General features: G+C 64.0%; 112 protein-coding genes (1 of these 112 only partly in view). 65 read left to right on the top strand and 47 right to left on the bottom strand.

Features of this window, described 5'->3' with window-relative positions:
• The 7 genes from ASD73_RS06150 to ASD73_RS06125 form a co-directional block, all read left to right on the top strand.
• Positions 1–542 carry the 3' portion of a hypothetical protein gene (locus tag ASD73_RS06150; RefSeq protein WP_056370702.1) on the top strand. The gene continues 67 nt to the left of window position 1, outside the view, so only the last 542 of its 609 coding nucleotides appear in the window; the start codon falls outside the window, past its left edge; it ends in the stop codon at positions 540–542.
• 80 nt (positions 543–622) lie between these two features.
• Positions 623–961 carry a hypothetical protein gene (locus tag ASD73_RS06145; protein WP_056370700.1) on the top strand — a complete coding sequence of 113 codons (339 nt, stop codon included), beginning with the start codon at positions 623–625 and terminating at the stop codon, positions 959–961.
• 98 nt (positions 962–1,059) lie between these two features.
• Positions 1,060–1,995, top strand: coding sequence for a hypothetical protein (locus tag ASD73_RS06140; RefSeq protein WP_056370698.1), 936 nt, complete (start codon positions 1,060–1,062; stop codon positions 1,993–1,995).
• A gap of 148 nt (positions 1,996–2,143) precedes the next feature.
• Positions 2,144–2,704, top strand: a complete 561-nt coding sequence (locus ASD73_RS06135) for a hypothetical protein (protein ID WP_056370696.1) — start codon at positions 2,144–2,146, stop codon at positions 2,702–2,704.
• Positions 2,705–2,775: 71 nt separating this feature from the next.
• Positions 2,776–2,943, top strand: a complete 168-nt coding sequence (locus ASD73_RS22730; protein ID WP_156377318.1) for a hypothetical protein — start codon at positions 2,776–2,778, stop codon at positions 2,941–2,943.
• Between the two features lie 128 nt (positions 2,944–3,071).
• Positions 3,072–3,827, top strand: a complete 756-nt coding sequence (locus tag ASD73_RS06130; RefSeq protein WP_235534206.1) for a fimbria/pilus periplasmic chaperone — start codon at positions 3,072–3,074, stop codon at positions 3,825–3,827.
• 17 nt (positions 3,828–3,844) lie between these two features.
• Positions 3,845–6,322, top strand: a complete 2,478-nt coding sequence (locus ASD73_RS06125; protein WP_056370694.1) for a hypothetical protein — start codon at positions 3,845–3,847, stop codon at positions 6,320–6,322.
• An 89-nt stretch (positions 6,323–6,411) separates the two neighbouring features.
• Here the strand turns inward: ASD73_RS06125 and ASD73_RS06120 are convergent, their stop codons facing one another.
• From ASD73_RS06120 to ASD73_RS06105, 4 genes are all read right to left on the bottom strand, one after another.
• The gene (locus ASD73_RS06120; protein ID WP_056370692.1) at positions 6,412–6,657 is read right to left on the bottom strand and encodes a hypothetical protein; all 246 of its coding nucleotides are present in this window, start codon (positions 6,655–6,657) and stop codon (positions 6,412–6,414) included.
• Positions 6,658–6,720: 63 nt separating this feature from the next.
• Positions 6,721–7,164, bottom strand: a complete 444-nt coding sequence (locus ASD73_RS06115) for a hypothetical protein (RefSeq protein WP_056370690.1) — start codon at positions 7,162–7,164, stop codon at positions 6,721–6,723.
• Between the two features lie 261 nt (positions 7,165–7,425).
• A complete protein-coding gene (locus ASD73_RS06110) occupies positions 7,426–7,668 on the bottom strand; it encodes a DUF6894 family protein (protein WP_056370688.1) in 243 nt (80 codons plus the stop codon).
• A gap of 128 nt (positions 7,669–7,796) precedes the next feature.
• Positions 7,797–8,264, bottom strand: a complete 468-nt coding sequence (locus tag ASD73_RS06105) for a hypothetical protein (RefSeq protein WP_056370687.1) — start codon at positions 8,262–8,264, stop codon at positions 7,797–7,799.
• A 205-nt stretch (positions 8,265–8,469) separates the two neighbouring features.
• Between ASD73_RS06105 and ASD73_RS06100 the strand changes: the two genes are divergently transcribed.
• The 4 genes from ASD73_RS06100 to ASD73_RS22725 all read left to right on the top strand — a co-directional run bounded on the left by ASD73_RS06100 (position 8,470) and on the right by ASD73_RS22725 (position 10,339).
• Entirely contained in the window at positions 8,470–8,745 is a 276-nt protein-coding gene (locus ASD73_RS06100) for a hypothetical protein (protein WP_056370686.1), read from the top strand.
• A 192-nt stretch (positions 8,746–8,937) separates the two neighbouring features.
• Positions 8,938–9,729, top strand: coding sequence for a DUF1206 domain-containing protein (locus ASD73_RS06095; RefSeq protein ID WP_056370684.1), 792 nt, complete (start codon positions 8,938–8,940; stop codon positions 9,727–9,729).
• A gap of 47 nt (positions 9,730–9,776) precedes the next feature.
• On the top strand, positions 9,777–10,043 hold the full coding sequence (locus ASD73_RS06090) for a hypothetical protein (protein WP_235534204.1): 267 nt from the start codon (positions 9,777–9,779) through the stop codon (positions 10,041–10,043).
• A gap of 149 nt (positions 10,044–10,192) precedes the next feature.
• Positions 10,193–10,339: a hypothetical protein gene (locus ASD73_RS22725; protein ID WP_156377317.1), complete on the top strand. Its 147-nt coding sequence runs from the start codon at positions 10,193–10,195 to the stop codon at positions 10,337–10,339.
• 235 nt (positions 10,340–10,574) lie between these two features.
• On the opposite strand, the gene ASD73_RS06085 is transcribed toward ASD73_RS22725, so the two are convergent.
• Together ASD73_RS06085 and ASD73_RS06080 are read right to left on the bottom strand one after the other, a co-directional pair.
• The gene (locus ASD73_RS06085; protein ID WP_056370682.1) at positions 10,575–12,002 is read right to left on the bottom strand and encodes a L,D-transpeptidase family protein; all 1,428 of its coding nucleotides are present in this window, start codon (positions 12,000–12,002) and stop codon (positions 10,575–10,577) included.
• A 96-nt stretch (positions 12,003–12,098) separates the two neighbouring features.
• Positions 12,099–12,782 carry a murein L,D-transpeptidase catalytic domain family protein gene (locus tag ASD73_RS06080; RefSeq protein WP_200934899.1) on the bottom strand — a complete coding sequence of 228 codons (684 nt, stop codon included), beginning with the start codon at positions 12,780–12,782 and terminating at the stop codon, positions 12,099–12,101.
• Positions 12,783–13,386: 604 nt separating this feature from the next.
• Between ASD73_RS06080 and ASD73_RS06075 the strand changes: the two genes are divergently transcribed.
• The 3 genes from ASD73_RS06075 to ASD73_RS06065 all read left to right on the top strand — a co-directional run bounded on the left by ASD73_RS06075 (position 13,387) and on the right by ASD73_RS06065 (position 15,887).
• On the top strand, positions 13,387–14,217 hold the full coding sequence (locus tag ASD73_RS06075) for an SDR family NAD(P)-dependent oxidoreductase (RefSeq protein ID WP_056370678.1): 831 nt from the start codon (positions 13,387–13,389) through the stop codon (positions 14,215–14,217).
• 93 nt (positions 14,218–14,310) lie between these two features.
• Positions 14,311–15,348: an alpha/beta fold hydrolase gene (locus ASD73_RS06070; RefSeq protein WP_056370676.1), complete on the top strand. Its 1,038-nt coding sequence runs from the start codon at positions 14,311–14,313 to the stop codon at positions 15,346–15,348.
• The gene (locus ASD73_RS06065; protein ID WP_235534201.1) at positions 15,345–15,887 is read left to right on the top strand and encodes a cytochrome P460 family protein; all 543 of its coding nucleotides are present in this window, start codon (positions 15,345–15,347) and stop codon (positions 15,885–15,887) included. Before ASD73_RS06070 ends, ASD73_RS06065 begins: the two co-directional genes overlap by 4 nt.
• 105 nt (positions 15,888–15,992) lie before the next feature.
• On the opposite strand, the gene ASD73_RS06060 is transcribed toward ASD73_RS06065, so the two are convergent.
• The 3 genes from ASD73_RS06060 to ASD73_RS06050 are packed head-to-tail and all read right to left on the bottom strand — an operon-like array spanning position 15,993 to position 18,484.
• Positions 15,993–16,778: an alpha/beta fold hydrolase gene (locus ASD73_RS06060; protein ID WP_056370673.1), complete on the bottom strand. Its 786-nt coding sequence runs from the start codon at positions 16,776–16,778 to the stop codon at positions 15,993–15,995.
• A gap of 27 nt (positions 16,779–16,805) precedes the next feature.
• Positions 16,806–17,219, bottom strand: coding sequence for an organic hydroperoxide resistance protein (locus tag ASD73_RS06055; protein WP_056373266.1), 414 nt, complete (start codon positions 17,217–17,219; stop codon positions 16,806–16,808).
• Between the two features lie 35 nt (positions 17,220–17,254).
• Complete coding sequence (locus ASD73_RS06050; RefSeq protein ID WP_327196910.1) at positions 17,255–18,484, bottom strand: epoxide hydrolase family protein; 1,230 nt, start codon at positions 18,482–18,484, stop codon at positions 17,255–17,257.
• 231 nt (positions 18,485–18,715) lie between these two features.
• Here ASD73_RS06050 and ASD73_RS06045 point away from each other — a divergent pair, with 231 nt between their 5' ends.
• The 5 genes from ASD73_RS06045 to ASD73_RS06025 all read left to right on the top strand — a co-directional run bounded on the left by ASD73_RS06045 (position 18,716) and on the right by ASD73_RS06025 (position 25,133).
• A complete protein-coding gene (locus ASD73_RS06045; RefSeq protein WP_056370671.1) occupies positions 18,716–19,804 on the top strand; it encodes a redoxin domain-containing protein in 1,089 nt (362 codons plus the stop codon).
• A gap of 140 nt (positions 19,805–19,944) precedes the next feature.
• Positions 19,945–22,713, top strand: coding sequence for an ATP-binding protein (locus ASD73_RS06040; RefSeq protein WP_056370669.1), 2,769 nt, complete (start codon positions 19,945–19,947; stop codon positions 22,711–22,713).
• A gap of 57 nt (positions 22,714–22,770) precedes the next feature.
• Positions 22,771–23,337, top strand: coding sequence for a TetR/AcrR family transcriptional regulator (locus ASD73_RS06035; RefSeq protein WP_056370667.1), 567 nt, complete (start codon positions 22,771–22,773; stop codon positions 23,335–23,337).
• Positions 23,338–23,386: 49 nt separating this feature from the next.
• Positions 23,387–24,349: a quinone oxidoreductase family protein gene (locus tag ASD73_RS06030; protein ID WP_056373265.1), complete on the top strand. Its 963-nt coding sequence runs from the start codon at positions 23,387–23,389 to the stop codon at positions 24,347–24,349.
• Complete coding sequence (locus tag ASD73_RS06025; RefSeq protein ID WP_235534199.1) at positions 24,297–25,133, top strand: SDR family NAD(P)-dependent oxidoreductase; 837 nt, start codon at positions 24,297–24,299, stop codon at positions 25,131–25,133. Before ASD73_RS06030 ends, ASD73_RS06025 begins: the two co-directional genes overlap by 53 nt.
• A gap of 146 nt (positions 25,134–25,279) precedes the next feature.
• On the opposite strand, the gene ASD73_RS06020 is transcribed toward ASD73_RS06025, so the two are convergent.
• The 8 genes from ASD73_RS06020 to ASD73_RS05985 form a co-directional block, all read right to left on the bottom strand.
• The gene (locus ASD73_RS06020) at positions 25,280–26,161 is read right to left on the bottom strand and encodes an NAD(P)H-hydrate dehydratase (RefSeq protein WP_082521573.1); all 882 of its coding nucleotides are present in this window, start codon (positions 26,159–26,161) and stop codon (positions 25,280–25,282) included.
• Positions 26,154–26,915, bottom strand: a complete 762-nt coding sequence (locus ASD73_RS06015; protein ID WP_056370663.1) for a histidine phosphatase family protein — start codon at positions 26,913–26,915, stop codon at positions 26,154–26,156. The genes ASD73_RS06020 and ASD73_RS06015 overlap by 8 nt, the downstream gene beginning before the upstream one ends.
• 308 nt (positions 26,916–27,223) lie before the next feature.
• Positions 27,224–28,120 carry an energy transducer TonB gene (locus tag ASD73_RS06010; RefSeq protein WP_082521404.1) on the bottom strand — a complete coding sequence of 299 codons (897 nt, stop codon included), beginning with the start codon at positions 28,118–28,120 and terminating at the stop codon, positions 27,224–27,226.
• Between the two features lie 271 nt (positions 28,121–28,391).
• Positions 28,392–29,069, bottom strand: coding sequence for an alpha/beta fold hydrolase (locus tag ASD73_RS06005; protein ID WP_056370659.1), 678 nt, complete (start codon positions 29,067–29,069; stop codon positions 28,392–28,394).
• Positions 29,070–29,267: 198 nt separating this feature from the next.
• Positions 29,268–31,496 carry an esterase/lipase family protein gene (locus tag ASD73_RS06000; RefSeq protein WP_056370655.1) on the bottom strand — a complete coding sequence of 743 codons (2,229 nt, stop codon included), beginning with the start codon at positions 31,494–31,496 and terminating at the stop codon, positions 29,268–29,270.
• 148 nt (positions 31,497–31,644) lie between these two features.
• Positions 31,645–31,854 carry a hypothetical protein gene (locus ASD73_RS05995; RefSeq protein ID WP_056370653.1) on the bottom strand — a complete coding sequence of 70 codons (210 nt, stop codon included), beginning with the start codon at positions 31,852–31,854 and terminating at the stop codon, positions 31,645–31,647.
• Between the two features lie 213 nt (positions 31,855–32,067).
• Entirely contained in the window at positions 32,068–32,814 is a 747-nt protein-coding gene (locus tag ASD73_RS05990; RefSeq protein ID WP_235534197.1) for a LytR/AlgR family response regulator transcription factor, read from the bottom strand.
• The gene (locus ASD73_RS05985; protein WP_056370651.1) at positions 32,811–33,905 is read right to left on the bottom strand and encodes a sensor histidine kinase; all 1,095 of its coding nucleotides are present in this window, start codon (positions 33,903–33,905) and stop codon (positions 32,811–32,813) included. Before ASD73_RS05985 ends, ASD73_RS05990 begins: the two co-directional genes overlap by 4 nt.
• Before the next feature lie 205 nt (positions 33,906–34,110).
• Between ASD73_RS05985 and ASD73_RS05980 the strand changes: the two genes are divergently transcribed.
• Genes ASD73_RS05980 through ASD73_RS05955 form a run of 6 tightly spaced genes read left to right on the top strand, consistent with a single transcriptional unit; the run spans position 34,111 to position 40,368 of the window.
• Positions 34,111–35,082 (top strand): aspartyl protease family protein, encoded by a 972-nt coding sequence (locus ASD73_RS05980; protein WP_056370650.1) that lies wholly within the window; start codon positions 34,111–34,113, stop codon positions 35,080–35,082.
• A gap of 15 nt (positions 35,083–35,097) precedes the next feature.
• On the top strand, positions 35,098–36,255 hold the full coding sequence (locus ASD73_RS05975) for a hypothetical protein (protein WP_056370648.1): 1,158 nt from the start codon (positions 35,098–35,100) through the stop codon (positions 36,253–36,255).
• A 28-nt stretch (positions 36,256–36,283) separates the two neighbouring features.
• On the top strand, positions 36,284–37,138 hold the full coding sequence (locus ASD73_RS05970) for a hypothetical protein (protein WP_056370647.1): 855 nt from the start codon (positions 36,284–36,286) through the stop codon (positions 37,136–37,138).
• Positions 37,138–39,057, top strand: coding sequence for a TonB-dependent receptor domain-containing protein (locus tag ASD73_RS05965; protein ID WP_056370646.1), 1,920 nt, complete (start codon positions 37,138–37,140; stop codon positions 39,055–39,057). Before ASD73_RS05970 ends, ASD73_RS05965 begins: the two co-directional genes overlap by 1 nt.
• 33 nt (positions 39,058–39,090) lie before the next feature.
• The gene (locus ASD73_RS05960; RefSeq protein ID WP_056370645.1) at positions 39,091–39,750 is read left to right on the top strand and encodes a hypothetical protein; all 660 of its coding nucleotides are present in this window, start codon (positions 39,091–39,093) and stop codon (positions 39,748–39,750) included.
• A 60-nt stretch (positions 39,751–39,810) separates the two neighbouring features.
• Positions 39,811–40,368 (top strand): hypothetical protein, encoded by a 558-nt coding sequence (locus ASD73_RS05955; RefSeq protein WP_056370640.1) that lies wholly within the window; start codon positions 39,811–39,813, stop codon positions 40,366–40,368.
• 149 nt (positions 40,369–40,517) lie between these two features.
• Here the strand turns inward: ASD73_RS05955 and ASD73_RS05950 are convergent, their stop codons facing one another.
• The gene (locus tag ASD73_RS05950; RefSeq protein ID WP_056370637.1) at positions 40,518–41,405 is read right to left on the bottom strand and encodes a LysR family transcriptional regulator; all 888 of its coding nucleotides are present in this window, start codon (positions 41,403–41,405) and stop codon (positions 40,518–40,520) included.
• Between the two features lie 79 nt (positions 41,406–41,484).
• On the opposite strand from ASD73_RS05950, the gene ASD73_RS05945 reads away from it, so the two are divergent.
• Together ASD73_RS05945 and ASD73_RS05940 are read left to right on the top strand one after the other, a co-directional pair.
• Positions 41,485–42,753 carry an MFS transporter gene (locus tag ASD73_RS05945; protein ID WP_235534196.1) on the top strand — a complete coding sequence of 423 codons (1,269 nt, stop codon included), beginning with the start codon at positions 41,485–41,487 and terminating at the stop codon, positions 42,751–42,753.
• 358 nt (positions 42,754–43,111) lie between these two features.
• Positions 43,112–44,041: a glycine zipper 2TM domain-containing protein gene (locus ASD73_RS05940; protein WP_056370633.1), complete on the top strand. Its 930-nt coding sequence runs from the start codon at positions 43,112–43,114 to the stop codon at positions 44,039–44,041.
• A 329-nt stretch (positions 44,042–44,370) separates the two neighbouring features.
• On the opposite strand, the gene ASD73_RS22995 is transcribed toward ASD73_RS05940, so the two are convergent.
• The 4 genes from ASD73_RS22995 to ASD73_RS22200 all read right to left on the bottom strand — a co-directional run bounded on the left by ASD73_RS22995 (position 44,371) and on the right by ASD73_RS22200 (position 45,780).
• Positions 44,371–44,523: a hypothetical protein gene (locus ASD73_RS22995; RefSeq protein WP_200934898.1), complete on the bottom strand. Its 153-nt coding sequence runs from the start codon at positions 44,521–44,523 to the stop codon at positions 44,371–44,373.
• 150 nt (positions 44,524–44,673) lie between these two features.
• Positions 44,674–45,003 carry a hypothetical protein gene (locus ASD73_RS05935; RefSeq protein WP_056370631.1) on the bottom strand — a complete coding sequence of 110 codons (330 nt, stop codon included), beginning with the start codon at positions 45,001–45,003 and terminating at the stop codon, positions 44,674–44,676.
• A gap of 6 nt (positions 45,004–45,009) precedes the next feature.
• Positions 45,010–45,414, bottom strand: coding sequence for a hypothetical protein (locus tag ASD73_RS05930; protein ID WP_056370629.1), 405 nt, complete (start codon positions 45,412–45,414; stop codon positions 45,010–45,012).
• A 60-nt stretch (positions 45,415–45,474) separates the two neighbouring features.
• Complete coding sequence (locus tag ASD73_RS22200) at positions 45,475–45,780, bottom strand: lipocalin family protein (RefSeq protein ID WP_235534194.1); 306 nt, start codon at positions 45,778–45,780, stop codon at positions 45,475–45,477.
• A 20-nt stretch (positions 45,781–45,800) separates the two neighbouring features.
• Here ASD73_RS22200 and ASD73_RS05920 point away from each other — a divergent pair, with 20 nt between their 5' ends.
• Together ASD73_RS05920 and ASD73_RS05915 are read left to right on the top strand one after the other, a co-directional pair.
• Positions 45,801–47,279 carry a flavin-containing monooxygenase gene (locus ASD73_RS05920; protein WP_327196909.1) on the top strand — a complete coding sequence of 493 codons (1,479 nt, stop codon included), beginning with the start codon at positions 45,801–45,803 and terminating at the stop codon, positions 47,277–47,279.
• Positions 47,280–47,305: 26 nt separating this feature from the next.
• Complete coding sequence (locus ASD73_RS05915) at positions 47,306–48,178, top strand: SDR family NAD(P)-dependent oxidoreductase (RefSeq protein WP_056370624.1); 873 nt, start codon at positions 47,306–47,308, stop codon at positions 48,176–48,178.
• Here ASD73_RS05915 and ASD73_RS05910 read toward each other — a convergent pair.
• Genes ASD73_RS05910 through ASD73_RS05885 form a run of 6 tightly spaced genes read right to left on the bottom strand, consistent with a single transcriptional unit; the run spans position 48,175 to position 54,455 of the window.
• Complete coding sequence (locus tag ASD73_RS05910; RefSeq protein WP_056370622.1) at positions 48,175–49,647, bottom strand: FAD-dependent oxidoreductase; 1,473 nt, start codon at positions 49,645–49,647, stop codon at positions 48,175–48,177. The two genes, ASD73_RS05915 and ASD73_RS05910, sit on opposite strands and share 4 nt — an antisense overlap.
• Positions 49,644–50,687 carry a 4-hydroxy-2-oxovalerate aldolase gene (dmpG, locus tag ASD73_RS05905; RefSeq protein WP_056370620.1) on the bottom strand — a complete coding sequence of 348 codons (1,044 nt, stop codon included), beginning with the start codon at positions 50,685–50,687 and terminating at the stop codon, positions 49,644–49,646. The genes ASD73_RS05910 and dmpG overlap by 4 nt, the downstream gene beginning before the upstream one ends.
• Positions 50,684–51,628: an acetaldehyde dehydrogenase (acetylating) gene (locus ASD73_RS05900; protein ID WP_056373262.1), complete on the bottom strand. Its 945-nt coding sequence runs from the start codon at positions 51,626–51,628 to the stop codon at positions 50,684–50,686. The genes dmpG and ASD73_RS05900 overlap by 4 nt, the downstream gene beginning before the upstream one ends.
• Positions 51,629–51,637: 9 nt before the next feature.
• Complete coding sequence (locus tag ASD73_RS05895) at positions 51,638–52,426, bottom strand: fumarylacetoacetate hydrolase family protein (RefSeq protein WP_056370619.1); 789 nt, start codon at positions 52,424–52,426, stop codon at positions 51,638–51,640.
• Positions 52,413–53,231, bottom strand: a complete 819-nt coding sequence (locus ASD73_RS05890; RefSeq protein ID WP_056370617.1) for an alpha/beta fold hydrolase — start codon at positions 53,229–53,231, stop codon at positions 52,413–52,415. The genes ASD73_RS05895 and ASD73_RS05890 overlap by 14 nt, the downstream gene beginning before the upstream one ends.
• Before the next feature lie 12 nt (positions 53,232–53,243).
• Positions 53,244–54,455, bottom strand: a complete 1,212-nt coding sequence (locus ASD73_RS05885) for an acyl-CoA dehydrogenase family protein (protein ID WP_056370615.1) — start codon at positions 54,453–54,455, stop codon at positions 53,244–53,246.
• Between the two features lie 377 nt (positions 54,456–54,832).
• Here ASD73_RS05885 and ASD73_RS05880 point away from each other — a divergent pair, with 377 nt between their 5' ends.
• The 4 genes from ASD73_RS05880 to ASD73_RS05865 are packed head-to-tail and all read left to right on the top strand — an operon-like array spanning position 54,833 to position 58,130.
• Positions 54,833–55,723 (top strand): VOC family protein, encoded by an 891-nt coding sequence (locus tag ASD73_RS05880; protein WP_056370613.1) that lies wholly within the window; start codon positions 54,833–54,835, stop codon positions 55,721–55,723.
• Between the two features lie 48 nt (positions 55,724–55,771).
• Positions 55,772–56,149 carry a nuclear transport factor 2 family protein gene (locus tag ASD73_RS05875; RefSeq protein WP_056370612.1) on the top strand — a complete coding sequence of 126 codons (378 nt, stop codon included), beginning with the start codon at positions 55,772–55,774 and terminating at the stop codon, positions 56,147–56,149.
• 5 nt (positions 56,150–56,154) lie between these two features.
• Complete coding sequence (locus tag ASD73_RS05870) at positions 56,155–57,357, top strand: thiolase family protein (protein WP_056373261.1); 1,203 nt, start codon at positions 56,155–56,157, stop codon at positions 57,355–57,357.
• Positions 57,358–57,374: 17 nt separating this feature from the next.
• Positions 57,375–58,130 carry a glucose 1-dehydrogenase gene (locus ASD73_RS05865; RefSeq protein ID WP_056370610.1) on the top strand — a complete coding sequence of 252 codons (756 nt, stop codon included), beginning with the start codon at positions 57,375–57,377 and terminating at the stop codon, positions 58,128–58,130.
• Between the two features lie 75 nt (positions 58,131–58,205).
• Here ASD73_RS05865 and ASD73_RS05860 read toward each other — a convergent pair whose 3' ends face one another.
• Entirely contained in the window at positions 58,206–59,891 is a 1,686-nt protein-coding gene (locus ASD73_RS05860) for an FAD-dependent oxidoreductase (RefSeq protein ID WP_056373260.1), read from the bottom strand.
• A gap of 232 nt (positions 59,892–60,123) precedes the next feature.
• Here ASD73_RS05860 and ASD73_RS05855 point away from each other — a divergent pair, with 232 nt between their 5' ends.
• Both ASD73_RS05855 and ASD73_RS05850 read left to right on the top strand, forming a co-directional pair.
• Positions 60,124–60,645, top strand: coding sequence for an Lrp/AsnC family transcriptional regulator (locus ASD73_RS05855; protein ID WP_056370608.1), 522 nt, complete (start codon positions 60,124–60,126; stop codon positions 60,643–60,645).
• A complete protein-coding gene (locus tag ASD73_RS05850; protein WP_056370606.1) occupies positions 60,642–61,112 on the top strand; it encodes an Lrp/AsnC family transcriptional regulator in 471 nt (156 codons plus the stop codon). The genes ASD73_RS05855 and ASD73_RS05850 overlap by 4 nt, the downstream gene beginning before the upstream one ends.
• 17 nt (positions 61,113–61,129) lie before the next feature.
• Here ASD73_RS05850 and ASD73_RS05845 read toward each other — a convergent pair whose 3' ends face one another.
• The 8 genes from ASD73_RS05845 to ASD73_RS05810 are packed head-to-tail and all read right to left on the bottom strand — an operon-like array spanning position 61,130 to position 67,809.
• Positions 61,130–61,597, bottom strand: a complete 468-nt coding sequence (locus ASD73_RS05845) for a nuclear transport factor 2 family protein (RefSeq protein ID WP_056370604.1) — start codon at positions 61,595–61,597, stop codon at positions 61,130–61,132.
• Entirely contained in the window at positions 61,584–62,672 is a 1,089-nt protein-coding gene (locus ASD73_RS05840; RefSeq protein WP_056373259.1) for a DUF1214 domain-containing protein, read from the bottom strand. Before ASD73_RS05840 ends, ASD73_RS05845 begins: the two co-directional genes overlap by 14 nt.
• Before the next feature lie 2 nt (positions 62,673–62,674).
• Complete coding sequence (locus tag ASD73_RS05835; RefSeq protein WP_056370602.1) at positions 62,675–63,460, bottom strand: SDR family oxidoreductase; 786 nt, start codon at positions 63,458–63,460, stop codon at positions 62,675–62,677.
• Positions 63,444–64,700: an NADH:flavin oxidoreductase gene (locus tag ASD73_RS05830; RefSeq protein ID WP_056370600.1), complete on the bottom strand. Its 1,257-nt coding sequence runs from the start codon at positions 64,698–64,700 to the stop codon at positions 63,444–63,446. The genes ASD73_RS05835 and ASD73_RS05830 overlap by 17 nt, the downstream gene beginning before the upstream one ends.
• Positions 64,697–65,137, bottom strand: a complete 441-nt coding sequence (locus ASD73_RS05825) for a nuclear transport factor 2 family protein (RefSeq protein WP_056370598.1) — start codon at positions 65,135–65,137, stop codon at positions 64,697–64,699. The genes ASD73_RS05830 and ASD73_RS05825 overlap by 4 nt, the downstream gene beginning before the upstream one ends.
• A 13-nt stretch (positions 65,138–65,150) precedes the next feature.
• Positions 65,151–65,897: an SDR family NAD(P)-dependent oxidoreductase gene (locus tag ASD73_RS05820; RefSeq protein WP_056370596.1), complete on the bottom strand. Its 747-nt coding sequence runs from the start codon at positions 65,895–65,897 to the stop codon at positions 65,151–65,153.
• Between the two features lie 2 nt (positions 65,898–65,899).
• Positions 65,900–66,694 carry an SDR family NAD(P)-dependent oxidoreductase gene (locus ASD73_RS05815; protein WP_056370595.1) on the bottom strand — a complete coding sequence of 265 codons (795 nt, stop codon included), beginning with the start codon at positions 66,692–66,694 and terminating at the stop codon, positions 65,900–65,902.
• Positions 66,695–66,729: 35 nt separating this feature from the next.
• Positions 66,730–67,809, bottom strand: a complete 1,080-nt coding sequence (locus ASD73_RS05810) for a Rieske 2Fe-2S domain-containing protein (protein WP_056370593.1) — start codon at positions 67,807–67,809, stop codon at positions 66,730–66,732.
• Positions 67,810–67,950: 141 nt separating this feature from the next.
• Here ASD73_RS05810 and ASD73_RS05805 point away from each other — a divergent pair, with 141 nt between their 5' ends.
• A complete protein-coding gene (locus ASD73_RS05805) occupies positions 67,951–68,727 on the top strand; it encodes an SDR family NAD(P)-dependent oxidoreductase (protein ID WP_056370591.1) in 777 nt (258 codons plus the stop codon).
• Between the two features lie 28 nt (positions 68,728–68,755).
• Here the strand turns inward: ASD73_RS05805 and ASD73_RS05800 are convergent, their stop codons facing one another.
• Positions 68,756–69,691: an alpha/beta hydrolase gene (locus ASD73_RS05800; protein ID WP_056370589.1), complete on the bottom strand. Its 936-nt coding sequence runs from the start codon at positions 69,689–69,691 to the stop codon at positions 68,756–68,758.
• Between ASD73_RS05800 and ASD73_RS05795 the strand changes: the two genes are divergently transcribed.
• The 3 genes from ASD73_RS05795 to ASD73_RS05785 all read left to right on the top strand — a co-directional run bounded on the left by ASD73_RS05795 (position 69,690) and on the right by ASD73_RS05785 (position 72,596).
• A complete protein-coding gene (locus ASD73_RS05795) occupies positions 69,690–70,877 on the top strand; it encodes a helix-turn-helix transcriptional regulator (protein WP_235534192.1) in 1,188 nt (395 codons plus the stop codon). The genes ASD73_RS05800 and ASD73_RS05795 overlap by 2 nt on opposite strands.
• Positions 70,878–70,973: 96 nt before the next feature.
• Positions 70,974–72,146: a sulfotransferase family protein gene (locus tag ASD73_RS05790; RefSeq protein ID WP_235534186.1), complete on the top strand. Its 1,173-nt coding sequence runs from the start codon at positions 70,974–70,976 to the stop codon at positions 72,144–72,146.
• Between the two features lie 3 nt (positions 72,147–72,149).
• Positions 72,150–72,596 carry a nuclear transport factor 2 family protein gene (locus tag ASD73_RS05785; protein WP_200934950.1) on the top strand — a complete coding sequence of 149 codons (447 nt, stop codon included), beginning with the start codon at positions 72,150–72,152 and terminating at the stop codon, positions 72,594–72,596.
• 13 nt (positions 72,597–72,609) lie between these two features.
• On the opposite strand, the gene ASD73_RS05780 is transcribed toward ASD73_RS05785, so the two are convergent.
• A complete protein-coding gene (locus ASD73_RS05780) occupies positions 72,610–73,368 on the bottom strand; it encodes an SDR family NAD(P)-dependent oxidoreductase (RefSeq protein WP_082521572.1) in 759 nt (252 codons plus the stop codon).
• 149 nt (positions 73,369–73,517) lie between these two features.
• Here ASD73_RS05780 and ASD73_RS05775 point away from each other — a divergent pair, with 149 nt between their 5' ends.
• The 9 genes from ASD73_RS05775 to ASD73_RS05735 all read left to right on the top strand — a co-directional run bounded on the left by ASD73_RS05775 (position 73,518) and on the right by ASD73_RS05735 (position 84,415).
• The gene (locus ASD73_RS05775) at positions 73,518–74,660 is read left to right on the top strand and encodes an LLM class flavin-dependent oxidoreductase (RefSeq protein ID WP_056370580.1); all 1,143 of its coding nucleotides are present in this window, start codon (positions 73,518–73,520) and stop codon (positions 74,658–74,660) included.
• A 178-nt stretch (positions 74,661–74,838) separates the two neighbouring features.
• Positions 74,839–77,103: a TonB-dependent receptor gene (locus ASD73_RS05770; RefSeq protein ID WP_056370577.1), complete on the top strand. Its 2,265-nt coding sequence runs from the start codon at positions 74,839–74,841 to the stop codon at positions 77,101–77,103.
• A 63-nt stretch (positions 77,104–77,166) separates the two neighbouring features.
• Entirely contained in the window at positions 77,167–78,156 is a 990-nt protein-coding gene (locus ASD73_RS05765) for a quinone oxidoreductase family protein (protein WP_200934897.1), read from the top strand.
• On the top strand, positions 78,146–78,511 hold the full coding sequence (locus tag ASD73_RS05760) for a hypothetical protein (protein ID WP_056370575.1): 366 nt from the start codon (positions 78,146–78,148) through the stop codon (positions 78,509–78,511). The genes ASD73_RS05765 and ASD73_RS05760 overlap by 11 nt, the downstream gene beginning before the upstream one ends.
• Entirely contained in the window at positions 78,504–79,136 is a 633-nt protein-coding gene (locus tag ASD73_RS05755) for a Dabb family protein (protein WP_056370573.1), read from the top strand. The genes ASD73_RS05760 and ASD73_RS05755 overlap by 8 nt, the downstream gene beginning before the upstream one ends.
• A gap of 70 nt (positions 79,137–79,206) precedes the next feature.
• Positions 79,207–80,010: a helix-turn-helix domain-containing protein gene (locus tag ASD73_RS05750; protein ID WP_056370571.1), complete on the top strand. Its 804-nt coding sequence runs from the start codon at positions 79,207–79,209 to the stop codon at positions 80,008–80,010.
• Between the two features lie 99 nt (positions 80,011–80,109).
• A complete protein-coding gene (locus ASD73_RS05745) occupies positions 80,110–81,528 on the top strand; it encodes a cytochrome P450 (protein WP_056370569.1) in 1,419 nt (472 codons plus the stop codon).
• A complete protein-coding gene (locus tag ASD73_RS05740; RefSeq protein WP_056370567.1) occupies positions 81,528–81,863 on the top strand; it encodes a 2Fe-2S iron-sulfur cluster-binding protein in 336 nt (111 codons plus the stop codon). The genes ASD73_RS05745 and ASD73_RS05740 overlap by 1 nt, the downstream gene beginning before the upstream one ends.
• 185 nt (positions 81,864–82,048) lie before the next feature.
• Complete coding sequence (locus tag ASD73_RS05735) at positions 82,049–84,415, top strand: TonB-dependent receptor (RefSeq protein WP_056373256.1); 2,367 nt, start codon at positions 82,049–82,051, stop codon at positions 84,413–84,415.
• A gap of 93 nt (positions 84,416–84,508) precedes the next feature.
• Here ASD73_RS05735 and ASD73_RS05730 read toward each other — a convergent pair whose 3' ends face one another.
• The 6 genes from ASD73_RS05730 to ASD73_RS05705 all read right to left on the bottom strand — a co-directional run bounded on the left by ASD73_RS05730 (position 84,509) and on the right by ASD73_RS05705 (position 90,744).
• Positions 84,509–85,015 carry an SRPBCC domain-containing protein gene (locus ASD73_RS05730; RefSeq protein ID WP_056370565.1) on the bottom strand — a complete coding sequence of 169 codons (507 nt, stop codon included), beginning with the start codon at positions 85,013–85,015 and terminating at the stop codon, positions 84,509–84,511.
• Positions 85,016–85,042: 27 nt separating this feature from the next.
• Positions 85,043–85,594, bottom strand: a complete 552-nt coding sequence (locus ASD73_RS05725; protein ID WP_200961040.1) for an EthD domain-containing protein — start codon at positions 85,592–85,594, stop codon at positions 85,043–85,045.
• Complete coding sequence (locus ASD73_RS05720) at positions 85,591–86,313, bottom strand: VOC family protein (protein WP_200934895.1); 723 nt, start codon at positions 86,311–86,313, stop codon at positions 85,591–85,593. Before ASD73_RS05720 ends, ASD73_RS05725 begins: the two co-directional genes overlap by 4 nt.
• Positions 86,314–86,345: 32 nt before the next feature.
• Complete coding sequence (locus ASD73_RS05715) at positions 86,346–87,317, bottom strand: flavin reductase (protein WP_056373255.1); 972 nt, start codon at positions 87,315–87,317, stop codon at positions 86,346–86,348.
• 276 nt (positions 87,318–87,593) lie between these two features.
• Positions 87,594–88,451, bottom strand: coding sequence for a tyrosine-protein phosphatase (locus ASD73_RS05710; protein WP_056370561.1), 858 nt, complete (start codon positions 88,449–88,451; stop codon positions 87,594–87,596).
• Between the two features lie 58 nt (positions 88,452–88,509).
• Complete coding sequence (locus ASD73_RS05705; RefSeq protein ID WP_056370559.1) at positions 88,510–90,744, bottom strand: TonB-dependent receptor; 2,235 nt, start codon at positions 90,742–90,744, stop codon at positions 88,510–88,512.
• A 125-nt stretch (positions 90,745–90,869) separates the two neighbouring features.
• Between ASD73_RS05705 and ASD73_RS05700 the strand changes: the two genes are divergently transcribed.
• Positions 90,870–91,502 carry a TetR/AcrR family transcriptional regulator gene (locus tag ASD73_RS05700; protein ID WP_056373254.1) on the top strand — a complete coding sequence of 211 codons (633 nt, stop codon included), beginning with the start codon at positions 90,870–90,872 and terminating at the stop codon, positions 91,500–91,502.
• An 86-nt stretch (positions 91,503–91,588) separates the two neighbouring features.
• Here the strand turns inward: ASD73_RS05700 and ASD73_RS05695 are convergent, their stop codons facing one another.
• Entirely contained in the window at positions 91,589–92,215 is a 627-nt protein-coding gene (locus tag ASD73_RS05695; protein WP_056370558.1) for a TetR/AcrR family transcriptional regulator, read from the bottom strand.
• A 170-nt stretch (positions 92,216–92,385) separates the two neighbouring features.
• Here ASD73_RS05695 and ASD73_RS05690 point away from each other — a divergent pair, with 170 nt between their 5' ends.
• From ASD73_RS05690 to ASD73_RS05630, 13 genes are all read left to right on the top strand, one after another.
• Positions 92,386–94,566 carry a TonB-dependent receptor gene (locus ASD73_RS05690; RefSeq protein WP_082521571.1) on the top strand — a complete coding sequence of 727 codons (2,181 nt, stop codon included), beginning with the start codon at positions 92,386–92,388 and terminating at the stop codon, positions 94,564–94,566.
• A 10-nt stretch (positions 94,567–94,576) separates the two neighbouring features.
• Entirely contained in the window at positions 94,577–95,614 is a 1,038-nt protein-coding gene (locus tag ASD73_RS05685; protein WP_056370556.1) for a metallophosphoesterase family protein, read from the top strand.
• Positions 95,615–95,669: 55 nt separating this feature from the next.
• Positions 95,670–96,455: an SDR family NAD(P)-dependent oxidoreductase gene (locus tag ASD73_RS05680; protein ID WP_056370554.1), complete on the top strand. Its 786-nt coding sequence runs from the start codon at positions 95,670–95,672 to the stop codon at positions 96,453–96,455.
• Between the two features lie 20 nt (positions 96,456–96,475).
• Positions 96,476–97,609, top strand: coding sequence for a tyrosine-protein phosphatase (locus ASD73_RS05675; RefSeq protein WP_056370552.1), 1,134 nt, complete (start codon positions 96,476–96,478; stop codon positions 97,607–97,609).
• Between the two features lie 196 nt (positions 97,610–97,805).
• On the top strand, positions 97,806–100,256 hold the full coding sequence (locus tag ASD73_RS05670) for a TonB-dependent receptor (RefSeq protein ID WP_200934894.1): 2,451 nt from the start codon (positions 97,806–97,808) through the stop codon (positions 100,254–100,256).
• A 26-nt stretch (positions 100,257–100,282) separates the two neighbouring features.
• On the top strand, positions 100,283–101,521 hold the full coding sequence (locus ASD73_RS05665) for a YdcF family protein (protein WP_235534182.1): 1,239 nt from the start codon (positions 100,283–100,285) through the stop codon (positions 101,519–101,521).
• Positions 101,522–101,543: 22 nt separating this feature from the next.
• Complete coding sequence (locus ASD73_RS05660; protein ID WP_056370549.1) at positions 101,544–102,533, top strand: hypothetical protein; 990 nt, start codon at positions 101,544–101,546, stop codon at positions 102,531–102,533.
• Positions 102,534–102,958: 425 nt separating this feature from the next.
• Positions 102,959–104,359 (top strand): 3-keto-disaccharide hydrolase, encoded by a 1,401-nt coding sequence (locus ASD73_RS05655; RefSeq protein ID WP_156377396.1) that lies wholly within the window; start codon positions 102,959–102,961, stop codon positions 104,357–104,359.
• Between the two features lie 12 nt (positions 104,360–104,371).
• Positions 104,372–105,685: a Gfo/Idh/MocA family protein gene (locus ASD73_RS05650; protein WP_056370547.1), complete on the top strand. Its 1,314-nt coding sequence runs from the start codon at positions 104,372–104,374 to the stop codon at positions 105,683–105,685.
• Between the two features lie 14 nt (positions 105,686–105,699).
• Complete coding sequence (locus ASD73_RS05645) at positions 105,700–106,533, top strand: FAD:protein FMN transferase (protein WP_056370546.1); 834 nt, start codon at positions 105,700–105,702, stop codon at positions 106,531–106,533.
• A 5-nt stretch (positions 106,534–106,538) separates the two neighbouring features.
• Positions 106,539–107,804 carry a Gfo/Idh/MocA family protein gene (locus ASD73_RS05640; RefSeq protein ID WP_056370543.1) on the top strand — a complete coding sequence of 422 codons (1,266 nt, stop codon included), beginning with the start codon at positions 106,539–106,541 and terminating at the stop codon, positions 107,802–107,804.
• A 14-nt stretch (positions 107,805–107,818) separates the two neighbouring features.
• On the top strand, positions 107,819–108,988 hold the full coding sequence (locus tag ASD73_RS05635; RefSeq protein WP_056370542.1) for a Gfo/Idh/MocA family protein: 1,170 nt from the start codon (positions 107,819–107,821) through the stop codon (positions 108,986–108,988).
• A gap of 42 nt (positions 108,989–109,030) precedes the next feature.
• Positions 109,031–109,765, top strand: a complete 735-nt coding sequence (locus tag ASD73_RS05630; RefSeq protein WP_056370540.1) for a FadR/GntR family transcriptional regulator — start codon at positions 109,031–109,033, stop codon at positions 109,763–109,765.
• A gap of 12 nt (positions 109,766–109,777) precedes the next feature.
• Here ASD73_RS05630 and ASD73_RS05625 read toward each other — a convergent pair whose 3' ends face one another.
• Entirely contained in the window at positions 109,778–110,785 is a 1,008-nt protein-coding gene (locus ASD73_RS05625; RefSeq protein WP_056370538.1) for a sugar kinase, read from the bottom strand.
• A 425-nt stretch (positions 110,786–111,210) separates the two neighbouring features.
• Between ASD73_RS05625 and ASD73_RS22930 the strand changes: the two genes are divergently transcribed.
• From ASD73_RS22930 to ASD73_RS05615, 3 genes are all read left to right on the top strand, one after another.
• Complete coding sequence (locus ASD73_RS22930) at positions 111,211–111,372, top strand: hypothetical protein (protein WP_156407316.1); 162 nt, start codon at positions 111,211–111,213, stop codon at positions 111,370–111,372.
• A 69-nt stretch (positions 111,373–111,441) separates the two neighbouring features.
• Entirely contained in the window at positions 111,442–112,755 is a 1,314-nt protein-coding gene (locus tag ASD73_RS05620) for an MFS transporter (RefSeq protein ID WP_056370537.1), read from the top strand.
• Positions 112,752–113,277, top strand: a 526-nt coding sequence (locus ASD73_RS05615; protein WP_200934893.1) for a glucuronate isomerase, incomplete at its 3' end; no start/stop codon positions are given. The genes ASD73_RS05620 and ASD73_RS05615, both read left to right, overlap by 4 nt.

The raw sequence follows: 113,277 nt of genomic DNA, 5'->3' as shown, positions 1-113,277 counted from the left end.
CGCACGCGCAGGTCACCGCCTATGCGGTCGGGCAGGGCGCGGTGAACAGCGTCGAGGTCGGCGTCGAAGTGCGCGCGTCGGTGCTCGGCCGCTGCGGCTTTGCGACCGGCGGCGCGCCCACCGGCACCATCGACCAGGCCGATTTCGACAAGACCGGCTTTACCAAGGATTTTGCGATCCAGCTCAACTGCACCGGCGCGTCACGGATCGCGGTGTCGTCGGCGAACGGGGGGATGGCCAACGCGGCGACGGGCGGCACCGGATATCAGACCAAGGCGCCGTATAATGTCGCGCTTTATGTCGCCGCCGACAATGGCACCAATGCATCGGCCACCTGCGCCGCCGCGATGCTTGCCGCGGGGGGCAGCTGCACCTTTGGCGGCACGGCGAGCACCGCGACCGGGCTCCGCCTCGGCGGCGCGTCGACCAAGGCGAACGGGTCGTATCTGCGCGTCAGCGCCCCCGCTTATTCGGGAACCGATACGCTTGCCGCGGGTCGCTATACCGATACCCTTTCGATCACCGTCAGTGTCAGTCCTTAACGCCATGTTGAACAATTCGAATCCGCGCTTATTAACTATCGGATCCTATTTCGGGGTCCGATATGATGGCACCTACGATATTGATTTCGAACCGGATCGCCCGCGCGGCGATTATTTTGGCCGGCATGGGCTTTGCGGCGCAGGCGATGGCGGACGAGGTGAACCCGATCGCCATTTATGGCGAAGTGGCGCCGCGTTGCTGGGTTGCCCATCCGATGAAAATCACCGCGACCAATGCGGCGGTGCAGGTGACGCCCGCACGCGCGATCTGCAATCAGGCGCGTCCGGTTCTGCTGACCGAAGTACGGATGATCGATGCGGACGGCGCGTTGATCAATCGCGTTCCCGTGGCGGGCGCTCGTGCAACGCCACTCTCCACTCGCACCGCGTTAGAGATCGTCGTAACCCCTCAGCTATGAGGGTTTGGACGGCCGGTTTATCAGCGCTGGGATTGTCGTGCGGACTCGCGCTCGCGCAGCCTGCCGCCGCCCAATCGCAAATATCCTCGGTTTGCGGTGTGACCGGCGCCGCCACTGCGCCCGCCAGCATCACCTATGACCCCTTTTCGCCCGGCGGCCTGTCCGAAGCGACGGTGCCGCTAATCCTGCGGCGCAACCGCGGGCTTCTGCTTGGCCGCACGCGCGAGGTCAGCCTTGTTCTCGTCTCGCCGTCGGGATCGCCCGTGCTCGACGTCACCTATAATGGCTATCGCGTCATCTATCCCGAGGGTTCGACCGCAGGACGCCCGCGTTCGCTCAATTCGAAGGACAATGGCGCGGGCGCGGCGGGCGAGATCCGCTATGATTTCGGAAGTTTGCTTCAAGCCGACACATCGACGCCGCTCAACCTGCGCGTGACCGTGCCGCCGGGGACCGACCTGTCGGCGGGGGAGCCGATCATCCTCGACCTTCTTTATATCTGCTCGGGCGAGAATGGCATGGCGAGCGTGTCGGTCCCGACGCGCGACACCGGCACGATCCGCATCAACGTCAACACGGTGAGCGCGCTGCAAGCCTATTATGCCGGATCGCCGCTCGATTTCGGCGAGATCGGCGACGCGACGACCGCGGCGGTGCTCGCGGCGCCCGATCGCTATACGACCCCGGCGTCGAACTCGCTCCGCGTGCGCAGCTCGGGACCGTTCGAGGTCAAGATGCGCTCGCAGAATGATTTCAAGCTGACCTATCCGGGCGGCAGCCTGTCCAACGCTGCGCAGACGATCCGGTACAGCGCGCGCTTCCTGGGGCAGGACATCAGTTCGAACAGCGGTTTGGGCACACGCACCTGCGCGCGTGCGGGCATGGACGGGAGCGCCGGGGTGCTGCCGCTGCGCACGACGCTGAAGGAAGGCGGCTCGGCAAAGACGCCAGCGACCAACTATAGCGACATCATCAGCATTACCTTCACGCCGATCGTCACCGCGAGTTCGGCGACCAGCTGCGCGGGGCTCTGACGCAGCTTCTATATCGTCGGGTATAGGAAATGATTCCCGAAGTTAGCGTCGTTTTTGCCGGACGCTAAATATTGGCCGGAGCCGATCCAGCCTATCTCCAACTCGTCGGGGCGAAGAGCCCCTCCAGATTTTCGATTGGAGATATCACATGAAAAAGCTTGTTCTCTCGGCCCTGATCATCGGTTCGACCTTCGCCGCCGCTCCCGCTTTTGCCCAGTCGGCCGCTGGTTCGGTCGACGTGACCGGCACCGTCGCAGCGCGCTGCTCGGCCGTCACCGCGATCACCGGCAGCATCACGCTCGGCGAACTTGCCAAGGCCGACGGCACCGTCGATCCGGGCTTCACCGGCAACACCGGTGGCCTCAGCCGCAACTTCACGGTCAAGTGCAACGGTTCGAACCCGAAGATCACGGTCGATGCCAAGCCGCTGGTGAACGCCGCCGCGCCCAACTCGCCCACCGGTTACACCAACACCGTCCACTACACCGCGACGCTGGTCGCAACGGGTGCGAAGGGCGGTACGACGCCGGTGGCGGACCAGTCGCTGACCTCGACCGCCACCTCGGCGCAGGTCGGCGACCGCCTCGCCGCGACCGCGAACAACATCACGCTGACCGTGGGCAGCGGCCTGACCTCTGATTCGACGGCGATCCTCGACGCCGGCACCTATGCCGGCAAGGTCGAAATCACGATCGCACCGACCGCCTGACACCTGGGGGGGTGTTCCCGGCAGGCCTTACGTCCACAGGCCTGCCGGGATTAACTTCGAAGGATATGGTCATGTGCAATCCCAAAGCTCTGGCGGCCGAACTTCGCCTTCGCGCGCTCGACGCCGAGCCGCAGGAACGGGCCGACCTGCTGTTTCTCGCGGCGGAATATGAACGAATGGCCGACATGCCCGCATTCGGTGGTCGGCCGGACTGGTTGGGGGTCCCTCTCCCCAAGTGAAGGCGGCCGGCGAATTGCCGGTCGCCTTTATGGATAACGTCATGATTACCAGATTTCTTTCTTGGCGGATCACCGCCTTCGGTCCATCGTCGCGTGCGCGGGTGGGGCAACGGGCGAGGAGTAGATCATTGCAGTTGCTCAGGAGTTTTGGCGGCGCGGTTGTCGCTGTGACGATCGCGGCCGCCGTGTCGGTGGCCGCCTATGCGATGGTCGTCCAGCCGGTGGTCATCGACCTTACGACCTCGGGTCGGACGATGAGCCAGGTGATCACGGTCGAGAACACTTTCGACAAGCCGCTGCCGGTGGAAATGCGCATCGAGGGGCTCGAACTCACGCCCGACGGTGTCAATGCGACCGGCAAGGATCCCGGCGAGCTGGCGGTCTTTCCGCCGCAGACGCTGATCCAGCCCGGCCAGCGCCAGAGCTTTCGCGTGCAATATGTCGGCGATCCCGCGCTCGCGCGCAGCAAGCATTATTTCGTCACCGCGGCGCAGCTGCCGGTGCAGACGAACGACACGCAATCGAACGTCCAACTGCTCTATAATTTCCAAGTGCTGGTCAGCGTGTCGCCCGACGGCGCGAAACCGACTTTGACGATCGCCTCGGCCGAAATCGGCAAGGATACCGAGGGCAATCCGGCACCCGTGATCTCGGTCGCCAACGCCTCGGCGGCACACGGCTATTTGTCGCGCGGTCGCGTGCGGGTCATCCAGTTCGCGCCCGACGGCAAGGAAATCTTCCGCAAGGAAATTTCGGGTCCCGAGCTGCAGCAGACGCTCGGCTATGGCCTGATCGGCGGTGGCCAGACGCGCCGGATGACCTTGCCCATGCGCCTTCCGCAGCCCGGCGGGCGGATCGAGGCGCAGTTCACGCCCGACAATTGAAGGCTTCGGCGGTTCGCATGAACCCTCTTTTTATTGCAGGATTTTTGCTCGCCGCCTCGGCGATCCCGGTCGCTGGCCATGCGCAGGCGCCAGCCGGCGCCGACGCACGCGTGGTCATCGATCCGGGCGCCGACGGTGCGGCGATGAACCCGACGGGGCGGGCAGTGGTGCTGACCGCGCCGCTGCTCGACGGGCAGGCCTATCTTGGGGACACGACGCTCACGCTTGAACCCGGCGGACAGGCGAGCTTTTCGGCTGAGCGCCTGCTCGCGCTGCTCGCGCCGCGGCTGGCGCCCGCGCTCATCGAGCGACTGCGCGCGCGGCTAGAAGAACATGGCACGATCGGGCGCGCCGATCTGGAGGGCGTCGGGGTCGGCATCCGCTACGACCCGCTCACGCTGCAACTGGTCATGGAGATTGCGCCCGCGAGCCGCGCGACCCGTTCGGTCACGCTTGGTGATGATGCGGCTCGCGGGGCCGTCAATTACATCGCGCCCGCCGATTTCAGCGCCTATCTCAACATCCGCGGCTCGATTGACTGGGTGCAGCAAGGCACCGACAAGGGGCTCGCTGCGCCGATCACCTTTCTCGACGGCGCGGTGCGCGCAGGCGGGGTGGTGCTCGAAAGCGAAGCGAACTGGCAGGCGGGGGCACGCGGCGCCGATTTCCAGCGCCGCGGCACGCGCTTCATTTACGACGACCGGAATAATCTCGTCCGCTGGGCAGGAGGCGATCTGCAGACGCTGGCGCGCGGGTTTCAGGCGGCGCCCGAGATCAGCGGTCTGGCGATCTCGCGCTTCTATTCTCTGCTCGACCCGCAGCGGATCATCCGTCCGCGCGGCAACCGCAGCTTCCGGATCGAGCGGCGTTCGGTCGTCGAGGTTCGTGTCAACGGCCAGCTGGTGCGGCGGCTCGAACTCGACCCCGGTACCTTCGACCTCAAGGATTTCCCTTTCACACAGGGCTCGAATGACGTCCGGCTGACGATCACCGACGATGCCGGTCGCACCGAATCGTTCAACTTCGACATCTTTCTCGATCAGGCGCAACTCGCCGAGGGGCTCAGCGAGTTCGGCCTTTACGCCGGCGTGCTCGCGCCGCTCGGCCGGCGCGGACCTGTTTACAGCAACGATATGGCATTCAGCGGCTTCTATCGCCGCGGATTGAGCGACCAGCTGACCGTCGGGGCCAATGCGCAGGCCGATCCCAATGGCTGGATGGGCGGGGTCGAGACGGTGATCGCGACACCGATCGGCTCGTTCGGCGGCTTTGCTTCAGCCTCGCACGTCAAGGATGTCGGGTCGGGCTGGGCGTCGATCCTGACCTTTCAGCGTACGATCACGCGGCGCAGCGGCGGCGCCGATGCGCTGTCGCTGTCGTTCGAGACGCGCAGCCGCAATTTTGCGCCGATCGGCGTCGGGCTTCCGTCGAACCCCTACCGCTATGTCGCGGGCGCGAGCTATAATGGCGCGATCAACGACGCGCTCTATGCCGGCCTCGACGCGCGCTATTCGCGCGGGCGCGCCGACGAGCCAAATGTCGCGAGCCTGCGCGCGACAGGCGGCTGGCGCATTTCGCCGCGGCTGAACCTGACCGGTGACGTCAGTTACGAACGCGCGGGTCGGCAAGACCGCGTCGGGGTTTTCCTGTCGCTTGTGTTCCGCCTCGACCGCGCGTCGAGCCTGCGCTCGGATTATGACAGCCGCAACAACCGCAAGCGGCTGACCTATCAGACCTATCGCGGCGCGGGCACGGGGGCGTATAATTTCAGCGCCGATGTCGAACATAGCGATCTTGGCGTCGCGACGACCGCGAACGGCATCTATTACAGCAACCGCGCAGAACTGGGCTTCAGCCATTTCGGCACTTTCGACCGCGACCTCGGTGGATCGACCGGGCAGCGCAGCTCTTTGCGCTTCGGCACCTCGCTCGCGGTCGCCGATGGCAGTTTCTCGATCGGCCGTCCGATCCAGGACAGTTTCGCGGTCGTCCGCGCGCACTCCTCGCTGAAGGGCACCGACCTTTTCATCGACGCCAACGGCCGCTTTTCGACCGCGAACAGCGGCGCGATGGGCACCGCGCTGCAACCGAATCTCAGCAGCTACAGCGAGCGCAGCCTGCTGGTGACGGCGCCCGATGCGCCGATCGGCACCGACCTTGGCGAGGGATCGTTCCGGCTGCTGCCCGCCTATCGCAGCGGATACCGGTTGACGGTCGGGTCCGATTACATGGTCAGCGTCGTCGGACGCCTGCTCGGCACGAATGGTGAGCCGATCACGCTGGTCGCTGGAGCCGCGGTGGAAGAAGCGCATCCCGAGCGCGAGCCGGTGCCGCTATTTACTAATGCTGTGGGCCGGTTTGGCGCTACGCGGCTTGCTCCCGGGCGCTGGCGCATCATCTTGAGCGATCCTGACCGGACGCGGTTCGAGCTGATCATTCCTGAGGGTGCTGATCGCACGATAGCGGCGGGCGACCTCGTTGCGAAGACGCCGTAATGGTATCTGCTTTCTTGAGGTCGCGCCTAAAAGCTGCCTGACTGCTAACGGCCATTTGGAGAAAATGGTCCACTGCCTTGCTTGGGGAACTAGCCACCGATTGCCGCATCAATCATCGCCCGATATGTCGTTGCGACGCGATCTTTTTCTGATTCAGTGGCCTGGAGAGCGGCGGCACTCATCATTGCGTGATCGGGTTCGCGAAGGGCCATGATCGCTGCCCAGGCCTCGGGCAGATAGTTCTGCCAGAGCGGCTTGCCGTCCATCGTCGCGTCGTGCGGGTTGGCATCCAGCTCGCATAGCGCACGGGCGACTCGTTCCAGGCCGGTGGTCATGGCCCGAGGATACATCAAATTCGCGGACACCCCGAGACGCTTATATTGAGCCCGACCGCTGACTCAGCGTCGTTGCAGCCGCCGCTTGTGCTCTATGGCGGCGAGAATGAGCTCGGCGCGCGACAACTGGCCGAAGAGCCGGACGAACTCCGGATGCGTGACGTCTTCGCCGCAGTTTAACGTGAGCCAGTCGGCCGCCGCGGTCCAGTAGGGCAGGCGGCCGCACAATGTTGCCGCGATCGCGTCGAGATCGGCGCCGGGATGATTCAACGCGTCGCCGCGCCGGCGCAGCTCCGCTTCGACCGCCGCGAGCTCGACCCGCGACAAAAGCGGCCACCGGTCATGGAAGCCATGCCAGTCGGGTACCGCGACCGACCACGGGATATTGCCGACGACCCAGTCGGCGATCTCGCCGACGCGATCGCGCCTGCTGCGCGCATCGGCGATATTCGAGATGGCCGAAACGCGGGCGGTGCGATCATTTGAAGCGTGTTGAAGATTAGCCACGGCGCCATTGTCCCCATAATGCTCGGTTGAATTCGCGCGAGTTCGAACGGAGCTTGCCGACTATCGCGGCCACCGCGATGGCGATTGCGGCCAGTCCGCCTGCTATCATCAACGGCGTCTCGATGACGGTGCCTTTCCGTTTGAACCCGGCATCGCTACGCGCGGCGGCGCCAAAGGCTGCATCATGCCCGCCGAATGAGCGGGGCGTACTCTCGCAGCTTTTTCTGGGACGGTTTCGACGGGTCCGGAGGCGATAGAGCCTTAAGAGCAAAGCCCGATCGCTTCGTCGAAGCGGACCATGTGCAACGCGCTGCCCTTTGCGTCGACGATCTCGATCATATCGTCCGATCTGAGCTGGCCGCGCAGCACGTCGTCCGCCGCATGCGACCGGGCGCAGAGCACCGCGAAGGCGATTGCGGCGCGTAGATCGCTCAATTCGGTCCCTTCCTTGTCGATGATTTTCAGCACATTGTCCTGGTGGACGTGGAAATAGTAAATCGGCATGGCTGATCGAACCCGTGAGGCTGTGCGGCGTTCCCGGCTTTGAATTTTTACGGTGAACCGAAACAAAAAGGGCCGCCCGTTCGGGCGACCCTTCTCGACTGGAGTGAGCCAGCTATCGATCGTCGTGGTTAGCGGCGACGGTCGAAATGATTGCGATAGACCTTCACCACTCGGCCGTTGCGCTGGTTCACGAGCAACAGGTCGTCATAGTGACGGACGTACGTCAGATTGCCCCGCGCCTGCGGGATGCCCCAGCGTCTGTCGTAGTCCATGCGGTAGTTCGGCGCATAATAGTTCGAACGGAGCGTCGAGCCTTCGCGGAACTGCTGATAGCGGAACGGCGCGCGATAATTCTGGTAGCGCGTGTCGCGGCGCCAGTCGCGGACCTCCTCGCGATAATCCTTGCGGGCATCGCGATATTCGCGGCGTTCTTCCCGAATATCGTCACGATCGCCATAACGCTGCGCGTCGCGATATTCCTGGCGCTCTTCGCGCGCTTCTCGCCGGTCGCGTTCGATGTCGCGTGTCTGCGCCTGCGCGGCGGCCGGGATCATGATTGCTGCGATCAGGCCCGCGGTTAATATTCTGCTTTTCATCGTGCCATTCCTTGTCAAACGGGCGAAGCGGAGTTCGACCCTGTGACCGGTTTACCCGGCCCTCCAGCAATCGGCCCTGAATGGGTCGTTCACTCCCTGTATAGCCGCATTGAAAGGGGTTCATCGCGACCAGTCGGGGCGGTGCGGTCTGCAACCCAATCGAGCGTCCGGCGTTTGCAAGCCGGTTCAATGAGGGAGTCATATCATGAAGAAGCTTTTGATCGGTCTTGCCACCACGTCTGCGCTCGCGCTCGCCGCCTGCCAGAGCCCCGCCGCCGACAAGGTCGAGGACCAGGCTGAAGCCAAGGCCGACGCCATCGACGACCAGGCCGATGCGCTGCCCGACGGCCCGGCGAAGGAGGCTCTCGAACAGAAGGCCGACGTCGTCGAGGAGAAGGGCGAGGAGAAGGCGAACGCCATGGACGATAATGGCGAGATCGCCCCGTCCGAAACCGGCGTTGGCGACACGCAGAAGAAGTAAAACTGCCTCCCTAAAGGGCAGGGTGAAGGGCGCCGGTGACCGGCGCCCTTTGCTTTTGTGCTCCCGCTCCGGTCGGCAATGTGTGCGCCTCTGTTTGCGGCCGTGCGCGATCGCGCGGTTGCCCGGGCGGTTGCCGGAACAACCGCATGCGCGGGACGTTCGACTTGCAGCGACATCATGGGAGCAGGCGCGATGAACAGACTTCGGCACCTCGAGACCTTCGCCCGCGCCGGCTGGTGCGCGCGGGGCGTCGTCTATTGTCTTCTCGCCGCTTTTGCCCTGACCGGCACGGGCGCGTCCGACGCCAGCCCTCAGGGGGTGTTCCGCTCGGTCCGCGACATGCCGGCAGGCACGCTGCTGCTTCTCCTGCTCGCCGCGGGGCTCGCGCTCTATGGCGCGTACAGGCTTTACGGCGCCGCGCTCGACAGCGAAGGCAAGGGCAGTGATGCCAAGGGCGTCGCGATCCGCGTCGGCTATGCCGCAAGCGGGCTTGCGCATTTTGTGCTGGCCTGGGCGGCCGCCCGCCTCGCCTCGGGGGAGGCATCCGGCGGCGGCCGTGAGAAGGAAGCGGCGGGAATGCTGCTCGATATGCCTCTTGGCGGGACTCTGCTCGGCTTGATCGGTCTCGCCTTTGTCGCGGCGGCGGTTCAGCAGGCGACCAAGGCCTGGACCATCGAATTCATGCGCGACCTCGCGCCGGGAGCGCCGTCATGGGTCGTACCCGTTGGACGCGCCGGTCTCGCGGCTCGCGCGGTGGTGTTCGCGGTGATCGGCATCTCGCTCGTCAAGGCGGGGTGGTTCGGATCGGCGGGCGAGGTCAAGGGCCTCGGCGATGCCTTGTCCTCGCTCACCGAGAACAAATGGCTCTATCTGCTCGTAGCCGCCGGCCTGTTCCTGTTCGGCGTGCACAGCTTCGTCGAGGCGCGCTGGCGCCGGATCCGCGACGAGGATGTGGTGTCGCGCCTCAAGTCTGCCGCGCGATAGGCAAGTGCGCGCTTCGCTGCTGATCGGCCATGCGACGCTCTTGGAGAATGGCTGTGGGTGACGATTATGCTCGCGGACAGCGCGACGGCGTCCGTCTCGCGCTCGCTGTGCTGGAGGCCGAAGAGGCGAAATGGGCGGCGCTGCTCGGCGAAAGCCGCTCGTGGCGGACCAACCGGACCCGCGAGGTGCGGCACAAGACATTGCAGGTCGCGCAGACGCGCGTGCAGACGCTGCTCAATCGCCTGTCGCCGAAAGGCGCCATCGCCGAGGTCGATAGCGAGCTTGTCGCGGCTCTCGAAAAAGCGGGTCTCTGACGGCGATCGGCCGTGTGTGAGCATGCGGGCGAAGACGCGCATTCGCGCCACATGTCTGCCGCTTCGACAGCTCGTCTCGCTCCCGAAAAATCCTTTTTGGAAGGGAACTTGAGCATTGTCAGAAGGTTCAGCATGGCGAGGAGTCGACGATGAGCCGTGACCGGAAGCCCGAAGGAAAATATGACCGCGTTGCGCCGCCGCTGCCGCACCCGTCGTGGCGGCACGAGCTGCCTGCCGAGCGAGAAAAGCCGCGGCGGCTGACCGCGAAAGAGTTCTGGGACCGTCTCGGATTGTAGAGGCGGGTGTGAGCCGGTTCGAGATGTGACCGTCCGTCTTTTTTGGCGCTTCGATACAATCACGGCGCCGCTGGTCGCCCTAATCGCACCGGGCGACCCAGAAGGGCTCTTCCTCCCGCGAGGACAGATATCTTCATCTGGCGCCCGCCCGTTCACGGGCGGGCGCTATTTTTTTGGGTGGGAGCACGGCTGCGGGATCCGGTATTCGCCGTTTGCCCGCGATGTCTTGACCCGGTCAGGGCCCGACGTCTGACCCCGATGGACGCAGGCGATGGCCTTCGCTGGCGGGGAAACCGAGCGCGGCCGACACACGGTCGTTCCAGCCATAGGGATCGGCGCGGATCACGGGCTCGCCCGCTTCGTCGAACAGGATGGTCTGATAGGTCAGGCGCACCGGTATCGCCTTGGGCAATGGAACGAAGCTTTCCTTCCCCGTGGCGCGCGCCTTCTCCCACTCGGCCGATATGCCCTCATCCTTCGCGAGCATCGCCGCGAAGCCCAGCGCATCCTCGACGCGGACGCAGCCATGGCTGCGCTGGCGCTGCACCTCGCTGAACAGCTGCTTCGCGGGGGTGTCGTGGAGATAGATCTGATGCTCGTTCTGCATGTCGAACTTGACGAGCCCGAGCGAATTCTTCGGCCCCGGCTTCTGGACGATCCAGCCGTCCTTCCACATCATATTGTTGCGGCGAAGATAGGCGGAGCCCTTTCCTGCGATCTCTTTGCTCTGGATCGAGCGCGGAACGGTCCAGGTCGGGTTGGCCACCAGCCGGTAGATCGGCGATCCGAGCTGCGGCGTCTCGGTCTCGGGCTTGCCGACGACCACCTTGCGCGTGTCGGCGAGCTTGCCATCCCGCCAATAGGCGAGCCGCGCCGAGGCGAGATTGACGTCGATGCGTGTCGCGGGCGGATTGCGGTCGAGCCAGCGCATGCGCTCCATCGCGACCGCGAGCGTGCGCGCCCGGCCGCTGTCGGAGAGGTTGAGAATCTCAAGCGCCTCTTTCCCGATCACGCCGTCGGGCTTGATGCCATAATCGGCCTGCATGCGGCGCACCGCTTTCACCATGTCGGGTCCATAAGTCTCGCCTGACGCCGCCGGCCGCTCGAGATAATCCGATGCGACGAGCTGCCGCGCGATCGCGGGGATGCGCGGATCGCTCGCGCCGGGATCGAGCGGCTTGGGGGCGTCGGGAATCGCCGCCGCCGGCGCATCGCTCACCTTTCGAAGCGCGAGATAGGCTTTCGACAGCGCGCGATAGGTGTCGTCCTGCGGCGCGAGGCTGGAGAGCCAGTCGTCGACCTTGCCTTTGGCGAGCGCCTCGGCGAGGCCGGTCTTGAGATTGGGGTCCGGCCGCGGGACGGTGTAGATGTCGCTGAGTTTAGCGGGATCCGACGCGCCGCGCGCCAGAGCGCCGGCGTAGCGGAGCGCACTCTGCGTGAGCACGGCCTGATCATCTGCAGTCTCGGGCACCTCGAAGCGCATCCGGTCGAGTCCGTGCGCGGCGCGGCGATCGATCGTCTCGCGCAGCTGTTTGGCCGTCGCGTCGGTCCAGCGGGCATTTTCGGTGGTTACGCCCGATTGGGAGGAGTTGGAGGAGGAATTACATCCGGAAAGCGAGAAGGACAGGGCAAGCAATGAACAGGCAATCACACCGTAACGCACATAATTCTCCTCAGGGGGCTTAGACAGCTAACCCGGGAGTGCAGGGGAGCGTTCCGGTTACGGAGGGAATGCGCAGCTATTTCTTCTGTGCATGTCCTACGCGCGTGCCGCGTATAGCAGGCGGCCCGTGCCGAGATGATCGAACATCGTCTTCAGACAGGTCTCGCCGACCGCGAAGCAGCCCTGGCTGCGGCCCAATTTGCCATGCGCCGCGATCATGTCTTCGTTCGCATACCAAGCGCCATGGAGGACGATCGCACGCTCCATCGCATGATCGTTCGTCGGGTCGAGACCGGCGAGGCGCTGCGATCGGCCATGCTTGCCGACATAATAGTCGCCGGTTACGAATGCGCCCTCGCTCGACGCATTCGAGCCCGATGCGTTCGAGAAGCGTTCGGCATAGCCGGTGTGGTGCGGATCGGACCCGCTGCCATGGGCGACGAGCAGGCGCGACGCCCGGCCGCTTTCAACGTCGAGGAAATGAAGCCGGGGTTCCGAAGACGGCGCCGAAAAATCGACGATCGCGATGCGATCGCGATGCCGGATCGATTTGGCATGGCGGTCGAGCGCTGCGAGCGCTTTGCGCAGCAGCTGCGGATCGAGCGCGGCGTCCCTGATAGTCTGCGTGTCCGGTCTCGGTAGCGGGGCCGCGGCGATCTCGCGGCCTGGCATTGGACCTGCAAGCGGTCCTGCAGTAGAGCGCGCGAGCACGCTGGCCGCGGCCGCTGCACCGGATATCATCAAGGTTCGCCGGCCCAGTCGAAGGGGCTGGTCGGTCATCAGTACAATATAGGCGCGCAGCACCGGGGTTGAAGGGCGTTACGGTCGCTTTCAGGTCTGAACGCGCCGCACCGTGCCGGGCTCTCGCCGAACCGTTCACGGAAGGGACGGCGAGATGATGCCCTGCGTTTGGGGTCCGATCCGCTAGTCGCTCGCGGAGCGCGGCATCTGATGTGCGCACTCTTGCGGCGGCAGGCGCCGCGACGCTTGCCGCTTTGGTCTGGCTGGTGGCAACTTTGCTTTTGCGCTTCCAGGCGCTGATTCCGGCGCGGGCCGACAGCCGAGTGGCTCCGAAGCTGCCAGTCTGCTAGCGGCCATCTTAATCGCGCATAGGACGCGGCAAAAAGCCCGCCCGATCGAAACTGGGCGGGCGTTAGAAGAAGAGCGTTTTCCCTGAAGGAAAGCTCTCTGGGTCGCGCGGCGCAGATAGCGTCTCAGGCCGACGCATAATTGTACCAAGACGCCAAACCGGAACGTCGGAAAGCGCAAAGCTAACGCCATTTGATAAGGGCTAACATGACATCTGCTGTGTATCGGACCAGCTTGCATCAGGCACCCGGGCCGGCCTGTCCCGCTTGGGACGGAATGTCTGAAAGGAAGCAAGATGGCACGGACTTGGCTGATCACCGGCTGCTCGCGTGGATTCGGGCGCGCGCTGGCTGAGGCGGTTCTCGACGCGGGCGACAATTTGTTAGCGACGGCGCGCGATCCAGCGATGCTCGAAAAGCTCGGCATTGGAAGGCCCGGCGGTTTCGCGACGGCACCGCTCGACGTTACCGATGAGAGACAGGCGGAAGTGGCGGTCGATGCCGCTATCGCCACCTTCGGATCGCTCGAAGTCTTGGTGAACAACGCCGGCTATGGCGACATCGGGTCGGTCGAAGATACGCCGGTCGCGTCCTTTCGGCGGCAGATCGAAACCAATTTGTTCGGCACCATCATCATGACCAAGGCTGCCATCCCGCACATGCGGGAGAGACGGAGAGGGCATATCGTACAATTCTCGTCCGTCGGAGGGCGGCTTGGGGCGCCGGGGCGTGCCGCCTATTCGGCGGCCAAGTGGGGCGTCGAAGGCTTTTCAGATGTGCTGGCCCGCGAAATGGAGCTTGTCGGCGTCAAGGTCAGTATCGTCGAGCCCGGAGGATTCCGGACCGACTTTGCCGGCTCGTCGACGACCCTCGACAGCGGGCGTCCCGAATATGACGCGGTGGTCGGCGAGGCGGTGCGCATGCAGGCCGCCTATCATGGCAACCAGCCGGGCGACCCGCACCGCGGCGCAGCGGCCATCCTGAAGCTGGTCGCGATGAAGGATCCGCCGCTTCGCCTGCCGCTCGGAAGCGACGCGGTGACTGCGATTGCCCGGTCCGATCAGGTACGGCTCAACGAACTCGAGCGCTGGCGACCACTGAGCATCTCCAGCGACTTTACCGCATAACGTCCCCTTCACAGCGCCTCACAACAGCTAACAAGCCTTTGGCGCAAAGGACGCTTAGGCCTCTCGTATCTCGATGAGACAGAGGATCAGAACATGGACAATTATTCTTCAGAAACTGCCACGTCGGACCGGCGGGGCTTCTTGCGCGGTAGCGCCCTGATCGCTGCCACCCTCGTCGGCGGCGTCGCCCAAGCCGGTACGCGCGCCACTCCAGCCAGTGCCCCATCTTCTTTCGGCCCGATCCGGCAGGTCGATGCGGGCGTGCTCAACATCGGTTATGTCGAGATGGGCCCCGCATCGGGTACCCCGGTCCTGCTGTTCCACGGCTGGCCATACGCAATCGATGCCTTTGCCGAGGTGGCGCCGCTGCTGGCAGCGCGAGGCTATCGCGTCATCGTGCCGCATCTTCGCGGGCACGGCACGACGCTGTTCCGGTCGGAGGCGACCCCGCGTAACGCGCAGCAGGCTGCACTTGCCGCCGACGGGATCGCGCTCATGGATGCGCTGCGGATACCGAAAGCGATCGTCGCCGGCTTCGACTGGGGCGCGCGCACCGCCGATATCATGGCGGCGCTCTGGCCCGGGCGCTGCACCGCTCTCGTTTCGGTCAGCGGCTATCTGATCGGCAGCCAAGCCGCGAACGCCAAGCCGCTTCCGCCGGCCGCCGAACTGCAATGGTGGTATCAATTCTATTTCGCGACCGAGCGCGGGAAGGCTGGATATGCCGCAAACACCAACGCCTTCAACAAGCAGATCTGGCAACTTGCCTCGCCGAATTGGACTTTCGACGACGCCACTTTCGAGCGTTCGGCCGCTGCGTTCGCCAATCCCGATCATGTCGAGATCGTGATCCACAATTACCGCTGGCGGCTGGGCCTTGCCGATGGCGAGCGGCAATATGACGCGCTTGAGGCGAATCTCGCGGCGGCGCCCGCCATATCGATCCCGGCGATCACGATGGAGGGCGATGCGAACGGCGCGCCGCATCCGAAGCCCGAACAATATCGCGCCAAATTCACCGGCCCCTATGCCCATCGACTGATTACGGGCGGCATCGGCCATAATCTGCCGCAGGAAGCGCCGGCCGCGTTCGCGCAGGCGGTGCTCGACGTCGCGAAGCTCGCACGATGAGCGGCGTGCGGATGCTGGGTGCAGCCGCGCTGATCGCCTCGACGCTGCTCCTCGGCGTGTCGGCGGGCGTTGCCGCGTCGCGGACAGACGACAGGGTATCGCCAGTCTATGGTGTCCAACTGCCCGGGGGTTACCGCGACTGGAAACTGATCAGCGTCGCGCAGGAGAATGGCCGGACCAACGATATCCGCGCCATTCTCGGCAACGACATCGCGGTCAAGGCTTTCCGGGACGGCAAGCGCCCCTTTCCCGACGGGGCAATCATCGTCCGGCTAGCCTGGCGTTATGACTCCTCGGCGCGCAACGACAAGGTGTTTCCGGCGCCGCAGTCTTTCGTCGCGGGGGCGCCGACCAATGTACAGGTCAGCGTCAAGAATGCGAAGCGCTATGCCGCCACCGGCGGCTGGGGCTACGGCCAGTTCGAGGATGGCCGGCCGAATCCCGACGAAGCGCTGACCCGGTCATGCTTTGCCTGTCACCAGAAGCTCGAGACGCTCGACCCCGGCACCGATCTGGTCTTCACCGCCTATTCGCGCTGAACTGCGCGGAACCAGAAGCAGGAGCCGGCCGGCCATGTCGCCGACATGACCGGCCGGGAGCGCACGCCGGAGCTTCCGGGGGATGAGAGAGCCGGCGACGCGCTCCTATTGGTCGGTCGCCGCCCGCTCGATGAGGCGGGCCACTTCGGGTGCATGCGACACCATCACGACGTGCGATGCGCCCTTGACCACAACGGTCTGCCGCGACTTGGCACGCTCGGCCATGAAGCCCATGGCGATGGGCGGGATGTTCCTGTCGCCGTCGCCATAGACGAACCACGACGGCAGATGCTTCCACGCAGGCGCGGTCGACGCCTCGGACAGCGCAGCCTCGGCTACCGGGCGCTGGCCGGCGGCCATGAGCCGCGCTTCGGGGGCCGGCACATCGGCGGCAAACTGATCGTGAAAGAGCGCCTGGAGGATATAGAGATCGTTGCCCCCGGCGGTCAGTCCGACCGGCGGTGCGAGCGCGGGGCCGAGCGTGCTGCCCGGGAACCGTCCGGTCAGTCCGATCGCGGTCTCGCCAGTGTCGGGCGCAAAAGCGGCAACATAGACCAGCCCTTTCACATTCGTCAGACCTTCGGCGGCTTCGCTGATGACCGATCCGCCATAGGAGTGGCCGACCAGTACCACCGGGCCATCGATGCTCTTTACGACATTGGCGACGACATCGGCGTCGGCGCGGACGCCGCGCAGCGGGTTGGGGGCCGCGACGACCGTGTAGCCATCCTGCTGCAGGATCGGGATCACGCGGTTCCAGCTCGATGAATCGGCGAAGGCGCCGTGGACGAGAACGATTGTCGGTTTGGCGGGCGCGGCCTGTGCCTGCGCGCCCGTGGCGAGGAACGCCGCCGCGAGCATCAACCCGCCGGGAATGATTGTCTTTTTCATATGCGTCTCCTGATGTCTGAAATGGGCTCAGGCGAGGGCTACGACGGCGTCGATGTTGCCCTTGATCGCTTTCGAATAGGGGCAGGTGCGGTGTGCGGCCTCGATGATCTGGCGCGCGATGTCGGGATCGATCCCGGGCACGTGAACATTGAGGCGCGCGGCGAGCGAATAGCCGTCTTCGCCTTGACGAAGCGCGACTTCGGCATCGATCGCGAGTTCGGCGGGCAAGACGACGCCTTTGGCCTTGGCAGCAACGCCCATTGCGCCCTGAAAGCAGGCGGACCAGCCCGCGGCGAACAATTGCTCCGGGTTGGTTCCCTCGCCGGGACCGCCCGGGGTCGACAGCTTGACGTCGAGGCGGCCGTCGCTGCTCTTCGCCGCGCCGTCGCGTCCGCCGGTCACATGCACGGCAGCGGTATAGAGGGTCTTGGTATCGGACATCGTCATTCTCCTTCTTGAACAGATGAGGGGGAGGATCAGCGAAGCGGGCGGAAGGCCGCGCGGACTTCTTCGGCGAACAGTTGCGGTTGCTCCCAGGCGGCGAAATGACCGCCGTCGCTGACCTCGTTGAAATAAGTGAGGTTGGTGTAGCAGCGCTCGGCCCAGCTTCTGGGTGCACGGAAGATTTCGCCGGGGAAGACGCTGACCGCGACCGGCATGTCGATGACGCCGCGCGCGTTGAAATTGTTCGAATGATCTTCCCAGTAGATACGCGCAGCCGAAGCGCCGGTGCCGGTTAGCCAGTAAAGCGAAATATCGTCGAGGATCGCGTCGCGGCCGAGCACGCGGTCGGTCTGGCCGTCGGCATAGACCCACTGCGCAATCTTTTCGTACATCCACGCCGCCATGCCGACCGGCGAGTCGACCAGCGAATAACCGATCGTCTGCGGCCGCGTGTTCATCATCGCCGCATAGGCCGAATTGTCGCGATAGAAGGCCTCGAGCTGGTCGAACGCGCCGCGCTCCCTCGCCGTCAGGCTTGCGGGCGCCGGATCTCCCGCCGCAAGGGTGCGGGCGATATCGGCTGGGACCACGGCAGGCATGTTGAGATGGATTCCCGCCAGCCCCGGCACATGCTGGAGTGCCATGCGCTGCGAGATCACCGAGCCGCAATCGCCGCCCTGGCTGACATAGCGATCATAGCCGAGACGCAGCATGAGCGTCGACCAGGCGCGCCCGATATGGTCGGAGCCCCAGCCGGGCACCGTCGGTTTGCCCGAAAAGCCGAAGCCCGGGATCGACGGGATGACGAGGTGGAAGGCGTCTTCCGCCTCGCCCCCGTGCGCTGTCGGGTTGGTGAGCGGATCGATCACCCGCATGAACTCGAGGATCGAGCCCGGCCAGCCATGCGTCAGGATCATCGGCATCGCTTGGTCATGGCGCGAGCGGACGTGGATGAAGTGGATGTCGAGCCCGTCGATTTCGGTGAGGAACATCGGCAGCGCGTTCAGGCGGGCCTCGACCTTGCGCCAGTCATAGTCGCCGGCCCAATAGCGCATCATGGCCTCGAGTGTCTGACGGCGCACGCCTTGGCTGTCGTCGGCGACCGGCTGCGCATCTGCCCAGCGGGTTTCCGCGACGCGTCGCTTCATCGCCGCAAGGTCGGGGTCAGGGATCGCGACCTTGAACGGCCGGATCGCAGCATTGCCGGTGCGGGCAACGGACGGGACAGCGGCGAGGGCGCCAAGCGTCGCGGCGGTGGTCACGAAACCACGGCGTGAGGGGGTGAAATCTCCAAGCAAATCTCGTCTCCTGGTCGGTGGGAAAGGATCGGGAGAGAGATAGCGAGATCGCCGGTCGCCGCTCGTTAGGCGCGGTGAGCTGTTGTTAGTTCGGGGACGCACAAACTAACGGGGGAGGTTGGCGCCTAACGTGCCCCGTCCCCGTGACAGGCCTAATCGGTGTTGGCCGGTGAGCCGGCGGCAACGGAGACAGTCATGATGAGCAAAGGACGATCGATCGGTTTTATCGCAGCGGCACTTGTCGCCGCCGGCGCTGTCACCACCGTCTGCTTCGGTGATGCGCTTGGTATAGCGCGTGCGCAAAGCGCGCCATTCGATGCGACGTCGCAGCCGGTTGAGGTGCTCGCTTCCGCCAAGCCGTGGCTTGCCGCGGTTCCCGGTGGCCCGCAGGGGCTTCGCGGCAAGGTGGTGATCGTGAATTTCTGGACCTATTCCTGCATCAATTCGCTGCGCGCGCTGCCCTATCTTCGTGCATGGAATGAGCGTTACGGCGACAAGGGTCTTGTTGTCGTCGGCGTCCACGCGCCCGAATTCGCATTCGAACATGATGCCGCGAAGGTCCAGCTGGCGGCAAACGAGCTAAAGGTCGGCTATCCGAACCTGCAGGACAATGAGTATGCGGTGTGGCAGCGCTTCGCGAACCAAGGCTGGCCGGGCTTTTATTTCATCGACGCCGATGGCCGCGTGCGTGGCTATCGCATCGGCGAGGGCGATTATGAGAGCGGGGAGCAATTGATCCGCAAGCTCCTCACGGAAGCGGGCCGCGATCTTTCGGACGTTCGCGTCTCACCGATCAAAGGCATCGGCGTCGAAGCTGAAGCAGATTGGACCAATTTGGGCTCGCCCGAAGCCTATGTCGGTTATGACAAGGCGGAGCATTTCCGGTCACCCGGCGGGCTGCGAAAGGACAGGTCTGAAAGCTATGCTGCGGCTTCGGATCTCGACCTCAACAGTTGGGACCTGACCGGCAAATGGTCGGTCGGGCGTGAGTTCGCTACCTTGGACGGCGCAGCAGGCGCGATCCGGTTTCGGTTTCATGCCCGCGATGCCCATCTCGTCCTCGGCGGTGCCCCCGACGGACGACCCGTTCGCTTTCGTGTGTCGATCGACGGCGCTGCGCCCGGGGTCAATCACGGCTCTGACGTTGATGCCGCGGGCTGGGGCGAGGTTCGCGAGGACCGCCTTTATCAGCTGGTCCGGCAGAGCGGCGGGATCGCGGACCGGACGGTGACGGTCGAATTTTCGCGTCCGGGCGTCCGCGCTTACGTCTTCACCTTCGGCTAGAACGGCTGCCGACCGGACGGCGTTGGCACAAATTCTGTACCCTCGGCGGCTTGGACAGACGAACGCTTTCTGCCACAAGTCGCGCGCCAGCCCGACGCCGCAATGGTCTCGGAGCCAAGGGCGCGGGGAATAAACGGAGCGTGACGAACAGCGAGAGACTCGGCGACCAATTGGCGTTCGGACCATTCCGCCTGTGGCCCGACGAGCGGCTCCTGACGAGGAACGACGAACCGGTCCCGATCGGCGGGCGCTCGTTCGATCTTCTCGTTGCGCTGATCGAAAAGCCCGGTGCGGTGCTGTCGAAGCGCGATCTGCTGAAAAGGGTGTGGTCCGATGTCGTCGTCGAAGACGGCAGTCTTCGGTTTCACATGGCGGGCCTCCGCAAATTGCTGGCCGATGGCCAGAACGGTGCGCGTTACATCGCGACGCAAGTCGGGGTTGGCTATGCCTTTGTGGCGTCCGTAGAACGGCGAGCTGCAGCCGGCGGCGCTTCGGGCGCCATAGTGTCGAGCAACGACGGTGCCGAGAACGGTGGCGGCGGCCGCGCGCACAATTTGCCGCCGCAGCCCCATCTGATCGGGCGCGAGGGGGACGTGGAACTGCTCGGCAAGCGGATCGCCGGTACTGCGCTGTTCACAATCGTCGGTCCCGCCGGGGTGGGCAAAACATCGCTCGCGGTAGAAATAGCGCATCGAAGCGTTGCCGACTTTGGTGGCCATGTCGCCTTCGTAGACTTCTCCATGCTGGAAAATCCGGCGGTCGTACCGTCGATGATTGCCGGCGCGATGGGTATCGCCGTCGACGGCGACGATCCACTCGCCGTGATCCTCGGACATGTGCGTGAACGCCGTTTCCTGCTGGTCCTCGACAATTGCGAGCATCTGATTGAACCGACAGCAACCATCGTCGAACAGTTCATCGACCTCGCGCCTTACATGCGTATCATTGCTACCTCGCGCGAACCGCTCAGGGTCCGGGGCGAGCATGTGCATCGCCTGGGAGCCTTGCCTTATCCTGACGACCCCGCTGGCCTGACCGTCCCGGAGATTCTTGCCTACCCAGCTGTCGAACTCTTTTGCTCGCGCGTCGCGGCTGCCGACAGTGACTTCGTCCCGGAGGAAGAGATGGTCCGCCTCGCCGCCGACATCTGTAGACGCCTCGACGGCATGGCGCTGCCGATCGAACTCGTCGCAGTGCGCGCGGCAGTCCACGGCATTCCGGCGACGGCGCGCCAACTCGGCGAGCGCTTCAGTCTCGGCTGGTCGGGTCGGCGGACCGCCCAGCGGCGTCAGCAAACGCTTCAGGCCACGCTCGACTGGAGCCATGATCTGCTTTCCGCGGCCGAGAGGGTCGTGTTCGAGCGGCTCTCGGTTTTCGTCGGCCCCTTTTCAATCGATGCCGCGCTCGATGTCGCCGCCGACGAAGACCTGGGGGCGGACGAAGCGGCCCTGGCCCTCGACGAACTGGCGTCGAAATCGCTCGTTTCGGTCAACCGCACCGGCGGTGCGTGCATCTATCGCCTGCTCGAAATGACGCGAGCCTATGCGCGCGAGAAACTGCGCGCGCGGGGGGACGGCGAATATACCGCCGCAGCGCGCAGACACGCCAGCTATTACCTTGCCGAACTCGAGGCGATCGCCGGCCACGACGAAAGCTCGCTCGAAGACGCCAGGCCGCTCCGCCAGCAACTCGGCAACATTCGCAGCGCGCTGGATTTCAGTTTCGGCGGCGACGGCGACCTGAAAACCGGCGTGCGCCTCGCGGCCGCGAGCGCGCCGGTTTTTCTCAACCTGTCGCATCTGCTCGAATGCCAGAATTGGTGCAGCAGGGCGCTTGCCACAGCGACGGCTGCGACCGGAAATGCCGATAGCGGGATCGCGCCCGAGTTGGAATTGGAGCTTCAGGGAGCGCTCGGAACGGCGCTGATGTTTACGCAAGGCAACGGATCGGCTGCGGGCGAAGCGCTGGGGCGGGCGCTCGACTTGGCGACCCGCTTGGAAGACAGCTGGAACCAACTGCGGATGCTCGCCCGCCTCCACATCTTCAACAAACGGCTTGGCGATTATGCCGCTGCCCGGTTGCATGCCGAACGGGCTGTGGAAGTCGCGGCGCAAATCGGCGGCGACGAGGCATTCGGCATCGCTTTCTCCCTTTCGGGAATTTCGCACTATCTCGCGGGCGATCTGGAGCGCGCGCGCGAAGAGCTTGAACAGGCAATGGAGCGGAGCGGGCCAACGCTCCGGAGCCGAACGATCCGTTATGGCTTCGACAACCGCAGCCGGACCGGGATCGCGCTCGCCTACACGCTTTGGCTAGCGGGCGACACGGAACAAGCGAATCGTCTCGCCCGGCAGACAGTTCGCGAGACTGCGCAGCTCGAGCACAGTATCTCCCAATGCATCGCGCTGGTGTGGGCGGCCATCATCCATCTGTGGAGCGACGATCTCGAGGCAGCGGAGGAAGCGGTCGACACCCTTGCCGCACGCGCGGAAGCCAGCGCGCTTGCGCCCTACATTGTCGCTGCTGAAGGGTTCCGAGGCGCGCTCGATTTCGAGCGCAATCTTGGGGCTAATGCCCTGGTCGCGCTTGAAAAGAGCATCGCCAGCCTTCACGCTGCGCAATACGAGCTGCTCATCACGCCGTTCACGGTGACGCTCCTTTGGGGTTTGCAGCGCGCCGCGCGGTTTCGCGAGGCACAGGATCTCGTCGAGGGAGCGATATCTCGCTGTGAGGAACTGGGCGAACTCTTCGCCATGCCCGAACTTTTGCGCATCAAGGCCGATCTCGTCCAGCGGCTCGATGGCGACCGCACGACGAGCGCGACTTTGATTCGCGACGCCGTTTCGCTCGCCCGTCGGCAGGGGACTCGCGCGTGGCAGTATCGCATCGAGGCCATGCCTTCGGCATAGGAGCGCGCCGCAAAGATAATTATTGAACATTCGTTCCATAATGCCTATGTGCGAAATATGGCGAGACCGAAGAACTTTGACGATGATGTCGCAATCGATGCGGCGATCGGTGTGTTCCGCGAGCATGGCTATGAGGGCACGACCGCCCAGATGCTCGTCGACGCAATGGGGATCGGCCGGCAAAGTCTCTATAACAGCTTCGGCGACAAGGCCGGTCTCTACATCGCAGCGGTGCGCCGCTACGCGATCGGGGAAACGAACGCGCACCGGGAGGCTCTTCGAACCGGCAGCCGAGCGATCGAAGGCATTTTCGCCATGGTTGATCGGGTCGTTCGCGAAGCGACCAAGCCTTGTCTGGGTGTCAATTCGATCGCTGAACTCGGAACGTCATGGCCCGTGCTCAATGAAATCCGGGCGGCGGCCGACCGTTCGCTGCGGACAGCAATCGTTGCGCAGGTGAGTGCGGCGCAAGCGGACGGCGACATCGCTATCGACCTTGATCCCGACATGATCGCAACCTGGTTCGTTGCGAACTTTGCGGGAATAAGGATTGCCGCGCGTGGTGGAGCAAGCGCCGGGCATCTGGCTAGCCTCGGAGAATTGACACTTCGCGCGCTTCGCTGATCCATTTTTTTGATTAATTATGGAACGATCATTCAATAAGGAAGATGACATGAAAGCCATTGCAATGATGTCGCCCGATGGCGACCTGAACCTGATCGATACACGCCAGCCGGAGCCCGGCCCGGGAAAGGTGATCGTCGAGGTCGCCGCCGCAGGCGTCAATTTCATGGATATCGGGGTGCGCCGCGGCATGGCGTGGGCCGACATCCCGGAGCCAAAGGTCCTCGGAGTCGAAGGCGCGGGCCGGGTTATCTCGCTGGGCGAGGGCGTCATGGGCTTCGCGATCGGCGACCGTGTCGCTTGGGTCTATGCGCCCGGAAGTTATGCGGAGCGGGTCGAGATGCCGGAGGGCGCGCTGGTTCCGGTTCCCGACGCGATCGACGACCGCACTGCGGCTGCGATCATGATGCAGGGTCTGACCGCCAGTCATTTCGCGACCGATTTCTACCCGGTGCAGCCGGGCGACGTCGCGCTCGTCCATGCCGCCGCCGGCGGCCTCGGGTTGCTGCTGACGCAGATCGTCAAGCTGCGCGGCGGCACGGTGATCGGACGCGTGTCGAGCGCGGCAAAGGCCGAGATAGCGCGCAGCGCCGGCGCCGATCACGTCATCGTCGATGCCGATGGTGATTTCGCGGATCGGACTCTCGCGCTTACGAACGGCGAGGGGGTTAACGTCGTTTTCGACGGATCGGGCCCCGCGACATTCGCTGGCTCGCTTGCATCGCTCCGGCGCTCGGGCACTTTCTGCTGGTTCGGGCCGGTGCTTGGTGGGCCGGGACCGATTGATGTCATGAGCCTGCCGAAGAGCATCAAGCTCGGCTATGCCGTCTTCTCCGACCATATCCCGACGCCCGAGTTGTTGCGCGAGCGATCGGCGCAATTGTTCCAGTGGGTAATCGAAGGAAGGCTGCGCGTCGAAATCGGCGGCGTCTATCCGCTTGCCGATGCGGCGCGCGCGCATGGCGACATGGAAAGCCGCCGGAGCATCGGCAAGCTGCTCCTCATTCCCTGACGCCGCGAAGGACAAATGGGACAGTCAAATCATTCAGGAAGAGAGACTTGCGATGAATATTGATGCTGGAAAAGCGGCGCTGGTTTTCGGCGGCTCGCGCGGGATCGGCGCAGCCATTGTCGAGCGGCTTGTACGCGAGGGCTATGCTGTGGCCTTCACCTACATATCGAGCGATGCCGCCGCATATGAAATCGAGCAAAATCTCATTGGACACGGAGGTCGGGCGAAAGCGATCAAGGCGGACAGCGGCAAGGCGGAGGATATCCGGGCGGCGGTGTCGACGGCTGTCGAAACCTTCGGCAAACTAGACGCCGTCGTCGTCAATGCCGGGATATTTCGGGTCGCGACGATAGACGCGGTGACCGAGTCCGACCTCGACGAAATGCTGCGGATCAATGTACGCGGTGTTTATCTGTCCATCCAGGCGGCTGCCGAACATATGAATGATGGTGGCCGGGTTGTGACCATCGGGAGCAATGTGGCGGTACGAACCGGCTTTCCGGGCGCGAGCGTCTACCAGATGACGAAGGCGGCGGTAGCGGCGATGGTGAAAGGGATTGCGCTCGACCTCGCCCCCCGCGACATCACCGTGAACAATATCCAACCGGGTCCAACCGATACCGACATCAACGCCGGCGGGATTGCAGAGCTGTCAAAGATGAGCCCGCTCAGGCGCGTGGCGAAGCCCGAGGAGATCGCCGGCTTGGTCGCCTATGCGGTCAATGACGAAGCTGGTTATATGACGGGTGCCAGTCTTACGATCGACGGCGGATTTACGCTCTAGAGGTTCAAGGCGGCGTGCTCAGACGCGCGCCGCCCCTTGATGTCCGCTTTCGCAACAGGCGCTCGCAAAACCTGCCCGTCCGGAAGCGGCCAATAGCTGCGCGTGATGTTATCCAGGCGGGGCTGGTGCCCCACGGAACTGGAAATCTACACGCCCCGCATCAGTCCGGGTGCGAGCGGCGCTAGCTCGCGGGCGAGATAACCGATCGGTCCCATTGTCTCGGACAGGCGGCGCCCGGCTTCGCCGTGAAGCCAGATGCCCCAAGCGGCTGCCTGAAGCGGTGGGAGGCCCTGCGCGCCCAGCCCTGCGATCAAACCGGCGAGCACGTCGCCCGAACCGCTGACGGCGAGGCCCAGCCCGCCCCCGGCGTAGGCAAGACAGGTGCCGTCCGCCATCAAATGGCTCGTCGCACCCTTGACCATGACCGCGGCGCCGAAGCGTTCGGCGGCTTCGGTCAGCGCGGCGAGCGGGTCGCGCGACACCTCATCCTTGTCGGCGCCCAGCAGGGCCGCGAGTTCGCCTTCGTGCGGGGTGAGGACGGTGTGATCGCCGCGGGCTATAATCGCATCGGCATGATCGGCGGCGGCGCGCAGCGCAAAGGCGTCGAGCAGCAGGAACATGTCGTCGGGTAATGCGGGAAGTAGCGCGGCCAGCAGCGTGCGAACGATCGCTTCGTCAATCATTGCTGGACCGAAAACGATCGCATCATGATTAGCCATTTCCGCGAGCAGCAGATCAACGCTGTCAGGCGCGATCTCCCCGCTTTCGGTCTCGGGCAGGGCGATGACCGCGCAAGCCGGAAAGGCGATGCCGACTGGGATGGCAGCCGAGGCGATGGTCGCGATTGTGACCTTGCCGGCGCCGGCGCGGAACGCCGCCTCGGCAGTCAGCAGCATGCCGCCGGGAACCCGGCGGCAACCCCCGACAACCAGTACGCGTCCGCGCCCGTTCTTGTCGACATTGTCGTGATGATCGGGAAGCGGGTTCGCCTTGAGCCAGGCCGTGTCGAGCGCGACCGGGTCAACCACGCGCGGCGACCATTGCATCGGGCTCGCGGGTGACCGGAACTTGGTCCTTCATCGGTGCGGTCACATTATAGCGCGCCAGCACCAGATTGCCGTCGCGGCCGATCTTGGGGTCAAAGCGATATTCGGTGATCGCGCAATTGGCGACATCGCCCTCCTTGTCGATCGCGAGAATTTCAGCTTCGCCCAGGTTCTCGATGATCGTGCGGAGGCACAGCACCACGACCTGATGCGCGACGATCATCACGCGTCGCCCGCCATAGTGGAGCGAGACGGTGTCGAGGAGCGAACGGAGCCGCAGGATGACATCGCACCAGCTCTCGCCCCCGGGCGGGCGGTGATAGAATTTGCCAAGCAGGCTACGGAACTCGGCTTGTTCGGGGTGCGAGGCTTCGATGCCGAACCGCGTGAGTCCGTCGAGAATGCCGAACTCCTTTTCGCGAAGCCGCTCGTCGACGCAGATTTTTTCGTCGGGCTCGCATCCGCCAGCCTTGCGAAATATCTCTGCTGTCTGGACCGCGCGGATGTAGGGCGAGGCGAGCATGATCTCGGGCCGGCCATCCTCCTCGCCGGCCGCGAACCATTCGCCCAGCGCTCGCGACTGCTCCATACCAAGCTTCGACAGTGGCACGTCAACGTCTCGGTGATCGAGTTCAATGCGCTGGGCTCCGGCAGCGTCGGCCGCATCGCGCGCGACATTGCCTGCGCTTTGGCCATGTCGGACAACCCAGAGCGTCGAAGGCCAGCGCGGTGTCATTGGAGTATCTCTTGCATAAAGATTTAACGCGGTAGTCGGTTACCGGTTGCTAACGCTGTTCCGTACCACGGCGAAAGCCGAGGTACGGAACAGTTCAGGTCGCGGTGGAACTTCGGACCGTCGCTTTCGCCGGGGTACACGTCTCGATCGGCAACTGCCGGTCGACTGCAGTCGTAGGCCTAGCCCGTGCTCCGTCGACTGCATTTCATGATTTTTTCGTCAGAAGCGGCCGTCTCAAAACGGCATAATCGACGTCTGAGCCGGTTGGCCGAAGCTATGCTTCGTCAGCTATTGATGCCTTTCGATCTCTAACTTGCGGGAATGGAGAAGCGGGCGCTGTTCGTATAATAGGATACGACCGGCTTTCCGTCCGCGTCGAGCGCTGGCTCGAAGCGAGCGCGCGCCATGATCTTCTGGCACACCGCGTCGTCAAAATCCTTCGGCCGGGTCGATAGCTGAATATGACAGCTTTTCGGTATTCCGCGATCATCGACGACCAAGCGGAAATGCACCAGCCCTTGATAGCCCAGAGATCTCATCCGCGGGGGATAATCGCTGCTTCTCATCCAGTCGCGGGGATCGCTGGCCGGTATAACGCGGCGCGACAGGGCCTTGTCAGCCTTAGCATCAATCCCCCAAGCGTGAAGCAGATCGTCGTTACAGGCCGTCAGCGCCTGTTCTGGAGCTAACATCGAACCGGTTTCCAATATAATCGGCTGCTTGCCGGATATCCGCACTTCGAGAAATCGGATCGCTGAGTAAAGCGCCGGATCGATCGGCCTTGCTTCGCGAAGCGTCCCATCATCTTCCGAGGCGGCTTCGGTAGGGTCAAAGCCCGTGATCCACAGGCTACCTCCCACGACGAGCACAGCTTTTCCATTGTCGAGGGTGCCGGGTGCAAACCTTTTCTCGAATTCGGCATCGTTCGGGCCAAAGCGAAGCATAACTTTGCGAACGTCGCTGCGTACATCCACCGGACGGCCGACAAGCGTCATATTGACCTTCGGACCTGGTCTGAATCGGTCGAGAACGAGTATAACTTCTTCTCCGCCGGTGCCAAACGAACGCGCTAGCCGACAGCTATCGTCAGCATAGTTCACATGCCAATTCGATGATGGCGCCAACCGCAGCGGCTCTGCTGCGACAGCAACCGGCGCGATGAAGAAAGCCGCTAGCCATCCGGTTACCGTCGAGAAGCGCAGCATGATAGGACCCCGTCGGAAATTTGTCGCCCAAAGGTGGGCACGCGACTTGGCTAACAGTGAGTTGGCATTTTCGCTATTCTTTACTGCAGTATATGGCACCTGCCGCGTGAGCGCTTTCCGCAGTCGCGAGGCGGCTCGTCCGCGGCATATTGGTGAGCGATCCAGAGGTCCTCGGGGCTACGACAGGAGGCGCCTATTGTCCGCTCCTCAAAATCTGCGGCTGAAAGCGGCCTGACCGCAAACGGCCACTAGTTACGTGGCGTTCCATGGCTCAGCTGTCGGGTGAACGCAATTCGAAGAACGCCCTCGAAAAGGCGGTCATCAAGCTCTCAGGCTGTTCCAGCGGTATCAAGTGCCCAGACTTCTCTATGATAATCATAGTCGATTCGGGGATTTTTCCTTGCAGAATCTGGCTTTCCTCGATTGATCGGAGTTCGTCCTGCGCGGCCGCAACGACCAGCGTGGGGCATACTATTTCCCCAAGGCGCTCTGTGTCATCGTCACGCCGAAGCCGTGACTGGCGTTCGAAGACCTCTCCTCCCAGCCTGTTACTCATCCGCTGTACGCGAGCAATCAACGCTTCATTGCGATGTTCCGGGTGGAGGGATCGTGCGACAGCGGCCCGGCTCAATTCGCGAAAGCCTTTTTGTCCGATTGCAGTCGCTGGCAGCGGATGGCTGCCTCGCGAGGACGTTGCTACAAGAGCAAGACCGCGAACTCGGTCAGGCGCCCGGTACGTGATCTGTCGGGCAATATAGCCGCCCATCGAGAATCCGATGACGATCGCGGGACCGGTCAGTGATGCGACCGCCCGCTCGGCCATTGCGTCAATCGAGCTGTCCCGCGTGGAGTCGACGTAGACCAGCTGACCGAGGCGCTCAAGCGCAGGACGAATGTCGGACCACATGTCCGCGTCAAGCATGAAGCCGGGCACGAGAAGTATCTGCATGGCTCGCATTGGCATAAGTGACCCTACGCGTCACGCGCCGCGCCAGTTCAGCTATTAGGTATAAGGGGATCGCAGCTCGATCGGATCGATGTTGTCCTGAGTGAATAGGAGCCGGGGAGAGGGTATCGCTGGGCGTCTGCTTCTTCGACTTGCTGTCCGAAACCGGTCGGTTCGCTACCGGCCAGACTTGAACCTCTTTCATAGGACGGCGTTCGACCAGGTGGAGAAGATGATCTCGCGATCGGCGCGGTCCTTGCTTTCCAGTGTCAGTTTCCAGCTTCCCTTAGTGGTTGCGCGGTCGACAAAGATTGAGCGGAAGATCTGGTTCGCTTCCGGAGTGTCGCTCCTGTTGCTGGCGACGACCTGGCCTTTGTCATCGATCAGCGTCGCGGACACGCTGTTCGCGGCAAGGAAAGTCAGGCCGAAGTTACTCGCTTCTTCGACTGGGATCTTGATGGTCAGCGTCTGACCGGGCGCGATGAGGAGAATCTTCGAAAAGTCGGGTGTGCTTGATCCGCTCTCCTCTTCCAGCCCCTCGACGTCGAGAAGCATAAGGCGCGCCGGTGGCCGGGCGCTTCCAGCGGACGATGCGGATTGCAATGGACTCGCCGACTGTTCGCCGGGACCGAGCGCAATGCGCGGCATCACGAAGGTGGAGAAGGGGCCGGTTTCGGTCATGCTCGTGTGAAGGATGGCCTGCGTTTCATTGTCCGCGATCATCCACTTCGCCGACGGCTCGGCGACCACGCCATCGCTCCGTGTCAGCATCCGGCACACGGGGGGCAGGGGGTTTCCGGCAAGAACCGAGAAGGGGACGCCCTTGCGATCGACGGTCTCCGCGTTGAACTTCATCACATTGATCGGCCGCAGCTCGCGGAGGGCCTCCATCGGTCTGCCGGCGAGCTCCAGCGGGATGCTCATCAGGTCGGCGCAGCTGCTGCCCCTGTTGGGTGTTCCGAGCATCACCAGATGCGATACCTGCGGCTTTCCGTCGGGATAGCTCGGCATCGTCGCGTGGATATAGCGCCGGCTGATGAGGCCGCCCATCGAATGGGCGACTAGGTCGACATGCCACGCGTTGCGGTCCTTCTGCGCGTAGCGGACATAATTGCCGAGCTCGATGGCATTTTGGGCAATCGTGTTGGTGGGGCCGAAATTGCCCATCTCATCGCCAGTATTCATCCGCCCGTGTTCCGGCTTCTCGCCGACGGGAAAGGCCTTCCAATCATAGCTGTGGCTGGTGGTCAGGATATTCTGCCAAGGCTCCCACGCGCGCCAGTTGGACCAGAGGCCGTGAACGAGCACGAGCGGTTTCGGCGCAACTTTCAGATTGCGCGTCATGTCGTCGACCTTCTTGCCCTTTTCCTCGACCTCGGCCTTGATACGCTGCATGAGCCGCGGCCGGCCGTCGTCGAACCAGGCATAGCCCGAGCTATCCCACTTGAACTGCACTTCGCGCTGCTCGCCTGCTGGCACGAAGACCGAGACTTCGCCGAGCAGGCCGTCGGGCTTGGCGCCGTCCCATTTGTCGCCCTTGTAGGTGTCGCGGAACTTCACCGTCGCCGATTTCTCGTCAGGGCTGTCGTTTGCGACGACTGCGGTCAGGCGCACGATATTGCCATCGATCGTGCCGACCTGCTCGACGATCTCTTTCCAGGCGTCCCACGTGGGAAAGCGCATGTCCTCGAACTTCACATCGACGAGGCGCAGATCGCCGCCGCAGCGACGCAGGTTCCAGCGCAGCGACTCGGTCACGTCATAGGATGTGACCGAGTGCGCGCCCGCCAGGCGGTTGGGATCGGAGGGCTGCATCCGATCTTCGCCGCTGCTCGAGAAGCGCATCGCGTCGATCGTGGTGGGCATGTCTGCGATCTTCCGGTTCGTGGCCTCCTTCGATTTGCACTGGCCACTGAAGCTCGCCGAATTCGATCCTGAAGCGGTGCCCTGGAACTCGGGCAGCCGGACGCTGACGCTATAGGTGTCGTCGTTATCGGTCGTGATGTCGACGCCCGCCTCTAGGCCACTTGCGTTACCGCGTCTCTGGCTCTTGCTGACAAACTGTCCCGACATCTGGCGCATCGTGCGCTGATGCGGACAGATCATCTGGTCGTTGGAGTTTATGGTTTCGGTCGCCGTCGCGCTGACATCTATATTCGCCGTGCCGAGGCTGTATTCGCCATCGGGCGCTGGCCGGACCGCCACATGCGCGACATAGTTATCGTTGATCGAGTTGTTGGTCGTCTCGGTGCCCTTACCGGAAACGCGCTTGACCGTCTTGGAGTCGCTGCTCGCCTGGTGGCGCGAATATTCCACCGTTCCCGCCCAGCCGGCCGTGCATTGGGCGGCGGCAGCGGCTGCCACCGGGGCGGCCGCGCCCGACAGCGTCAATCCGACCGCGAGGGCCGGCAAGGTGCGCATGATCGTCATGGGAGTATCCTCTGGATGCTGCTGCGCGTTTCGCGGGCGCGGGGAGCTGCGAAGCTTGCGCTCATCAAATTTCTTCTGGGGTTGCGTGGCGGCAGGCGTGGCGGAGTGCCGGGAGGGGGGGCTCGTCGGCACTCCGTTGCCGACGCGATCAGCCTTCCGGTTTTGCCTCGGCCTTTGCGCGGGCTTCAGGCTTGGCTTCGGCCTTCGCGCGCGCCTCGGGCTTTGCTTCGGCTTTCGCGCGGGCCTCCGGCTTGGCCTCGGCCCTGGCATGGGCTTCGGGCTTGGCTTCAGCCTTCGCCAATACGGGCATCGGCAGGCCGAGCGCGATCGCAGCGGCGAGGAAGGGGAGTTTGCTCATCTTGGACTCCATCGTCGTGAGGTGGAACAGAGAGGCCGGCCCTTGCCGGGGTGGCGTGGGACGAACCGGCCGTCTCTGCTCGCGGCTCGATGCCGCGACCGTCACGCTATGGGAGCCTCGATGTCGATGCCCTGTGCTTGCTTCGAAACCGGATGGTCGTGCGACATGGCTGCTGCCGCGTCGACCAAGGCGGACGCCGGTGCGACGAAGGCGTCAGGACAGGCCGAGCCGGCCGAGTACGGCCCGGACATAGCTCGGTCCGACCTGCACGATCGCGCCGTCCTCCATTTCGAGCGCGATGAGTCCTTTGCCGAGCCGCTGGACCGACTTCACCAGCGCGGGCCGGATGAAGGTTGAGCGGTGCACGCGCATCAAAAGCTGCGGATCGAGCAGCTGCTCCAGCGCCGTCATCGATATGCGGTGGATATAGCTGCGCGTCGAAGTGTGGAGCAGCACATAGTCGCGCGCGGCCTCGACCCACTCGATCTGGGGAATGGGGAGGCGGAGGTTGCCGCTGGCGACCTGGACCCAGATCGCCTCTTCGCGAATTTCCGTCGGCGGCACGCCTGCAATCCGGTCGACCGCATCGCGCATCGCCCGCCGCCGACGTGCCCGCTCGACCGCCTGGCGCAACCGGTCGAAGCGCACGGGTTTCAGGAGATAGTCAGCGGCATCGACTTCAAAGGCATCGGGCGCATATTGCTCGAAGGCGGTGACGAAGATGATCTCGGGGCGCGGATCGGCAACAAGGTCGGCGGCGACGCGAATGCCGCTCTTTTGCGGCATCGAAATGTCGAGCATCACGAGGTCGGGCCTGAGCTTGGCAATCCGATCTTCTGCCTCTTCGCCGGTCGAAGCCGTGCCGACCACCTCGACATCGTCGATGTCGCCGAACAGCGTTTCGAGACGCCGCAGCGCCAGCGGCTCATCGTCGACGAGCAGGACGTGCAGCATGCTCATGCCGCGAGCTCGCCGCTGCGCCGCTCGAGCGGCAGGCGCGCGATCGCAAGGAAACCGCGTTCGCGTTTCAGCGTCTCCAGGCTGCCTTTGTTGCCATACAGCGTCTGGAGCCGTTGGCGGACGTTGGCGATGCCGACGCCCGTCCCCGGCCGTGCGTCCTTTTCCTGTCCTGCGCCGTCATCCTCCACCGAGACGAGCAGCATGTCGTCGTCGCTCGACGCTTCGACCTTGATCGTCACCGGCACCGCCGAGGGCGCGAGCGCATATTTGATCGCATTCTCGATCAGCGGCTGGAGGAGGAAGCCTGGCACCAGCGCGCTATTGAGCGCGGGCGGGCAGACGAATTCGACCGCGAGCCGGTCGCCGAAGCGGGCGCTCTCGATTTCCAGATAATGTTGCAGCGTCGCGAGTTCGTCCTCGAGCGGCAGCAAGGCGTCGGGCTGCGACGACAATGTAGCGCGCAGGAATTCGGACAGTTTAGCGAGCATCGCGTCGGCGGTGCGATATTCCTTTGTGACGATCAGGGAGGAGATCGCGTTGAGCGTGTTGAACAGGAAATGCGGGTTGAGCTGATAGCGTAGTGCCGCGAGGCTGGCGGCGCTTGCGGCGGCCTCGGCGCGGCTCGCGGCTTCGCGGGCGACGGCCAGCTCCAGTTCGCGCTCGCGCGTCAGCTTGTTCGCTTCGATCACGGTGAAGGCTGCGCCGAGCAGCGCGAACTGCCAGACGAGCGCGATGAAATTGTTCGTCGCGCGGAGTGCAAAGGGCGCCGACTGTTGCGGCGACACGACGAGGCGTCCGATCCATTCGCCTGTTGAGGCGTCGATCAGCGCGAGCAAGCCCGATGCAAGAACAACCGCCGCGCCCATCGCGGCGAGGCGAACCACGGTATTGCGGCGGCGCGTGGCCCTGACCGCCCAATAGACGCCTCCCGACAGCAGCGCGCCCATCACGCAGATGTTGATGACCGAGACCGTGACATAGATGCCTGCACCGCTGAACACATGATAGGGGATGATGTAGAGCACCCCGGACAGTATCCAGGTCGCGGCAACCAGAGAGATGGTCTGGCGATGTTCGGGCTTCAGCGGCATGGCAATTCCAATGTGTAGTTCGCGCCGAGCATAAAGGAAGGGTGCGCGGTTGGCGTCCTGCCTCGTCGCACCGGTGACCGCCTTCGTCGCGCGATAATCGACTCCGGCGAGACGATATCGGCCTTGGTCGCAGAGGCGTGGAGCCCTCTGCTAACCCATCATAACCGGCCCCTGTTCGCGGCACCCCGCCGCCAGGAGATTGGGCATGGCCCTCACGCGTTACCGTTATAGTCTGGTCGCATTCGGCCTGCTCGGCGCACTAATTGTCGCCGAACAGGCGCGTGCGGCCGCCACCGAACAGCCGGTCGCTGTCGCTGCCTCGTCGGCAGCCATGCAACCGCTCGAAATTCTGCCGTCGGGTCATCCCGTCGTCCAGGTCAGAATCGACGGCTCGGCGCCGAAACGCTTCGTTATCGACACCGCGGCAAGCAGCACCACGATCATGCCGAAACTGCGCGCCGAAATGCCGGGCCTCGTCGCCAAATTGTCGGACGACCCGGTCGATGGCGCGGCGGGACGGGTCGACGTCGAGACGACGGTCGTGAAACAGGTTGGCGTCGCAGGGCATAGCTTCGTCTCGCCCGAACTGATGCTGTTGCCGCCCGGCCCAACAGACCATCTCGGCGTCGACGGCATTTTGGGCGCCGATATCATTGCAGATTTTGTGGTGGAACTGGACGTGCCCGGCCGGAGCTGGCGCATGGCGCCAACGATCGAGGCCGGAATGCTCGACGGGCTTTTGGCATCGGTTCCTTTCGTCCTCGACGATATGCGTGCTCCACGCCTGACGATCCGGCTGAATGGCGTCGAAGTCCCGGCCATCCTCGACACCGGCGCGCGCGGCACGATCATCAACTGGGCAGCGGCCAAGGCAATCGGCCTTTCTCCCGACAGCCCCGGCCTCACCAAGGCATCGGACATCAAGGGCGCGACGAACCATGCCATGCCAAGCGTCGAAGCCCCGATCGATGCGCTCACGGTCGGCGAAGCGATGGTCGAAGGCCGCAAGGTGCGCGTCGCCGACCTGCCGATCTTCAAGGTGCTTGGCTTCACCCCCGAACAGCCCGCGGTGATCCTAGGGATCGACATGTTCGCCGACCGGCGCTTCGTCATCGATCATCCGGGGCTGCGTCTGCACATCTCGCCGCCGGTCGTGCCGGCCCCGCAACAGCGCTGAGGGGGATTTCGCAACATGAAGAACATGATGATCGGCGGCGCAGCCGCGAGCGCGCTCGCCGTCGCGACCGCCGCCTTCGCCCAGCAGGCGCCGAAACCCAAGATCGAGGCCGTCTATTGGCTCTCCGCCGAAACCGTTTCGGGCATGGCGACCGGCCAGCCGGCGGGCGTCGAGAAGAATCTCTCGCTCCAGCTCGGCTCGACGCGGAGCAGCACCGCTCCCAGTGCCGAGCATCTGCCGCCACAGGGGCTGCGCGCCGGCGAGCGCCTTCCGCTTGTCTCGCCGGGCAAGGGCGCGCCCAAAGCCGACGGGAGACCCGATTACCGGCCCGGCACGCCGGACAAGCCCAAGGGGCGTATCGAGCTATACTGGGGCTGCGGCGAGGTCGCTCCCTCGGGACAGCCGGTGGTCATCGACCTTGCGACGATGAAACCCGGCGCCGCGTCGCCCTTCGGCGCGATCCCTGTTGTAAAGGCGATGGTACCGCCATCGGCGGGGCGTCATGCAACCTATGGCGAATGGCCGGGGGGCAAGAACGGCACCCGCGTGCCCCGCGCCGCCTCGCTCGTCGGCGATCATGTCGTGCAGGGCAATTATTCGCCCGAAATGCGCTTCGCCATTGCTGGCGGAAACGACTTCCTTGCGCCGCTCTCGCCGCAAAGTGCCAAGCTTGCGTCGGGCGCGGTCAAGGTTAGCTGGCCCGTGCTCGCCAATGCCCGCGGCTATATCATGACTGTCACGGGCGCGCGCGATGACGGCACGATCGTGATGTGGACGTCGAGCGCGGTGCGCATGCCCGGCATGGCGCTGCCCGACTATCTCGAGCAGGGCGACATCGCCCGCCTCGTCCAGCAGCGGATCCTGCTTTCCCCCCAAGCCACCGAATGCGTCGTGCCGTCGGCGGTCGGCAAGGCCTCGGAATCGGCGATGCTGATGATGACCGCTTATGGCCCCGAGGGAAATTTCGGCTCGCCGCGCGACGTGCCTGCGGGCTGGGGCGTCAAGCTGCGCACCAAAGCGACGCATATGTCCATGCTCGGCGTCGACGTCGCGTCGCTGATGGCGGGCGGCGACGATGGCGAGAGCGACGCGCGGGCGGACGATGCAAAGCCCAAAAAGAAGCGCGGTCTACTGCGCGGTGTCATCGGCGGCGCGCTGGGGCTGCCCGGCTGAGCATCGACCATCCAAGAAAGTTCGAGCGATGAAATTTTCCTTCCTGAAACTCGCCCTTCTCGGGCTGTTCGCCGTGGCGCCCGCGATTCCCGCGGCGCATGCCGCGGCGGGTGACAGCCGGGCACCGAAGAAACTGATGGAGCGGTGGACAACTGAAGCACCGACTCCCGGCACCGGTCTGCCGGGATGGTATTCGAGGGCGCCCGACGTCCACGTCCATCAGCCCCGCAATCTTGCGAAGATACCGATCGCCGAGATCGACCTGCTGCGCCGGCGCGCGATGGTCGCCTTCAACGCGCTGATGCAGCAACCCTCGCTCCGCGACGTGCGCGGCACCAGCCTGCACGCAGATATCAACATCTCGGTCGTGCCGACACTCGATGGCGTCCGGCTGGTCGGCGCGACCTTCACCCTCCGGGCCAAAAGCGTCATTGAGGGCGACCCCGATACGATCCAACGCGACGGACGTTATCTAACCCCATCGGAAGAGGGCGCGGTGCTGAGCGTCTTCCTCAATCCCTATGACACGATGGCGCGCCGACAGGTGCAAGCCGAGGGCGTGCAGCACCGACGCTTTCAGGTGCGAACCGGGTCCGCCTTCGGAGTGTATGTCGCCGACCGGCTGCCCGAGTATGATCCCAATTCGGAATATGCCTGGGGGCCGCGGCCGCTGGCGCTGAAACTGCAGCACGACCGAAGCTGGTATCAACCGGGCGCTGCCGGCGTCCATCCGCTGCTCGTCCACATGTCGAGCTATTCGCACGAAAATGACGACCTGCGCAGCGACAGGCTGAGCCCCGAGCGCCCCGCCGCTCGTCTCGCCGCGGCGATGTTCATGACCGATTGGGAAGATGTGCAACGCCGCATGAAGGAGATAAATTGATGAGCCGCTTGATCCTGACGACGCTCGGGCTCGCGCTTGCCTCCGTACCGGCGACCTCGGTGGCCCAGCGCACCGACGACAATGCGACGACCAGCGCCGAGGATGCTTTCGGCACCTCGATCGGCGGCGAGCAGATCGGCATCTATAACCCGAACTATGTCCGCGGCTTTTCGGCGGCAGAGGCGGGGAACATCCGCCTCGACGGGCTCTACATTGACCAGCAAGCGGCCTTTTCCGATCGGCTGATCGGAGGCTTGCAGATGCGGGTCGGCCTGTCGGCGCAAGGATATCCCTTTCCCGCGCCCACCGGCATCGCCGAATATGAGGTGCGTAGGCCCGGTGCGAAACGGCTGCTCAGCGTCAGCGGGCGCCTCGGGCCGTTCGGATCGAAGGTTCTCGAACTCGACGGGCAGTTGCCGGTCACCGACCGGCTGGCGATCGGCGCGGGTTATGGACTGGTGTCCGACCGCAATCACACCGGCGGCGCGGCCGAATTTCGCACGGCCGCGCTGATTGCGCGCTGGGAACCGGTCGACGGCGTCGAAATCATTCCTTTTTGGAGCCGTGTCGGGATCGCCGACGAGGAACTCCCGCCGCTGCTGCTGACGGCTGGAGATTTCCTGCCGCCGCGGCTCGAGCGCGTGAAGCGGATCGGGCAAAAATGGGCGGCTAACGATGGTGAGACGATCACTGCGGGTCTTGCCACAACGTTGAAAAGCGGCGGCTGGATGCTGAAGGCCGGGGCATTTCGTTCGATCCTCGATCTTGACCGCTCGCACACCCAGCTGTTTCTCAATGTCCGGCCCGACGGGACCGCCGACGAGGTGGTCATCGCGGAACCCGGGCGGCGGTCGGCCTCGACGAGCGGCGAGGTACGACTCTCGCGCCGCTTCGCCGACGGGCCGCGGCTCCACACGCTCCATCTTTCGATCAAGGGTCGCGACCGTGCGCGCGTCTATGGCGGCAGCAGCGAAATCTATGTAGGCAACCATCCGATCGAGGATCCCGTCGACTTCCCCGAACCTGTTTCGGAATTTGGGCCGCAGACGCGCGATACCGTACGGCAGTGGACTGCGGGTATCGCCTATGAAGGACGCTGGAAAGACGTCGGCGAAGTCAGCATTGGCTTGCAGAAGACCGACTATAGCAAGCGCGTGTTCGGTCCCGACCTGCCCGTCATCACGACGAAGGATGCGCCGCTGTTGCTGAATGCGACCGCCGCCCTCTACGCTTCGCCGTCGCTTGCCTTCTACGGCAGCTATACCGAAGGGCTGGAGGAAAGCCCCGTCGCACCCGGTCATGCGGTCAACCGCGACGAAGCGCCGCCGGCAATCCGCACGCGCCAGGTCGACGCCGGCCTTCGCTGGTCGATCGCCCCCGCGATCCGTCTGGTGGCGGGGGTGTTCGAAGTGACCAAGCCTTTCTATTCGCTCGACGGCGCAAGGCTGTTCCGCCAACTCGGCGACGTGCGCCATCGCGGCGCCGAATTCTCGCTTTCGGGCCAGATCGCCCCGGGCCTGACCGCGATCGCCGGGACCGCGCTGATCGACGCCAAACTGTCAGGCGACGCCGTCGATAGCGGGCGGGTCGGCCGGAAACCGCTCGCGAGCTTCGGCCGGCTTTCGACCGCGGTGCTTGATTATCGGCCGACCTTCGCGCCCGCCGTCTCGGTCGATCTCGTCGTCGAAAGCACGTCGGACCGGGTTGCGAGTGCCGACGGCAAACTCGTTATCCCGGCGCGTGCCATAGCGTCGGTCGGCGGCCGCTACCGGTTCAAGCTCGGCAAGGCGCCCGCAACCTTGCGCGTACAGGTTGCGAACATCGCCAACAAATATGGCTGGGCGAACGGGTCGTCGGGTATCTACCTCTACAACCTTCCGCGCCGGCTGACCGCCACGCTGACGACCGATCTCGGCTGACGTCCTCAACTCGTGAAATTTTCGGAGACCAACATGCAACGCATTTTGTGCGCGGCCTTCGCCGCTACCGCCCTTCTGATATCTGCCCATAACGCAAATGCGCAGGGGTTTCTGAAGCGTCTGGCCGATCGCGCCGTCGAGAAGGTAGAGCAGAATACCGAAAAGCTCGTCGACGATGTGATCAATGGATCGGCCAGACCGCGCGCGGATAAGAGCTCGAATGACGAGGTACCTGTCCAAGTTGAAACTTCGCAGGAGGCGGCGTCAGCGCAGACCGTTCCAGAAGCGCCCGCGCCAAAAGCACGTTACATCGACAGCCTCAAGACGCCACCCGACGTCGAAGCGAAGAAGGCCGAGTATAACAAATTCGGTGAAGTGAGCTGCAATGACTGCGAAGGCGGAATCGAGCTCGATGGCCGCCCGACCTTTCCATTCGACGAGTTCAGCGGACGATATAATGAGCGCGCCAAGCGCGCGGGCAGCTGGCCTGTTGGATATATTCATCGTTGGCAGGGTCGCGCCTCCAAGGGCACGCTTGCCGTGACGGCTGAAGAACGCGTCGACGGATTTCCGTGTCGCCGTCTCGAGTATCGGCTGGAGCGAGGCGGTGCGTCGGTCAGCCGACCCGGTCTTATCTGCCTGGGCCTCGCGAACAGCTCGTCGGATGTCGAAAACTGGCACGAGATATACTGAGCAGCCGACCTTGATGCCGGGCTAAGTCCTTTAGCAAGGCTGAGTGCACATGAAAGGTATATGATGAAGAATTGCGCCATCCTCGGCGCCGTAATGGCGATCGCGGCGACTTCGGTGCTGGATGCCCGGCCGGCGCCGGCAAGCGCCGCAGGCCGCTGGACGCAGTCCAGCACCGGTAAAGAACTGGTCTTGGTCCCGCGCGTCAAGCTTCAGCCGAACGTCGGCGTGTCCTATGGCACCAGTTTGGGTGGCACGGCGGGCTTTGGTTCGCCTACGCGCACAACGATTCTGACCGAGCCGGTTCAGATGCAGGTATCGCGTTCCATGACGCTGGAAGTCGAGCAAGACGGCCGTTTTAAGTGGAAGATCGTTAAACGCCACGCCGAAACGGAAAGCTGCTCGATGACGACGACGCAAGTGAAGCAGGGGCGTCTCACTCACGAGGGCGGCAAGGCCAGTTTCGCCGTCGAAGATGGCACCGAGAGCTTTGTATCGAGCTGTGGCCGGGAAGGCAGTTCCCAACTTGCGCGAACGTCGGAGCAGTATGTCGTCCAGCTTAGCGGTGGCCAACTGGTGTTGCAAAGCGGCGCGACCCGCTGGACCTTTCTGCGGAGCTAAATGCGGATCATCCTATGTCCGCTTTTACCCACGCTAGTCTGGAAGCTGCCTGTCCGAACTCGGCCAAGAGCCGCTGAGCTAGTATCGATGTTTCAGCGCCGAGATTACCAAAGCGCGAAATCGACGTCGGCGGCTTCGCCTTGCTCACCTCAACGAGGAAAAAGATTCTCGGCGGCGAAGGTGACGAAGGCGCGCAGCTTGGGCGAGGCATGCCGGCTCGTGGGCCACATCACGCAGAGCTTGGTTCGCGTTTCCAGATAGCTGTCGAGGACTCGAACAAGTGAACCCTGTTCCAATTGCCTGGTGACGGACAAGTCGGGAACGCACGCGATGCCGAGACTGTTTTCGGCCAAGCCGATCTGCGCTTCGAGCGCGTTTGTCACCACGCTAATCGGCATATCGATCTGGACGGGCTCGCCCTTTCTGGTCAACGGCCATTGGTCGAGCTTGCCCGTAGAGGCGTAGCGGTAGACGAGGCAGGCATGGCGGGCCAGATCTTCCGGCGTTTGCGGGGTACCCACCTGGCGGAAATAGTCTGGCGATCCGACGATCGCCCGGCGAAAATGGCCGAGCGTGCGGGTCATGAGTCGCGAATCGCTATGTTCGCCGGTGCGGATCACCGCGTCGAAGCCTTCGCCGATGACGTCCACCACCCGGTCGGTGGCGTCCAGTTCCAGCTCGACCCGCGGATGAAGCTGCTTGAAGGCGGCGAGCTTCGGGATCGACACCATGCTCATCGACGGCAAGCTGATACGCAGCCTGCCTTGCGGCACCGCCTGAGTTCGGGAGAGCTCCAGTTCGGCGGCTTCATATTCGCAGATTATGCGGCGGCAGCGCTCGAGAAACATCGAGCCCTCCGGCGTCAATGTGATGCTGCGGGTCGAGCGATGGAACAGCCGGGCGCCAAGCCGGTCCTCGAGGCGCGCCACGGCTTTGCTGATAGCGGACGCCGACAAGCCAAGCTTCCGGCCGGCCTCGGTGAAACCGCCGGCATCGACCGCCTGCACAAATGCGTGGAGTGCTCCCAAGCTGTCCATGGCGTTGTTTAGCTTTGTCCGACAAAAATTCCAAAGTGTTATGCACTGGCTCCCACTTTTCGCTCATTCGAGGCCCTCTATGTTCGAAGTCGAAGCGGTGGCCGCGATGCCTCCGCACATTCGACACTCTCCTGGAGGCGTTCTGCCGATGACATCCACAACGATCACGCAGGCCAGCAGTTCGGCCGAGGCCAGACTTCCGCTCGGGGGGCTGCTGGCAATCGCCATGGCGGCTTTCATCACGCTCCTGACCGAAATCCTGCCTTCGGGGCTCCTCCCGCAGATGGCGAAGAGCCTTGGGAAATCCGAGGCGCTGATTGGTCAACTCGTCACCGTCTATGCGATCGGCTCGCTCGTCGCTGCCATTCCCCTGACCATCGCGACGCAGAATTGGCGGCGGCGCACATTGCTGCTGATCGCCATTGGCGGTTTCGCCGTGGTCAATACGGTGACTGCCATCTCCGACAGCTATGCCGTCACGCTGGTCGCGCGTTTCTTCGCCGGCGTCAGTGCGGGGCTGCTCTGGGCGCTGGCGGCGGGCTATGCCGCGCGGATGGTGCCCGAACATATGCAGGGCCGCGCAATCGCCGTCGCCATGGTGGGCGCACCGCTTGCCCTTTCGCTCGGCATTCCCGCTGGAACACTCCTTGGTACGATGGTGGGCTGGCGCTGGGCCTTCGGCCTTATGAGCGGGTTCGCCATCATTCTGGTTTTCTGGGTCTTGAAAATGGTCCCCGATTTTCCGGGGCAGAAGCAGGGGCAGGAATTCTCGCTGAAGACGGTGTTCACCCTGCCGGGTATTCGGCCGGTGCTGTTCGTCATCTTCGCTTATGTGTTCGCGCACAATATTCTCTATACCTATATCGCGCCCTTTCTGGCGCGGGCTGGCATCACGGACAGGGTGGATGTCGTCCTGCTGGTTTTCGGCATGGCATCTCTGCTCAGTATCTGGATCGTCGGCGCTTTGATCGATCGCTGGTTACGTGAACTGGTCCTTGTCAGTATCCTGCTGTTCGGTCTTGCCGCGCTGGCCCTCGGTATCGCGGGCACTGTGCCGGCGGTAATCTATACAGCGGTGGCCTTTTGGGGATTGGCCTTTGGCGGGGTGGCGACATTGTTCCAGACGGCTTCCGCCAAGACGGCCGGCGAGGCGGCCGACGTTGCACAGTCGATGCTCGTCACGACCTGGAATCTTGCTATCGCTGGCGGCGGCATCGTCGGCGGACTATTGCTGGAAAGCCTCGGGGCGGGTGCGTTCCCGTTTACGCTACTCGCCCTGCTGGCGGCGACGCTCCTTGTCGCCTGGTCTGCGCGCACGCATGGCTTTCCGATCGTGGAGCGCGGCTAAAGACAGCGTCCCGACCAATAGCGGCCTCTAATCTACTGAAAGCCAGGCAGATTGGTCGTGCGCAATCGGTCGCCCCCCGCGGCGTGTTTGGCTCATGTCTGCGATGACGCCCGGGCACCAGATTGCAGCAAGAAAAGTCCGCTTCGGCGGGCCCTTTTTGTCCATGTCCAGAGGGGCTATGTGCCTGTGCGAACGACACATATTGCTGAATAGGGCAAGAAGAAAATAAAGTATTTTCAAATATTTTGAACAACGACCTGAGTTGATGGTTGAATTTGTAAGAACGGCTACCGCCAGTTCCAGGAGCTTCCCCCATGCGTAACTAAATGTTCGCGGCGAGTATCGCCGCAATCGCCTTGTGCCGTCGGCCGTTTCGGCGCGCACCCAGTCGCAGACGACTTGCGAGCAGCAGCGCTCGACGCGTGTCGTCGCGACCGTCGGCGGCGCCGCGGCCGGCGGCGTGCTCGGCAATGTTGTCGCCGGAAAGGGCGACAAGCGTCTCGGTACTGTGATCGGCGCCGTGGGCGGCGCGATCGTCGCCGACCAGGTTGCTAAGCCCGGCCGCGATTGCCGCGACGCTTATGGCTATTATGATCAGGAAGGCCGCTGGCACGCCTCGGGGATCGGTTCAAATGAAGCGCGCGGCTATTATGATCGCGAAGGCAGCTGGGTCGAAGGTCCGCCCAACGGCCGTTATGGCGACGATGGACGCTGGGTCACCTACAGCGGATCCAACCGCGGCGAGGGCGATTATCGCTCGGACGGCGAATGGGTGCCCGCATCGGCGAATGGCTATTTCGACCGCAACGAAAAATGGGTCACAGGCTCGAAGAGCGGACGCTACGACAATCGCGGGCGGTGGGTCACCGGCACCGATACGGGATCGAGCAGCCGCCGCGATGCGAAGGGCAATTGGGTCGCCGACCCGCAGCCAGGATATTATGATAATGGCCGCTGGATTGCGGGCGCTGCGACGGGCTATTACGACGGCCGCAGCCAGAATAATGCCGGCACGGGCGGCGCTTCGGTCATCGGTGGCGGCTACGGTACAGGCCGCCCGATCGTGACGCAGCTTTCGGACCTCGACCAATATGTCCGCACGGCCCGGTCGGATCGCCGGCTCGATGCGCGTACTGCAGCAAGCGTTCGGCGCGATTTGATGGCCATCCGGGGCGACGAGAAAAAGATGCGCCACGACCGCATGGGCAATTTGTCGGCGCGTGACGAAACCGCCCTTCAGGCGCGGGTCGATCGCGTCAATCTTCGCCTGCGCATCAGTCCCAACTGATCGGCGGGCCCCTGGAACGGCGGGCGCTTCTTCGGCGACGACTTCGATGTTCGCACGATCGACCGCTATGACGCGAGCGCAGAAATCGTCATGCCGCGCGGTCAGAGACCGGTAGGCAATGCACGCGCCTTCGACGCGGCCGATCTGTTTCGGACGCTCGAACCCTGCATCCGCACGCCCGAATAGACCTGCCGCGCTTGTCCGGGGCCGAGCCGCATGCCGCGCATTAGGATAGGGTAGTGTTATCTCAGCTCGCGCCCGCGTTGCCGCCGACGTCGTAAAAACGGGCCGCGAAGGAGATCACGGCCCGTTCAGGATACTCGTCCGAGTCAGCTTTTCTTGCTGCCGTCCTTCTTGTCCGACTGTTTGGCGCCGCCCTGCTGGGTACCGCCGCCGTCCTTCTGCTGCTGCTGGCTGCTCTTGTCGGATGCGCCGCCCTGCTGCTTGCCGCCGCTTGACGAACCTTTGTTATCTTGAGCCATTTTGGCTTCCTCTCACCTGATTGCCCGGGGGTGGGCATGGAAGAGACGAGCCGCCGAAGCCGATGTTCCAGGCTCGGCACCGAACTTAACCTGCGTTATACCGATTTTCATGATTGCGACGATGCGAGCCCACGGAGGCGGGCGGGGCGGTCAGGCGGATGCGCCGGACTGCGCGGCGAACCAATCGGCGTAGGGCGTGTTGCGGGCCATGTGACGGTTGTAGTCGGGTGCGCCGTCGTCCCACCAAACCGGTCCCCGCTCGCCGAGCAACCGCTTGCCCTCGTCGACCCCGACGCGGGCCTTTCGCATCGCAAGCTTGTCGTCGGACATCTTCGCCGCTGCGACCGCGCGGCGCGCGGTCATGAGCCGGTCGACAAGCCGCTCCCGCTCGCCATCGCTGAGGCGCGGGTCCGACAACCGCCAGAGCCGGCCCCGAACGACGAAATAACGCCCGTCGGGTGTCTCGGGATAGGTCTCCACGATGCGTTACGGCGCCGGCAGGGCCACCGCGGGCAAGGCGGCCAGCTCGGCTCTCGTCATCGTGCTTTCGAGGTCGGTATCACCGCCTTGGACGCGTGTCTTCAATCCGAGGATCGGGACATGGACATAGCGGTCGGGATTGGTGCCTTCAATCTCGACGAGAAGGCGATCGACCTTGCCACCGGGGCCGCGAAGGACCTTGGCCACGTCACCGAGGTCGGTGCCGTCAGCGGCGACAAGGTCGGCATCGAGAAGCTGGGCTTCGCTAAGACCCAGCGCGGCCGGCACGGGTCCCGCGACGGTCGCGCTCGTTTCCGCGGACTTCTCGAGCTTGTCTTCCGCAGCTTCGTTCGGGTCCGAGCAGGCCGCAAGCAGGGCCGAGGAGGCAATGAGCAAGATGAAATGGCGCACGGATGATCCTTTCTTTGCGAGGTTCGGAAACGCATCCCGGCGGGGTGCGGTTGCGAACCGCTAGTCTGCGAAGGCCGCGTCGGGCACTATCTGCCCCGATTGCCGCGGCGTAATCAGCTCGTCGAGGTCGAAGCCCTGCGACTTGGCGACCGCGAGATAATTTTTGACGATATCGGTCGGCAGCGCGGCGGTGCGGGAAATGAGCCAGAGATGCGCTCGGTCGGGCGTGCCGACCAGCGCCACCGAATAATCGGCTGCCAGCTGGAGGATCCAGTAGTCGCACGAGCCTGATGGGCAATTACCGATCTCGTCCGTTTGAGTGATGTGAGCGTTCGGCAGCGGACCTAGGGAAAGGAGCAAGAGCAAACGGGAAAATGGAGTGGATAGTGGAGCGCAATCTGGACCTGCGATATGTCGTCATCGGTGCCGGCATGTCGGGGATATTGGCGGCGATCCGCCTGCGTGAGTCGGGCTATCGCAACGTCACGCTGCTCGAAAAGGCGCAGACCGTCGGCGGCACCTGGCGCGAAAACCGCTATCCGGGGCTTAATTGCGACGTTCCCGCGCACGCCTATACCTACAGCTTCGCGCCCAATGCCGAATGGAGCAGCTATCTCGCTCCGGGGCATGAGATTCAGGATTATTTCGAGCGTGTGACCGCCGACTACAGCCTGCGCGACATTGCGCATTTCGGGCAGGAGGTCGAAAGCTGCGTCTATGCCGAGGGCGCCTGGCGGATCGCGACCAAAGCGGGAATGACGTGCGAGGCCGATATCGTCATCACCGCGACCGGCGTTCTTCATCATCCACGCATGCCGGACATTGCGGGGCTGGACGACTTCGCCGGAACCGTCGCCCACAGCGCGCGCTGGGATGAATCGATCCCGCTCGACGGGCGGCGCATCGGTGTGGTCGGCAACGGGTCGACAGGGGTGCAGCTGATCTCGGCGCTTGGTGGCCGCGCCGGCAAGCTCAGCCATTTTCAGCGCTCGCCGCAATGGATCATGCCCGTGCTCAACGAGCCTTATGACGAAGCGCAGCGCGAAGCCTTTCGCCGCGACCCGGCGCTGATCGACGCGATCCGCTACGACCCCGAATATCTCGCCAATGTGCTGCGCTTCACCGAAGGCATCATCAAGCCCGATTCAGAGGAAATGCAGATCATCGAAGCGATGGTGCTCGGCTATCTCGAACAGGGCGTCACCGATCCGGTGCTGCGCGAAAAGCTGCGCCCCGACTATCGCGCCGCGTGCAAGCGGCTGATCTTTTCGCCCGACTATTATCGGGTGGTACAGGAGCATGATGTCGACATTGTCGTAGGCGGGATCGACCGGATCGAGCCCGAGGGTATCCGAACCAGGGATGGCGTGCTGCACGAACTCGATCTCATCATTCTCGCGACTGGGTTCCACAGCGACCGCTTCATCCGCCCCGCCGTCGTCACTGGACGTGGCGGCGTCGCGCTCGACGATGTTTGGCGCAAGCATGCGACCGCCTATAATGCGATCTCGCTTCCCGATTTCCCCAACTTTCTCTTCCTCAACGGGCCGACCGGCCCGGTCGGCAACTTCTCGCTCATCGATGTCGCCGAACGCCAGTGGGGTTATGTCGAACAGCTGCTCGACAAGGTGGCGACGGGCGAATGCGACGAGATTTCGGTGAGCGCCGATGCCATGGCGCGCTATGAAGACGCGCGCATCGCGGCCGCAAAAGGCACGATCTTCGCCTCGGGCTGTTCGAGCTGGTATCTCGGCAAGGATGGCGTCCCGATGACCTGGCCGTGGAGCTATGGCCGCTTTGCCGAAGTGATGGCGAAGCCCGACTTCGACGATTTCGAAATGGTGAAGGCCGAGGTCGCCGCCTGAAGGCGAGGCCCGATCGGGAGAGTGACATGACAAATCCGGCAATCGCCGTCGTGACGGGCGCCAGCCGCGGCGCGGGTAAGGGCATCGCGATCGGTCTCGGCGAAAAGGGGATGACCGTTTATGTCACCGGCCGCAGCAGCGATGGCAGCGATGCGAAGGGGTGGGATGGTGCTCCGCTGGCGGGAACCATCCATGAAACCGCCGAGGCGGTGACGGCCGCGGGCGGCAATGGCATTGCGGTCGCCTGCGATCACGCCGACGATGCGCAGGTCACAGCGCTTTTCGAACGGGTGCGTAAGGATGCGGGGCGGCTCGATATCCTTGTGAACAACGCCACCTATATCCATCACCAACTTATAACCCCCGCGCCCTTCTGGGAAAAGGAGCTGGAAGCGGTGGAAATCCTCAACGTCGGATTGCGCTCGGCCTACGTCGCGAGCTGGCACGCTGCCGCGATGATGGTTGAGCAAAAATCGGGATTGATCGCTTTCACCTCCTCCTTCGGCGCGAGCTGCTACATGCACGGCGCGGCCTATGGCGCGCAAAAGGCGGGCGTTGACAAGTTCGCGCACGATATGGCGGTCGATTTCAAACCGCATGGCGTCCGCACCGTCTCGATCTGGCTGGGGCCGCAGATCACCGAGCGTGCGCTGGGCGCGGCCGAGGTGCACAAGGAGCAATATGAAGGCTTCATGGCGATGGCCGAGATGCCGCAGTTCACCGGGCATATCATCCATGCAATCGCCGGCGACCCCAACGGCGACGAGCTGTCGGGGCACACCGTTATCGGCGCCGAGATTGCGGGACGCTATGGCATCACAGACCGCGGCAAGACGCCGCCCTCGCACCGCGAGATGCTCGGCAGCCCGCGCGAACCGAACCCCGCGATCGTCTATTAGTCGGGCGTAGCCGTTGCCGCCTGCCGCCCCGCCATTCGCCCGAAAAAGGTGCAGTCGGCGAGGCTGAGCCCCGAGCTATAGCCATGCCCCCAGCGCGGCAGGCCCGACGTGGCGCGGCCGGCGGCATAGAGGCCGGGAACGATATGGCCGGTGCGATCGAGCACCTCGCCCGACGGGCGGGTGTTGAGGCCACCAAGCGTGAAGAAGGAAAAGAAGCTGGTGCGGATATTGAGCTCCAGCGCCGCGAACGGCCCTTCGTCGAGCACCTTCAGCCACTCGGGCGCCTTGTTGAAGATCGGATCATGGCCTTCAGCGGCATAGCGGTTGAAGGTGTGGACGGTGGGCGCCAGCGTGGCGTCGGGCAGGCCGAGTTCGCGTTCGACCTCCTCCCAGCTGTCACCCACCGCGGCGATCTCGATCCGCGCAAGGTCGAGCGGCCGCGCGAAAATCGCGTTGTCGACTAGCAGGAAGACGCGGTCGCCGGTTTGGTCGAGCATCGTCCGGCTTACGCGTCCGTGATAGCAATCCTCGTTGATGAAGCGCTGGCCGCGTTCGTTGACGAAAATGCCCTTCACCAGGCTTTCGGGCATGATCCACGGGCAGGTGGTGAAAAATTCGTCCATGTGGATCGCGTCGCCGCCGACGCCCATGCCCATCAATATGCCCGAGCCATTGTCATTCTCGCCGATCGGATTGCTGAGGCGCAGCGTTTGCGGCGCGTGGCGGCGGAGCATGTCGTCGTTCATGCAGAAACCGCCGGTCGCCAGCACCACGCCCTTGCGCGCGCGAATGAACTGTGGCTGGCCGTCGATGCGGACAACCAGACCGGTGACGCGGCCCTGTATGTCTGCAACGAGCGACAGAACGCGCGCATCGCATTGTACCTCGACGCCCAATGCCCGGACGCGCGCCTCGAATATGTCGACGAGCTTGCGTCCGCCGCCCCAGCCCATGAACTGGATCGTGTGTCCGCGCGGCGCGGGGGCGGCGGTTTCGCAAAAGGGCCACGCCGCCTCGCTGCCCGACCAGATCAGCGTGTCGTCTTCGGCGGGCTCGATGATCTTGCCGGGAAGAAATGTCCCTTTGTATGGAATCCCCTGATCCTTGAGCCATTGATAATGGCCGAGGCTTTCGCGTGCATAGAGCGCGACCTTGGCGGCATCGGCATCGGGGCCGCCCGCCATCATCAGATAGGCTTCGAGCGCTTCAGTCGTGTCGGTAAAGCCCGCCACGCGCTGCGCATCGGTGCCGCCGCCGCCGCCGAGGTAGATTTCACCGCCTGACAGCGCCGAGGCGCCGCCGCTGCCCGACGCCGCCTCGAACAGCATCACCGCGGCGCCGGCCTCGGCCGCCTCGATTGCCGCGCAGGCGCCTGCGGCACCGAAGCCGACGATCGCGACATCGGTCTCGCCGTCCCAGCGCTCGACCTGTTCGTGAGGAAAGGGGCGAGCGGTGGAGAAATCGCTCATGCGGCGGTCTCGCGCGCCTTCAGCATGTCGAGCGCGACGTCGACGATCATATCCTCCTGCCCGCCGACCATCTTGCGGCGGCCGAGCTCGACGAGGATCGTGCGCGTGTCGAGGCCATAGGTTTCGGCCGCCTTTTCGGCGTGGCGCAGGAAGCTCGAGTAGACACCCGCATAGCCTAGCGCGAGTGTTTCGCGGTCGACGCGGACCGGGCGGTCCTGCAGCGGACGCACCAGATCCTCCGCCGCGTCCATCAGCGCATTGACGTCGCAGCCGTGGTTCCAGCCCTTGCGGTCGGCGGCGGCGACAAAGACCTCGAGCGGCGCATTACCCGCGCCCGCGCCCATCCCGGTGAGCGAGGCGTCGATGCGCACCGCGCCTTGCTGCGCCGCGACGATGCTGTTCGCGACACCGAGCGACAGATTATGGTGCGCGTGCATGCCGCGCTGCGTTTCGGGTTTCAGCACGCGATCATAGGCTTCGAGCCGTGCCTTGACGCCGTCCATGTCGAGCGCGCCGCCGCTGTCGGTGACATAGACGCACTCGGCGCCGTAGCTTTCCATCAGCAAGGCCTGGTTCGCGAGCGCCTCGGGCTCGATCATATGGCTCATCATCAGGAAGCCCGCGACATCCATGCCAAGGTCGCGCGCGATGCCGATATGCTGTTTCGACACATCGGCCTCGGTGCAATGCGTCGCGACGCGCACCGAACGGACGCCGAGGTCATAGGCGCGGCGAAGTTCCTCGACCGTGCCGACACCGGGCAGGATCAGCGTGGTGAGCACCGACTTCGTCAGCACCGATGCGACCGCTTCCAGCCATTCCCAGTCGGTGTGCGCGCCGAAGCCATAGTTGAAGCTGGCGCCGCTCAGGCCGTCGCCATGCGCGACCTCGATCGCGTCAACCCCCGCGTCGTCGAGCGCCTTCGCGATCACCTTCACGTCGTCGATGCCATACATATGGCGGATCGCGTGCATCCCGTCGCGCAGCGTGACGTCCTGGATATAGAGCTTGTCGCCCGCCTCCACGTTGAACCGGCTCATGCGACCACCTTCTTTCCTTCGCGGATACGCTCTGCGAGCAGTTCGCCGGTCGCCTTGGCGGCGGCGGTCATGATGTCGAGATTGCCCGAATAGGGGGGCAGGTAATCGCCCGCACCCTCGACCTCGAGCAGGATCATCGTCTTGATCCCGGTGAACTCGCCGCGCCCGGGGATCTTGAGCTTGTTGTTGTCGCCGAAGCGCTCGAACTGCACCTCCTGCTTCAGGCGGTAGCCGGGCACATAAGCCTGCACCTTCTTCACCATGGCCTCGACCGACGCGCGGATCGTGTCCTCGTCGGCGCCCTCGGACAGCGTAAAGACCGTGTCGCGCATGATCATCGGCGGCTCGGCGGGATTGAGGATGATGATCGCCTTGCCCTGCGCCGCGCCGCCGACCTTTTCGATCGCGCCCGCGGTCGTGCGGGTAAATTCGTCGATATTGGCGCGCGTGCCGGGTCCCGCCGAGCGCGACGAGACCGATGCGACGATCTCGGCATAATGGACGGTGGCGACCTGGCTGACCGCGGCGACCATCGGGATTGTCGCCTGTCCGCCGCACGTCACCATATTGACGTTGCCGGCATCGAGATTGTCCTCACCGTTGACGGTCGGGATCGTATAAGGGCCGATCGCCGCGGGGGTCAGGTCGACGACCCGCTTGCCGTCGGCGCGCAGCGCGGCGTCATGCACCTTGTGCGCATAGGCGCTGGTCGCGTCGAAAACGATGCCGATCTCGGGATAGACGTCCATGACTTTGAGCCCGTCGATGCCTTCATGCGTCGTCGCGACGCCGCGTTCGCGCGCCATCGCGAGCCCTTCGGATTTTTCGTCGATGCCGACGACCGCCACCAGCTCCATATTCTGCGGATATTTGATCATCTTGATCATCAGGTCGGTGCCGATATTGCCCGAACCGATGATCGCTGCCTTCACGCGGGTCATTGCCATTCCTTATACAAAACGCGCGACGCAATGGCCGAGCGTGCGGCGGCCGTCGCCGAGGATCATTTCGAAAATGTCGCCCTTCGCCGCGGGTGCGAGGGGCACGAGGCTGCCCGACAGGATGATGTCGCCGGCATCGAGCGTCACGCCATGCGCGCCGAGCGTATTGGCGAGCCACGCGACCGCCTGCGCCGGGTCGCCCTGAACCGCATGGCCATAGCCTTCGGACAACGGCGATCCGTTTTTCGCCACCGCGACATGCAGGTTCGGCAGATCGAGCGCGCGCGGGTCGATGCGTTCCTTGCCGAGTATAAAGACACCGCACGAGGCGTTGTCGGCAACCGTGTCGACGATACCGATCTTCCAGTCGGTGATGCGGCTGTCGACGATCTCGAAACAGGGGGCGATGCTCGCGGTCGCCGCGATCACGTCGGCGGCGGTCACGCCCGGACCGTTCAGGCTGTCCTTCAGGATGAACGCGATCTCGGCCTCGGCGCGCGGCGCGATCAGCGCTTTCGCGTCGATGTCGATATCGCCCTCGATATGCATCCAATCGGTGAGGAAGCCGAAATCGGGCTGATGGACACCCAACATGTCCTGCACCGCTTTCGACGTGACGCCGATCTTCTTGCCGACGACGCGTTCGCCGTCGGCAAGCCGCCGCGACAGGAAATCGAGGCTGATCGCATAGGCGTCGTCGATCGTCAGCAACGCATCGCGCGCGATCAGCGGTTCAACAGTGCGCCGGTCGCGCAGCGCCGCATGAAGCTCGCGCCCGTAAGTTTCAGCGATGCTCATCGAGAAACTCGATTGCATAGCGGTTGAACTCGCTCGCGCGCTCGACCTGCACCCAGTGGCCGACCTTGTTGAAGGTCACGCAGCGCACATCGTCGCACGCTTCGAAGAAATACTGGATACCCGAGAGCGGCATGAACCGCTCGTTCTGGCCCCAGAAGAGCAGGATCGGTACCTTGATCTCGCCCAGCCGCGGCCGGACATTGTGCGTCCGCATCCGCGTGATCACGTCCTTGGGCTGCCGGCGCGCGACCGCGAAGCGCTCCTCCACGAGCGCATCGGTGATGTGTTTCGGATCGTAAACCAGATTTTCGCCGAGGCGCCGCTGGTCGGCGAGGCTGAAGTCGGGGCTGCCGAACGAGGAACGCATGTCGGCGATGCCGGGCATGGCGAAATAGACGTCGAGCTCCTCGATGCAGCCGGGCGCCATCAGGATCAGCCGTTCGACGAATTCGGGGTGATCCTGCGTCATCTGGATCGCGATGCCGCCGCCGAGCGAATTGCCGATCAGCGTCGCCGTCTCGATCCCATGCGCTTTCAGTGCGTCGTACAGCGTGTCGGTGAACAAAGTCAGCGTATAGTCGATGTCTTCAGGTTTCGACGAGGCGCCATAGCCGATCAGGTCGGGCAGGATGACGCGGTAACCGGCCGCGACGAACGCATCGACATTATGCCGGAAATTCGACAGCCCCGACGCGCCGGGGCCGCTGCCGTGGACGAACACCAGCGCCGGGCCTTCGCCCGCTTCCTTGATGGTGATGTCATAGCCGCCCGCGACGCGGTGGGTCGTTTCCTTCATCTCTCCCATGGCAGTTTCCTCTTACATGAATGTGAAGGCGGGCGGTTCGCCGAGCATCGTCATCACGACGTCGGTGGTGCGATTGCCGGGGTCGTTCGCGACGTGCGCGCGCGCGGCGTTGAGGTCGAGCCACGGCTGGATGATCGCGCTCGACATATAGATGGCGCGGCCGCCGAGCAGCTGGACCATGCCGTCTACCAGCTCGGCGAGCCGCCGCACGACGGTCGAGGACTGATAGGCATAGAGCGCGCGTTCCTCGATTGTGATCGGCTCGCCGCTTTCGGATTTCGCCATCAGCCGGTCGAAGGTCGTCTGGTGCGTCAGCTCCATCTCAAGGATTTGCGCATGCGCATTCGCGATCGCGCCGTGGAGCAAAGGATCGGCCTTAGACGCCTTGCCGGTGTTGGTCGAAATGCGGCCCTGCATGATCTCCATCGCGGCATTGACCGCCGCGCGCGCGCCGCCGAACGCCGCAGTCGACACCGACCGGACAAAGATCTGCGCCCAGGGCAGGCGATAGAGCGGGCCGTCATTCTCGGCCTGGCCGGGGTTGGTGCAGGCAAAGCCGTCGCTGGCCTTGTGCGTGCGATGTTCGGGGACGAAGACGCGCTCGACGAGGATGTCGAAGCTGCCGGTGCCCTGCAGCCCGAAGACGTCCCATGTCCCCTCGATGACCTGATAGTCGCCGCGCGGAAGGAGGAAGGTGCGCATGTCGGGCGGGCCACCGTCGGTGTCGAAGTTGAGCGCGCCGAGCAGTACCCAGCCGCAATGCGTCGAGCCCGAGGAAAAGCCCCAGCGGCCCGAGAGGTAAAAGCCGCCCTCGACCTTCTCGACCTTGCCCACCGGCTGATAGGTCGACGAGACGAGCATCGCGCCGCCATTGTCGCCCCACACCTCGCGCTGCGCCTCGTCGTGGAAGAGCGCGAGCTCATAGGGGTGGCAGCCGAGCACGCCATAGATCCAGCCGGTCGACATGCAGCCTTCGGCAAGCGCCTTCTGCACTTCGAAGAAAACATTGGGGTGCATTTCATAGCCGCCCCAGCGCTTCGGCTGCAGGATGCGGAAGAATCCGGCGTCCTGCATCTCGGCGACGGTTTCGGCCGGCACATTGCCGTCGAGCGTCGTCTGACGCGCGCGCGCCTTCAGCGTCGGGATCATTGCGCGGGCGCGCTCGATCAGCGCGGCGGGGGTGGGCAGCGCGGTGTCGGCGGCTTGCTGCGGGGCGGTGGCCATATGCTCTCCTCGGGATATTCATGCGCTTGCGGGAGGCCGCGTCGCGATATCACTCCCATATTCGTAGTGAATGATGCATTTCTCTACGCAAGCTGTCAATCCGGATTCTATGCAAAATGTCGCTTCGGGCTATTCGAAGGGCCGGGCTGCGTATCGAGGCGCGCAGCGCGATACGCAAAGTGTCGCTTGCCGTAGCGGCGTTCAGGGCTTTGGATTGATCGATCGACAGCGATAGGTGCGAGCTGAGAAGGAAAAATATACGGTTTGCGTAAATTATAACGCAAATTTCTACGTATCATACTTGATATAGCGCGTTCTCGCCTGTAGCTTGCGCTCGATTCAGGGTGCCGGAGCACCCGTCCGTAGGGGATGAGTGAATGGCAATCAGGTCACTGGCCTATGTCGTGGTCGATACGGCCGATGTCGAAGCGTGGCGCGCCTATGCCGAACAGGTGCTGGGCATGCAGGCGATCGACCATGCGGGCGGCCTGCGCCTGCGCATGGACGAGCGTCCGTTTCGCATGCTGATTCGCAAGGGCGATGCCGAGCAGTTTCACGCCGCGGGGCTCGTCTATCCCGACAAGGCCGCCTTCGATCGCGGCATTGCGGGACTCCGTGATGCAGGCGTCGTAGTCGAGCCCGCGTCCGAGGCGGAGGCGAAGGATCGCCATGTCGTCGAATTCGTCCGCTGCACCGATCCCTCGGGCAACCGGCTCGAACTCGGCTGGGGACGCGTCGTCGACGGCAACCCCTTCGTCTCGCCCGCTGGCGTATCCGGCTTTATCACGGGCGAGATGGGGATGGGGCATGTCGTCTTTCCCGCGGCGAAGATCGCCGAGACGCGCGCCTTCTATATCGAGCTGCTCGGTTTCGGCGACACCGACGAGATGCGCGTCTATATGCAGGGCGGCGGACCCGACGATCCGGGGCTCGGCATGCATTTTCTCCATTGCGACAATCCGCGCCACCACAGCGTCGCGCTCGCCGAATTTCCGGTGCCGAGCGGGCTGGTCCATATGATGGTCGAAGTGCCGGGCCTCGACGACGTCGGGCGTGCGCTCGACCGCGCGAAGGCCGCGAACATCCATATCTCGTCGAGCCTCGGCAAGCATATGAACGACAAGATGGTGAGCTTTTACATGCGCAGCCCCGGCGGCTTCGACATCGAATATGGCTTCGGCGGCATCCAGCCCGACTGGGCCAGTTTCACCCCGACGATCAGCATCAAGGAAGACGAATGGGGTCATCACTGGGACTTCGGCGGCTAACGCGCCTCCGAAATCCCGCCCCCTTACTGCATCATTGGAGAGATACTCATGCCCAGCCATGACGATATGGTCCGCGCCGTCGAACGCTATGTCGAGGCGTTCGAAAAGGGTGACGCGGCAATGGCGTCCGGCCTTTACGCCGACGACGCGACGGTCGAGGATCCGATCGGCACCCCGATCCACCAGGGACGCGACGCGATCCACGCCTTTTATACGATGTCGATGCAGGCGGGCGCCAAGCTCCGCCTCGACGGCCCGGTCCGCACCGGCGGCGACTATGCCGCCTTTGCCTTCACCGTGCTCGTCGACTTCGGCGGGCCAAAAGAGATCGAGGTAATCGACACCTTCAAATTCGACGGCGAGGGCAAGGTGACCGAGATGCGCGCCTATTGGAGCCCCGCCAACATGCGCAGCACCGGGGCATAGTGGCGATGCGCGAAGCCGCCATCGTTTCGACCGCGCGCACCGGCGTAGGCAAAGCCTATCGCGGTGCATTCAACGACACCGAGGCGCCGGTGCTGGCGGCGCATGTCGTCAACGCCGCGATCGAGCGTGCCGGGATCGACCCGGCGCGGATCGACGACGTCTATCTGGGCGTCGGCAACCACTGGAACACGCAAAGTTACAATCTCGGGCGGCTGGCGGTTCATGGTTCGATACTCCCCGATTCGACCGGAGGTTTCACGCTCGACCGCAAATGTTCGTCGGGGCTCAACGCGCTTGCGCTCGCCGCGCGCGGCATCATGTGCAACGAGATCGACGTCGCGATTGCGGGCGGGATGGAAAGCATCTCGCTCACCCTCAACAAGCACGCCCCGGCCTTTCGCAACCGGTCCGAGTTCATCAAAACGGCCGACCCGCACGCCTATATGGCGATGATCGAGACCGCCGAGATCGTCGCCGACCGCTATGGCGTCAGCCGCGAGGCGCAGGACGCCTTCTCCGCGACCAGCCAGCAGCGCGCGGGCGCGGCGCAGACCGCGGGCCGCTTCGCGCAAGAAATTGTGCCGATCACCGTCACCAGGGCGCTGTTCGACAAAGAAGGCAATGAAACCGGCAAGGAAGAATTGACGCTGGCGCATGACGAGGGCGTGCGCTGCGACACCACCGCCGAAAAGCTCGCGGGGCTGAAACCCGTGTTCAAGGACGGGCTCGTCGTCAAGGAAGGCCGTCATATCACCGCGGGTAACGCCAGCCAGCTATCCGACGGCGCCTCGGCACAGGTCGTGATGGACCGCGCGATGGCCGAGAAGGAAGGGTTGCCGATCCTCGGCATCTATCGCGGTTTTCAGGTTGCGGGCTGCAAGGCCGAGGAAATGGGCATCGGCCCGGTCTTCGCCATCCCCAAGCTGCTCGAACGCGCCGGCCTCAAGATCGACGACATCGGCCTCTGGGAAATCAACGAGGCGTTCGCCAGCCAGGCGCTTTATTGCCGCGACAAGCTCGGCATCGATCCGGGCAAGCTCAACGTCAACGGCGGCGGCATCGCGATCGGCCATCCTTTCGGGATGACGGGCTCGCGCCTCGTCGGCCACGCGCTGATCGAGGGCAAGCGCCGCGGCGTCCGCTATGCGGTCGTCTCGATGTGCGTCGCTGGCGGCATGGGCGCCGCCGGCCTGTTCGAAATCGTCTAAATCAAAAGGAGGCGGCGATGGCGCTGTTGTTCGAAGGAAAAACCGCATTCGTCACCGGCGGGGGCAGCGGCATCGGCCGCGCCGCTGCGCTGGCCTTTGCCGCGGAGGGCGCGAAGGTCGCGATCGGCGATCTCAATGGCGACAGCGCCGCCGAAACCGCCGCGCTGATCCGCGCGGAGGGCGGCGAGGCGCATCATGGCGCGCTTGACGTTACCGACGGCGACGCGGTCGATGTCTTTGTCGACGATATGGTGGCGCGCTGGGGCCAGCTCGATTGCGCCTTCAACAATGCTGGGATTTCGCTCGAGGGCATGGAAACGCCGTGGGGCGACCTTGGCGCCTATGATCGCACCATCGCGGTTAACCAGCGCGGGCTGCTGCTCTGCATGGCCGCTGAACTGCGCCATATGGAAAGGGCGGGGCGCGGTGCGATCGTCAATACAGCGTCGATCGCGGGTATGGCGGGCGCCGGGGGCGCCGGCTATTGCGGGTCGAAGCATGCGGTCGTCGGGCTCACGCGCTCGGCTGCGATGCGCTACGCCGCGCAGGGCATCCGCATCAACGCCGTCTGTCCCGGCGCGATCCGCACCCCGATGGTCGATGCCGTGGTGAAGGAGGAAGCCGCGGCGCGCTTCGTGGCCGAAATGCACCCGATGAACCGCATCGGCGAAGCACATGAAATCGCCGACGCGGTGATCTTCCTCTGCTCGGGCAAGGCGAGCTTCATCACCGGCCACCCGCTCGCGGTCGACGGCGGTTATCTGGCGCGCTGAGCGAGTATCCGCCAGCCGCGCTTTCGCGGGAATGACGAGTAGTGGAATGCCAAGCGTCGCTTTCCGACGTTGGATCTATTGATTCACCCGCATCGCATGGCGCGCGGCGAGCCAGCCGAAGGTCATCGCAGGGCCCAGTGTCGCGCCCGCGCCCGGATAGGTCCGCCCCATCGCGGCCGCCGAAGCGTTGCCGATCGCATAGAGCCCGCCCAGCGGCCTGCCGTCCTCGCCGAGCACCCGACCGTTGTCGTCGGTGAGCAGCCCGCCGTTGGTGCCAAGATCGCACGGATAGATCGGGATGGCATAAAAGGGGGCCTCGGCGATCGGCGCGAGCGTCGGGTTCGGCGTCACCGACGCATCGCCATAATGCCGGTCATAGGCGGACGCGCCGCGCCCAAAATCGGGATCCTCGCCCTTGAGTGCATTGGCGTTGAAGCGTGCAATTTCCTTGGAAAGCACGGCGGCGTCGACGCCGATCTCCTTCGCCAGCCCGGCGAGCGTTCCGGCTTTCTTGAGAATCTTGCGCATCGCTTCGGGAATGCGGCCGTCGGCCGATGGCTTGCCCGCCATCATCGGCCCCAGCATATATTTGCCGCGATAGCGCGCGTCGAACACGAACCACGAGGGGGCGGTAGGCGCGTCGGGGGTGTTGCAGCGGTGCATCTCGCCCCCCGCGACATGATAGGACGCCGCCTCGTTCATGTAGCGGCGGCCCGCCTGATTGACGATGATCGACGAGGGCAGCGCGCGCTCGACGAACAGGATCCGCGCGCGGTCCTCGCCTTCGAGCAGGAAGCCGGGACCCCACCAGGCCGAATCCATCAGCGCGGTCGCGGCGCCTGCCGCGAGCCCGGCCTTGAGCCCGTCGCCGGTATTGCTCGGCACCCCCGCGCTCCAGTCGGCCGAGGTCGGCTGCGGCAGATATTTTTCGCGCAGCGCGGCATCATGGTCGAAGCCGCCGCTCGCAATGATCACGCCGCGGCGCGCGCGCACCTCGATCCGCTCGCCGTCGCGTTCGACGATCGCGCCGGCGATCCCGCTCTTGTCCCGGACCAGTTCGACCATCGGCGCATTGAGCCAGATCGGCACGCCCTTTTCGTCGATCGACAGCTTCAGTCGTCCGATCAGCGCATTGCCGCCGGTCAGCCGCCGCGACCGCTTCGTCTTGAAGCGCCAGGGCAGGTCGAACATATATTTGAGCATCAGCTTGAACAGCAAAGGCTTGGCGCCGGGGCTCATGGTCAGGAGCAGCTTCGCCTCCTCCATCGTCCAGGTGAAGCGGCCAAAGGTCAGCGTCAGCGTGTGCGGCGGCTCCATCCGCTCGAAATCCGTGCCCAGCCGGTCGGCCATCAGCGGGATGGGGTCGTGCGTCCGCCACCCGTCGCGCGCGCCGTCGACGTCCATATGATAGTCGGAATAGGCATAGGCGGTGTAGCGAACCTCGGATCGCGCCTCGAGATAGCTCAGCATCCGGTGCGCATTGTCGACATAGGTCGCGAGCTTGGTTTCGGGTACATCGTCGCCGATCAATGCCTTGATATAGCCCAGCGCTTCCTTCGGGTCGTCGGCGTGGCCCTTGGCACGCGCGTCGTCGCTGTTCGGGATCCAGATGCCGCCGCCCGACGTCGCCGAGGTCCCGCCATAACGCGCGCTTTTCTCGACAACCAGCACGTCGGCGCCGGCATCGGCAGCGGTGAAGGCCGCAGTCAAAGCCCCGGCGCCCGAGCCGATCACCAATATATCGACTTCGTGAACCGCCACTCTATTGCTCCTGCGTGCCTGCCCGAAAAAAAACTCGCGCTTTCCGGCCTTCATGCGGTTCTACATAATGATTGCGTTTTTGAAAGGCAAAATATTTACGCAAACCGTTATATATTCCGCGCTGCAATCGATGAATGTTGACAGTGGCGCGGCGATACGGTCTGTGGGAAGCATATCGATGGCGTTGACGCGCCATCGCATGGGGTACTGGTTCAGCTTGGGAGAATAAGCGTTGCGCACCGCAACCAAAGCCGGGAAAAGGACGCGGGGCAAGGCCGCCAACGCGAACCAGGGTGACGGGCTGCCCGCGCTCGACGATGTCGACGAGCAGATCATCGCCGCGCTTCGCAAGAATGGCCGGATCGCAAACCGCGACATCGCGCGCGAGATGGGGCTGAACGAGGCGACGGTGCGCACGCGGCTGCGCAGGCTCGAGGATGCCAGCATGGTGCGCGTCGTCGCGATGCGCGACCTTTCGGCGATGGGCTTTGGTTATCTGGCACCCGTCGGCGTGCAGGTGAAGGGGCGGCCCGCGGGCGATGTCGGCGCCGAGATCGCCGAGCTGGAACGCGTCATCACCGTCAATGTCGCGATCGGAACGCATGACCTCGAAATCCAGGTGGTGGCCGAAACACTCGAGGAGATGCAGCATCTTCTGACCGGTGTGATCGCCAAGATCGAGGGGGTCGAACGGCTGTTCCCCAGCCTTGCGCTCAAGGTCCTCAAATATAATCCGGAATGGGCACCGCTATGAGCACCAGGATCAGCCTCGACGAACTCGATCACAAGATCATCGAACGGCTCGGCCACGATGCGCGGGTGTCGAACCGTGAGATCGGCCGCGAATTCGACCTGACCGAGGGCACGATCCGTTCGCGCCTCAAGCGACTGCTCGACAACAGGGTGATCCGCGTCGCCGCGGTCACCAACGCCAACCGGCTCCGCAATCCGATCCTCGCCTATCTTTGGGTGGAGGCGGATACCGCCGCCGACATCGAGAAGGTCGCGGCGAGCCTGGCGCAGTTGCCCGAGATCGGCTTTGTCGCGACGACGCTCGGCCGCGCCGATGTGCTCGCGATGACTCTGGTCGAAAACGGCAACGAGCTGACCGATTTCCTGCATCAGACGATCGACAAGATCCCCGGCGTCCGGCGCGTCCGCTACAGCCTCGGGCAGAATTTCATCAAGCACGACTATCGCTGGTGCGCACTGGTCGATTGACGGTTCGGCGAGCGAGCCTATCCCGCCGCCCAGCCCGCCTTGATCCCGCCTTCGGCAAGCGTGCCGTCGACGATCGCGCGCGGTTCGGAACGGCTATAGCAAATCCGCCAGCCCTCGGGGGTGCGGCGATAGCGGTCGTGATAGAAGTTGGCGAGCAGCCGAAAGCTCTTGCTGCGCGGGTCATAGGTCGCATAGCCGAGATTCCAGCGCGCACTGGCTTCGTCGCCGTCGACTTCGATCTCGGCATTGTGCCCCTGATGCACGTCGGTGATCGGCGTCGTCGCCGCCATCTGCGTGAACACGCCGATGAGCCCTTCGAGGTCGAATTCGCCGACGGGCGGAAAGTTGATCACCGCATCCTCCGTGAAGCAGGCGCGGATCGCGTCCACATCCTTCGCGTCGCAGGCATTGAGGTAACGCGCCTTCAGGCGGCGGATGTCGCTTTCGGCTTCAAGCCGCGCGATACGGGATTCAAGGTCGGTCATCGAGGGGGATTATCCTGCTTTCGGGGATGGGATGGTCGGTGGCGCCAATCCAGCGCAGTAACATCGTGCCCTGATGGTGCCCGGCGGTGTCGATCCAGTTGCCGAAGCCCGGGTCGCGCGGGCCGATGATCAATGTCAGCGTGCCGTCGTCGTTCAGCCGCGCGCTATGCCCGTTCACATGGATGCGGTGATAGCGATAATCGAGCGATTCCATCCAGTAATTGTCGAGCTGGAAATTCCAGAAACTGCATCCGGGTACGCGCGTGTCGATGCGAAGCGCTTCGCCCGGTTCGAGCTGCCACCAGCCGTGGAGGTAGAAGATCGTCGGGTCGCCGCCCGCGCGGAAAAAAGGCGTCTGGTCGATCGTCGTCAGCCGGTTCATCTGGTTCGCCCGGAAATCCTCGGTCCACTGAACGAAGGTCCGCGCGGTTCCCGCAACAAAAGCGGTCGTGCGTTCGAGCGCCGCCGCGAGCGTGTCGGCGGAAAGCGGCGCGGGATGGGCGGGGCCGTCGATCGCCTCGATCTCGACCGTCGCGGGCGCTTCGTTCGCGCGGTCCAGAAAGGTCTGGCGCACGATCACCATCGAACTGTCGTCGGCGAGCGGCAGCCAGTTGCCGTCGACCCTTTCGCGGCTGACGATGATCTCGAACGACCCGTCGTCGGCGACCGCCATGTCGGCCGAATCGATCTCGCCGGTCGAGGCCATTGTCCCGTCGACGGCATAGCGATTGGCCTTGGTGCCAAAGCTCAGGATCGGGACGCTGCCGCGTTTGCCCCGTATGCGATAGCTCCGCGCGCCTGACACCGTCGCGTTCATATAGATGTTGTCTGGATTGTCGGCGCCGATCTTCGCCGTCTCGTGCGACGCGGCATAGAAGCTCGGGAAATCGGGGTCGGCATGCTCGAGCTGCATGTCGAGCGCGATGCGCAGCAGCCGCGTCAGGTAACGATAGCCCTCGGCGCGGTCGAGCGGGTTGGCGGCGGCTTCGGCGCCGGTGACGATCTCTCCCGCGGCTTCCAGCCGCCGGCAGAAATCGCGCCAGACATCGCGCGGCAGGATGCGGTCGTTCGTCATCGTCATGGCGCCATATACTGGCCGCCGTTGACGTCGAGCGTCGCGCCGGTGACCATTTTCGCATAATCGGAAAGGAAGAAGAGTACGCTCTTCGCGCAATCCTCCTCGGGCGGAATGACGCCGAGCGGGATGCGCGCGGTGATCTCGCCGATCACCGCATCGCGGTCCTGTCCGCCCGCGGCGGCGCGGTCGATATAGTCATAGACCGGCTTGCCGCCGATCCAGCCCATCCGCGTCGCGTTGACCCGGATGTTAAAGCGGCCAAGATCCTTCGCCATATGTCTGGTCATGGTGGTGAGGCCGCCCTTGGCCGTCGCATAGCCGCCCTCGCCGGGAAAGGGATTGACCTGCGACATGGTGGCGACATTGACCACCGCGCCGCCGCCCGCCGCTTTCATCGCGGGCAGCACCGCCTGCGTCATCCGGAGCGCGCCGAGGCAATTGACGTCGAATACCTTGGCCCAATCCTCGGGATCGGCCTCGTCCACCGTCACCCATTCGCCGTGGATATAGGCGGTGTTGACCAGCCCATCGATCCGCCCGAACGCGTCGGCGGTTGCTTTCGCCAGCGCCGCGCACTGGCCCGCATCGCCGACGTCGGTAGGCACCGCGACCGCTTCGCCGCCGCTCGCGCGGATTTCGCCCGCGACCGCGTCGATGAAATCCCTGTTGCGCGCGCCGAGCCCGACTTTGGCGCCCTCGGCGGCGGCGATCCGCGCCATCGCCTGCCCCATGCCGGGGCCGACCCCGCTGATGATGACGACCTTGTTCTCAAGCAGGCTTGGCATATTTCTCTCCCGCAAAAATGTCCTTGAGCCCGGGGTCGAGCGCGTTGCCGACCTCCGGACAATATGTTCCCGACGGACCGTACATCGCGGCGACACAGCGGTTGCACGCGGTGCAGCCCGAAACATCGGTGGTCCCGCTTTGCCATTTCGCGATCAGCGCCGGATCGTGGATCAGTGCACGCGCCAGCGCGATCGCATCGAACCCTTCGGCGGCCGCCTGCCGCGCCCCGGCGAGCGATTGAATGCCGCCCAGATAGGCGAGCTTCATCGGCGTCTGGCCGAGCGCCGCCTTCAGTTTTAGCGCGGACTCCATCAGATAATTTTCGCGAAATGGGGGCAACTTCGGCACGCTGCGCTTGAGGATCGCGAATTGCAGCTTGGACAGCAGTCCGCCCTGCATCGCGGCAAGGTCGTCATAGGGCAGCGCGCTGCCGAACATCGCCCAGGTGCTTTCGATATTGCGCCCCGCCGACAGCACCAGCATGTCCGCGCCCGCCGCTTCGAGCGCGCGCGCGGTTACAATCGCGTCGTCGACCGTCGCGCCGCCCGGCACCGCGTCGGTCAGGTTGATCTTGGCGAGGATCGCGAGCCGCCCGCCGGTCGCCCGCTTGACCGCAGCCAGCACCTCGGCCGGAAAGTGCACGCGGTTCGCAGCCGATCCGCCATAGCCATCCTTGCGGAAATTGGAGAGCGGCGAGATGAACTGGTTGAGCAGATAGCCATGCCCCATATGGATTTCGAGCGCATCGAAACCCGCCTGTTCGGCAAGCTTGGCGGCGCGCACGAACTCGCCCGTCACCATCTCCATATCGGCGCGCGTCATCGCGCGCTGAAAGAAACGACCCTTAAGCACCCCCATCTTGTCGATTCCGGCCGATGCCGACATCGCGCGCGGGGTCGAGAGGTCGTCGATCTGGCAGAAGCTGCCGCCATGGGTGATCTGCGCCGACGCCATGGCGCCCCCGGCGTGGATCGCGTCGGTGACCGCGCGGTAATGCGGCACGCTTTCGCGGCTCAACATCCCCTGTCCGGGCAGCGTGCGTCCGTCGGGCGAGACCGCGAGATAGGCGAGCGTCGTCATCGCCACGCCGCCGCGCGCATAGGCACGGTGGAAATCGAGGAGCGCGCCGGTCGGGAAGGTCGCCTTGCTCATCATCTCGTTCGCGCCCGAACGGATGAAGCGGTTGCGTAGGGTGATTGGCCCGATCTGCACCGGGTCGAAGGGATCGGCGGCGCTCACGGTGCGGGCACCGGCGTGAAATCGGTGGGCGGGTCCCTGACCCAGAAGTCGGCTTCGGTGCGGCTCGCGATCCGCCAGCCCGCGGGCGTGCGCACCAGATCGTCGATATAGGTGCAGCCGAGCAGGAACAGATGATCACCCTCAGGCCGCGCCAGCTGCATCGGATTGAACAGCATCGTCTTCGCGGTCGCGCGGTCGCCCTCGAGCCGGATCAGCGGCAGGCCGATCAGATGCTGCGTGAGGGGAAAGGGCGCGAGCGCCTTTGCCAGCCACGGCTTGATCTCCGCCCAGCTGCCCCGCGCGCCGCCGGTGACGCAATAGTCGATCGCGGCGTCCGGCGTGAACACCGCGTCGAGCGCGTCATAATCCTTCGCATCGATCGCAAAGACATAGGCGGCGAGCAACTGCTGGATTTCGATGATGTCGGCGGCGCTCATCCTGCTCGTTCCTTCAGCCGAAATTGGCCTGCCCACCGTCGAGCGGGATCGTCGCCCCGGTCAGATAGCTGAGGTCGGGGCCGCACAGCGCCGCGACCGCATTGCCGATATCATCCTCGCAATCGCCGACGCGGCGCAGCGGGATCGTACGGAAAAAGGCCTCGGCCTCGTCCGGGTTGTTTTCGATCCAGCCTTGCAGACCGGGCGAATTGGCGTGCGGCGCGATGGCGAGCACGCGGATGCCATCGGGCCCCCATTCGGCTGCGGCGGCGCGGGTCAGCGCGCGCGTCGCCTGCTTAACCGCAGCATAGGCACCGTAATTCGCCATGTCCCAGCGCACGGCGGCCGAGCTGGCAAGGTTGATGATCGTGCCGCCACCGCAGCGCAGAAGGTGCGGATGACAGGCTTTCATCAACCGGAACGAGGCCAGCGGCCCAGAAGCGAAACCCGCCTCGAACGCGTCATCCTCCACCGAAAGCAGCGGCCCGAGCGGCACCTCCTGCGCATTGTTCACGAGAATGTCGATCGCGCCGAAATGCTGCGCGACAGCATCCACCACGGCGCGGACCGACTCTGCGTCCTTGACGTCGGCAGCGAAGGCGGCGGAATCGCTGCCGATTTCGCCCGCCACTGCTTCGAGCTTGGCGAGCGTGCGGCCGACCAGCGCAATCCGGGCACCGCGCCGGGCAAGCGCGCGGGCAATGCCGCGCCCGACACCCTGGCCTGCGCCGGTGACGAGTGCGACCTTGCCCGCCAGCATGATCAGGGCTGCCCCATCAGGCTTGCGGGCGCGCCGGGCAGGAAGGGCTGGTAATAGCCCGCCGACCAGCCACCATCGACCGCCAGCTCGGCGCCGCTGATATAGCTGGCATCGTCGGAGGCGATGAACAGGCTGGCGCGCGCGATTTCCTCGGGCTCGCCGATGCGCTGGAGCGGGACACGCTCATAGCCGACATTGAGCGCGTCGCCGGTCAGCCCGGTCGGATTGCCCATCTGGGTGTTCACGCCGCCGGGGTGGACGGTGCAGACGCGAATGCCGCGCGGGCCCAGCTCGTAGGCGAGCGATTTCGACAGCCCGCGCACCGCCCATTTGCTGGCGGTATAGGCCGACAGGCCGTTGCAGCCGCGAAGGCCGTCGACCGACGAGATGTTGACGATCACGCCGCGTCCCGCCTCGGTCATCGCGCGCGCGGCATATTTGGCGCCGAGCATCGTTCCCATCACATTGATCGCGAGGACGCGCTCGATGTCCTCGGCGGGCATCGCCTCGATCGGGCTGAAATGCACGATCGCGGCGTTGTTGATCAATATGTCGAGCTTGCCGAAGCGCTGGACCGTCGCGGCGACGACGCGTTCCCAGTCGGCTTCGGACCGCACGTCGAGCTTCTCGAACACGGCGCTCTCGCCGATTTCACTCGCGGTTTCCTGTCCCTTGTCCTCGATCACGTCGCACAGCACCACCTTGGCGCCCTCGGCCGCGAAGAGCCGCGCGGTCGCGGCGCCCATACCCTGTGCCGCACCCGTTACGATCGCAACTTTACCTGCGAGTCTTGCCACGCATTTTCTCCTGATTTCTGTCTGTATTGCCGCCCTCAGGCGACTTTCTGTTCGAACGGCGCGGACAAGGTGCCGCGGGTGACGTGCGTGCCGTTGACGCGCTTCTGAAATTCCCCGGCGCGCGCACGGCTGTTGTAGAATTGGCGATACCAGATGCGGAGCTTGCCGATCGGGCCGTCGCCCTGCACCGCCATCGGATTGACGCATGGCTTCTTGTTCGACCAGATTTCGAAATCCTGCGCGAAGGCGGCGCAGGCCGCGGCCTGATAGGCGCGCGCCATCGCGACATCGTCCGCCGTCGGCTCGGCATTGGGCACCTTGACCAGCAGCGCGTGCCACACTTTCACCACCCCGTCGTCGACGGGGGTGTGCGCGATCATGATGATCGAGGGGAATTGCCCCGACATGCGCGATTGCAGGATGCCCGGCCCGGTATACCAGGTGTCGGTTTCGAGCGGGGCGTCGCCCTGGAGCGTGCGGTGTCCCGCGCGGAGCCGCTGGACGACGCGGTGACCGTCGAAATCATTTTCGAAGACGTCGACGGCGTCATTGCCGTGGACGGGTTCGAAATGGGCGCGGTCGACCATATTGTCGAGGATCTCGACCGGATGGCTGGCGAGTTCGCCCAGCCGGTCGAGCTCCCATTTTACCCAATGCGGCTGATCATATTCCTCGAACGATGGCAGCTCATATTCGGGTTCGAGCCCTTCGGGATCGTGCCACATCCAGATGCAGCCCGCGCGCTCGATCACCGGCCAGTTTTCGAGCTTCGCCGCCGCCGGAATCTTTTGCGGGGAATAAGGGATCTGGTTGCACTTGCCATCGGGGCCAAAGCGCCAGCCATGATAGGGGCAGCGGATCGATTCGCCCTGCACATGCTCGTTGTCGCGGATCACAAAGCTCGTCTCGTTCTTCGCCAGATGCGCGCCCATATGCGGGCAATAGGCGTCGACCAGATAAACCTGCCCCGACTCGCCGCGATACAGCACCCGGTCGCGGCCGAAAAAGCGGACGGCGAGCGGTTTTGTCCCTTCCAGTTCGGCGGCGGCGGCGATCATGAACCAGCCGCGCGGAAAGACCTGGTCGCCCAGTCCATAGTCTGCGGTTGTCGCCATTGGAAATCTCCCATTCATGCCCGGATTTACATCAGACATTGTCATTATGCGTTTTGAAAACTTGCGATGTCATCGCATTTCGATAACATATCTCACTATTGTCGACATTATGCAATATTTTGTAGTTCAAGGAGGGTGAAGATGGGTGAAAGTTCGCAGTTTCCCGAGGGCGCGACGCTGATTTTCGGCGCGACCGGCGGCATCGGCGCGGCGGTTGCGGGCGAATTCGCGGCGGCGGGGAGCGACATTGCGATCGCTTGGCGCTCGAAGCAGGCGGAGGCCGAGGCGCTGGCCGAGCGCATCGAAGCGTCGGGGCGCAAGGCGAGCCTGCACCAGTGCGACGTCACCGACGACGACGCGCTCGACGCCACCATTGCGGGCGCCATTGCCACGCACGGCCGCATCCATACCATGCTGTGGGGCGCCGGCCCGCTCGTCGCGCAAGTCCATCTCGCCGACACGACCCCCGAACAATTGCGCCGCGCGATCGACGTCGAGGTTCATGGCTTTTTCGGCGCCACGCATCTTATCATTCCGCACATGCGCGAACATGGCGGAGGCTCGTTCGTCCATCTGGGGTCGGCCGGCGACCTCCGCTGGCCCGACAAGGACGGCCTGTCGGTCGCGCCCAAAGCCGCGAACGAAGCGCTGGTCAAGGGCATCGCGCGCGAGGAGGGGAAGCATGGCATCCGCGCCAACTCCATCCTCGTCGGCGTGATCGAGGCCGGCATGTTCCTCGAACTTTCGAAGCAAGGCGTGTTCGACGACGCATGGACCGCCGAGGTTCACAAGAATCTCGCGCTCAAGCGCTGGGGTCGTCCCGAGGAAATCGGTCATGCGGCGGTTTTCCTTGCCTCGTCCAAAGCTGCCTACGTCACGGGGCAGCAGATTGCGGTCGCGGGCGGTTACGGGGTCTGATGCGAAGGCACCGACCCCTGCACCCCGATTATGCCACGGTTTCCATCGCGAAGGCGGCCCGCAATCCCCGGGCGGCCGTTCCCACCGCGACATCGGCCTGCGGCAGCATGCCCAGCATGCTGGCAAATCCGTGGATCACGCCAGGGAAATGGTCATGCGTCACCGCCACGCCCGCCGCCTTCAGTCGCTCGGCATAGGCGATGCCCTCGTCGCGCAGCGGGTCGAACTCGGCGGTGACGATCGTCGCCGACGGCAGGCCGGCGAGGCTGTCGGCGCGGATCGGCGTCGCAAGGGGGCCGGCGGCGCGACCGGCATCGCCCAGATATTGCGCCCAGAACCACTGCATCATTTCGCTGCTCAGCATATAGCCGGTGGCGTTTTCGACATAGGAGGCGCGGGTGAAGTCATTGTCGACCACGGGATAGAGCAGCAGCTGGTGCGCGATCGCGGGGCCGCCCTCGTCGCGCGTGGCGAGGCACAGCGCGGCGGACAAATTGCCGCCCGCGCTGTCGCCGCCGACCGCGATCCGGCCGGCGTCGATGCCGAGCGCATCGGCCTGTTCAACCACGGTCACGACCGCGGCGCGAACGGTATCGAGCGCGGCCGGATAGCGATGCTCGGGCGCGCGCGGATATTCGAGCGAGAGCACCGCGATTTCGGCCGCCGCGGCGAGCGCGCGGCACAGCGGATCATGGGTATCGAGCGTCCCGAACACCCAGCCGCCGCCGTGGATGAAGACGAGCAGGGGGGGCGTTGTCCCGGGCGCGGGGCGATAAAGGCGCGCCTTCGCGGCCCCCGCACTGGTCTCGAGCGTGACGTCGCGCACCTCGGCCACATCGGCCTTGGGCACCGGCATAGGCTGTTCGTCGGCCAGTCGCAGCGCGGCCGGATCGAAGGGCGCGTTCATATGCGGCAGTGCGTTCATCATATCGAGCAACGGCGCGAGCGCGGGATCAATGGGCATGGCAAAACTCTCCGGCTTGTGGGATGGAATGGATGGAAATGAAGGTGCGATGGTGATGGCAGGCGGACCCGCCGCGGAATTTTCGAAGCTGCTCGCCGACCTGTTCGGTGGCCTGCTGACCGACACGCCGTGGGAGGATTTTCTGCGCGGTCTCGCGCTCTATCTCGACGGCACCTATGCGACACTGATCCTGACGATGCCGGGCACGCGCAAACCCGGAACGATCGTGACCCCCGACGCCGATCCGCAAACCAGCGAAGACTATGCCGAAAGCTTCTTCGCGAGCGACCCGTTCAAGGGCCTTCCCGAAGGCAAGGTCCTTTCGTTCAGCGACTTTGTGCAAGGGGCGGCGCGCACGAGCGATTTCTGGCGCGACTTCCTCGAAGCCGCGGGAGGCGACCAGATCCTCGGCGTCGACCTGCGTTTCGACAGCGGTTTCGAGGCGCGGCTTCGCGTGACGCGCGACCGCAGCCGGCACGATTTCGGCGCCGCCGAGCGCGATGCGTTGCAGGCGCTTGTTCCGCATCTGCGCCATGCCATCCAGTTGTTCGAACGGTTGCAGGCGTCGGGCGCCGAACATGGCGTCTATCGCGGCGTTGTCGAACAGATGGGCGTCGCGGCGATCACGCTCGACCACGACGGAAAGGTGATCCGCACCAACGCGGTCGCCGAGCGGTTGCTGGCCGAGGAGGACGGGCTGACGCTCGCGGGCGGGCGGCTCCGGCTGGCGGCGGGCAGCGCGCACCGCACGCTCGAAAAACTGCTCAAATTGCTCAGCGCGGAGGCCGACCCCGCCGCCTCGCCGCCGCAGCGCTTCCGTATCGAGCGGCCATCGGGGCGGCGCGATCTGGGCGTCGTCGCCAAGGCGGTGACCACCCCGGCTTTCATGCGCGGCGGCAAGGGCGCGGCACTGGCCTTGTTCATCAGCGATCCGGGACAGGATGCGGCGCCCGATCCCGAAGCGATCCGCGACCTGTTCCAGCTGACGCGGATGGAAGCGATGCTCGCAGCGGCGCTTGCCGGAGGCGGTTCGCTGGTCGAAGCCGCCGACCGGCTGGGCATCGCGCACAACACCGCGCGCTCGCACCTGCGCTCGATCTTCGCCAAGACCGGCGCCCGGCGTCAGTCGCAGCTTGTCCACCTGCTCCACGCCGGAATGACCGAATTGGGTGGCTTCAGCGCCTAAGGGTGTTGCTTCTTTCTGCGTAGATGATAGCATATGTGAATACGAATATCGTACGTCATATATATAATTGCTATCATAATGCAGAGAGGATGGACCGTGAAAGAGGCAATTAGCCAAGTGCCGAATCGCGATGTGCTCGTGGCGCGAGCGTGCGAACAGACGGGGCTTTCGGATTTCGGCAACACCTGGTTCTTCGCCAATATCGACGCCCTGATCCCGGCGCTCAATACCGAAGCCCGGCTCAGCGAGGCGGGCGTTACGAGCGCCTCGGCGATGATCGTCAACGGCCTCGTCAACCGCTTGCGCCATGTCGACCTGATCAAGCGCCACCCGGAAATTCTCGACGAGAAGGTCGAGGTCGCGGCCGTGGTCGTCGGGCTGCCGCGCACCGGCAGCACGATGCTGCACCGGATGCTCGCGTCGGCCCCGGGAATGACCGGCACGCGCTGGTTCGAGACGCAGAATTACGCTCCCTTTCCGGGGGAGGAGCGCGGCAATCCCGAACCGCGTCGTGAGGCGGCGCGCGGCTTTCTGGACTATATGCTCGCGACGATTCCCGACCTGATGTCGATCCACCCGATGAGCATCGACCAGCCTGACGAGGAGCTGATCATCCTCGGCCAGCTCTATTCGAGCACGATGATCGAGGGGACATACTATGTTCCGGGCTATGCGCGCTGGCTGACCGACAACGACCGCATCCAGTGCTACCGCGACCTCAAGCAGATCCTCCAGTCGCTGCAATGGCAGGACCAGAGCCGCGCGGGTGCGAAATGGGTGCTCAAGACCCCGGGCCACCTGCTCGCGCTCGATGCGGTGATCGAGGTTTTCCCCGAGGCGAAGATCGTGATGACGCATCGCGATCCGGTCGCGACGGTGCCGAGCTATTGCAGCATGGAGCATAGCCTCTACCAGATGGTATCCGACCGCGTCGATCCCGCGAGCGTCGCCGCCTTCTGGGTGCCGCGGCTCGCCGAGCTGCTCGACCGTTTCATGGCGGTGCGCGGACAGGTCGCGGGGCAGAATTTCATCGATGTCCGCTACGCCGATCTGCTGGACGACCCGATCGGCGAGGGCGTGCGCGTGCTTGAGGCGGCGGGGATCGATGTCACCGACACAGTGTGCGCGGGCATGGCCGAATGGACCGAAGCGAACAAGCGCGAGGATCGCGCGCCGCATAAATATGCGCTTGAAGATTTCGGTCTGGACCGCTCCGGTGTAGAACAGCGTTTCGCGGCCTATCGAGCCGCCTTCCTGGGAGGGGAATAGATGATGACCGAAGCCGTCAACCTCGCTGCGATCGAGGAGATAAGGTTGCTCAAGGCGCGCTATCTGCGCGCGCTCGACACCAAGGACTGGGCGCTGCTGCGCAGCCTGCTCACCGACGACATGATTGGCGACTTTCGCGAAATGCCGGGTGAAACGGATGAAGGACTGTTGACCACCGGTGCCGACGCTTTTGTCGCAGGGGTCGCCGCGACGCTCGAACATGCCACGACGGTCCATCATGTCCACAGCTTTGAAATCCGCTTCACCGGCGCACGCGACGCCGAGGGCATCTGGGCGATGGACGACCATTTCTGGGCGGGCGAGGGAAGCGACCTGGCAGGCCGCTCGCGCCATGGTTTCGGACATTATCACGATTGCTACCGCAAGGCGCGCGGACGCTGGCTGATCGCCAGGACCCGGCTCAGCCGCATCCGCGTCGTGCGCGAGTGACGCGCCCGCAGGCTCATTCGGGCATCGGCGGATAGCTGGCCAGATATCCCGCGTCGACGATATGCGACTGCCCGTTGATCCCGCCCGAGCGCGGGCTTGCGAGGAACAGCGCGACCTCCGCGATATGCTGGGGCAACAGCACGCCGCCATAATCGGGGAGCGCGAGCGTATCGGCCGGCTGGATAGGGGCCTGCTCCGCCACGCCGAGGATCGCGGTCGCGACCGGTCCGGGGCAGATCGCGTTGACGCGCAGGCCGCGCGCAGCGAAGCTCTGTGACGTCGATCGCACCAGCCCGATCACGCCGTGCTTGGCGGCGCTATAGGCGGCCGCCACATTCAGCCCGATGACGCCGGAGGTCGATGCGGTTACCACCGCCGCACCGCCGCGCTCGAGTGCGGGCAGCACTGATTGCAGTCCCAGCCATGCGCCCTTGAGGTTGATTGCGACCATCGTGTCGAAGGTCGCGGTGCCCGATTCCTCGAAACCGGTCTGCGCATAGGCGCCCGCATTCAGAAAGGCGGCGTCGAGCCGCCCGAAATCCTGTTTCGCTGCCGCGACCATCGCGTCATTGTCGGCGGTGCTGGCGACGTCGCAGCGGATGGCGCGCGCGCGTCCGCCTTTCGTGCGGATCGCGTCGGCGATCGCCTCGGCGCCGGCTTCGTTGATGTCGGCGACAACGACCGCGGCGCCCTCTTCGGCAAAGCGGAACGCCGCCGCGACGCCGATTCCCGAAGCGCCGCCGGTTACCAGCGCGACCTTGCCCTCGAACATGCCCATCTCGATCCTCTCTCCATCCCTTGTTGCCCGATTTCGTAGCACCGGCATGGCCAGGCGAATTGATCCAATTGGACGAGGAACGGGCGCGGATGGCCGCCTTATGCTCGCAAAAAATGCGGGATAACGGAGAGGATCGGACGCTCATGAAATTTTCGATTATTTACGAAGCGCAGATGGTCGACACCTCGCGCGCGAACGAAGCGCGCTGCTTTCACGAGATTATCGAACAATCGCTGCTCGCCGAGGAAATGGGGTTCGATACCGTCTGGGCGGTGGAGCATACCGCGCTCACCCAATATGCGCACATGTCGGCGCCGGAGACCTTCCTCGCCTTTCTTGCCGGCAAGACCACGCGGCTCGGCATCGGCCATGGCGTCGTCTGCCTGCCGCCTGCAATGAACCACCCGGTCAAGGTCGCCGAACGGATCGCGACGCTCGATATTCTTTCCAAGGGCCGTGTCCATTTCGGCATGGGCAAGGGCGGCACGCAGCAGGAAGCGGGAACCTTCGGCTATGATCTGGGTGCGCTTCAGCCGATGATCGATGAATCGATGTACCTGATCCCGAAAATCATGGTGCAGGACGAGATCGAACATGACGGCGAATATATCCAGATTCCGCGCCGCCCGATCCATCCCAAGCCGTATCAGGACCCGCACCCGCCGCTCTATATGGCGTGCACCCGCGCCGACGCGCTGACGACCGCGGGCGCGCGTGGGATTGGCGCGCTCGTGCTTGGTTTTGCCGGACCCGACGACATCGCGAGCAAGAATGCGATCTATCGCGCCGCCTGGGCGAACCGCAAGGCCGGGGATCAGGTCGGCTTCCGCCCGACCGAACATCTTGCTGCGCTCTGTCCGGCGCTGGTGCTCGATGACCGCGAAAAGGCTCGGCGCATCGGCCTTCGCGGTCAGCGCTTTTTCGTCGAATCGCTCGGTTACTGGTATCAGGGCGGCCCCAAGCCGACGGTTGAGGATCTGTCGGGCGATGAACAGGCGGCGATCCTTCAGCAGGAAAAGGCGGCGGTTGTCGCCTATCTGTCTGAGGAAAAAATCACCATCGGGTCCGAACATACCGGCGCTTATGAGGAAGTGCAGGACGCCTATGGCACCGCCGACGATTGCATCCGCTACGTCCAGCGCCTGTTCGACGCCGGGGCGGACGAGATCCTCTTCCTTTTCCAGATGGGTGCGGTGCCGCACGACGTGATCCTCGAAACCATCCGCAACATCGGAACCCACGTGATCCCGCATTTCAGGGCGCAGGTTGCGGTCGCCGCAAAGTAGCGGCGTCCGGGTGTCGCCGTCTCGCTGAAGGCCGAGAAGTCCACCGGAAACCCTCGCACACAACGCATAGGCTGAATCAAATTTCCATTTGATGTTGAAATGCGTTATAATGCATGTCATTCGCGATGCATAATAGAAACATCATCTCGGAGATGATCCGGGTCGCAGAGGGGCAGACATGAAAAATTACAGGCATTTCACCCGCGCTTCGGTCGCACTGGCGGCACTTGCCGCGGCGCAGCCGCTTTTCGCGCAGGAGCAGGCGCCCGCCGCTGCGACCGAGGACGCGGCGAGCGAAGCCGAATCCACCGAGATTGTCGTCACCGCGCGCCGGCGCGAGGAAAAGCTGCAGGACGTGCCCATCGCGATCACCGCGATCGGCGGCGCGCAACTCGACTCGCGCGGCTTCGACGGCGTCACCGACGTCGGTCAGGTCGCGCCCAATCTCCAGTTCACCCCAGGGCAGGGCGGCAACAGCGGCGGCGTTTCGGCGTTCATTCGCGGCGTCGGCGAGAATGACTTCATCATCACCTCCGATCCCGCGGTCGCGCTCTATATCGACGGCGTCTATGTCGCGCGCAGCTTTGGCGCGACGACCGAGCTTCTGGGCATCGACCGGATCGAGGTGCTGCGCGGGCCGCAGGGGTCGCTCTTTGGCAAGAACACGATCGGCGGTGCGATCAGCGTCGTCTCGCGCGTGCCGACGGATGACCGGCTCGAAGGCGACATCCGCTACGGCTCGTTCAACGATCTCCGGCTGCGCGCCAATGTCGAGGCGGGGCTTTCGGACAATCTCGCGATCGGCGTCGCCGCGCTCGGCGAATGGGGCGAGGGATGGCAGAAAGTCCCCTCAGGCAAGAATCTGGGCAATCGCAACGTCCAGGCGGGCCGGCTGACTCTCCATTATGACGCGTCGCCGATCGATGCGGTTCTGACCGTCGACGGGCTGCGCCGCCGCCAGAACAGCACGCCGCACAGCATGCTGTCTTCTACTCCGACCTTCTTCTCGGGGCTACAATCGGCCTTCATCGCGCCGTGCTGCACCGCGCCCGGCCGCATCGACCGCACCGACACCACCGACTTCCTCAACCGCGACGATACCGATTCCGCCAATGCGACGCTGACGCTCTCGGCCGATCTCGGCGGCGGCACCTTGAAGTCGATCAGCGCCTGGCGCTGGGTTCATGCGGTCTTCGGGCGCGATGGCGATGCCTCGGCCGACGTCAATTATGCGGGCGACATCCACGACGAGAGCGCACGCCAGATCTCTCAGGAGCTGCAATATGCGACCAGCCTGTTCGACCGCGGCTCGCTGTTGCTCGGTGCCTATTATTTCCGCGAGAAATCGCGCGACGATACCATACTCTATGTCGCCGACGGGCTTTATCCGCGCCTGATCGCGGCGGGTTTCGATCCCGCGCTCGCCACCGCACTCGATTTCAACATCGACTTCGCCAACCGGCAAAAGACGACCAATTATGCGCTGTTCGGCAACGCGACCTTCGATGTCACCGATGCGCTGACGCTCGAACTCGGCGCGCGCTACACGTGGGAAAAGAAGGTCTGGAACCAGTCCGCGATGCGGGTCTACAGCCAGCAGCCGCTGCTCGCGGGCATGCCCTCGTACCGGTTGAGCGAGGACTGGAAGGCTTTCACGCCGCGCGCGTCGCTCTCCTATAAATTCACTCCCGATATTCTCGGCTATGTGTCGTGGTCGCGCGGCTTCCGCAGCGGCGGCTTCAACGGGCGACCGACCTCGGTCGAGGAAATCGGGTCCTATGATCCCGAATATCTGGCAGCGTATGAGGCGGGGCTGAAGACCACGCTCGGCGGGCTTGTCACGCTGAACCTCTCGGCCTTCCGCAACGATTACAAGGATCAGCAACTGCTCATCTCGACGGTCAGCCCGAACACCGGGCTGATCGTGGTGCGCACCGACAATGCCGGCAAGTCGCGGATCCAGGGCATCGAACTCGAAGCCGACGTCCGCGTCTCGCGCGAACTGCGGCTCAGCGGCGCCTTCGGCTATCTCGATGCGAAATATCTGCGCTACACCTCGGTGATCGGCGGCGTTCCGACCGATGTCAGCTTCCGCAATCCCAAGCAGGCGCCCGACCTCACCGCGAGCGGCAGCATCGTCTATTCGACCGCGCTGTCGGACAGCGTCGATGCGAGCTTCCGCCTCGACGCCGCCTACCGCAGCCTCACCTGGATCGATGTCGAAAATTCGCCGCTGATGCGCGCGCCCGATCATGCGATCCTGAACGCCAGCGCCGAATTCACGCTGCCTGCCAGGGGGCTGTCGCTTCGCCTCGCCGTCGACAATCTGACCGACAAGCGCGTGCTGACCGCCGGCTATGACGCCTCGACCAGCTTCGGCTTTGTCGAGGGCTATTTTAATGAACCGCGCCGGTACTGGGCGACGCTCAGCTTCCGGCGCTGACGGGGGCAGGGCGGCCGCACGGCGCGGCCGCCTCTTTTGCCATCGGTCGACAAGGAGAATGGCATGCGCGCGATGGTGATCAACGGGTTCGGCGGTCCCGAGCAGCTCGTCTGGGGCAACATAGCCATGCCCGAACCCGCGGCGGGCGAGGTGCTGGTCCGGGTTCTGTGCGCAGGCGTTAATCCCGCCGACTGGAAAACGCGCGTCGGCAAGTTGTCGGCCTATATCGACTATCACTTTCCGTTCGTGCTCGGTTTCGACTTTGCCGGCATTGTCGAGGCGGTCGGCGAAGGCGTCGACACATTTGCTCCCGGCGACCGCGTCTTCGGCATGTCGAAACAGGGGCAGGGGCGCGATGGCTCCTATGCCGAATATTGCATCGCCGACGCGGCTTTCCTCGCCCCCTTGCCGCAGGGATGGAGTTTTGCGCAGGCCGCCGCGCTGCCGGTCGCGGGGACGACGGCCTATGGCGGTCTCGTTGATGTCGGCGAGCTGAAGTCGGGGCAGACCGTGCTCATCAACGGCGGTGCAGGCGGCGTCGGCAGCATCGGAATCCAGATTGCGCGCTCGCTGGGTGCGCGTGTCGCCGCGACCTGCGGCCCGGACAATATGTCCTATGTCCGGGGTTTCGGGGCCGACCATGCGATCGACTATCGCGGCGGCAATGTTGCTCAGGCAGTGCGCCAATGGGCGCCGGGCGGGGTCGATCTTGTGCTCGATGCGGTCGGGCTCGACAGCCTGCTCCCGGCCGCTGTCGATATTGTGGCGCCGGGCGGCCGCTATGTCGAGATCGCAACTCTGGTATCGCAAGCGAGCGCCGATGATGTCGCGCGCGCCGCCGCGAGCGGGGTGAGCATCCTGTCCAATATGAACGCCGTCATGCGCTTGCCGCAGCATCTGAAGGAACTGGCTGCACTATGTGTAGGGGGCAAAGTGAAGCCGCCCGCGATCGAGATCCTGCCGCTCGGCGAAGCGGCCGAGGCGCACCGCCGCATCGAAGGCCAGCATGTCCGCGGCAAGATCATCCTGGAGGTGGCATCCCATGACGACTGACGACACGGCGGTTGCGCCGACGGTCCATGCGATCGACGAGATCGTCGCGAAGCCCGGCGAGGGCAAGGCGCTGCTCGACGACTATCTGGCGCGCTACGCGCCCGGCGCGCGGGCGCGCGGCATGGTGCTCGAACAAATTCTCGTCAGCCCGCCGATGTGGCTCGACGACCAGTCGAACACGCTCGTTTTCCGCTGGTCGCTCGCTGGTGCCGGAGCCTGGTGGCAGATGCGCTTTGTCGGCGGCAACGACCCCGATGTCGCCGCCTGGTGGGCCGATGCCGATGCGCGCGCGGTCAGCCGTCGCCGCTACTTCGCATCCGACCCCGCCGATGTCGAAAGGCTTTGCGATGTATAAGCTGACCCGGCTCGTCACTCTTACCGACTCCGCGAGTGTATCGGCGTTGGCCGATGAGATACGCGTGCTGGCAGCCGCGCACTCCGCATATCGCCAGCTTGTCGCCCCGACGCATGCGGGCAGCCATTTCGGCGGCGACCTCCTCGCACATTTTTCCTTCGACGCCGAGGTGCAGTGCTCGGATTTCGGCGCGGCGCTCGCGCCGCTGCTTGCCACCCCGGCGGTCGCGTCGGTCGATGGGGTTTCCTATCAGAGCGGGTCGGGCGGGCGGTCCGATCCCGGACTTGCGAACGGCGTCTACCGTGTGCTGCTGCTCAGCGTCGACGAAGGCACCGATCCGGCGCTTGTCGCGCACTTCGAGGCTGAAACGCGGATGATGCCGCACTATATCACCGCGATTCGTAATTGGCAGCTCAGCCGAGCCGATGATGCGATTGGCGCGCGTCGATGGACGCATGTCTGGGAACAGGAATATGCCGACGCTGGCGGGTTGATGGGCCCCTATATGATGCACCCCTATCATTGGGCGCGCATCGACCGCTGGTTCGATCCCGAATGCCCCGACCGCATCGTCGATGCGCGGCTCTGTCACAGTTTCTGCACGATGGAAGCATCCGTCCTATAATCGCGCTCTTGAATCGCGTGGCGCCGGCACCGATCCGCGGGCATGGTGACGGCGATGAAAGGTGGCCTGAATGACGGCAGCTGAGCGATTACACACGCAGAGCATCTATCTGGTCGAGGCGCTGAAGCGCGTGCTCAAAGAACGCGGGCTGACCTATGCGGATGTCGCGGTGGCGCTGGGCATCAGCCATGCCAGCGTGCGCCGGACCTTCGCGCAGCATAGTTTTACGCTCGCGCGGATCGACGAGATCTGCGAGCTCGCCGGGATCAGTTTTCTGGAACTTGCGCGGCTCGCTGACGCGGCGCGGCCCGCGATGCCCGACACACTCACCGACGTTCAGGAACAGGCGCTGGTCGATGATCCGCTGGCGCTCTTCTGCTTTCATCTCGCGCTCGGCGGCTGGACCGTCGAGCGGATCGAGAGGGATTATGGGATCGACCAGACGGTGCTGGTCCCGGCGCTGCTCAAGCTCGAGCGCATCGGGTTGATCCAGCTGCTTCCCGGCAACGTCATCCGCCTGATGACCGCGCGCAGTATCAGCTGGCGCCGGGGCGGCCCGATGCGGCGTTTCTTCGACCGGCGGGTCAAGGAGGAATTCCTCCAATATGACTTTTCGGCCAGGGGCTCGATCTGGGAGTTCGAGATCGGCGAACTGTCCGACGCCTCGCGCATCCTGCTCGAACGCCGGCTCGCCAGCCTCTTTCGCGAAGTGCGCGACCTGATCGCGCGCGACGCATTGCTGCCACCCGCGGTCAAGACGAACGTCGGCCTGCTGATCGCTTCGACCCCGATCCCGCTGCCGATGGTCGCGCGCGATGTCGCGGCGGGTGCGTTTGGCACCGAAAGTTGCGAACAACGATCCTTTAAGGATTAAAATTCGCTACTACCATGCGATCCTCTCGGCGGCCCCGCGCGATGGCGCGATACCCGATCGCAAGCCGGCCACGATGCCGGCGCGAGAGGGAGAAATTCGATGTCGGCAATCGTCATGCAGCCGCCCGCGATGCGCGGCGGCGTTCCGTTCCTCGGTCACCTGACGGATTTCTTCAAGGATCCGGTCGGATTGCTGCGCCGGGGCTATCAGGAGCATGGGCCGATCTATTCGTTCCGCATGGGCGGACGGAACATGGTCGTGATGCTCGGACCCGACAATAATCGCTTCGTCTTTCAGGAAACCGACAAGCTGCTGTCGATCCGCGAATCGATGCCCTTCTTCCACAAGATGTTCTCGCCCAACTTCTACTCCTTCGCCGAGATGGAGGAGTATCTGAACCAGCGCGCGGTCATCATGCCGCGCTTCAAGGCTTCGGCGATGAAGCAATATGTGCCGGTGATGGCCGAAGAGACGATGGCGCTTTGTCACCGGCTCGGCGACAGTGGGGAGTTCGATCTGATCTCGACCCTCGGGCCGGTGGTCATGGACATCGCTGCGCACAGCTTCATGGGGCGCGATTTCAAACAGAAGCTCGGACACGAATTCTTCGAGCTGTTCCGCGACTTTTCCGGCGGGATGGAATTCGTCCTGCCGCTCTGGCTTCCGACCAAGAAGATGCGCCGCAGCCAGGCGGCCAAGAAAAAGCTTCACCGCATCCTCGGCGACTGGATCAGGCAGCGGCGCGCGCATCCGGTCGAGCCGGCGGATTTCTTTCAGGACATGGTGGCGTCGACCTATCCCGACGGCCGTCCGATCCCCGACGAGTTGATCATCCACATGATCTTGCTCCTCGTCTGGGCGGGGCACGAAACGACCGCGGGGCAGGTCAGCTGGGCGATGATCGATATCCTCCAGAACCGCGAATATCAGGACGTGTTGCGCGACGAAATCGGGGCGATATTGGGCTCGGCATCGGGGGCCGACCTCAGCTGGGAACAGGCGATCGCGATGCAGAAGATGGATCTCGCGCTGCGCGAGACCGAGCGGCTGCATCCGGTGGCCTTCACGATGATCCGCAAGGCCGCGGCCGACTTCGAGCGCGACGGCTATCGCGTCCGCGAAGGCGACTGGATCCTGCTCGCGCCGTCGGTCAGTCACCGGATGAGCGAAATTTTCGACCGGCCCGACGACTATGATCCCGAACGTTTCAACACCGAAAAGGCGGACACCAAGGTCGAATCGAACAGCCTGATCGGCTTTGGCGGCGGCATGCACCGCTGTGCCGGAGTCAACTTTGCGCGCATGGAGATGAAGGCGCTGATTGCCATCCTGCTCCAGCGCTACGACATGGAATTGATCGACACGCCGCGCCCGATCGCGGGTGCGGGCACCTATTGGCCCGAACAGCCGTGCCGGGTGCGCTACAAACGGCGTACCATCGCCGCCCGTTCGCCCGCCGATGTCGACGCGCTTGCCGGCGCTGCGGGCTGCCCGATGCACGCGAAGGGTGCGAACTGATGGCCCGCGTTACCTATGTTCAGCCCGACGGGAGCGAAAAGACCTGCACCAACTTCGAGGGCATGGCAGTCATGCACCTCGCGATCGGCAACCTCGTCGACGGGATCGATGCGCTGTGCGGGGGCGTCCGCCAGTGCGGGACCTGCCATGTCTATGTCGACGATGCGTGGGTAGAGCGAGTCGGCCCGCCGGGCGAGGATGAGGCCGAAATGCTCGAAGCGCTCGCCGACTTTATCGATGTCACGCCGGGCAGCCGGCTGAGCTGCCAGATCCATATCACCGAGGAACTGGACGGGCTGAGGGTTCATATCCCCAAAGAACAACCCGGAATTTAAATGCGTTAGGGGCGGTAACTGGGCGGCTTTGCCGCCCTTTTTTTTGTCCGGGTGCGCACCCCCAAAAGGGGGTGTTGAATTACCTGCTTGCGTAGGTATGTATTGCATATATTACGCATCATGTGAAAATTGATAAAAAGTGGTGCATAATACGCCACAAACGACAAGCGAAAGGGATGGGACTGATGAAGGCACGCACACATCGCCGCACGCAGATGGCCGCCATCGCGCTGATCGCGCCGTGGATGGCCAGCGCCGCGCAAGCGCAGCAGGCCGAACAGGCGCCGCAGGCGGAGGGTGCCGCGTCCGAAGGGCTGGGCGAAATCATCGTCACGGCGCAGAAGCGTGCGGAAAGCCTGCAGGACACGCCGCTCGCGATCAGCGCGATCAATGCCGAAGCAATCGAGCAGCGCGGCATCACCAGCGTCGCCGCGCTCGGCAGCGCGGCGCCCAACCTCATCATCACCGAAACCCCGTCGGCGACGGCCAACCCGTCGATTTCGATCCGCGGTATCGTCGACAACGACCCGATCCTGACCGCAGATCCGGCGGTGGGGCTTTATGTTGACGGCGTCATCGTCGGCCGTTCGGCGGGCGCGCTGTTCGACATGATGGATCTTGAGCGCGTCGAGATCCTTCGCGGGCCGCAGGGGACGCTCTATGGCCGCAACACGACGGGCGGCGCGGTCAACCTGATCTCGGCCAAGCCGTCGAAGGATTTCGGCGGTCGCCTGCAGGTCGGCTACGGCAGCTTCGACGAATATATGGTGAAGGCGCTGATCGACACCGGCGAACTCGGCGACACCGGTCTGGCGCTGAAGCTCGGCTATTACCACAGCCAGCGCAACGGAACGGTCGACAATCTGCTCGAACCATCCGACAAGCGCGATCCGGGCGCGCGCAACACCGACGCCGTCCGCGCCGCCGTGCGCTTTGACAAGGGCACCGGCTTCACCGCCGACTATGTCTTTGACTCGAGCGACCGCAACGGCCGCGCCAATGCCTTCCAGTTGCGCGCGATCCGCCCCGACATCCTCCAGTATCTGAGCTTCTCGCCCGCGTTCGGCGGGACCGCTCCGCAGGTTTCGCAGGACCGGCTGTCGCAGATCCGGCTCGATCGCGACGGCAATGCGCATGACAAGGTGCAGGGCCATTCGCTGACGCTCAACCTCGAGATCGGCGATGCGACGCTGCGCTCGATCACCGGCTATCGCAAGTGGGACAATGTGAGCGAAAGCTCCGATCTCGACGGCAACGGGGGCCTCGTCGGTTTCCTCGTCAGCCCCGCGATCCTGGTGCCGCCCAATGCCTTCATTCCGCAGGGCATCGGCCCGATCGACCTGTTCCACACCAGCAATGAGCGGCATCAAAAGCAGTTCAGCCAAGAATTCAACCTGATCGGCTCGATCGGCGACGAGTTCGACTATGTCCTCGGCGCCTATTATTTCCGCGAGCGCGCGACCGAGGTGAATCCGCAGGGCTTCACGCTGGTCCTTCCTTCGCCGGTACCGATCCCGATCGCGCCGGGAGTCAACCTGAGCAGCTTTGGCGTCAACCTCGATACCTTGCTGTCTTATCGCCACATCTCGCGGTCGGTCGCGGCATTCAGCCAGCTTACCTGGAAACCGGCGGCGCTCGACAGCCGACTGAGCATCACCGGCGGGATTCGCTATACCGAGGACAAGAAGCATCTGATCCAGTCGGCGCCCGCGCCGACCGCGCCGCGCGACCTGACGCGCAAGTTCAATCGTCTGAACTGGCTTGCCAACATCTCCTACGACTGGAGCGATGACATCATGACCTATGCCCGTGTGAGCACGGGTTACAAGGCGGGCGGTTTCAACGCGCGCGCGGCGGACAATAATGGCTTCAACCCCGAGGATCTCGTGTCCTATGAAATCGGGTTCAAGAGCGAGCTGTTCGATCGCCGCGTCCGCTTCAACGTCGCCGCTTTCCACGCGATCTACGACGACCTTCAGGTCCAGCAATTCCTCGCCGGCACCGGCGGCGCGGCGAGCACGACGGTGAATGCCGCGAAGGCCACCTACACGGGCATCGAGGCCGAGCTTCAGGCCCGGATTACAGACGGGCTCACGGTCGATGCGTCGTTCGGCTATACCGATCGCAAATATAAAAGGTTCACTTTCGTCGACCCGATGACCGGTGTCGCCACCGACATTTCGGATGTCGCCAAGTTCCAATATTCGGCCGCGACGACTGCCAATATTGGCGCACAGTATGAAACCGAACTCGGCAATTTCGGGAAATTCATCGCGCGCACCGACTGGAGTTATCGCAGCAAGGTCTATTGGCACCCGGTCAATCCGTTCAACGAGGAAATCTCCGATGGCGGGGTGGGGCTGCTGAGCGCGCGGCTCTCGATCTCCGACATCGCGGTTGGCGGTGCCCGGGCCTCGATTTCGCTTTGGGGCAAGAATCTGACCAAAGAAGATTATGCGCTCTCGGGGATCGACTTCGGTTCGCTCGGCTTCGCCGGCGTCATGTACGGCGATCCGCGCAGCTTTGGCGTCGAGCTGGGCTTCAAATTCTAGAGAGCCGCATGGCATGATCGCGTGAAGCCGGGGGCCGCAAATGAGCGATCCCCGGCTTCGCTGTTTTCAGTTCGGAAGCGGCCCGGCCGGATGTTAATCCGCGGTTTTGCGGTCGCGATACATCGCTTCGGCGCGGGCCTTGAGCGCATGGGCGGTGTCGTCGAAAGCGCGTTTCACCCAGGGCCCGGCAAAACGCATCACATGAATGCCATTGGGCCCCAGAAAGGCGTCGGTCGAATGATAGGCGCAGGCCCTGTCGCCCAGCGGCTCGATGACCTGATCGCGCCGCGCCGGATAGGGCCAGGCTTCGGCATGGGGCAGTTCCCATGACAACAGCCGCTCGGGCTCGAACGCGCAGATATATTCGCAATTGGGAAAGACCGTGTCGGGCTCGGTATAGCTTTTGAGCGTCATGGTGACCGGCGCGCCCATGACGAGCGTCGATTCTGCGGCAATGCAGAAGGGGTTCCATTCGCCATAACGGGGAAGATCGACCAATACCTCCCACACCAACGCAGCGGGGGCGTCGATTTCGACGCGCTCTGAGCGGACGACGGCGTCGGGATCGAGCCGCGTCAGCGATTTATCGAGGTTGCGCATGATACATCCTTTCGGTTTTTCGGAATTTCAGCGGGCGAACGGCCGAATATCGAACTGGCTGGTCGGGATGCAGTCGATCCGGTCGAAGTCGATGAAGCGCGCGCAGCTTTCCATCATCAGCCGCTGGTTCTCCGCCAGCCGCGCGGCGTCGCCCGCCGCGTCGAAATACACTGCCTCATCGGCCAGCGCGGCGGCGGGGAAGCATTCCTCCACCATCGCGACATAGGCGGGCGCGTCATAGCTCAGCGGCCGGACGATTAGATTCTGGACATATTCGAAGTTGCTTTGCGTATCGACCGCGACCGCCGAATGCTGGCGCTGCCAGGCGTCACGCCAAGCGTCCCAGCTCAGCCGCGGTGGCAGGCCCAGAAACACGATCTGGGAAAAGCCTTCGGTGCGCGCGCCCGGCGCCGGCTGATGCAACGTGTTGGCGATGACGGTGGATTCGCTCGCCAGCCAGGCGGCATGGCGCGGCGCGGCGTCCGCGATGATCGCATCGACGGCGGCGCGCTCGGGCTCGTTTGCGCTCTGGAGCCAGAGTTGCACCACGGCATCCATCTGCGGGCGGGTCGAGGTCATGCGCGGCGAGGTGCCGGCCCTGACGCTGTCGTCCTGGACATTGACGCGCACCGCGTGCGCCAGTCCGCCAAGCCGCGGCGCGATGTCGCCGAGCAGCCGCGCGGTGAAGCGCGCGTCTTCCTCCGCGCTGTCTTTCCACAGAGCGTAAATGATCTTTTCCATGATGCTCCCTCAGGTTGCGAAGTCGAAAACGGTAAGGGGGTGCTGCCGTCCCAGTCGCGGGCGGCGGCCGTTCCTGCCTCAAAGCCTTCGCGGATCATCGGCGTCGCCTCGATCAGTTCGAGCAGGATCGCGGGCTCGTCGGGCGCCTCGAGATAGGCGACGCGCGTCGCACCGCCCCCACTCTCGGCGCTGAAGACGGGAATAAGGCCCGCGGCGGCGGCATCCTTCGCGGCGGCCGCGACATCGTCGACGAGCCAGGCGATATGGTGCATGCCCACGCGCACGCGGCCGTTTGCATCATGATAGGGCGAGGGACCGGTGCCGTGCGGTGCGATCAGTTCGATCTGGGTCTCGCCCTGATACGCAAGCCCGACATCGATCCGGACCGTGGCGGGCACGCCGCGATACAGGCCATCGAGGGTGACGTTGCGATAAACCGTCCAGGGGCCGACGCCCGCGTGGAGGCGCCATTGGTCGATCGCACGATCCAGATCCTCGGTCAGCCAGGCGATCTGGCGGATCGGGCCATGACCTGCGATTGTTTTCGTCCTGTCCATCCTCGGGCGCTCCTTCATTCTGTGATTTTGGCTTACGGCGTCTCCTGCGCCGCCCACGGATCGGGCAGCCCGGGATCGGTGCTGCGGATAACGTGCTTGAGCAGATGCTTGAGCAGAGCGGTTTCATTCTCGTCGAAAGCGCCCAGCGCATCCTCTTCGGCCGCCTTGGCGGCGGCCGCGAGTTCGACGAGGGTGCGCCGGCCGGCCCCGGTCAGCCATATCCGGTCAGTCGGATCGATCCGGACAATGCCGCGCGCCGCGAGCGATGCGATGCGATCGGGCGTGATGCGCGCGCCGGTATAGCCGATCACGTCCTCGATCCCGGCCGCCGTGCGCCCGTCGTTGATGCCGAGCACGCTCAGGATGAAGTGATCGGTGGCGTCGAGGCCGTGTTCGCTCAGGCTTTTCTGCATTCGCCCATAGAGCTGGAAATGCGCGCGGCCCAGCAGATAGCCGAGAAAATCTTCGCCAAAGCTGCCTGCGGGCTGCGTGCCGGTATCGCAGGCGGTGAGCATCGCGGCCTTGCGCGCGGCCAGCGCATAGCGGCCGCCATGAAAGATCAGTGGGGCGCGGTCCTCATGGTCGAAGGCAATGACCTCGCCGACGAAGATAATGTGGTCGCCGCCCTCATATTGATAGGCGGTGCGGCACTGGAAGCGCGCCGAGCAGCCGGTGAGCAGCGGCACATCGCCTTCGCCGCGCTCGATCTCGGCGCCGGCGAACTTGTCCGCGCCGCGTTTGGCGAAGCCGTTGGAGAGCGCTTCCTGATCGGCTGCGAGGATATGCACAGCGAAATGCGAGGCCCCCTGAAACGCGTCCATGCTCTTCGATGTGCGTGCGAGGCTCCACAGCACCATCGGCGGATCGAGCGAGACCGAGTTGAAACTGTTGGCCGTCAGCCCGCAATCTTCCCCCGCGCCGGTTCGCGTCGTGACGATCGTGACCCCGGTCGCGAACGCGCCGAGTGCGCTCCGATATGCGATGGCGTCGGGATTGGCGGCCATAACCTTTTTGCTCCTCATCCGGCCGCGTCTGATGGGCGGGTACATATCAACCCTATCGCCCGGTCCCGGCCGCGCATCGCTCAATTGGATTAGATATGGCGTCCGGATTGCTGCTTTGGCCCGCGCGCCGCCACCCCCTTTTGGGGGCGCGTCAGCCGAGAACTGCGACGCTGCGTAGGATCAGGCGAACGAGATCGGCCTGCCGGCTGACCCGGTCTTGCTGAGGATCGGGTCGATCATCATCTGCAGCTCGATATTGCGGCCCCGCGCCTCATTCTAGCGCAGCATCTGCTTGCGCAACCGCTGTACTGCCTTTGAATCCACGCCGAGTTCGCGCGCCAGATAGGTGTCGATGTCGCCATAGTCCTTGCGGATCTGGTCGAAGGCGGCGTCGAGATAGGCGCGTTCGACCCCAAGCAGGGGTTTCGCAACATCGGCCGGCAACGCCGACATCGCGGCGTTCATCCCGGCATCGGCGCGCAAGGCGTCCATGTCGAGCATTCGGTTGCTCAGCAGATAGTCTTCCATGATCGTGTCATAGGGAACGCCGAGCGCGCTCAGGACGAGCGCGACGCCGAGGCCGGTGCGATCCTTGCCAGCGGTGCAGTTGACGATGACCGCCTTGTCGGAGGTCAAAAGCCTGTCGAACAGCATGCGATAGGACGCCGCCTGTTCCTTGGGAAAGCCTCGATAGCCCTGAATCATCACGCCGCGCATCGTTCCGGCGTCGAGCGTCGTACCCTTCGCGAACAGCGCGCCCAGATTGCCGCCCGACAGGTCATAGTCCCGCGCCCAGTAGCCGAGGCCTGAGTCCTGCATCCACGGCATCTTGTCGGCCTGACGCTCGCGCGTCGAGCGCAGGTCAATGATCGACCCGACGCCCAGTTTGCGGACTAATGCCTGATCGGCGGCGATGTAGCGGCCGACCGATGCCGAGCGATACAGTTTGCCCCAGGCTACCGAATGGCCGTCCTTCGTCCGGTAGCCGCCGACGTCGCGAAAATTGTCGCCGCCGGCGAGCGGGATCTCGCGCGTCTTGGTCGTTGCGGGATCGGCGTGCGCCGCTGTGGGCGCATGCTGAGCGATCGCCATCGTCGGCGTGAGCAGCAGCAGCGCGAATAACGCCTTTTTCATGTCCTTTTCTCCCGCAATTGCCCGGCGAGGAGAAAGCCCCGCCGGGCTGGCTTCGTCTTCAGAATTTTACCCGGGCTTCGAGGCCATAGGTTCGCGGTTCGTTGTAGAGCGTTGCGGTGGTCCTGCCGGGGATCCGGAAATCAAAGAGATTGTAGGTCGCGTTGGTCAAATTCTTGCCCCAAAGCGCGACTTCCAGCTCGCCGACGCCGAGATCGATGTCGGCGAGCGTCAGCCTGCCGTTGAGCAGCAGCGCCTTGTCCGCTTTGACGTCGACGGTGCCGTTGGGAATATAATTCCCGGCGGTATCGAGGCCGACGTAGGCGCGCAGCTGGCCAAAGGAAAAGGCCGGAAAGACATAGTCGGCGGAGAAGCTTGCCGCATGTTTCGGCGTAAAGGCCGAAGACGTCTGTTCGATGATGCCGGTGAATATGTTTCGCACCGGCGTCGGCGGGGCGTCGGTGTAGACATAGTTCGCCGACAGCGAGAGGCCGCGCACGGGGACGAGTGTGATGTCGGCTTCGATCCCCTTGATCTTGCGCTTTTCGGGCGCATTGACCGTCTCGGTGTTCGAAATGAAGGCAGGGTTCAGGAAATCGACCTGCTGGTCCGACAGGCGGCTCATATAGGCGGCGACATTGATGCGCAGCTTGCGATCGAGCAGGTCCGCCTTCACCCCGGCTTCCCACGCCGTCAGCTCTTCTTCGCCAAAAGTGCGCAATATCGACGATCGCGTGTTGGCGCCGCCGGCGCGATAGGCGCGGCTCCACTTCACATAGGCATTGATGTCCTCGCTGAAGTCATAGGCGATCGTCGCCATCGGATCGACGCGGCTTGAATCGAACACGAACGACAGATTGGGGTTCACCCCCGCGATGAACAGCAGGCGGCCGTCCTTGTGATCGTCGGTGTAGCGCGCGCCGGCGGTGATATGCAGCCCGCGCAGCGCCTCGGGCGACCAGGTGGCCTGACCGAACAGCGCCTTGGATTTGACATCGACCAATGCGGCGCGATCGGGAAGCCGCGCGGCGCCGCCATCTGGCGATGGTGCGGGGAAGAAATTGACCCCGGTCAGTGTCGAATTGAGCGTTCCCAGTGAATAGACGATTGCCTCGTCCTGGCCCTCTTCCTCGAAATAATAGGCGCCGACGACGAATTTCAGCTCGCCGACATTGCCGACGAGCTGGACCTCCTGACTGAACTGGTTCTGCTTCACATTGGCATAGCTCAGGCGGGCGAAGCGGCGGTTCGGGCCCCATGTCGTGTTCGATCCTTCGTCGGTGTCGAGCTGGGTCGAATCGAGATTGCGCCAGGCCGAGATCGAGCGGATCGTCAGCGCGTCGCCGACATCCCATTCGGCGGTCAGGCTGTGCCCCTTGGCCTCCTGCGGGTTGCGCAAGACGGGAAAACCGAAGCGCCCGGTTTTCACGCGGCCGGTATCGAGCGTGATGAAGGATGGCGTGACCGCGGGCGATTGGCTCGATGCGGTGATATAGTGATAATAGCCCGTCGATTTGTCGCGTGAGAGATCATAGGCATAGAGCAGCGACACATTGTCGATCGGCCGCCAGAGCGCCGAGATTTTGAAGCCATATCGCTTGACCTCGCCATAATCGAGCGCGCTGCGCAGCGGATTTTGCACCAGTCCGCCACGACCCTCGAAAACGCCGTCTACCTTGACGCTGATACCCGCCGCCTCGGGCAGGTTGACGTGCGCCGCAAAGGAACGGCCGCGATAATTGCCGATGCCCGCCTTGACGTCGAGGCTGGCCTCGCCGGTCGGCTTTTTGGAAACGACGCTGATCGCGCCGCCGATCGTGTTGCGGCCGAAGAGCGTGCCCTGCGGCCCGCGCAGCACCTCGATGCGTTCGATGTCGGCGAGTTCCATTCCGAGCCCCGAAACGCGGCCGAGATAGACGCTGTCGATATAGATGCCGACCGTGGGATCGCGGCTGACCTGCGTGGCGTCGACCGGGACCAGCCCGCGCATGCCGATGCTGACGGCGGAGACACGGCCCACGAACGGCGCGATGCCGATCGACGGGATCGCCCCGGTGAAGAGGTCGGAAAGCGATCCGATACCTTTTTCCTCGAGCGTTTCCGAACTGAGCGCGACCATCGAGATCGGCGTGTCCTGAAGATTTTCCTCGCGCTTCTGAGCGGTCACCACGATGTCGGCGACGCCGACGGTCTGATCCTTCGTGCTCTCCTGCGCGGCCGCGGGCGTTACCGCGAGCCAGGTCGCGGCCGATGCCGCGAGTGCGATACGTGACAGGCGCAATCCTTCTATCGACATATGCTCTCCCTCCCGTTTTGCGCGGATATTTGTTCCCGCGTCGACTCACCTACTAGTGAGTAGGTGAATTTGTAATCGGGGAAGGGAGATTTGCAAGCGGCATTCGGATGCGCCAAATAGCCGCGATGAATTTGACGATTCCGATCCCGTCGACGCGCAAGGAGCGCGCGGATGCGACCCGCGAGGCCATCCTGCACGAAGCCGAACGGGTGTTCGCCGCGACCGGCTTCAGGGCCGCGCGCCTCGAGGATATGGCCGATGCCGTCGGCATTCGCCGGCCCTCGCTGCTCCATCATTTCTCGACGAAGAAGATGCTGTACGATGCCGTCGAGCAGCGCATTTTCGAGAATATGCACGTGGCTTGCGAGGCGCGAACCGCGGATGTCGAGGATCCGACCGCCAGGCTGCTCGCACATCTGGACGCGTGGCTCGACTTTTTCGTCGCGCGGCCGACGGCTGCACGAATTCTTCAGCGCCTCGTCGCCGATACCGCCGTTCAGCAGGACAACCCGATGGAGTTCTCCTCTGTCGCGCTCGAAGACATGGACCGGACGCTGGCCTATGGTATTGCGCGCGGCACGTTTGTCCCTCTCTCGACCATGACGTTCATAAACGGCGTGGCCGCCGGCATTCTCTTCTTCGTCTGCAACAGCCGTCAGGTCGGCGAACAGAGGCGCTATGAGCCGTCTGATCCGGCGGATATGGCGGTCTTCAGAACCTTGTTGCACAAGCTCGCGCGCACTGCCGTGTTACCCTGACACGGGGGCTCGTCGGATGAGCGGAAAAACCATCTCGCCAGCGTGATGGGCGGACCGCGCGCGCCACGCGGTCGTTGCACCGCCGGTTAGCCGGGGACGGCCGGAGTGACGGCCGCGCGGGTCAGCAAATGAAGCAGCTCGCGGAAGCTTTCGAGTTCCGCAGGGTCGGCGGCGTCATAGCTGCGGTTGGAGCCGAGTTGCTTGCTGTTGCAGACATAGAAGAGCGAGCTCGACCCCACCGCGTTGACGACATGCATCGGCGGCAGCGGACGAAAGTCCCCGGTCGCGACGCCTTCGTTCACCACGATCTCGACATCGCGCAGCAGCACGTTCGAGAATTGCGTGGGGTCACCGCGGCGCGGTGAGATGTCGGCGACGAGACGCTGAATGATCCGTGCTGCGGAAGGCCGCGCGACGAGGAAGTCGAGCCACCCGTCGAACAGCGCGAGCAACTTGTCGATCGGCTTGTCGTGCTGCGCGATACGGGTGAGTGCTTCGCCGTGCATCGAGGCGAAGATATCCTCCTCGACCGCGTCATAAAGCTCCTGCTTGTTGGCAAAATAATAGACGATCGACGGGCGGCGGATTCCGACGGTCGCGGCGACGTCTTCGAGCCGGGCCGTGGTGAAGCCGACCTCGGCGAAAACCGTCTCGGCCGCCTCGAGGATTGCCTGACGCGTCGCTTCGCCGCGCGCGTGCCTGATGGGCTTCATGCTCAATGCTCAAAAACCTTTCGTGTCAGCGCCTCTGAAGCGCGCTCCCTTTTGGCGCAATCAAATCCTGCTTGCAATCTACCTGCATGAAGGTAGAAATCTACCTACACGAAGGTAGAATCGTGAAACGAGGCGATCGCTCGCCCGAATGTTCGATGGAGGGGATTACGATGAATAAGGTTTCCGGGCCGCGGGTCCGTCTGCTGCTTTGCACGCTCGCGATGACCGCGACGCATCCCGTTTTGGCGCAGACCGCCGATGCCGCACCCGACGAGGCGTCGGGCCTTGGTGAAATCGTCGTCACCGCACAGAAACGCGAGGAATCACTTCAGGACACCCCAATCTCGATCGCCGCCTTCACCGCCGGCGATCTGGAGACCCGGGGGATCAGCGGGCTCACCGACCTGCGCGCCAATGTGCCTAATCTTCAGCTTACCCCGCACCCCAACAGCGCCGCGACCACGCAGATTTTCATGCGCGGCGTCGGCCTCAGCGACGACCAGATCACGCAGGATGCAGGGGTCGCGGTCTATATGGATGGCGTCTATGTCGCGCGCAGCCAGGGGCAGGCGCTCGAAGTCGCCGAGCTTGAGCGCGTCGAGGTGCTGCGCGGCCCGCAGGGCACGCTTTATGGCCGCAACGCAACGGGCGGCGCGATCAACTTCATCACCAAAAAGCCCGAACTCGGTGACTTCGGCTTCAAGGGGCAGGTGACGCTCGGCAACTATGACAATCGCCGCTTCAAGGCCGCGGTCAATGTGCCGATCGGCAGCACGCTTGCGGCGCGCTTCTCCTATGCGAACATCCAGCAGGACGGCTTCGTGAAGAACCCCGGCACCGGCGTGAAGCGCTGGGGCGACAAGGATCGCCAGGCGATGCGCGCCGATGTGCTGTGGCAACCCGCCGATGCGTTCAGCCTGCGCTACAGCTATGACCGTTCGGAGATTCAGGACACGCCGATCTACGTCGCCTTCTCGCCGCTGCATCCGCTGAAGGTGCCGCGCCCCAAGGCAGGCAGCCCGCTGGTTCGCGATCTGCTCGCCAACGACGTGACGTCGGAGGGGCACAGCCTGATCGGTGAGTGGAGCGCCACCGACTCGCTCACGATCCGCTCGATCACGGGGTATCGCAAACTCGATAACTTCCAGAATCAGGATTATCTGACGGGCGCGGTCGGGCCGACGCCGCTTCAGAAGAACAGCAGCCGCGCCACGCAGGACCAGTGGAGCCAGGAGCTTCAATTTGTCGGCGACGCGCTCGATCGTCAGCTCGAATATGTTGTCGGCGGCTATTGGTTCTCCGAAGAGGGCGACAATTTCAGCAACAGCTTCAGCCCGCCGACGCGGACACGCAGTTTCACGACCACGACGATCGAGAATGAATCCTGGGCAGTGTTCGGGCAGGCGACCTATAGCCCCGAATGGCTCGACCGGCGTCTTCACCTGACGATCGGTGCGCGCCAGAGCTGGGACAAGCGTGAAGCAACGCTCGCGCGTCAGACGCAGGTCAATAATGGCCCGATCGTGCCCGTGCCCGGCGTCGGTGACGGCAGCCGCAAGTTCAAGGATTTCAGCCCCAGCGTCATTCTCGCTTACGACGTCGGCGAAAATGTGAACGTCTATGGCAAGGTGGTGAAGGGCTATAAGTCCGGCGGTTACAATACCCGCGCCAGCTCGATCCCGCGCTTCAACCAGGGGTTCGATTCGGAAACGCTCTGGTCGTACGAACTCGGCATGAAGAGCCAGTTCCTCGACAACAAGCTGCGCTTCAACGTCGCGGCTTTCCAGTCGAAGTATAAGGACATCCAGATCAACGTGCAGTCCGATCCGACCAATGTCCGGATCACCGACGTGCTCAACGCGGGCAAGGCGACGGTGAAGGGCATCGAGGCCGATCTGACGCTCGCGCCTGTTCGCGAGCTGCGTTTCACGATCAACTACGGCTATCTCGACGCGCAATATGACGAGATTGTCGACGCGACGGGCAACGACATTGCGGCCAATTTCCGCTTCTCCAACGCGCCCAAACACTCGCTGGGGCTCGACCTCAACTATGATCTGCCGCCGACGCCGGTCGGCACATTTTCGACCAATGTGAATTACACGATGCAGAGCGACAAGTTCGTCAGTTCGAGCATCTCGAGCGGCAAATATATCGTCGGCGACTATGGCCTGCTCAATGCGCGGCTGACGCTGGCCGATATTCCGGGCGTCGATGGTCTTCGCGTCAGCCTGTGGGGCCGCAACCTCACCGACGAGGAATATTATGTCACGCAGTTCAACATCGGCCGCCCCGGCGCGCTGTTTGGCGAACCGCGCACGTATGGCGTCGATCTGAGCTTCGAATTCTAGGGGGATCGCGATGCGATATGCGGCCTTACTGCTCGGCGGCGTGCTCGCTCTCTCGCTGCCCGGCGTCGCCATCGGCGCCGGGCAGGGGGCGAAGGACTTTCGCGCGGGCGCGCCCGATGTCGCGCGCACGCAAAAGGATTTCGCGGGCGGCGCCGATGAGTTCCGCTTCGTCGTCATCGGCGACCGTACGGGCAAGCATCGCCCCGGCGTGTTCGAGGATGCGATGGACAAGGTCGAGGCGCTGCGCCCCGATTTCGTCATCAACATCGGCGACCTGATCGAGGGCAATAGCGAGGATCGGGCGCAGCTCGGCAGGGAATGGGACGAGGTCAACGCCGCGATTGGCCGGCTTAGCGTCCCCTTCTTCTACGTGCCGGGCAATCACGACCTGACCAACGAGGTGCAGCGGAGCGAATGGCGCAAGCGTCTGGGCGCCGACTATTACAGCTTCACCTACAAGGGCGCGCTGTTCCTCGTGCTCAATACCGAGGATCCGCCCCAGCCAAAGATCGCGCGCATGCAGCTGTTTCAGCAATATGGCGGCGAGGCGATGAAGACGGTGTTCGAGGCGCTCCAGGGCGATCCCGCAAAGGCCGAGGCGCTGTTTGCGCACGATCCGAAACTGGCCGAACTGGCGGGCAAGATCCGTGGTTCGGAGAATGTCGCGTTCAGCGCCGATCAGGTGATGATGGTGCGCGACGCGCTGGCGAAGACCCCGAAGGCGCGCTGGACCTTCGTGCTGATGCACCGCCCCGCGTGGAAGATGGATTCGCCCGCATTCCACGAGATCGAGACAATGCTGAAGGGGCGCCCCCACACGGTGCTGGCGGGGCATTATCACAAATATGCCTATGAGGAGCGCGGGGGGCACGATTACGTCCAGCTCGGCACGACGGGCGGAATGCCCGGCGGCGCGGCAGACGATCCCGCGGTGGTCGATCATGTCATGTGGGTTTCGGTCGCCGGTGGCGCGCCGCGTGTCAGCAATTTGAAGCTCGATGGTTTTTTCGGAAAGCAGGGACCGTCGCCGGTCGTCAAGGTTCGTTGACCCGGACACCGGCACCCGGGATTGAGAATGGCCGGCATATGGAGATTGTTTCGCAATGAATGTCACTGATCTTTCGCCCGCGCTCGGCGCACCCGGGACTGCTGTCATCGTCACCGGGGGGGCATCCGGGATCGGGCTCGCCTCGGCGCGCGCGCTGGCCGCGGTTGGCCGGCCGGTCGCGCTCTGGGACATTAACGCCGGTAAGGCCGAGGCAGAGGCTGCGGCGATCGCGCAGGAATATGGCGCAAAGACCATCGGTATCGGCGTCGATCTGACCGATCTGGACGCCTATCCGGCCGCGATCGCCGCCAGCCGCGATGCGCTTGGCGCGCTGGGCGGGCTCGTTCACGCCGCGGGCATCGTCGACACCGCCTCGCTGGAAGGCATTACGCCCGAAAGCTGGGCGGCGGGCATCAACACGCATCTCCGCCCGCTCGCGCTGCTGACGCAGCAGCTCCATGGCGACTTTGCCGCCAGTCCGGGTTCGGCGGTAGTCGCGATCACCTCGATCAACGCGACGCTCGGCAACGCGATGAACCCGATCTACAGCGCAGCCAAAGGCGGGATGCTTTCGCTCGTCCGCTCGCTCGCCGACCGGCTGGCGCACGACAGGATCCGGATCAATTCGGTGTCGCCCGGTCAGATCATGACGCCAATGATGAAGCCTGCGGTCGACAATCTGCCCGAGGGCTTTTTCGAAAAGCGGATCCTGCTCGAACGCATCGGCGTGCCCGAAGAGATCGGACGCATCGTGCGCTTCCTGCTCTCGAACGAAGCGAGCTATATCACCGCCGCCGAACTCGTCGTCGATGGCGGCAACATCTCGTCGCAGCGCGGCTGAGCGCAGGAAGGTATCTGACAATGCGGAATGACGATCATCGGATGTGGCGGGCGGTCCTTACGGCCTCCTTGGTTCTGGCGCTGCCGGCATGCGCGACCGCCGACCAGCGACCGATCGCCGGCGCGGTTGCCGAACAGCCGGGCGTCATTCCCTTCACCTCGGCCAACGTATCGGCGGATGGTACGATCAACTGGTCCGCGCCGGGCGCGGGCCGGGTGAGGGTTTATGCGGGCACCGATGCCGCGGTGAGCGACCGGACGACACCGGTGGGACAGGGTGATGCAACGGGGAGCATCCGGGTTTCGGGCCTTGCCCCCGGCAAGCGCTGGTTTTTCGCGCTCGTTCCCGATCGGGGCGCGCCGCTGGTCATCGCCGACCGCGGGCTTCACCTCAAGACGGTCCCCAATTTGCGCGACGTCGGCGGCTACCGCACGACCGACGGCCGCTGGGTAAAGATGGGGCTGATCTATCGTTCGGATCAGCTCGACCGCCTCAGCGACAGCGACCTCGGCTCGATGGGCGATCTGGGCCTCGTACTCGTCGCCGATCTGCGCACGGCCAGCGAACGTAGCCATGAACCCGATCGCGTGCCCGCCGGCGCAGAACATCTCGTGCTCGACGTCGCGGCGGACAGCAAGGGCAGCCTTGGCGGCGATATGCGTCAGGCGATCGCGGCGATCGCCGCGGGCAAGGGCGCGGAGATGCTGACCGAGGCCAACCGCGATTTCGTCTCCCTGAACAGCGCGCGCAGTGCCTACCACACGCTGCTCTCCCGCATCGGCGCCGAAGGCGCCGGGCCGACGCTGTATCATTGTACTTCGGGCAAGGACCGCACGGGCTGGGCCAGCGCGGTGATACTGACGCTGCTCGGCGTGCCGCGCGAAACGGTGATGGCCGATTATCTCGCCAGCAACGACTATCTGCGCGCCAAGAACGAGGCGACAATCGCCATGCTCGGTAGATTGCCGACACCGATCGCGCGGGAAAATCTCGAGCCGGCATTGACCGTGCGTGCCGCCTATATCGAGGCGGCCTTTGCCGAAGTCGATAAACGCTATGGCTCGTTCGATCGCTATGTTCGCGAGGGGCTTGGTCTGGACGATGCCGCGATCGACCGGTTGCGCACGACCTTGCTGGCGGGGGTGCCGCAATAAACCGCTATCCGTCGAGGCATGCGCCGACAGGAAAATTTCGCTCATGTCAGGATCTGAATGGACAGCGTGTAACCGCATTGACGCGAAGCGCCCCTAACCGGCCGAGTTCCACAAGGGGACTCGGACAATGCAACTCGCACACAAAAAAACTTCCGCTCTGACGCTGCTATCCTCTTTGACCGCGCTGGCATGGTCAATGCCCAGCAACGCGGCGGAACAGGATGCAATGCAAACGGCTGCTCCGGAAGCGGAAGCAGAAGAGGCGGCGCAATCGGACATCGTCGTGACGGGGAGCGCCCGCGCCCAGCGCCGGTTCGATGTATCCTATGCAGTGAACTCCCTGGGACAAGAAGAAGTCCAGCGGATCGCGCCCAAGAATTTCGCCGACCTGCTCGGCACCGTTCCGGGTATTCAGGTCGAAGCGACAGGCGGCGAAGTGCAGAACATCACGCGCGTCCGCGGTATTCCCACCGATCGCGGATACCTGATCTTCCAGCAGGACGGGCTGCCGCTCTACCATGAGATTGACGGCGTGTTTTTCAACTCCGGCGAAGGCATGAACCGCTTCGACCTGATGACCGAGCGCGTCGAAATCGTGCGCGGCGGTCCGGCGCCGATCTATGCCAGCAGCGCCGCAGCGATCGCCAATAACATCACCGTGTCGGGCGGGCCCGACGCGCGCGGCAAAGCGCAGTTAACTTTGGGTGATACCGGCCTGTACCGGCTCGACGCGATGCAGTCGGGGCCGATCGGCGAGCGCACCTATTTCGCCGTTGGCGGATTCCTGCGCCAGCATGACGGCTATCGCGACGGTGGCTTTCCCAGCGACAAGGGTGGTCAGATCCGCGCCAACCTGAAGCACGACCTCGACAATGGCTTCGTCAAACTATCGATGCAGTATACCAACGATCACAACATCTTCTACCTTCCGATCCCGGTCGCCGATCCGCGCAATCCCACTCTCTCGCTCGATCCCTATATCGATTATCACACGGGTACGCTGAACTCTCCTGCGCTACGCAACGTCAACGTCAAATATCGCGATGGTGCCGGCGTGCTGCAGGGTTTGAACCGGGATCTTGCCGATGGCCGGCACATGCGCTTCTTCAACGTCGGCCTGCAATATGAAGGCGATTTCGATGGCTGGCTGGTTTCGGCCAAGGGCGGCTTCACCAAAGGCAAGAGCAGCTTCGACGCTTTCTATTCGACCACCAACCCGGTTAGCGCGAACACGTTTGCGGCAAGCTATCTGACGGCCGCTCGCACCGCTTTCGGGGCCGATGTGGCGCGGCTCGGCTATGCTATCGCAGGCACCAACGGCGCGACGGTTTATGATCCGGGCGCGGCTTCGGGGCTCATCATGTCCGGCCAGTATCGCGTTTCCGAATCGGACTTTTATTCGGGGCAGGCCGATCTCAGCGTTACCCGCAAGTTCGAGACCGGCTTGGGCACCCATGACGTGCGCGTAGGCGTTTATGGGGCGGCTTATGGCAATACGCTCTTCCAGGCCTATCAGGACATGCTGATCGAAGTGCAGAGCCAGCCCCGCACGATCGACCTTGTCGCCTATTCTGCGACGGGCGCGGTGCTCGGCTCGGTCACCCAGAACGGCGTGTTGCGATACACCACCACGCTGAACCAGGGCGAGGCCGATGCGACGATGGTCGCCGTCTACGCCAATGATACCTGGGAGATTACCGACGGACTGCGGGTCGACGGCGGCATCCGTAAGGAATGGTATGACTATGAAGGCTTTGCGCTGTTGTCGACCGCCGCTGATCTGGGCGATACGACGACGCTGGCCGACAACGCCACCCGCGCTTTCAGCGGGGCCATCGTTTCGAACAAGCTCAAACCCTCGGCGACCAACTGGACGGCCGGCGTCAATTATGACTTCACGGACAATTTCGGCGCTTACGGCCGCGTTTCGAACCTGGAAGTGCCGCCCCAGATGGGCGTGGTATCCAGCACCGCCCCGACAATCATCAAAACCAAGGCGCGGCAATATGAACTGGGCGTCAAGGCCAGCTTCGGCCCGCACTACCTCTACGTCACCGGCTTTTACACCAAGTTCGATCCTTTCAACGCGACGTTCATCGCGTTCAATCCGGTGACCGGCCGCAACGACCAGCCCGTGCCGTTCATCGGCGAAGCCGTCGCAAAAGGCGTCGAGATTGACGGCCGGATCAAGCCGGTGAGCTGGTTCGAACTGGCCGGTTCGGTCACCTGGGCCGACCCCCAATATCGTAATCTCGCGAACACGTCGGGCGCCGATCCGACGGCAGTGAACGGCAACCAGATCATCCGCGAGGCCAAGTTTTTCGGCAATGTGCGTCCGTCTGTCCGTTTCCCGGTTGGCGGAGGCGAAGTGGAGATCGCAGGACGTTACGAATGGGTGGGCCGCCGCTATGTCGACCTTTTCAACCTGACGGCGTTGCCCGCTTATCAAACGTTCGGCGCAAGCGCGTCGGCGAGCTTTGGCAACTGGCGCTTCCAGGTGGTTGGTGACAATCTGACCAACGCCAAGGGATTGACCGAGGGGAATCCGCGGACCGACCAGCTCGCCGGCCAGGGCGCGAGCGATGCGATCTATGGACGACCTTTGTTCGGGCGCAGCTTCCGCTTTATCCTCAGCCGCAGCTGGTAAGGGTGCGCGCAATTCGCGTCACAGCCTTGAGCATCTGCCTGGCCGTCGCCTCGTCCCTTTATCCGGGAGTGGCGGCGGCGCAGGATCCGGACGGCTACGCATCACCCTTTGCCGACACGCTGGCGACCCGGATCTTTCCGCTGTTCGCCATGATGCGAACGGCGCCGGATTGGGCGCAGGCGCTGCGTGACGATCCCGTTCTGGTGGAACTTGCCGCCGCGCGCGCCGCGCGGGTGCCGGAAAACACCTGCGCACCGTCGCCGCAATGTCTGGCCGATGCGTGGATATGGACCGAGGCGGATATCGCCCTGGTGCAGGCGCGGTTGCGGCTCATGATGAGTGATAAAAAGCGCGCTAGGGCGCTTGTGACGCGGCAAATACGCGCTTCCGGGCGCTTTGCCCGCTATGCGGCACTGTCCGATGCGGACCTTGTCGCCACGGCCTGGGCCGAAACGGCGGCAGTGGTGAACCAGGTCATCGCCGTCTATGCCAAAGGGGCACCGCCGCGTTATCCCGTGATCGACTCCATCATCTTCAATATTGCCGACCCCAAGATGGCCGATGTGCTGAATGCGCACGGCGTCGCCACAGCCGCGCAGGCCAGGGCCGACGATCTCTTCTTCGATCCATCGTTGCGTTACGCGGTTGGCCTGCTCCAGATGAACGAGCGTATCGACGCGGGCAGCTACCGGCCTCTACTGGCTGGTGACAATGCCGCCACGGCCCGGGCGGTCGCCAGGATGAACTGGCGTGCAAAGCCCTATACTGCGCTGCTGGTGTTCGGCCATGGGCCGGAAGACGTGCAATCGCGCACGGGCGTGATGGGGCATATCCGTCTGGCCATTGCGGCCGATCTGTTCGCGCGCGGTTCCGCTCCTTTCATCATCGTATCGGGGGGCAATGTGCACCCCAACCGCACGCCGTTCAACGAAGCGGTCGAGATGAAGCGCCTGCTGGTCACGCAATATGGCATTCCGGCCGACCGCATCCTGATGGAGCCGCATGCGCGCCATACCACCACCAACCTGCGCAACTGCGCGCGACTTCTGCTCGCCGCCGGCTTTCCAGAGGATCGGCCGGCGCTGATCGTCTCCGACCATCGCACGATCCAGTATATCGGCGGCGCGGAACTGGCGCTTCGCAACCTGAAGGAAATGGGGGTGCAGCCGGGCCGTCTGGCACCCGGCCCCGATCGCTTCACGCTGCGCTTCGTACCCGACCCGGTCGCGTTCCACGTCGAACCGGCCGATCCGCTCGATCCCTGACGTCCTGTTCGGAGCAAAGCCCGTGCGCCATTTCCTGTTAGCCTTTGCTGCGGCCGCGTGGGCCGCCGTTCCTGCCCCCGTCCTCGCCTGGGGCGAACGCGCCCACGCAGCCATCGACAGGGCGGCCATCGCAGCGCTGCCCGCCGACGGGCCCATATTCCTTCACAGATATGCCGACTATATCGCAGCGTCTTCGACCATGCCCGACAGCTGGCGCAACGCCTCCGAGCCCTTTTCAAAGATCGAGGAGGATCCCAATCACGGATGGTTCAAGGAGCAGTTCGCATTTTTGAGCCCCATCCCGCGCTCGCGCTACGAGTTTATCCTCGCCTTGCATGACGAGTATCTGCGGATCAAGGACAGCGATCCGGAGCGGGCCAAGCGGACCAACGTGCGCTGGACTGGCACGCTGCCCTATGCGGCAATGGAAAGCTATGGGCGCCTTGTCGTTTGCATGCGCCAGATTCGTGCTGCGCAAAAAGCGGGCGCCGACGCCCGTGTGCCGGAACAGAACTGCGCCTATCAGGTTGCGCGTCTTGGGCATTATATCGGCGACGGTTCGCAGCCGCTCCACGCTTCGGTCAACAGCGATGGATGGCTGGGCGTCAATCCGAAAAACTATACGACCGACCGAAGCATCCATGGCCGTTTCGAGAGCGAGTTCGTCGATGCGATCGCGCTGGAGCCAGCGAACCTCGCCGACCGGATCGGCGCGCCGGGTCGGCAGCGAGGCGATCTGTTCGAAGCCGTCCTGTCCTTCCTCGACGAGGCGGGGAGCCATATGGAAACTGTCTACATCCTCGAGAAGAGAGGTGGCTTTAACGATCCGGAGGATCGGGACGCGCGGGCTCTGGTCTACAGCCGGGCGGCAGCAGGCGCTGCGATGCTGAGGGACATGATCTACCGCGCATGGACCGAGAGCGCCGGACCGCCCGCTCAGGTTGATCCGTCCCCGCTTGACCCTGTAAATCCCCTCTATAACCCGGCAACTGGTTCCGCGCCCAGTCACTGAGCGCGTTCTCGACGGGATGCGGACGGGGTCTTCGGCACAGCCGCGACTGAAGGGGCAAATGGCATCGTGCGTGACCGATTCTGTTCAGGCCGATCGCGTCCTTGCGACGAAGGTCGTGGTATTCAGAAGCGCGTCGCCACGATAGCAAGGCACAAATAGCTGCGACGGGAGAAGCGTCGCTCATCTGCGAGACCCTGATTTGCTTTCAACCGTCGATCTTGGCCGCCCCGGTCCGCTCGCCGTCCCGCGAACCATAATCGGTCTGACATATCTATTGCAAGTGGCCTGACCACATATTAATGCTTGGCTGGCATAAGCTGTGTTCGCGTGTTCACGCTAGCGGCAATATAATGCGAGAGCATGGCGCGTCAGGAAATGAAGCGTGTTCGGGATGCCCTCGCGATAAAAAATTGAGAGGAGCCATGATGTTTCGAAAGATCGCATTTCTAGCTTTGGCCACCGCGCCGCTGATAGCGCTGGCGCCCGTTTCGGCTGCGCAGGGTCAGCAGCAGGCTCCTTGGCAGGACGTAACGCCGCGCGCCGGACTCGCTGGCTGGCACAGCGCGGGGGGGCAAGCGCCCTATCGCGTTGTCGACGGCGAGGTCGTTGGTAGCGCGGTACCGAATTCGGCGAACAGCTGGCTGGTGTCCGACGCGCTTTACGGCGACTTCATCCTCGAATTCGACGCCAGGACCGATCCGACGCTGAATTCGGGCGTGATGATCCGCGGCCAGAGCCGGCCCGATTATCGGAACGGCGTCGTTCACGGCTATCAGATGGAGATCGATCCGTCGTCGCGGCGCTGGAGCGCGGGCATCTATGACGAACAGCGCCGTCAATGGCTCTATACGCTCGGCCGCAACGATGCGGCGCGGAAGGCCTTTCGCTCGGGCGACTGGAATCACTATCGTGTCGAAGCGATCGGTACGCGCCTGCGCACCTGGATCAATGGCGTGCCGGCCGCGGACGTTGTCGACGATGTGGACGCGCGGGGCTTCATCGCCTTCCAGGTGCACTCGGTTCCCGATGCGGTCGCGGCGCAGAAGCCCGAGGCGCGTTTCCGCAACGTGCGGATCATCACCGACGCGCCCGCCCGTTTCGCCTTGCCGGCGACGAAGGTCGAGCAGCAGGGATGGCTGGTCAATCGCCTGACCCCCGCCGAGCGCAGCGCCGGCTGGAAGCTGCTCTGGGACGGCAAGACGACGCAGGGCTGGCGGAGCGCCAAGGGGCCCGCTTTCCCGAAGACGGGCTGGTCGATCGCCGACGGCATCTTGTCGGTCGAAAAATCGGGCGGCGCCGAAGCGACCAATGGCGGCGACATCATCACCACGCGCGATTACAAGAGTTTCGAGCTGTCGGTCGATTTCCGGCTGACGCCGGGCGCCAATAGCGGGATCAAATATTTCGTCGATCCGAACCTGCTCAAGGGCGACGGATCGGCGATCGGCCTCGAATTCCAGCTGCTCGATGACGAGCGCCATCCCGATGCGAAGATGGGCCGCGACGGCAATCGGACGATCGGCTCGCTCTATGATTTGATCACCGCGCGCAACCTCTCCGATCCCGATAGCCCCGGCAAGCGCGTCAACGCGCCGGGCGAATGGAATCGGGCGGTCGTCGTCGTACGCGGCAAGCATGTCGAGCATTGGCTGAACGGGTTCAAGGTCGTCGAATATGAACGCGGATCGCCCGCTTTTCGCGAGCTTGTCGCGCGCAGCAAATATGCGAAATGGCCAAACTTCGGCGAGTGGGAGCAGGGGCCGATCCTGCTCCAGGATCATGGCGACAGGGTCGACTTCCGGTCGATCAAGCTGCGCGAATTCTAAAGGGGACAGGACATGATTGACCGCCGTACAATGTTGACGGGTGCAGCAGCGACGCTGGGCGCTACGATGAGCGCGCGCAGCTATGCGCAGATCAAGGGTGCGAACGATCGTCTGCGGGTGGCGGTGGTTGGCGTGAACGGGCGCGGGCAGGCGCATATGGCCGCTTTCTCCAAGCTGCCGAACGTTGCCGTCACCCATTTCGTCGATGTGGATTCGGCCATCCTCGCGAAGCGCGCGGGGGAATTTGCCGCCAAAGGCCATCCTGCCCCCAAGATCGTGGGCGACTATCGCCGGCTGCTCGACAGCAAGGACGTCGACATCGTCAGCATCGCGACGCCCGATCATTGGCACGCAAAGCTCGCGATCGATTCGATGAATGCGGGGCGCCACGTCTATCTGGAAAAGCCGATCGGCATCGCGCCCGCCGAGGGCGAAGCGCTGATCGCCGCACAGCGCCGTACCGGGCGTCAGCTGCAGGTGGGCAACCAGCAACGCTCGAGCGTCGAGACACGGCAGCTTGTCGACATGGTCCGGGCAGGCGAGCTCGGCGACGTCTATGAGGCGCAGACCTGGTATGCGAACAATCGCGGGTCGATCGGTAAGGGACAGGAAATCGCGCCGCCGGCCAATCTGAACTGGGATTTGTGGCAGGGACCGCGCCCGCGCGGGCCGTACCGGTCGAACCTGGTGCATTATAACTGGCACTGGTTCTGGAAATACGGGACGGGCGAGATTTGCAACAATGCGATGCACGAGCTCGACATTGCGCGCTGGGCGATGGGCCTGACCTATCCGGCCAGTGTGTCGACGCAGGGCGGACGGCATTTCCACCGCGGCGACGATTGGGAAATGTATGATTCGCTCGCGCTCGACCTGATTTACGACGATGGCCGCGCGATCCGCTGGAACGGGCAAAGCTGCAATGGCATCAAGACCTATGGGCGTGGCCGCGGCGTGTTGCTGCTCGGCACCAAAGGGTCGGCCATCGTCGATCGCAACGGGTTCGAGCTGTACGATCTGGAAGGCAAGTTGACGCGGGAGGTGAAGGCGCCGGCCAGCTCGGAAACCACTGGGACGGTCGGGGAGGGCGCGCTCGACGTCCTTCATGCCGGCAATCTGGTTGATGTCATCCGTGGCCGCGCCAGCGCGCTCGCATCGCCGATTGCCGAAGGCCATATCAGCACCGCGCTCTGCCACCTCGGCAATATCGCCTATCGCACGAACGGCACGCTGACGATTGATCCGGCGACCGGCAAGCCGACCAATGCCGATGCCATGAAGCTGTGGTCGGTCGACTATGAGCCGGGCTGGGAGGTCAAGGGCTGACCCCAGGCGCAATCATGGCCGACGTTGTACGCTTTGCTTCGATGGGTACGCGCGTCGAACTGCATCGGTTCGGTGCGGGTGAGGACGACGCGTTGACAGCGGCGCAGCGCGCGATCGAGGCGGTCGACAACGCGTTGACGATCCATCGCCCTTCGGCAACGACCGCGCTCAACGAACGGCTGATGGCGGGGCAGGGGGCGGGCATCGATGATCCGCTCCTGTTCGATGCGCTGGTCGCGATCGAGGAATTGCAGGCCGCGACGCTGGGGCTGTTCGACCCCGCGGCGGATCGCCGGTTCGCGTCGGCGGGATGGAGCGCCATCGCATTTGATCGGAATAGCGCGCGGATCGAAGCGTCGATGCCCGTCGCGCTCGATTTCGGCGGGTTTGGAAAGGGCTTCGCGCTCGATCGTGCCTGCGCCGTCTTGCGCGCGAAGGGTGTCGTATCGGCGTGCCTGTCGGCCGGGGAAAGTTCGATTGCGGTGGTCGGCGAACATCCGCTTGGCGGCGGCTGGCCGTTTTCGATCCCCCACCCGCTGCGCCCCGACGAGATTCTGGTCGAACTCGAACTCATCGACGAATCCGTATCAATCTCGTCGACCGTCGGTGCGGGGACAGCGGCGCCCGAACGCGCCGCGATGATCCGCCCGATCGATGCCACCATCGTGTCTGCGCCGCGCTGCTCGGTTGCCGTCGACCGGCTCGGCGCGCATGCCGAGGCGATGAGCACCGCTTTGCTCGTCGCCGATGAAGCTCAGGCGGAGTGCTTGCTGCACGGCGACCGGACGCGCCGGTTTTTATTCGATTTCCCCCGTGGAGCGGCGATCCCGATTAACCAGCCAGGATGAGTTTAATGACTGAAAAAGATTTCGACCTGTCACGGCGATCGTTCATCGATCGCGTGCTGATGGCGACGGCTGGCGCGGGGATGGCCGCAGCGGTGCCGTGGGCAAGTGCGGCTGTCGGCGCCGCACCGCTGGCAAAGAGCGATCGCGTGCGGCTGGGTGTGATCGGCACGGGCGATCGCGGCCGCGCCCTGATCCAGAATATCGCCAAGACCCGCAACTGCACCGTGGCCGCGATCTGCGACAATTTCGAACTGCATCTGGCAAAGGGACGCGCGCTGGTCGATCCGTCAACGCGCACCTTCACCGATCACCGCGCGATGCTCGATGCGGGCGGTCTGGATGCAGTGGTGATCGCGACCCCGCTCGACCTTCATAAGCGGCACAGTTTCGATGCGTTCGACGCCGGGCTCCATGTGTGGTGCGAAAAGGCGATGGCGCGCACGATCGACGATTGCGGCGCGATGGTGAAACGAACGCAGGACAGCGGCACGGTGCTGCAGATCGGCCATCAGCGCATGTTCAAACCCACCTATCTGAACGCGGTCAAACGCGCGAAGGAGGGCGAAATCGGGGCGATCACGCAGATCCGCGCCAGCTGGCACCGGCAAAGCAGCTGGCGCCGGCCGGTTCCCGCCGGGGCGACGGATCGGCAGATCAACTGGCGCCTGTATCGCGACAGCTCGGCGGGGTTGATGACCGAACTGGCGACGCACCAGATTCAGGTCAGCAACCTGTTCTTCGACGCCGTACCGACCCGCGTGATGGGATCGGGCAGCATCTGTTTCTGGAAGGACGGGCGCGAGGTCTATGACCATGTCGCGCTGATCTATGAATATGCGGGGGGCCGCAAACTGATTTACACCTCGCTGCTCAATAACGCGCGTTATGGCTGCGAGGAACAGATTCAGGGCAGCAAGGGGACGATCGAGCCCGAACTCGGACGCATCTATCAGGAACTGCCGCCGAAGGAGCTGGCGCTGCTGCGGATGCAGGCGGATGTGGCCAGCGGACACAAGCGTGCGGTCCCGATCGGCGGTGCGACCTGGTTTGCCGAGCTTCCTGTCACGACCCCCGGGGAGCCGCTCGGCTGGGGCGAATATGACGAGACGATGCTGCAGTTCGAGGGTTTTGGCGAGGCGGTACGGACCGGCAAGCCGCTGCCCGGACTGTTGTCGCAGGCCTATTCCGCGAGCGTCGCGTCGCTGCTTGGCGAACAGGCGATGGACAGCGGCCAGATATTGAACTGGCCGACGTCGCTGGTCGCCATCTGAAAAAGGAACACGCCATGACCGATACCAACCGACGCGATCTTCTGGGGCTTGGCATTGCCGCCGGGCTCGCCGCGGGCTTCGCGGCCGATGCGCTGGCGCAGTCCGCAGCGCGCGGCGATGCGCCGACCGAGGGCGCACCCGCGCGCCCGGTGCCCGAAGCGAAATATCGCGTACCGTTCGCGGTGATCGGGCTCGATCATAATCACATCTATGGCATCACCGACGCCATGATCCGGGGCGGCGGCGTCCTCACGACCTTCCATGCGACCGATCCCAAACAGATCGCGATGTTCCGCGCGCGATATGGCGATATCGCGCTGGCGCGGTCGGAAGACGAGATCCTCGACAATGTCGCGATCAAGCTGGTCTGCAGCGCGGCGATTCCCGGACTGCGCGCGCCGCTGGGCATCCGCGTCATGCGCGCAGGCAAGGATTATCTCAGCGACAAGGCGGCGATTACCTCGCTGAAGCAGCTTGCCGACGTTCGCCGTGCGATCAAGGAAACCGGCCGCAAGTTTGCGATCATGTATTCCGAACGGCTGGAAGTGCCCGCGGCGGTCATGGCCGGCCAGCTTGTCCATGACGGCGCGATCGGGCGCGTCATTCAGACCGTCAACCTCGCCCCCCATCGACTGGCCGCGGCATCCCGGCCCGACTGGTTCTGGGACACCGCGCGTAACGGCGGGATCCTGACCGATATCGGTAGCCACCAGGCCGATCAGTTCATCTTTCTGACCGGCAGCAAGCGTGCGCATGTCGTCGCATCGCAGACCGGCAATTTCGCACATCCCGAACATCCGAGGTTCGAGGATTTCGGCGATATGATGCTGAGCGGCGACGGCGGCACGGGCTATGTTCGTGTCGATTGGTTCACGCCGGATGGCTTGCCGACCTGGGGCGATGGACGTCTCTTCATTCTCGGTACCGAGGGCACTATCGAGCTCAGGAAATATGTCGACATCGCCGGCCGTCCGGGCGGAAATCACCTGCTTGTCGCCGATCGGAAGGGCACTCGCTATCTAGATTGTTCCAAGGTGCCTCTGCCCTTTGGCCCGCAATTCATCACCGACGTCGTGGAAGGCACATCGGTGGCGCAAGACCAGACGGGGGCGTTGCTCGCCGCCGAACTGGTGTTGACGGCGCAGGCGCATGCGAAGCCCGCCCGGCAACAAGCGACCTTGTAACGGTTAGGCCAACAAGATAGCGGTTTCCTCATGGGGAATGGCATGGAATCAAAACGGCTCTACGAACGCGTATCCACCGATATCGCGGCCAAGATCGAGGCCGGGGAATATCCGATCGGTGCGCGTTTGCCGTCGGAGCGGCAACTCGCCCAGTCTTACGACGTATCGCGGCCGACGGTTCGCGAGGCGATCATCGCGCTCGAGGTCGACAGGATGGTCGAGGTACGCAAGGGATCGGGCGTCTATGTGACCGCAACGTCGCATGCCGATGTCGACGGCCCCTCCGCCGACGTCGGTCCCTTCGAACTGCTGGAAGCGCGCCGTCAGATCGAGGGAGAGGTTGCCGCGCTCGCGGCCGGACGGATCACCGACGAACAGCTGGCGGAGCTTCGTGTGCTCGTAAAAGCGATGGGCGATGCAGGCGGTGACAGCGCGCGTGCCGAGGTGGCCGACCGCCAGTTCCACGAACTGATCGCCAGCGCGAGCCTGAACAGCGCCTTCGTCGCGGTCGTGGAATCGCTCTGGGACATGCGCGCCCGCTCTTCGCTCTATCGCCTGCTCAGCAGCAAGGCGCATGTCGCGGGAGTGACCCCGAGCGTTGCCGAACATGAGGACATTGTCCTCGCGCTGGAATCGCGCGACCCGGCGGCGGCGCGCGCAGCGATGCAAAAGCATCTGGCGCGCGCGCTCGAAGCGCTGCTGGAGGCAACCGAAGTGCACGAGGTCGAACTGGCCCGAAAGCGGGTCGCCGACGAACGGAGCCGCTACGCGCAGTAAATTGGGCTATCTCTATCGCCTGACATCGAAACCCTCGCTCAGGAAGGCTTCGATATCGGATCGCCCGAACAGGCTCGCATCGCCGGGAAGCGAATGCTTCAGCGCTGCGAGGGCCAGCCCGGTCTGCGCCGCAACGGCGATGGACTGATCGCGCAGCAGCGCATCGAACACGCCCGCAGCGAATGCGTCGCCGGTGCCGATGCGGTCGACGATACCGGCCACCCTGATTTCCTCAGTCTGGGCAAAGTTGTCGCGCGTATCGATCCGCGCGGCGAGGCGATGATGGTCCACATCCTCGACATGGCGCGCGGTCGAGGCGATCAGCGCCAGCTTGGGAAAGGCATCAAATGCCGCGTCTGCCGCGGTCCGTCGTCGTGCCGGCCCGTCATCGCCGAAGTCGCGGCCGAGCAGGAGCGCGATGTCGCGATGATTGCCGAACATGATATCGGCCAGGCCGACCAGCCGGGACAGGATGGCCCTGGCATCGCCGTCCCAGCTTTCCCACAGGCGCGCACGATAGTTGCCGTCGAATGAGATAGGAATATCAAGCCGCGTCGCCGCGTCTGCCGCAGCAAAGGCCGCTGCCGTTCCGCCGGGGCCCAGCGCCGGGGTGATGCCCGACAGGTGCAGGCGGCCGGCGCCCGCGAGGAGCCGATCCCAGTCCCAGTTCGTCGCGGAGGCGCCAGCGAAAGCGGAATGGGCGCGATCGTAGATTATATTTGTGGCGCGCAAACCGGCGCCGCTCACGGCATAATAGACCCCCATCCGTCCGGGCCGCCGCGCGACGGCCGAGCAATCGATGCCGTGCCCCCGCAGCGCTGCGATCGCCGCGTCGCCGAGCGGATCGTCGGGCACGGCGCTGACCATCGCCGTGTCGTGGCCAAGCCGCGCGAGCGCGGTTGCGACATTGGCCTCGGCGCCGCCGATCCAGACGTCGAGCCGCGACGTCTGGAGCAGGAGTTCGCGCCCCGGGGGCGACATGCGCAGCAGGATTTCGCCGAAGGCGACAAAGCGTCCCATGTTGGTCAGTTCCTTTCGGTCGGAATCCCGGCCGCGCCGGGCATCTCGGCTGATGCCGGTCCGCTCATATCGTCCTCTCCGAGTTCGACCTGCTTCTTCCGGCGGTCGGTTCGGAGCATGCACAAGCCTATTTGGTATGGCCAATTTTGACAATCGCTTTTTATGGCCTCGTGGCCGGGGCAACGCCAAATCCAGAAAATGCTCGTTTCCCATTCAGTATGACCAATTCGGTCGTCGAAAAACTCTCTCCTATTCCATCAAATTACACCAACATTGGCAGGTTTTGGCTGTGCGCGATCTATAAGGCCCGTTTGGCATTTCTGGCAAATGTATGACAAGCCACTTATTGCAATCGGTCTGACCAATCTCTATGGAGGCTGCAGAGAGGGGCGCGGAAAGCGTCCGGACCTTTGGCGGAGAATGTGATGCGGGCCTTCCTTTTTGATAGCGCATCGGCGCGGCCTTTGATTGGCGGAGCCTTGCTGCTTGCGGGAGTCCCAGGCGCGAGCGCGCCGGCCGAGAGCGCGCCCGACGCGGCGGCGGGCGAGATCGTCGAGACTGCGCAGAAACACGAACAGAATTTCTAGCCATCCCCACCCTTGCCGGGGTTCGTTCGGACGGATCCCGGCATTTTTCTGGTGCCACGGGAGAGACATATGACGCAGGCCATTGCCGCAGGATCGACGCCGCCGTTGCCCAGGACGGGGCGATATCGCTGGCTGATCGTCGCGCTGCTGTTCGCCGCAACGACGGTCAATTATATCGATCGCACGATGCTCGGCCTGCTGGCGCCCGTCCTCGGCGACGAGATGCGGTGGAGCGAGAATGACTATGGCAACATCGTCATGGCGTTTCAGGCCGCCTATGCGCTCGGCTTCCTGCTCATGGGCTGGCTGATCGATCGCTTCGGGCCCAAGATCGGATACAGCATCGCCATTTCGATCTGGACGATCGGCCATATCGCGCATGGTTTCGCGGGATCGATCGCCTCCTTCATGGCCGCGCGTGTCGTCCTCGGGGTCGGCGAGGCGGGGCATTTCCCTGCCGTCGTGCGCGCGTCGAGCGAATGGTTCCCCCAAAAGGAACGCGCTTTTGCGATCGGATGGGTCAACAGCGCAACGACGATCGGCGTCATTTTAACCGCGCCGACGATCTGGCTGTTCATGGTCTGGGCGGGCTTCGACTGGCGTCAGACCTTCATCTACACCGGCGCATTTGGCGCTCTCCTGCTGATATTATGGCTGTGGCTCTACAGCAATCCGCGTGAGAGCGGGAAGGTCAGCGATGCCGAACTCGCGTGGATCGAGCATGATCCACCCGAGCAGGTCGAGCGAATCGGCTGGGCCAAAATCGTCACCAAGCGCGAGGCCTGGGCGTTTGCGGTCGCCAAATTCCTGATCGACCCGGTCTGGTATCTGATGCTGTTCTGGTTGCCCAAATATTTTGCCAGCACCTATGACGTCGATCTCAAGGTCGTGCTGCTGCCGATGATCATCATGTACCTGCTCTCCGACGTCGGCAGCATCGCGGGCGGCTGGCTCTCCTCGAAGTTGATCCAGCGCGGGCGCACTCCCAATTTCGCGCGCAAGCTGACGATGGTGATCGCCGCTTGTTTCGTCCTGCCCCTGCTATTCGTCACGGGCCTCGACAATATGTGGCTGGCCATCGTCCTGATCGGTCTCGCGCTCGCCGGGCATCAGGCATTTTCGTCGACGATCCTGTCGATCCCGCCCGACATGTTCCCCAAACGCGCGGTCGGGTCGGTGATCGGGCTCGGCGGCTTCATGGGCGGCATTGGCGGCATGATCATGGCCAAATCGACCGGGCTCGTGCTCGACGCGACGAACGGCAATTATACGATCATCTTCGCCGTGTGCACGACGGTCTATTTCCTCGCCGTGCTGGCGCTCCATCTCCTGAGCCCGCGCCTCGCGCCAGTCACGGTCGAAAACGAAGGCACCCCCGCATGACGCGTCCGTTTCAGCTTCATCCTGACCGCCTGTTTCCGTCGGACCCGTCGCAGCGCGATATTTGCCGGCGACTTTATGCCGAGGTTGCCGACCTGCCGATCGTCAGCCCGCACGGGCACACCGATCCGGCGTGGTTCGCGGGCAACGCGTCGTTCGGCAATGCTGCCGAGTTCCTGCTGCATCCCGATCATTATGCGTTCCGGATGCTCTATTCGCAGGGTATTTCGCTCGACGCGTTGGGAATCCGTAACAAGGCTGCCGACCCGCGCGAGAGCTGGCGGCTCTTCGCGCAAAACTATCATCTGTTCCGCGGCACGCCGACACGGATGTGGATGGATTGGGTGTTCGCCGAGGCATTCGGGTTCGATGTGCAATTTTCGGGCGAGACGTCCGACCTCTATTACGACCTCATCACCGAGAAGCTGGCGACCGATGCCTTCCGCCCGCGCGCGCTGTATGATCGGTACGGGATCGAGGTGATCGCAACGACCGAAAGCCCGCTCGATACGCTCGAGCATCATG

This window comes from Sphingopyxis sp. Root154, assembly GCF_001427105.1.
Lineage (GTDB): Bacteria > Pseudomonadota > Alphaproteobacteria > Sphingomonadales > Sphingomonadaceae > Sphingopyxis.
Note: the sequence above shows the minus strand (reverse complement) of the source record. Positions and strands in the feature narration are given on the sequence as shown.

Bases quoted from the DNA above. Each gene is read 5' to 3' on its own strand.
- ASD73_RS06135 (WP_056370696.1), top strand. From the start codon at position 2,144: ATGAAAAAGCTTGTTCTCTCGGCCCTGATCATCGGTTCGACCTTCGCC.
- ASD73_RS22730 (WP_156377318.1), top strand. From the start codon at position 2,776: ATGTGCAATCCCAAAGCTCTGGCGGCCGAACTTCGCCTTCGCGCGCTC.
- ASD73_RS06125 (WP_056370694.1), top strand. From the start codon at position 3,845: ATGAACCCTCTTTTTATTGCAGGATTTTTGCTCGCCGCCTCGGCGATC.
- ASD73_RS06120 (WP_056370692.1), bottom strand. From the start codon at position 6,657: ATGACCACCGGCCTGGAACGAGTCGCCCGTGCGCTATGCGAGCTGGAT.
- ASD73_RS06110 (WP_056370688.1), bottom strand. From the start codon at position 7,668: ATGCCGATTTACTATTTCCACGTCCACCAGGACAATGTGCTGAAAATC.
- ASD73_RS06105 (WP_056370687.1), bottom strand. From the start codon at position 8,264: ATGAAAAGCAGAATATTAACCGCGGGCCTGATCGCAGCAATCATGATC.
- ASD73_RS06100 (WP_056370686.1), top strand. From the start codon at position 8,470: ATGAAGAAGCTTTTGATCGGTCTTGCCACCACGTCTGCGCTCGCGCTC.
- ASD73_RS06095 (WP_056370684.1), top strand. From the start codon at position 8,938: ATGAACAGACTTCGGCACCTCGAGACCTTCGCCCGCGCCGGCTGGTGC.
- ASD73_RS06090 (WP_235534204.1), top strand. From the start codon at position 9,777: ATGGCTGTGGGTGACGATTATGCTCGCGGACAGCGCGACGGCGTCCGT.
- ASD73_RS22725 (WP_156377317.1), top strand. From the start codon at position 10,193: ATGAGCCGTGACCGGAAGCCCGAAGGAAAATATGACCGCGTTGCGCCG.
- ASD73_RS06080 (WP_200934899.1), bottom strand. From the start codon at position 12,782: ATGACCGACCAGCCCCTTCGACTGGGCCGGCGAACCTTGATGATATCC.
- ASD73_RS06075 (WP_056370678.1), top strand. From the start codon at position 13,387: ATGGCACGGACTTGGCTGATCACCGGCTGCTCGCGTGGATTCGGGCGC.
- ASD73_RS06070 (WP_056370676.1), top strand. From the start codon at position 14,311: ATGGACAATTATTCTTCAGAAACTGCCACGTCGGACCGGCGGGGCTTC.
- ASD73_RS06065 (WP_235534201.1), top strand. From the start codon at position 15,345: ATGAGCGGCGTGCGGATGCTGGGTGCAGCCGCGCTGATCGCCTCGACG.
- ASD73_RS06060 (WP_056370673.1), bottom strand. From the start codon at position 16,778: ATGAAAAAGACAATCATTCCCGGCGGGTTGATGCTCGCGGCGGCGTTC.
- ASD73_RS06055 (WP_056373266.1), bottom strand. From the start codon at position 17,219: ATGTCCGATACCAAGACCCTCTATACCGCTGCCGTGCATGTGACCGGC.
- ASD73_RS06045 (WP_056370671.1), top strand. From the start codon at position 18,716: ATGATGAGCAAAGGACGATCGATCGGTTTTATCGCAGCGGCACTTGTC.
- ASD73_RS06035 (WP_056370667.1), top strand. From the start codon at position 22,771: ATGGCGAGACCGAAGAACTTTGACGATGATGTCGCAATCGATGCGGCG.
- ASD73_RS06030 (WP_056373265.1), top strand. From the start codon at position 23,387: ATGAAAGCCATTGCAATGATGTCGCCCGATGGCGACCTGAACCTGATC.
- ASD73_RS06025 (WP_235534199.1), top strand. From the start codon at position 24,297: ATGGCGACATGGAAAGCCGCCGGAGCATCGGCAAGCTGCTCCTCATTC.
- ASD73_RS06015 (WP_056370663.1), bottom strand. From the start codon at position 26,915: ATGACACCGCGCTGGCCTTCGACGCTCTGGGTTGTCCGACATGGCCAA.
- ASD73_RS06010 (WP_082521404.1), bottom strand. From the start codon at position 28,120: ATGCTGCGCTTCTCGACGGTAACCGGATGGCTAGCGGCTTTCTTCATC.
- ASD73_RS06005 (WP_056370659.1), bottom strand. From the start codon at position 29,069: ATGCAGATACTTCTCGTGCCCGGCTTCATGCTTGACGCGGACATGTGG.
- ASD73_RS06000 (WP_056370655.1), bottom strand. From the start codon at position 31,496: ATGACGATCATGCGCACCTTGCCGGCCCTCGCGGTCGGATTGACGCTG.
- ASD73_RS05995 (WP_056370653.1), bottom strand. From the start codon at position 31,854: ATGAGCAAACTCCCCTTCCTCGCCGCTGCGATCGCGCTCGGCCTGCCG.
- ASD73_RS05990 (WP_235534197.1), bottom strand. From the start codon at position 32,814: ATGAGCATGCTGCACGTCCTGCTCGTCGACGATGAGCCGCTGGCGCTG.
- ASD73_RS05985 (WP_056370651.1), bottom strand. From the start codon at position 33,905: ATGCCGCTGAAGCCCGAACATCGCCAGACCATCTCTCTGGTTGCCGCG.
- ASD73_RS05980 (WP_056370650.1), top strand. From the start codon at position 34,111: ATGGCCCTCACGCGTTACCGTTATAGTCTGGTCGCATTCGGCCTGCTC.
- ASD73_RS05975 (WP_056370648.1), top strand. From the start codon at position 35,098: ATGAAGAACATGATGATCGGCGGCGCAGCCGCGAGCGCGCTCGCCGTC.
- ASD73_RS05970 (WP_056370647.1), top strand. From the start codon at position 36,284: ATGAAATTTTCCTTCCTGAAACTCGCCCTTCTCGGGCTGTTCGCCGTG.
- ASD73_RS05965 (WP_056370646.1), top strand. From the start codon at position 37,138: ATGAGCCGCTTGATCCTGACGACGCTCGGGCTCGCGCTTGCCTCCGTA.
- ASD73_RS05960 (WP_056370645.1), top strand. From the start codon at position 39,091: ATGCAACGCATTTTGTGCGCGGCCTTCGCCGCTACCGCCCTTCTGATA.
- ASD73_RS05955 (WP_056370640.1), top strand. From the start codon at position 39,811: ATGATGAAGAATTGCGCCATCCTCGGCGCCGTAATGGCGATCGCGGCG.
- ASD73_RS05950 (WP_056370637.1), bottom strand. From the start codon at position 41,405: ATGGACAGCTTGGGAGCACTCCACGCATTTGTGCAGGCGGTCGATGCC.
- ASD73_RS05945 (WP_235534196.1), top strand. From the start codon at position 41,485: ATGTTCGAAGTCGAAGCGGTGGCCGCGATGCCTCCGCACATTCGACAC.
- ASD73_RS22995 (WP_200934898.1), bottom strand. From the start codon at position 44,523: ATGGCTCAAGATAACAAAGGTTCGTCAAGCGGCGGCAAGCAGCAGGGC.
- ASD73_RS05915 (WP_056370624.1), top strand. From the start codon at position 47,306: ATGACAAATCCGGCAATCGCCGTCGTGACGGGCGCCAGCCGCGGCGCG.
- ASD73_RS05910 (WP_056370622.1), bottom strand. From the start codon at position 49,647: ATGAGCGATTTCTCCACCGCTCGCCCCTTTCCTCACGAACAGGTCGAG.
- dmpG (WP_056370620.1), bottom strand. From the start codon at position 50,687: ATGAGCCGGTTCAACGTGGAGGCGGGCGACAAGCTCTATATCCAGGAC.
- ASD73_RS05900 (WP_056373262.1), bottom strand. From the start codon at position 51,628: ATGACCCGCGTGAAGGCAGCGATCATCGGTTCGGGCAATATCGGCACC.
- ASD73_RS05895 (WP_056370619.1), bottom strand. From the start codon at position 52,426: ATGAGCATCGCTGAAACTTACGGGCGCGAGCTTCATGCGGCGCTGCGC.
- ASD73_RS05890 (WP_056370617.1), bottom strand. From the start codon at position 53,231: ATGGGAGAGATGAAGGAAACGACCCACCGCGTCGCGGGCGGCTATGAC.
- ASD73_RS05885 (WP_056370615.1), bottom strand. From the start codon at position 54,455: ATGGCCACCGCCCCGCAGCAAGCCGCCGACACCGCGCTGCCCACCCCC.
- ASD73_RS05880 (WP_056370613.1), top strand. From the start codon at position 54,833: ATGGCAATCAGGTCACTGGCCTATGTCGTGGTCGATACGGCCGATGTC.
- ASD73_RS05875 (WP_056370612.1), top strand. From the start codon at position 55,772: ATGCCCAGCCATGACGATATGGTCCGCGCCGTCGAACGCTATGTCGAG.
- ASD73_RS05870 (WP_056373261.1), top strand. From the start codon at position 56,155: ATGCGCGAAGCCGCCATCGTTTCGACCGCGCGCACCGGCGTAGGCAAA.
- ASD73_RS05865 (WP_056370610.1), top strand. From the start codon at position 57,375: ATGGCGCTGTTGTTCGAAGGAAAAACCGCATTCGTCACCGGCGGGGGC.
- ASD73_RS05850 (WP_056370606.1), top strand. From the start codon at position 60,642: ATGAGCACCAGGATCAGCCTCGACGAACTCGATCACAAGATCATCGAA.
- ASD73_RS05845 (WP_056370604.1), bottom strand. From the start codon at position 61,597: ATGACCGACCTTGAATCCCGTATCGCGCGGCTTGAAGCCGAAAGCGAC.
- ASD73_RS05840 (WP_056373259.1), bottom strand. From the start codon at position 62,672: ATGACGAACGACCGCATCCTGCCGCGCGATGTCTGGCGCGATTTCTGC.
- ASD73_RS05835 (WP_056370602.1), bottom strand. From the start codon at position 63,460: ATGCCAAGCCTGCTTGAGAACAAGGTCGTCATCATCAGCGGGGTCGGC.
- ASD73_RS05825 (WP_056370598.1), bottom strand. From the start codon at position 65,137: ATGAGCGCCGCCGACATCATCGAAATCCAGCAGTTGCTCGCCGCCTAT.
- ASD73_RS05820 (WP_056370596.1), bottom strand. From the start codon at position 65,897: ATGCTGGCGGGCAAGGTCGCACTCGTCACCGGCGCAGGCCAGGGTGTC.
- ASD73_RS05810 (WP_056370593.1), bottom strand. From the start codon at position 67,809: ATGGCGACAACCGCAGACTATGGACTGGGCGACCAGGTCTTTCCGCGC.
- ASD73_RS05805 (WP_056370591.1), top strand. From the start codon at position 67,951: ATGGGTGAAAGTTCGCAGTTTCCCGAGGGCGCGACGCTGATTTTCGGC.
- ASD73_RS05795 (WP_235534192.1), top strand. From the start codon at position 69,690: ATGGCAAAACTCTCCGGCTTGTGGGATGGAATGGATGGAAATGAAGGT.
- ASD73_RS05800 (WP_056370589.1), bottom strand. From the start codon at position 69,691: ATGCCCATTGATCCCGCGCTCGCGCCGTTGCTCGATATGATGAACGCA.
- ASD73_RS05785 (WP_200934950.1), top strand. From the start codon at position 72,150: ATGACCGAAGCCGTCAACCTCGCTGCGATCGAGGAGATAAGGTTGCTC.
- ASD73_RS05780 (WP_082521572.1), bottom strand. From the start codon at position 73,368: ATGTTCGAGGGCAAGGTCGCGCTGGTAACCGGCGGCGCTTCGGGAATC.
- ASD73_RS05775 (WP_056370580.1), top strand. From the start codon at position 73,518: ATGAAATTTTCGATTATTTACGAAGCGCAGATGGTCGACACCTCGCGC.
- ASD73_RS05770 (WP_056370577.1), top strand. From the start codon at position 74,839: ATGAAAAATTACAGGCATTTCACCCGCGCTTCGGTCGCACTGGCGGCA.
- ASD73_RS05765 (WP_200934897.1), top strand. From the start codon at position 77,167: ATGCGCGCGATGGTGATCAACGGGTTCGGCGGTCCCGAGCAGCTCGTC.
- ASD73_RS05760 (WP_056370575.1), top strand. From the start codon at position 78,146: ATGACGACTGACGACACGGCGGTTGCGCCGACGGTCCATGCGATCGAC.
- ASD73_RS05755 (WP_056370573.1), top strand. From the start codon at position 78,504: ATGTATAAGCTGACCCGGCTCGTCACTCTTACCGACTCCGCGAGTGTA.
- ASD73_RS05750 (WP_056370571.1), top strand. From the start codon at position 79,207: ATGACGGCAGCTGAGCGATTACACACGCAGAGCATCTATCTGGTCGAG.
- ASD73_RS05745 (WP_056370569.1), top strand. From the start codon at position 80,110: ATGTCGGCAATCGTCATGCAGCCGCCCGCGATGCGCGGCGGCGTTCCG.
- ASD73_RS05740 (WP_056370567.1), top strand. From the start codon at position 81,528: ATGGCCCGCGTTACCTATGTTCAGCCCGACGGGAGCGAAAAGACCTGC.
- ASD73_RS05735 (WP_056373256.1), top strand. From the start codon at position 82,049: ATGAAGGCACGCACACATCGCCGCACGCAGATGGCCGCCATCGCGCTG.
- ASD73_RS05730 (WP_056370565.1), bottom strand. From the start codon at position 85,015: ATGCGCAACCTCGATAAATCGCTGACGCGGCTCGATCCCGACGCCGTC.
- ASD73_RS05725 (WP_200961040.1), bottom strand. From the start codon at position 85,594: ATGACCTCGACCCGCCCGCAGATGGATGCCGTGGTGCAACTCTGGCTC.
- ASD73_RS05720 (WP_200934895.1), bottom strand. From the start codon at position 86,313: ATGGACAGGACGAAAACAATCGCAGGTCATGGCCCGATCCGCCAGATC.
- ASD73_RS05715 (WP_056373255.1), bottom strand. From the start codon at position 87,317: ATGGCCGCCAATCCCGACGCCATCGCATATCGGAGCGCACTCGGCGCG.
- ASD73_RS05710 (WP_056370561.1), bottom strand. From the start codon at position 88,451: ATGAAAAAGGCGTTATTCGCGCTGCTGCTGCTCACGCCGACGATGGCG.
- ASD73_RS05705 (WP_056370559.1), bottom strand. From the start codon at position 90,744: ATGTCGATAGAAGGATTGCGCCTGTCACGTATCGCACTCGCGGCATCG.
- ASD73_RS05700 (WP_056373254.1), top strand. From the start codon at position 90,870: ATGAATTTGACGATTCCGATCCCGTCGACGCGCAAGGAGCGCGCGGAT.
- ASD73_RS05695 (WP_056370558.1), bottom strand. From the start codon at position 92,215: ATGAAGCCCATCAGGCACGCGCGCGGCGAAGCGACGCGTCAGGCAATC.
- ASD73_RS05690 (WP_082521571.1), top strand. From the start codon at position 92,386: ATGAATAAGGTTTCCGGGCCGCGGGTCCGTCTGCTGCTTTGCACGCTC.
- ASD73_RS05685 (WP_056370556.1), top strand. From the start codon at position 94,577: ATGCGATATGCGGCCTTACTGCTCGGCGGCGTGCTCGCTCTCTCGCTG.
- ASD73_RS05680 (WP_056370554.1), top strand. From the start codon at position 95,670: ATGAATGTCACTGATCTTTCGCCCGCGCTCGGCGCACCCGGGACTGCT.
- ASD73_RS05675 (WP_056370552.1), top strand. From the start codon at position 96,476: ATGCGGAATGACGATCATCGGATGTGGCGGGCGGTCCTTACGGCCTCC.
- ASD73_RS05670 (WP_200934894.1), top strand. From the start codon at position 97,806: ATGCCCAGCAACGCGGCGGAACAGGATGCAATGCAAACGGCTGCTCCG.
- ASD73_RS05655 (WP_156377396.1), top strand. From the start codon at position 102,959: ATGTTTCGAAAGATCGCATTTCTAGCTTTGGCCACCGCGCCGCTGATA.
- ASD73_RS05650 (WP_056370547.1), top strand. From the start codon at position 104,372: ATGATTGACCGCCGTACAATGTTGACGGGTGCAGCAGCGACGCTGGGC.
- ASD73_RS05645 (WP_056370546.1), top strand. From the start codon at position 105,700: ATGGCCGACGTTGTACGCTTTGCTTCGATGGGTACGCGCGTCGAACTG.
- ASD73_RS05640 (WP_056370543.1), top strand. From the start codon at position 106,539: ATGACTGAAAAAGATTTCGACCTGTCACGGCGATCGTTCATCGATCGC.
- ASD73_RS05635 (WP_056370542.1), top strand. From the start codon at position 107,819: ATGACCGATACCAACCGACGCGATCTTCTGGGGCTTGGCATTGCCGCC.
- ASD73_RS05630 (WP_056370540.1), top strand. From the start codon at position 109,031: ATGGAATCAAAACGGCTCTACGAACGCGTATCCACCGATATCGCGGCC.
- ASD73_RS05625 (WP_056370538.1), bottom strand. From the start codon at position 110,785: ATGGGACGCTTTGTCGCCTTCGGCGAAATCCTGCTGCGCATGTCGCCC.
- ASD73_RS22930 (WP_156407316.1), top strand. From the start codon at position 111,211: ATGCGGGCCTTCCTTTTTGATAGCGCATCGGCGCGGCCTTTGATTGGC.
- ASD73_RS05620 (WP_056370537.1), top strand. From the start codon at position 111,442: ATGACGCAGGCCATTGCCGCAGGATCGACGCCGCCGTTGCCCAGGACG.